The 115,343-nt window shown below is 55.9% G+C and carries 108 protein-coding genes and 2 pseudogenes (2 of these 110 running past the window's edge); 60 read left to right on the forward strand and 50 right to left on the reverse strand.

All coding sequences use genetic code 11. From position 1 onward, the window contains the following. Window positions 1-953: the 3' portion of an LLM class flavin-dependent oxidoreductase gene (locus tag FY156_28690; GenBank protein ID UXS05513.1), read on the forward strand. 79 nt of this gene lie to the left of the window's left edge; 953 of the gene's 1,032 nt are visible here — the last part of the coding sequence; the start codon falls outside the window, past its left edge; its stop codon occupies window positions 951-953. An 82-nt stretch (window positions 954-1,035) separates the two neighbouring features. On the opposite strand, the gene FY156_28695 is transcribed toward FY156_28690, so the two are convergent. The 6 genes from FY156_28695 to FY156_28720 form a co-directional block, all read right to left on the reverse strand. Next, window positions 1,036-1,593: an alpha-ketoglutarate-dependent dioxygenase AlkB gene (locus FY156_28695; GenBank protein UXS05623.1), complete on the reverse strand. Its 558-nt coding sequence runs from the start codon at window positions 1,591-1,593 to the stop codon at window positions 1,036-1,038. An 80-nt stretch (window positions 1,594-1,673) separates the two neighbouring features. Next, complete coding sequence (locus FY156_28700; protein ID UXS05624.1) at window positions 1,674-2,630, reverse strand: zinc-binding dehydrogenase; 957 nt, start codon at window positions 2,628-2,630, stop codon at window positions 1,674-1,676. Between the two features lie 283 nt (window positions 2,631-2,913). Further along, a complete protein-coding gene (locus tag FY156_28705) occupies window positions 2,914-3,279 on the reverse strand; it encodes a hypothetical protein (GenBank protein UXS05514.1) in 366 nt (121 codons plus the stop codon). A gap of 104 nt (window positions 3,280-3,383) precedes the next feature. After that, window positions 3,384-4,028: a glutaredoxin 2 gene (gene grxB / locus FY156_28710; GenBank protein ID UXS05515.1), complete on the reverse strand. Its 645-nt coding sequence runs from the start codon at window positions 4,026-4,028 to the stop codon at window positions 3,384-3,386. 86 nt (window positions 4,029-4,114) lie between these two features. Then, window positions 4,115-4,312 carry a tautomerase gene (locus tag FY156_28715; GenBank protein ID UXS05516.1) on the reverse strand — a complete coding sequence of 66 codons (198 nt, stop codon included), beginning with the start codon at window positions 4,310-4,312 and terminating at the stop codon, window positions 4,115-4,117. A 60-nt stretch (window positions 4,313-4,372) separates the two neighbouring features. Next, the gene (locus tag FY156_28720) at window positions 4,373-5,371 is read right to left on the reverse strand and encodes an alpha/beta hydrolase (protein UXS05517.1); all 999 of its coding nucleotides are present in this window, start codon (window positions 5,369-5,371) and stop codon (window positions 4,373-4,375) included. A gap of 130 nt (window positions 5,372-5,501) precedes the next feature. Here FY156_28720 and FY156_28725 point away from each other — a divergent pair, with 130 nt between their 5' ends. Beyond that, window positions 5,502-6,416, forward strand: coding sequence for a LysR family transcriptional regulator (locus tag FY156_28725; GenBank protein ID UXS05518.1), 915 nt, complete (start codon window positions 5,502-5,504; stop codon window positions 6,414-6,416). A 22-nt stretch (window positions 6,417-6,438) separates the two neighbouring features. Here FY156_28725 and FY156_28730 read toward each other — a convergent pair whose 3' ends face one another. Both FY156_28730 and FY156_28735 read right to left on the reverse strand, forming a co-directional pair. After that, complete coding sequence (locus tag FY156_28730) at window positions 6,439-6,972, reverse strand: antibiotic biosynthesis monooxygenase (GenBank protein UXS05519.1); 534 nt, start codon at window positions 6,970-6,972, stop codon at window positions 6,439-6,441. A gap of 63 nt (window positions 6,973-7,035) precedes the next feature. Beyond that, window positions 7,036-9,432: a membrane-bound PQQ-dependent dehydrogenase, glucose/quinate/shikimate family gene (locus tag FY156_28735; protein UXS05520.1), complete on the reverse strand. Its 2,397-nt coding sequence runs from the start codon at window positions 9,430-9,432 to the stop codon at window positions 7,036-7,038. A gap of 415 nt (window positions 9,433-9,847) precedes the next feature. Here FY156_28735 and FY156_28740 point away from each other — a divergent pair, with 415 nt between their 5' ends. The 3 genes from FY156_28740 (at window position 9,848) to gfa (ending at window position 11,932) form a co-directional block, all read left to right on the forward strand. Then, a complete protein-coding gene (locus tag FY156_28740) occupies window positions 9,848-10,129 on the forward strand; it encodes a metal/formaldehyde-sensitive transcriptional repressor (GenBank protein UXS05521.1) in 282 nt (93 codons plus the stop codon). Between the two features lie 26 nt (window positions 10,130-10,155). Further along, the gene (locus tag FY156_28745) at window positions 10,156-11,268 is read left to right on the forward strand and encodes an S-(hydroxymethyl)glutathione dehydrogenase/class III alcohol dehydrogenase (protein ID UXS05522.1); all 1,113 of its coding nucleotides are present in this window, start codon (window positions 10,156-10,158) and stop codon (window positions 11,266-11,268) included. Between the two features lie 94 nt (window positions 11,269-11,362). Beyond that, the gene (gene gfa, locus FY156_28750) at window positions 11,363-11,932 is read left to right on the forward strand and encodes an S-(hydroxymethyl)glutathione synthase (GenBank protein UXS05523.1); all 570 of its coding nucleotides are present in this window, start codon (window positions 11,363-11,365) and stop codon (window positions 11,930-11,932) included. 391 nt (window positions 11,933-12,323) lie between these two features. On the opposite strand, the gene FY156_28755 is transcribed toward gfa, so the two are convergent. Next, the gene (locus FY156_28755) at window positions 12,324-13,664 is read right to left on the reverse strand and encodes a hypothetical protein (GenBank protein ID UXS05524.1); all 1,341 of its coding nucleotides are present in this window, start codon (window positions 13,662-13,664) and stop codon (window positions 12,324-12,326) included. 419 nt (window positions 13,665-14,083) lie between these two features. Between FY156_28755 and FY156_28760 the strand changes: the two genes are divergently transcribed. Then, window positions 14,084-15,574, forward strand: coding sequence for a hypothetical protein (locus FY156_28760; protein UXS05525.1), 1,491 nt, complete (start codon window positions 14,084-14,086; stop codon window positions 15,572-15,574). Window positions 15,575-15,840: 266 nt separating this feature from the next. Next, a complete protein-coding gene (locus FY156_28765) occupies window positions 15,841-17,940 on the forward strand; it encodes a CHAT domain-containing protein (GenBank protein ID UXS05526.1) in 2,100 nt (699 codons plus the stop codon). Window positions 17,941-17,951: 11 nt separating this feature from the next. Here FY156_28765 and FY156_28770 read toward each other — a convergent pair whose 3' ends face one another. Further along, a complete protein-coding gene (locus FY156_28770) occupies window positions 17,952-18,956 on the reverse strand; it encodes a hypothetical protein (protein UXS05527.1) in 1,005 nt (334 codons plus the stop codon). 146 nt (window positions 18,957-19,102) lie between these two features. Here FY156_28770 and FY156_28775 point away from each other — a divergent pair, with 146 nt between their 5' ends. Then, window positions 19,103-19,879 (forward strand): DUF5131 family protein, encoded by a 777-nt coding sequence (locus FY156_28775; GenBank protein ID UXS05528.1) that lies wholly within the window; start codon window positions 19,103-19,105, stop codon window positions 19,877-19,879. Between the two features lie 34 nt (window positions 19,880-19,913). Further along, window positions 19,914-21,161, forward strand: coding sequence for a three-Cys-motif partner protein TcmP (gene tcmP, locus FY156_28780; GenBank protein UXS05529.1), 1,248 nt, complete (start codon window positions 19,914-19,916; stop codon window positions 21,159-21,161). Window positions 21,162-21,179: 18 nt separating this feature from the next. Here tcmP (FY156_28780) and tcmP (FY156_28785) read toward each other — a convergent pair whose 3' ends face one another. Then, a complete protein-coding gene (gene tcmP, locus FY156_28785; protein UXS05530.1) occupies window positions 21,180-22,079 on the reverse strand; it encodes a three-Cys-motif partner protein TcmP in 900 nt (299 codons plus the stop codon). A 153-nt stretch (window positions 22,080-22,232) separates the two neighbouring features. Between tcmP (FY156_28785) and FY156_28790 the strand changes: the two genes are divergently transcribed. After that, entirely contained in the window at window positions 22,233-22,772 is a 540-nt protein-coding gene (locus tag FY156_28790; protein ID UXS05531.1) for a hypothetical protein, read from the forward strand. Between the two features lie 37 nt (window positions 22,773-22,809). Next, window positions 22,810-23,682: a hypothetical protein gene (locus FY156_28795; protein UXS05532.1), complete on the forward strand. Its 873-nt coding sequence runs from the start codon at window positions 22,810-22,812 to the stop codon at window positions 23,680-23,682. A 22-nt stretch (window positions 23,683-23,704) separates the two neighbouring features. On the opposite strand, the gene FY156_28800 is transcribed toward FY156_28795, so the two are convergent. From FY156_28800 to FY156_28820, 5 genes are all read right to left on the reverse strand, one after another. After that, window positions 23,705-27,106, reverse strand: coding sequence for a DEAD/DEAH box helicase (locus FY156_28800; GenBank protein UXS05533.1), 3,402 nt, complete (start codon window positions 27,104-27,106; stop codon window positions 23,705-23,707). Further along, window positions 27,093-27,869: a DUF1837 domain-containing protein gene (locus FY156_28805; GenBank protein UXS05534.1), complete on the reverse strand. Its 777-nt coding sequence runs from the start codon at window positions 27,867-27,869 to the stop codon at window positions 27,093-27,095. Before FY156_28805 ends, FY156_28800 begins: the two co-directional genes overlap by 14 nt. A gap of 209 nt (window positions 27,870-28,078) precedes the next feature. Beyond that, a complete protein-coding gene (locus FY156_28810; protein UXS05535.1) occupies window positions 28,079-30,157 on the reverse strand; it encodes a hypothetical protein in 2,079 nt (692 codons plus the stop codon). Window positions 30,158-30,531: 374 nt separating this feature from the next. Next, a complete protein-coding gene (locus FY156_28815) occupies window positions 30,532-30,909 on the reverse strand; it encodes a hypothetical protein (GenBank protein ID UXS05536.1) in 378 nt (125 codons plus the stop codon). Next, the gene (locus tag FY156_28820; GenBank protein ID UXS05537.1) at window positions 30,894-32,033 is read right to left on the reverse strand and encodes a DUF1612 and helix-turn-helix domain-containing protein; all 1,140 of its coding nucleotides are present in this window, start codon (window positions 32,031-32,033) and stop codon (window positions 30,894-30,896) included. Before FY156_28820 ends, FY156_28815 begins: the two co-directional genes overlap by 16 nt. 395 nt (window positions 32,034-32,428) lie before the next feature. On the opposite strand from FY156_28820, the gene FY156_28825 reads away from it, so the two are divergent. The 9 genes and pseudogenes from FY156_28825 (at window position 32,429) to FY156_28865 (ending at window position 38,325) form a co-directional block, all read left to right on the forward strand. Beyond that, window positions 32,429-32,686: a type II toxin-antitoxin system VapB family antitoxin gene (locus FY156_28825; protein ID UXS05538.1), complete on the forward strand. Its 258-nt coding sequence runs from the start codon at window positions 32,429-32,431 to the stop codon at window positions 32,684-32,686. Continuing rightward, window positions 32,683-33,087 carry a type II toxin-antitoxin system VapC family toxin gene (locus FY156_28830; protein UXS05539.1) on the forward strand — a complete coding sequence of 135 codons (405 nt, stop codon included), beginning with the start codon at window positions 32,683-32,685 and terminating at the stop codon, window positions 33,085-33,087. Before FY156_28825 ends, FY156_28830 begins: the two co-directional genes overlap by 4 nt. Continuing rightward, window positions 33,084-34,226: a tyrosine-type recombinase/integrase gene (locus FY156_28835; GenBank protein UXS05540.1), complete on the forward strand. Its 1,143-nt coding sequence runs from the start codon at window positions 33,084-33,086 to the stop codon at window positions 34,224-34,226. Before FY156_28830 ends, FY156_28835 begins: the two co-directional genes overlap by 4 nt. Before the next feature lie 182 nt (window positions 34,227-34,408). After that, a complete protein-coding gene (locus FY156_28840; GenBank protein UXS05541.1) occupies window positions 34,409-35,452 on the forward strand; it encodes a hypothetical protein in 1,044 nt (347 codons plus the stop codon). Window positions 35,453-35,691: 239 nt separating this feature from the next. After that, a pseudogene (locus FY156_28845) lies at window positions 35,692-35,979 on the forward strand (transposase). A 30-nt stretch (window positions 35,980-36,009) separates the two neighbouring features. Then, window positions 36,010-36,591, forward strand: a complete 582-nt coding sequence (locus tag FY156_28850; protein UXS05542.1) for a hypothetical protein — start codon at window positions 36,010-36,012, stop codon at window positions 36,589-36,591. 31 nt (window positions 36,592-36,622) lie between these two features. Beyond that, window positions 36,623-36,919, forward strand: coding sequence for a type II toxin-antitoxin system RelE/ParE family toxin (locus FY156_28855; GenBank protein ID UXS05543.1), 297 nt, complete (start codon window positions 36,623-36,625; stop codon window positions 36,917-36,919). 1 nt (window position 36,920) lies between these two features. Further along, window positions 36,921-37,214: a putative addiction module antidote protein gene (locus FY156_28860; GenBank protein UXS05544.1), complete on the forward strand. Its 294-nt coding sequence runs from the start codon at window positions 36,921-36,923 to the stop codon at window positions 37,212-37,214. A 754-nt stretch (window positions 37,215-37,968) separates the two neighbouring features. Continuing rightward, window positions 37,969-38,325 (forward strand): DUF736 domain-containing protein, encoded by a 357-nt coding sequence (locus tag FY156_28865; GenBank protein UXS05545.1) that lies wholly within the window; start codon window positions 37,969-37,971, stop codon window positions 38,323-38,325. Window positions 38,326-38,405: 80 nt separating this feature from the next. Here the strand turns inward: FY156_28865 and FY156_28870 are convergent, their stop codons facing one another. Next, window positions 38,406-38,648 (reverse strand): WGR domain-containing protein, encoded by a 243-nt coding sequence (locus FY156_28870; GenBank protein ID UXS05546.1) that lies wholly within the window; start codon window positions 38,646-38,648, stop codon window positions 38,406-38,408. A 446-nt stretch (window positions 38,649-39,094) separates the two neighbouring features. Between FY156_28870 and FY156_28875 the strand changes: the two genes are divergently transcribed. From FY156_28875 to FY156_28895, 5 genes are all read left to right on the forward strand, one after another. Then, window positions 39,095-39,949 carry a DUF945 domain-containing protein gene (locus tag FY156_28875; GenBank protein ID UXS05547.1) on the forward strand — a complete coding sequence of 285 codons (855 nt, stop codon included), beginning with the start codon at window positions 39,095-39,097 and terminating at the stop codon, window positions 39,947-39,949. Next, window positions 39,949-40,257: a hypothetical protein gene (locus FY156_28880; protein ID UXS05548.1), complete on the forward strand. Its 309-nt coding sequence runs from the start codon at window positions 39,949-39,951 to the stop codon at window positions 40,255-40,257. Before FY156_28875 ends, FY156_28880 begins: the two co-directional genes overlap by 1 nt. Before the next feature lie 1,566 nt (window positions 40,258-41,823). After that, window positions 41,824-43,017, forward strand: coding sequence for a plasmid partitioning protein RepA (repA, locus tag FY156_28885; protein ID UXS05549.1), 1,194 nt, complete (start codon window positions 41,824-41,826; stop codon window positions 43,015-43,017). 3 nt (window positions 43,018-43,020) lie between these two features. Then, window positions 43,021-44,064 (forward strand): plasmid partitioning protein RepB, encoded by a 1,044-nt coding sequence (gene repB / locus FY156_28890; GenBank protein ID UXS05550.1) that lies wholly within the window; start codon window positions 43,021-43,023, stop codon window positions 44,062-44,064. A 158-nt stretch (window positions 44,065-44,222) separates the two neighbouring features. Continuing rightward, window positions 44,223-45,437, forward strand: a complete 1,215-nt coding sequence (locus FY156_28895) for a replication initiation protein RepC (GenBank protein UXS05551.1) — start codon at window positions 44,223-44,225, stop codon at window positions 45,435-45,437. Between the two features lie 121 nt (window positions 45,438-45,558). On the opposite strand, the gene FY156_28900 is transcribed toward FY156_28895, so the two are convergent. Then, on the reverse strand, window positions 45,559-45,762 hold the full coding sequence (locus FY156_28900) for a cold-shock protein (protein ID UXS05552.1): 204 nt from the start codon (window positions 45,760-45,762) through the stop codon (window positions 45,559-45,561). A gap of 273 nt (window positions 45,763-46,035) precedes the next feature. Here FY156_28900 and FY156_28905 point away from each other — a divergent pair, with 273 nt between their 5' ends. Then, complete coding sequence (locus FY156_28905) at window positions 46,036-46,194, forward strand: transglutaminase-like cysteine peptidase (GenBank protein UXS05625.1); 159 nt, start codon at window positions 46,036-46,038, stop codon at window positions 46,192-46,194. Between the two features lie 95 nt (window positions 46,195-46,289). Here FY156_28905 and FY156_28910 read toward each other — a convergent pair whose 3' ends face one another. Together FY156_28910 and FY156_28915 are read right to left on the reverse strand one after the other, a co-directional pair. Next, entirely contained in the window at window positions 46,290-46,463 is a 174-nt protein-coding gene (locus tag FY156_28910) for a hypothetical protein (protein ID UXS05553.1), read from the reverse strand. 289 nt (window positions 46,464-46,752) lie between these two features. Beyond that, window positions 46,753-46,956: a cold-shock protein gene (locus FY156_28915; GenBank protein ID UXS05554.1), complete on the reverse strand. Its 204-nt coding sequence runs from the start codon at window positions 46,954-46,956 to the stop codon at window positions 46,753-46,755. Window positions 46,957-47,952: 996 nt separating this feature from the next. Here FY156_28915 and FY156_28920 point away from each other — a divergent pair. The 6 genes from FY156_28920 to FY156_28945 all read left to right on the forward strand — a co-directional run bounded on the left by FY156_28920 (window position 47,953) and on the right by FY156_28945 (window position 54,247). Beyond that, a complete protein-coding gene (locus FY156_28920) occupies window positions 47,953-49,086 on the forward strand; it encodes a PAS domain-containing protein (protein ID UXS05626.1) in 1,134 nt (377 codons plus the stop codon). Continuing rightward, window positions 49,083-49,508: a response regulator gene (locus FY156_28925; GenBank protein UXS05555.1), complete on the forward strand. Its 426-nt coding sequence runs from the start codon at window positions 49,083-49,085 to the stop codon at window positions 49,506-49,508. Before FY156_28920 ends, FY156_28925 begins: the two co-directional genes overlap by 4 nt. A 60-nt stretch (window positions 49,509-49,568) precedes the next feature. Beyond that, window positions 49,569-49,769, forward strand: coding sequence for a hypothetical protein (locus tag FY156_28930; protein UXS05556.1), 201 nt, complete (start codon window positions 49,569-49,571; stop codon window positions 49,767-49,769). A 369-nt stretch (window positions 49,770-50,138) separates the two neighbouring features. Then, on the forward strand, window positions 50,139-51,890 hold the full coding sequence (locus tag FY156_28935) for a PAS domain S-box protein (protein UXS05557.1): 1,752 nt from the start codon (window positions 50,139-50,141) through the stop codon (window positions 51,888-51,890). A gap of 690 nt (window positions 51,891-52,580) precedes the next feature. Continuing rightward, entirely contained in the window at window positions 52,581-53,141 is a 561-nt protein-coding gene (locus FY156_28940) for a type 1 glutamine amidotransferase (GenBank protein UXS05558.1), read from the forward strand. Window positions 53,142-53,866: 725 nt separating this feature from the next. Continuing rightward, on the forward strand, window positions 53,867-54,247 hold the full coding sequence (locus tag FY156_28945; GenBank protein UXS05559.1) for a response regulator: 381 nt from the start codon (window positions 53,867-53,869) through the stop codon (window positions 54,245-54,247). Between the two features lie 993 nt (window positions 54,248-55,240). On the opposite strand, the gene FY156_28950 is transcribed toward FY156_28945, so the two are convergent. After that, a complete protein-coding gene (locus tag FY156_28950; GenBank protein ID UXS05560.1) occupies window positions 55,241-55,921 on the reverse strand; it encodes a ParA family protein in 681 nt (226 codons plus the stop codon). A 395-nt stretch (window positions 55,922-56,316) separates the two neighbouring features. Here FY156_28950 and FY156_28955 point away from each other — a divergent pair, with 395 nt between their 5' ends. Together FY156_28955 and FY156_28960 are read left to right on the forward strand one after the other, a co-directional pair. Then, on the forward strand, window positions 56,317-56,754 hold the full coding sequence (locus FY156_28955; protein ID UXS05561.1) for a MobC family plasmid mobilization relaxosome protein: 438 nt from the start codon (window positions 56,317-56,319) through the stop codon (window positions 56,752-56,754). Further along, window positions 56,747-59,896, forward strand: a complete 3,150-nt coding sequence (locus FY156_28960) for a relaxase/mobilization nuclease domain-containing protein (protein ID UXS05562.1) — start codon at window positions 56,747-56,749, stop codon at window positions 59,894-59,896. The genes FY156_28955 and FY156_28960 overlap by 8 nt, the downstream gene beginning before the upstream one ends. A gap of 285 nt (window positions 59,897-60,181) precedes the next feature. On the opposite strand, the gene FY156_28965 is transcribed toward FY156_28960, so the two are convergent. The 5 genes from FY156_28965 to FY156_28985 form a co-directional block, all read right to left on the reverse strand. Next, a complete protein-coding gene (locus tag FY156_28965; protein UXS05563.1) occupies window positions 60,182-60,991 on the reverse strand; it encodes an invasion associated locus B family protein in 810 nt (269 codons plus the stop codon). Between the two features lie 39 nt (window positions 60,992-61,030). After that, window positions 61,031-62,173, reverse strand: coding sequence for a BrpC (locus FY156_28970; GenBank protein ID UXS05627.1), 1,143 nt, complete (start codon window positions 62,171-62,173; stop codon window positions 61,031-61,033). Between the two features lie 433 nt (window positions 62,174-62,606). Continuing rightward, on the reverse strand, window positions 62,607-63,143 hold the full coding sequence (locus FY156_28975; protein UXS05564.1) for a nuclease: 537 nt from the start codon (window positions 63,141-63,143) through the stop codon (window positions 62,607-62,609). An 11-nt stretch (window positions 63,144-63,154) separates the two neighbouring features. Beyond that, window positions 63,155-63,484 carry a DUF736 domain-containing protein gene (locus tag FY156_28980; GenBank protein UXS05565.1) on the reverse strand — a complete coding sequence of 110 codons (330 nt, stop codon included), beginning with the start codon at window positions 63,482-63,484 and terminating at the stop codon, window positions 63,155-63,157. Between the two features lie 48 nt (window positions 63,485-63,532). Further along, the gene (locus tag FY156_28985) at window positions 63,533-65,941 is read right to left on the reverse strand and encodes a type IV secretory system conjugative DNA transfer family protein (protein ID UXS05566.1); all 2,409 of its coding nucleotides are present in this window, start codon (window positions 65,939-65,941) and stop codon (window positions 63,533-63,535) included. A gap of 80 nt (window positions 65,942-66,021) precedes the next feature. Here FY156_28985 and FY156_28990 point away from each other — a divergent pair, with 80 nt between their 5' ends. Continuing rightward, window positions 66,022-66,303 (forward strand): type II toxin-antitoxin system RelE/ParE family toxin, encoded by a 282-nt coding sequence (locus tag FY156_28990; protein UXS05628.1) that lies wholly within the window; start codon window positions 66,022-66,024, stop codon window positions 66,301-66,303. Between the two features lie 12 nt (window positions 66,304-66,315). After that, on the forward strand, window positions 66,316-66,618 hold the full coding sequence (locus FY156_28995) for a HigA family addiction module antidote protein (GenBank protein UXS05567.1): 303 nt from the start codon (window positions 66,316-66,318) through the stop codon (window positions 66,616-66,618). 29 nt (window positions 66,619-66,647) lie between these two features. Here FY156_28995 and virB11 read toward each other — a convergent pair whose 3' ends face one another. From virB11 to FY156_29045, 10 genes are all read right to left on the reverse strand, one after another. Further along, complete coding sequence (virB11, locus tag FY156_29000; GenBank protein UXS05568.1) at window positions 66,648-67,718, reverse strand: P-type DNA transfer ATPase VirB11; 1,071 nt, start codon at window positions 67,716-67,718, stop codon at window positions 66,648-66,650. Continuing rightward, a complete protein-coding gene (locus tag FY156_29005) occupies window positions 67,696-68,913 on the reverse strand; it encodes a TrbI/VirB10 family protein (protein ID UXS05569.1) in 1,218 nt (405 codons plus the stop codon). The genes virB11 and FY156_29005 overlap by 23 nt, the downstream gene beginning before the upstream one ends. After that, on the reverse strand, window positions 68,903-69,685 hold the full coding sequence (locus FY156_29010; protein ID UXS05629.1) for a TrbG/VirB9 family P-type conjugative transfer protein: 783 nt from the start codon (window positions 69,683-69,685) through the stop codon (window positions 68,903-68,905). Before FY156_29010 ends, FY156_29005 begins: the two co-directional genes overlap by 11 nt. 20 nt (window positions 69,686-69,705) lie before the next feature. Further along, the gene (locus tag FY156_29015) at window positions 69,706-70,383 is read right to left on the reverse strand and encodes a type VI secretion protein (GenBank protein ID UXS05630.1); all 678 of its coding nucleotides are present in this window, start codon (window positions 70,381-70,383) and stop codon (window positions 69,706-69,708) included. Between the two features lie 65 nt (window positions 70,384-70,448). Then, on the reverse strand, window positions 70,449-71,441 hold the full coding sequence (locus tag FY156_29020) for a type IV secretion system protein (GenBank protein ID UXS05631.1): 993 nt from the start codon (window positions 71,439-71,441) through the stop codon (window positions 70,449-70,451). 337 nt (window positions 71,442-71,778) lie between these two features. Continuing rightward, a complete protein-coding gene (locus FY156_29025) occupies window positions 71,779-72,474 on the reverse strand; it encodes a type VI secretion protein (GenBank protein ID UXS05570.1) in 696 nt (231 codons plus the stop codon). Between the two features lie 16 nt (window positions 72,475-72,490). After that, window positions 72,491-72,973 (reverse strand): hypothetical protein, encoded by a 483-nt coding sequence (locus FY156_29030; GenBank protein UXS05632.1) that lies wholly within the window; start codon window positions 72,971-72,973, stop codon window positions 72,491-72,493. Window positions 72,974-73,098: 125 nt separating this feature from the next. Further along, complete coding sequence (locus FY156_29035; GenBank protein ID UXS05571.1) at window positions 73,099-75,519, reverse strand: VirB4 family type IV secretion/conjugal transfer ATPase; 2,421 nt, start codon at window positions 75,517-75,519, stop codon at window positions 73,099-73,101. 10 nt (window positions 75,520-75,529) lie between these two features. Continuing rightward, window positions 75,530-75,823: a type VI secretion protein gene (locus FY156_29040; protein UXS05572.1), complete on the reverse strand. Its 294-nt coding sequence runs from the start codon at window positions 75,821-75,823 to the stop codon at window positions 75,530-75,532. Then, on the reverse strand, window positions 75,823-76,167 hold the full coding sequence (locus tag FY156_29045; protein ID UXS05573.1) for a TrbC/VirB2 family protein: 345 nt from the start codon (window positions 76,165-76,167) through the stop codon (window positions 75,823-75,825). The genes FY156_29040 and FY156_29045 overlap by 1 nt, the downstream gene beginning before the upstream one ends. A 568-nt stretch (window positions 76,168-76,735) precedes the next feature. On the opposite strand from FY156_29045, the gene FY156_29050 reads away from it, so the two are divergent. From FY156_29050 to FY156_29090, 9 genes are all read left to right on the forward strand, one after another. Then, complete coding sequence (locus FY156_29050; protein ID UXS05574.1) at window positions 76,736-77,020, forward strand: hypothetical protein; 285 nt, start codon at window positions 76,736-76,738, stop codon at window positions 77,018-77,020. Between the two features lie 55 nt (window positions 77,021-77,075). Then, the gene (locus FY156_29055; GenBank protein UXS05575.1) at window positions 77,076-77,477 is read left to right on the forward strand and encodes a hypothetical protein; all 402 of its coding nucleotides are present in this window, start codon (window positions 77,076-77,078) and stop codon (window positions 77,475-77,477) included. 5 nt (window positions 77,478-77,482) lie between these two features. Beyond that, on the forward strand, window positions 77,483-77,935 hold the full coding sequence (locus FY156_29060; protein UXS05633.1) for a hypothetical protein: 453 nt from the start codon (window positions 77,483-77,485) through the stop codon (window positions 77,933-77,935). After that, entirely contained in the window at window positions 77,932-78,600 is a 669-nt protein-coding gene (locus tag FY156_29065; GenBank protein ID UXS05576.1) for an acyltransferase, read from the forward strand. Before FY156_29060 ends, FY156_29065 begins: the two co-directional genes overlap by 4 nt. Window positions 78,601-78,640: 40 nt before the next feature. Beyond that, window positions 78,641-79,174 carry a thermonuclease family protein gene (locus tag FY156_29070; GenBank protein ID UXS05577.1) on the forward strand — a complete coding sequence of 178 codons (534 nt, stop codon included), beginning with the start codon at window positions 78,641-78,643 and terminating at the stop codon, window positions 79,172-79,174. Between the two features lie 13 nt (window positions 79,175-79,187). Next, on the forward strand, window positions 79,188-79,784 hold the full coding sequence (locus tag FY156_29075; protein ID UXS05578.1) for a hypothetical protein: 597 nt from the start codon (window positions 79,188-79,190) through the stop codon (window positions 79,782-79,784). A 386-nt stretch (window positions 79,785-80,170) separates the two neighbouring features. Beyond that, a complete protein-coding gene (locus tag FY156_29080) occupies window positions 80,171-80,527 on the forward strand; it encodes a hypothetical protein (protein UXS05579.1) in 357 nt (118 codons plus the stop codon). 242 nt (window positions 80,528-80,769) lie between these two features. Further along, the gene (locus FY156_29085) at window positions 80,770-82,170 is read left to right on the forward strand and encodes an ArsR family transcriptional regulator (GenBank protein UXS05580.1); all 1,401 of its coding nucleotides are present in this window, start codon (window positions 80,770-80,772) and stop codon (window positions 82,168-82,170) included. A gap of 531 nt (window positions 82,171-82,701) precedes the next feature. Continuing rightward, on the forward strand, window positions 82,702-83,115 hold the full coding sequence (locus tag FY156_29090; protein ID UXS05581.1) for a hypothetical protein: 414 nt from the start codon (window positions 82,702-82,704) through the stop codon (window positions 83,113-83,115). 105 nt (window positions 83,116-83,220) lie between these two features. On the opposite strand, the gene FY156_29095 is transcribed toward FY156_29090, so the two are convergent. The 6 genes from FY156_29095 to FY156_29120 all read right to left on the reverse strand — a co-directional run bounded on the left by FY156_29095 (window position 83,221) and on the right by FY156_29120 (window position 92,121). After that, a complete protein-coding gene (locus FY156_29095) occupies window positions 83,221-83,862 on the reverse strand; it encodes a lytic transglycosylase domain-containing protein (protein UXS05582.1) in 642 nt (213 codons plus the stop codon). Between the two features lie 121 nt (window positions 83,863-83,983). Beyond that, window positions 83,984-84,760: a hypothetical protein gene (locus FY156_29100; protein UXS05634.1), complete on the reverse strand. Its 777-nt coding sequence runs from the start codon at window positions 84,758-84,760 to the stop codon at window positions 83,984-83,986. Between the two features lie 96 nt (window positions 84,761-84,856). Further along, on the reverse strand, window positions 84,857-86,344 hold the full coding sequence (locus FY156_29105) for an HlyD family type I secretion periplasmic adaptor subunit (GenBank protein ID UXS05583.1): 1,488 nt from the start codon (window positions 86,342-86,344) through the stop codon (window positions 84,857-84,859). Beyond that, entirely contained in the window at window positions 86,341-88,530 is a 2,190-nt protein-coding gene (locus FY156_29110; GenBank protein ID UXS05584.1) for a type I secretion system permease/ATPase, read from the reverse strand. Before FY156_29110 ends, FY156_29105 begins: the two co-directional genes overlap by 4 nt. Window positions 88,531-88,668: 138 nt before the next feature. After that, the gene (locus FY156_29115; GenBank protein ID UXS05585.1) at window positions 88,669-91,536 is read right to left on the reverse strand and encodes a hypothetical protein; all 2,868 of its coding nucleotides are present in this window, start codon (window positions 91,534-91,536) and stop codon (window positions 88,669-88,671) included. Window positions 91,537-91,581: 45 nt separating this feature from the next. Beyond that, entirely contained in the window at window positions 91,582-92,121 is a 540-nt protein-coding gene (locus FY156_29120; GenBank protein ID UXS05276.1) for a hypothetical protein, read from the reverse strand. A 104-nt stretch (window positions 92,122-92,225) separates the two neighbouring features. Here FY156_29120 and FY156_29125 point away from each other — a divergent pair, with 104 nt between their 5' ends. Both FY156_29125 and FY156_29130 read left to right on the forward strand, forming a co-directional pair. Beyond that, a complete protein-coding gene (locus tag FY156_29125; protein ID UXS05635.1) occupies window positions 92,226-92,486 on the forward strand; it encodes a helix-turn-helix transcriptional regulator in 261 nt (86 codons plus the stop codon). Window positions 92,487-92,508: 22 nt separating this feature from the next. Continuing rightward, a complete protein-coding gene (locus FY156_29130; GenBank protein UXS05586.1) occupies window positions 92,509-92,769 on the forward strand; it encodes a helix-turn-helix transcriptional regulator in 261 nt (86 codons plus the stop codon). 25 nt (window positions 92,770-92,794) lie between these two features. Here FY156_29130 and FY156_29135 read toward each other — a convergent pair whose 3' ends face one another. Continuing rightward, window positions 92,795-92,911 carry a DUF3768 domain-containing protein gene (locus FY156_29135; protein UXS05587.1) on the reverse strand — a complete coding sequence of 39 codons (117 nt, stop codon included), beginning with the start codon at window positions 92,909-92,911 and terminating at the stop codon, window positions 92,795-92,797. 104 nt (window positions 92,912-93,015) lie between these two features. Between FY156_29135 and FY156_29140 the strand changes: the two genes are divergently transcribed. Then, complete coding sequence (locus FY156_29140) at window positions 93,016-93,255, forward strand: helix-turn-helix transcriptional regulator (protein UXS05588.1); 240 nt, start codon at window positions 93,016-93,018, stop codon at window positions 93,253-93,255. Window positions 93,256-93,625: 370 nt separating this feature from the next. After that, entirely contained in the window at window positions 93,626-94,255 is a 630-nt protein-coding gene (locus tag FY156_29145) for a hypothetical protein (protein UXS05589.1), read from the forward strand. Window positions 94,256-94,695: 440 nt separating this feature from the next. Here FY156_29145 and dsbG read toward each other — a convergent pair whose 3' ends face one another. From dsbG to FY156_29160, 3 genes are all read right to left on the reverse strand, one after another. Next, window positions 94,696-95,373: a thiol:disulfide interchange protein DsbG gene (gene dsbG, locus FY156_29150; protein UXS05590.1), complete on the reverse strand. Its 678-nt coding sequence runs from the start codon at window positions 95,371-95,373 to the stop codon at window positions 94,696-94,698. Window positions 95,374-95,443: 70 nt separating this feature from the next. After that, window positions 95,444-95,887, reverse strand: coding sequence for a thioredoxin domain-containing protein (locus FY156_29155; GenBank protein ID UXS05636.1), 444 nt, complete (start codon window positions 95,885-95,887; stop codon window positions 95,444-95,446). A gap of 588 nt (window positions 95,888-96,475) precedes the next feature. After that, a complete protein-coding gene (locus tag FY156_29160; protein UXS05591.1) occupies window positions 96,476-96,820 on the reverse strand; it encodes a hypothetical protein in 345 nt (114 codons plus the stop codon). A 111-nt stretch (window positions 96,821-96,931) separates the two neighbouring features. Here FY156_29160 and FY156_29165 point away from each other — a divergent pair, with 111 nt between their 5' ends. The 11 genes and pseudogenes from FY156_29165 (at window position 96,932) to FY156_29215 (ending at window position 111,332) form a co-directional block, all read left to right on the forward strand. Next, window positions 96,932-97,591 carry a response regulator gene (locus tag FY156_29165; protein ID UXS05592.1) on the forward strand — a complete coding sequence of 220 codons (660 nt, stop codon included), beginning with the start codon at window positions 96,932-96,934 and terminating at the stop codon, window positions 97,589-97,591. Beyond that, entirely contained in the window at window positions 97,591-98,949 is a 1,359-nt protein-coding gene (locus tag FY156_29170; protein UXS05593.1) for a hypothetical protein, read from the forward strand. The genes FY156_29165 and FY156_29170 overlap by 1 nt, the downstream gene beginning before the upstream one ends. 580 nt (window positions 98,950-99,529) lie before the next feature. After that, entirely contained in the window at window positions 99,530-100,153 is a 624-nt protein-coding gene (gene paoA, locus FY156_29175) for an aldehyde dehydrogenase iron-sulfur subunit (protein UXS05594.1), read from the forward strand. After that, window positions 100,150-101,106 (forward strand): xanthine dehydrogenase family protein subunit M, encoded by a 957-nt coding sequence (locus FY156_29180; protein ID UXS05595.1) that lies wholly within the window; start codon window positions 100,150-100,152, stop codon window positions 101,104-101,106. The genes paoA and FY156_29180 overlap by 4 nt, the downstream gene beginning before the upstream one ends. Next, the gene (locus FY156_29185; protein ID UXS05596.1) at window positions 101,103-103,301 is read left to right on the forward strand and encodes a xanthine dehydrogenase family protein molybdopterin-binding subunit; all 2,199 of its coding nucleotides are present in this window, start codon (window positions 101,103-101,105) and stop codon (window positions 103,299-103,301) included. The genes FY156_29180 and FY156_29185 overlap by 4 nt, the downstream gene beginning before the upstream one ends. Before the next feature lie 95 nt (window positions 103,302-103,396). Beyond that, window positions 103,397-104,275: an XdhC family protein gene (locus FY156_29190; protein ID UXS05637.1), complete on the forward strand. Its 879-nt coding sequence runs from the start codon at window positions 103,397-103,399 to the stop codon at window positions 104,273-104,275. Window positions 104,276-104,292: 17 nt separating this feature from the next. Then, window positions 104,293-104,925, forward strand: coding sequence for a nucleotidyltransferase family protein (locus tag FY156_29195; protein ID UXS05597.1), 633 nt, complete (start codon window positions 104,293-104,295; stop codon window positions 104,923-104,925). A 669-nt stretch (window positions 104,926-105,594) separates the two neighbouring features. Next, window positions 105,595-106,353, forward strand: a complete 759-nt coding sequence (locus FY156_29200) for a damage-inducible mutagenesis protein (GenBank protein UXS05598.1) — start codon at window positions 105,595-105,597, stop codon at window positions 106,351-106,353. Further along, window positions 106,343-107,785, forward strand: coding sequence for a DNA polymerase Y family protein (locus tag FY156_29205; protein ID UXS05638.1), 1,443 nt, complete (start codon window positions 106,343-106,345; stop codon window positions 107,783-107,785). Before FY156_29200 ends, FY156_29205 begins: the two co-directional genes overlap by 11 nt. Beyond that, window positions 107,782-111,042 (forward strand): DNA polymerase III subunit alpha, encoded by a 3,261-nt coding sequence (gene dnaE / locus FY156_29210; GenBank protein ID UXS05599.1) that lies wholly within the window; start codon window positions 107,782-107,784, stop codon window positions 111,040-111,042. The genes FY156_29205 and dnaE overlap by 4 nt, the downstream gene beginning before the upstream one ends. Window positions 111,043-111,071: 29 nt before the next feature. Beyond that, a pseudogene (locus FY156_29215) lies at window positions 111,072-111,332 on the forward strand (hypothetical protein). A 312-nt stretch (window positions 111,333-111,644) separates the two neighbouring features. Here the strand turns inward: FY156_29215 and FY156_29220 are convergent. From FY156_29220 to xth, 4 genes are all read right to left on the reverse strand, one after another. Further along, window positions 111,645-112,973, reverse strand: coding sequence for a DUF882 domain-containing protein (locus FY156_29220; protein UXS05600.1), 1,329 nt, complete (start codon window positions 112,971-112,973; stop codon window positions 111,645-111,647). 529 nt (window positions 112,974-113,502) lie between these two features. Beyond that, the gene (locus FY156_29225; GenBank protein UXS05639.1) at window positions 113,503-114,120 is read right to left on the reverse strand and encodes an exopolysaccharide biosynthesis protein; all 618 of its coding nucleotides are present in this window, start codon (window positions 114,118-114,120) and stop codon (window positions 113,503-113,505) included. Next, entirely contained in the window at window positions 114,117-114,428 is a 312-nt protein-coding gene (locus FY156_29230; GenBank protein ID UXS05601.1) for a hypothetical protein, read from the reverse strand. The genes FY156_29225 and FY156_29230 overlap by 4 nt, the downstream gene beginning before the upstream one ends. A 189-nt stretch (window positions 114,429-114,617) precedes the next feature. After that, window positions 114,618-115,343, reverse strand: the 3' portion of a protein-coding gene (gene xth, locus FY156_29235; protein UXS05602.1) for an exodeoxyribonuclease III. The gene runs 69 nt beyond the window's last position; only the last 726 of its 795 coding nucleotides appear in the window; its start codon lies off the right edge, out of view — the gene reads right to left on this strand; the stop codon is at window positions 114,618-114,620.

The following is a 115,343-nucleotide window of genomic DNA, read 5'->3' on the forward strand; positions in this document are numbered from 1 at the left end:
AGATCGTCGAGGCAGCGAAGCTTGCCGACCAGGCAGGCCTCAATGTCTTCGGTGTCGGAGAACATCACCGGCCGGACTATACGATCTCCGTACCTGTCGCCGTGATGGGGGCCATAGCGGCAGTCACCCGCGATATCCGCATCACCACGGCAGTGACCATCCTCTCCTCGTCCGATCCGGTCAGGATTTACGAGGAACTCGCGACGATCGACCTTCTGTCGTCCGGGCGCGGTGAGCTGACCGTCGGACGAGGAGCCTTCATCGAATCCTTCCCGCTGTTCGGGTATGATCTCTCAGATTACGATGCGCTCTATGAGGAGAAGCTGGAGCTGCTCCTCAAGATCGCCGCGGGCGATGAGATTACCTGGCGAGGACGATTTCGCCCCGCACTCGACAGAGCCGAGATCGCGCCCCGACCCTATGCTGCAAAGCCGCCGATCTGGGTTGGCGCTGGCGGAACGCCGCAAAGTGCAATTCGTGCCGGTCGCGCCGGCGTTCCGCTCAATCTTGCCAACATCGGCGGAGAACCAGCGACCTTCCGGCCGTTCGTCGATCTCTATCGCAGAAGCTTTCGCGAAGCGGGACACGATCTGGCAGACTGCAAGGTGGGAATATCCAGCCACCTCCATATTCAGCAAGACAGCCAGTCTGCGCTCGACGAATTCTATCCTCACTATTCGCGATATATCGGTCATAACCTGCCGAACGGCGACGATGGCTGGAAGGTCTCGCGCCAGGACTACGAGCGCCTCGCCGGTCCAAGGGGTGCGCTGTTCGTCGGGAGCCCGCAGCAGATCATCGACAAGATACTCTACGAGTATGAGTTGTTCCGTCACGACAGGTTCATGGCGCAGATCGATATCGGTGGCCTTCCGTTCAACAAGGTGGCCAAAGCGATCGACCATCTGGGATCCGAAGTGCTTCCCGCGGTGCGTAAGGCGACTGCAGCGTGATTGAAGCCAGACGATGCGCAAAAGCCTCTGAGCGTAGTCGCCGAAACTTGATGAAGCCCGACAGGCGATCAACGACGCTTAGTTATCGGCTCGACTTGGCAAACGCAAACCAATGTCGGCTTGCTGCTGTCAAACGGAAGGTAAGGTTGATCCTCTCCCGTGTCACCTGTTTGGTGCGAGCCACACCGTGCTGCCAGTTGCGTTGGGTTTCGCCAGACATCACAAGAAGGCTGCCGTGCTCCAGCACCAGGCGAACAGTTTTCGAGTGGTCATCGCGACGCCTGAGGTCAAAGCGGCGTTCGGCGCCAAGACTGATCGATGCGATAAGCGGCTCAGGGCCGAGTTCAGGTTCGTTGTCAGAATGCCAACCAATCGCATCGTCGCCGCTCCTGTAGAGGTTTGCCAGCATCGAGTTGAACTTTGAGGCGCAGATCGTTTCGACACGTTCTCGCACCATCTCAAGCAGCGGCGTGAAGGCGTGCGGGGTCAGAACATGCGCCAGTGTGGAATAGGTGTGCACGACGTCACCATACCAACTGCTCAGACGTGGTTGTGGAATGACGCGGTCCTCGATCTTAATCGAGTGCTGCTCCCAGACGATATCGCGACGAAGCAGATTGAAGAGTTCGTCGGCCGACATGCCGAGATCAGGGGCTGGATGATAGACGACCTGAGCGCCGTCGAGCGGCAGGTGACGGGTTTCGTTGAAAAGATCCATACCTATTCCGTGACAATTACGATCTTGCCATCGGCAGCATTCGCTTCCATGCAGGCGTGGGCTTCAGCGATCTGATCGAGCTTGAAGACCTTGCCGATCTTGACTGCAATCTGACCCGACGCCACATCGTTGACCAATTCCTGGAACGGCATCTCCATGAAATCCTCGGGCTCACCGCTGTAGATTGTCAGTGCCACTCTGTTCGGGATTGAATCCATGGGTGCGAAATCATTCAGCACCCACCGGTTTCCGACCATACCTGACATGCAGACGATGCCGTTGCGATCAGTGGCCTTCAGCGAATCCTCCAGCGTCGTTGTGCCAACCAACTCGAGCACCTTGTCGAACCTATGGGCTCCAGCATGAATATTGCCATCATCAACAATTACCCGTTGCGCCCCGGTTTCCCATAACAGGCCCGCCCGATCCTCGCTGCGCGTGGTCGCGCTGACGTGGGCTCCTGCACGTCTGGCCAGACCGATCGCCGCCATGCCGACGGATGTCGTCCCGCCACGGACAAGCAAGCGCTGGCCCGCCTGAAGCTTCAAAGCGGAGAACAAGGATCCCCACGCAGTTTGTAGCATCTCGGGAAGAGCGCCCAATGTCTCCCAAGGCAGTGTGGCCTTGAGACGTTTCACCTGCTTGGCGGGAACGCAGACGTACTCGGCATAGCTGCCGTCGAAGGCCCGGCCCATCCCGCCCATGACGGTCGCGACGATGTCGCCGGATACGAACTCGCCCGACGGAGCGCTATCCACCGTACCAACCGCCTCTATTCCAAGGATGCGTGGAAACCTGACTTCCGGCGAGTGACCTTGGCGCGTAAACAGTTCTGAGCGGTTGAGACCGAACGCCTTGACCTTGATCCTTACCCTGCCGGACTGCGGTACAGGAATTTCGCGCGCCTCAATGACGAGCGCTTCCGGACCGCCGGGCGCATGGATGACTGCTGCTTTCATTTGCATAATATCGCTTTCTCCAACCACGGCACCCCCTTTTACCAGCGCCGAACTCACCGGCAACGACTGCTCGTACTGTTGGAACGCCACGGTGAGCGCAAGCGCAAAGACTGGCATGGTACGAAGCTCATTGCCACCATGGATTCAACACCGAATGAGGCACATTCATTCGGTAACGTAAAGATCGCGGCACCAAGAGCATCGTGGCTATTTGCTGATGCGGAAAAGCCAATAGCCAGCGGGTCAGGCCCCAGGTCGAACGAAAACGGCAGTGATGAACCGACTAGGCCGCCTCAACCGGGCGCGAAAATCCGGATATCGGAGTCATAAAAATCGCGCCAAACGTTTCGAGCTTTGCACGTAGATCAGCAGGCGGTTCTCCGTATACATACAGCTTGTCGATGCTCGCCAGCTTGAGAAAACGCTCAGCATAGGGACCAAAGGTGTTCTCCACGTGGGATAGAACCGCATCCGTCATATATCGCTCGACGATATGGACAGTTCGCCCGTCTCCACCCAGGGAATATTCATAGATCAGCGTACCCGGCTCTTTGCTCGAGGCCGCAATGATCGGCTCGATCAGCTCCTTGAATTCCGCCAGGTTCCGGGGCTCGACTGTCATGTGAAAAACGTTGGTGATATAGGTCATAATACATTTCCATTGATTGGATCGGATTGAGGCCGCCAGGGGCATTGACCCACGAGTGCGCCGCTTGGAAGCGCGGCAACGGTTGCCTCATCTTTTCAGGAATCCTACGACGCGATGTCGTCGTGAAGCGGAACATTCATCTTCGCGGACATGCGCTTCCGATATGCCTCGACGGCGTGGGGATAGGTAATGCCTCGGACAATCGAGAGCGCACGAAGGTGCGCGAAGAGGTGGATATCGTCTGTCGACAACTCGCCGTTGACTGCATCAGCAGATTGTACGAGTGGATCAAGACGCGTCAGGTTGAGATTTGCTGTGGTGATCAGGTTTTCGGTTTTGGCAAGCCGATCGGAAAAGGGGCCAATTATGGCTTCCTTCTTATGCGTGAAAAACGCCCGAGCCTCGGCAGTCTCGAATTCCGGTAACTGCGCCCTGGCCCAGCGAGGCATGGCCAACGCATAGAGGTTTGACGAGCTTTCCTTGATCCAATCCGTCACGATCGGATTTGCCGGCCCCATCAAAATTCTCTGTCCATGGACCGCATCAATGTTAGCGACGATATCCATGCTTTCGGCGAGGAATTGGCCTTCATTTTCCAGGACAGGCGCAACTTTCCGCCCAACCATTCGCTCTGGAGTGGCGGCATCGTCGTTCAACATCACCACCAGTTCGAAAGGCAGCGTCTTCAGGCCAAAGATCGATCTCGCTTTCACGCAAAAGGGGCAGTGGTCGTAAACATAGAGCTTCATTTGCATTCTCGTATCTATCGGTGAGCGTCGCCTGGATCGCATTGGAAGGCTGCGGTGCGCTGCCCCCCAATGTGATCTTTAGAAACTCAAGAGGATTCGGCTTCCTCACCGAAAATCTTGCCAGCACCAGCCCAATCGGACGGCGCAACGTCTTCGAAGATGACGTAGATGTAATTCGGGTCTGTCCCGGTGTTCTTGACGATGCTCTCGGTGATTTCGGCGGCAACTGCCTTCTTCGCCTTGGCATCCTTACCGCTGAACCAGCTTACGCGTACGACAGGCATGATAGTCTCCTTTGAGATTGGCGGTCATATCCCGCCTTTAGGTTGATCGAGGAATCTCGGTTATCGCTCCAGGAACGACGTGAGATCGTCCGTGAATTTCTTGGGATTTTTGAATGCGAGAAAATGGTCGCCCTGTTCCGCCGCCGTGTAGACATGTAGCTCGGCGCCCGGAATGACCGACTGCATCCAGCGTTGGCTTGGGACGTTGTTGCTGTTCTCGCCTGTAAAGATGGCGGTCGGCACATTGATCTTGTGGCTGACCACGTCACGCCAATCATTCACGGCATGATCGAACAGGACGAGGCTCATGAATTTGGGATCGCTCTTGATGACCTCGCGAGCAAACGCTTCCGAATTCTGGAAGGCGGGCGAACCGCTTTCCATGTAGCGGCGCATGGCGTTCATATCGACGACCTGATCGTTTGTCGGCGCACCGCCAAAGGCTGCAATCATGCGCTCAGGCGATGTGGTCATGCCGCCGGCATCAAGCCGTTCTTGCTCCGACCAGTCGGCGTGGGTGTAGATTGAGATCGGCTCGTCAATGAACGCCGCCTTGTTGATATTGTCCGTGCCGAACAGATCGATGTAGCTCCAGATGATGGACGCCCCCATCGACCAGCCGCAAAGGTCGACTTTCTCGACGCCGAGATGAACGATGAACTCGTTCAGATCCGCGCCAAAGCGGGCGATCCGCGTACCGTATTCGACATTCTCGGAGAGGCCCTGATTGCGCGGATCGATCACATAGACATGATATTTTTGTGCAAGCAGATACATGACATTGACGTATTCAGCGCCGTTGGCCGACCAGCCGGGAACGAAGATCAGCGGCCGGCCACTGCCCGCCTCCCAGTAGGAAAGCTTGACACCATCGCTGGTCTCAAAGCTGTTGATCTGTAGCCCGGTGAAGTCGGAGAGCTTCGTCGGCAGGCCTTCAATCTTGTTGGGAAAGACGTAGTCCTTGCCAAGCACTTCAATCGCGGGTGCCGCGAATGCAATGCTCGCGGATAAGAGCAGACCTGACAAGGCGCTTATTGCGGACAGAAACTTTTGAGCCATTTCACAAACCCTGCATTTTGGACGACGAGTTCGCGCTCGTCGTGAACCCTTGCCGATGAACCTGTGGTAATGTAAATCTGGAAGACGATAAACAGCTCGAAATCTACGATGAGTAGAGGAATTTGCTACAATGGCTCAGCTTGAGCAACTCAACGGCATCATCAGCTTTGTCGAAGCGGGAACCCTGCTGAGTTTCACCGCAGCCGCAGACAAGCTGGGCGTGACGAAGTCCGCCGTTGGCAAAAGCGTTGCCCGGCTGGAAGAGAGGCTCGGTGTAAAGCTCCTGCATCGCAGCACCCGCAAGCTGACTTTGACGCCCGATGGAGAGGCCTATCTGGCCAGCTGTCGCCATGCATTGGAAGAGATCGGTTCGGTAGAAAATGCGCTCGCCGCAAAAAGCCAGCAGCTCGCCGGTCGATTGCGGATTGATGCACCTGCTGCCTGGGGCCGGCAGATTCTGCTGCCCTTGCTTGCGAAGATCACGAAGCAACATCCCGGCCTTTCCCTGTCCCTGTCGCTGACCGACAGGATCATCGATCCGGTCGAGGAGGGTGTGGATCTTGCTATCCGGTTTGGCGAGACCAAAAGCACCACCGGGCTGATTACCCGCAAGCTTACCGAACAACGAGCCCTGATCGTTGCTTCACCGGATTATCTCAAAGCACGCGGTGAGCCTGTCACGATCGAGGACTTGCAGGAGCATGACTGCATCGTTGGTTTCCGCCGGGATATCCCAAACACATGGCGGGTCAAGGCGGCCGACGGCTTGATCTATCGTGTCACACCGCCTCCAACTCACGAGATCGGTGACGGGGCTGCGATTGTCGATGCTGCAGTGGCAAGCCTTGGACTAGCGCAAATGCCGAGTTCGCTCGTTGCCAATCATATCGCAGCCGGAACGCTTGTTTCGGTTCTAGAGGCGTTCACCGGAGCAAGAATCGAGATCTCCGCCATCTGGCCATCGACAAAGCAGCTTCTCCCGCGCGTAAGACATGTCGTTGAGATCCTCGCAGACGAGGGCCGCCACGGAAACCTTGGCGAGTAGACAGGCGTCCATACCCGTTCTTTTACCGCTTCAGCCACCAGGCCAGCCATCGCAACAAGCGCGGCATGACGATCCAGTACATGGCAAAGACGATCAACACGGTCAGGATCATCATTCTGAGAATGAATGGCAGGGCCGTCAGAAGGGGAAACAGGAAGGCCACGGCCAAGGACGCCAGTGGAAATATTCCCATCCAGGTCACCACAGCCATCCGCCAGCGTACCGGTTGTTTCTGACCTTCCAGACCCGTAGCCGAGAACCACAAGTCGGTCGTATTGAAGACCCGGTACTCGGGCTCATGGTCCGAGACATACCGCAAGCGTGCATGCCACTCGGTCGCAATCTTCGAGATGCGCCAGATATCAAGAGCCTTCTGCGTCGTGAAGCACTGGACGATATGAAATTCCTCGCCGTCTATTCTTGGCGGAATGACTGTCGAGAACCGATAACCGGGTGATCTTGAGCAAGCCGTCAGCATTTCTCGTACAAGACGCTCATATTCGGCCTCCTGACCCAGATTGGCGCGACGGTGGATGATGCGGGTCACTTGCGACATAAATCTGCTTTTCTTCGTTTAGAAGGGCCGCAGGTGTTCGTGAACATCCGCGGCCAATTCATATCACTGCTTTTTTGGAAGTGCGTAGGCGATAATGTAATCGCCGAAGTCCGGGGCAGCCCGCGCGCCGTTTGCGGTAACGACCACGTACTGCCGACCATCTTCGGGCGACATAAACACTAGCGGCGTTGAGCCTGCGCCCACAGGAAGCGGGCTCTTCCAGACAACTTCACCGGTCGCGACATCAACGGCCCGCAGATAGTAATCCGAGGTCGCCGAAAAGAACACGAGGCCCGAGGCTGTCGGTGTTGCGCCGCCAAGTGTCGGCATACCAAGTTCGATCGGCAGATGCGTCTTCATGCCTAGAGGGCCGAATTGCTCTGGTGTTCCCATCGAGCGATGCCACAGGATCTTCTGGGTCTTCATGTCGACCGCAGCCATCGTACCGAACGGCGGCGTTGTGCATGGTACACCAAGGAATGACTGAACCATTCCGCGCTCGGCACCGTAGGGCGTTTCTTTCATCGGAACCACACCGCCAGTGCTGTGCGACGCCTTGCCCGAGGCCTTCGTGCGGGCAATTTCGTCCTCGCGGCTCAGCAGACGACCCTTCATCGCCACACGCATGTCGTTCACGATCATGATGTCACGGCTCTTGTCGATGGCCTGGCCACCCCAGTTGGTCGTCCCGTACCATGACGGGTTCTGGAGGTACCACTGCATTTGTGGCGGCGTGTAATCGCCGACGTAGTAGAGGCCCTTGAACTGGATGCGGCAATTCAGCTGGTCGATCGGGGTGATGCCCCACATCGTCTGCTCGGTCAGGACGTCATCGCGGAACGAGGGCATGCCGACGGAATAAGGCTGGGTGGAAGAGAGCCTTTCACCAGGAACGCCGTTGGTGGGGACAGGACGCTCCTCGACGGCCGTGATGGGCTTGCCGGTGCGGCGATCGAGAACGTAGATCTCGCCGTTCTTGCCGGCCTGCACAAGCGCCGGAATGCGTCCACCCTTGCCATCAGGCATCTCGTAGAGGACCGGCTTTGACGGCAGGTCAAGATCCCAGACGTCGTGATGGACAAGCTGGAAGGTCCAACGTTCCTGACCCGTCGTCGCATCGACGGCGACAACCGACGAGCCGACGCGATCCGTTTCCGGAGAACGTTGCCCACCGTACAGATCCGGCGTTCCATTGCCGGTCGGCAGGTAGACCATGTTCAGCTGCGGATCATAGCTAGGCGTCGCCCACATATTCGGCGTGCTGCGGGTATAGCTCTGGCCTTCCGCCGGTGGATTGGGCTGACCCGGACGGCCCACATCCCACGCCCAGGCAAAAATGCCAGTGGTTGCGTTAAAGGCGCGCACGACACCGGATGGCTCGTCAGCCGACTGGTTGTCCATGACCCAGCCGCCGATGATCAGGTTTTCGCCAGCGAGAAGCGGACCGGATGTTGGATTATAGAAGCCCGGGATAACGGCGCCCATGCCAGTGGCGAGGAATACGGTGCCCTTGTCCCCGAAGGATTCGACCGGCTTGCCGGTGGCAGCGTCAAGGGCGATCAGGCGCATGTCGCCGGTCGTCACGTAAAGACGCTTCTTGCCAGGTGCACCCTCGGCAAGGCCCGGAACGTCGTAATAGGCCAATGACCGGCAGCGCATCCAGTGCGCGGTGGCATCCGGCTTCACACCCGGATCGAAATGCCAGAGCCGTTCACCGGTATCGCCGCGCACGGCGAACACCTGGTTGGTCGGTGTGCACGGGTAGAGAATATTGCCGATCTGCAGCGGCGTATTCTGGTTCTCGCTTCCGTTTCCTGTGATGTCGCCGGTATGAAATGTCCAGGCGACTTCGAGGTTCTTGACGTTTTCCCGGTTGATCTGGCTATAGGGCGCAAACTGCTCGCCCGATGGCGTACGACCGAAGCCGACCCACTGATCAGGCTCGTTCTCAGGCTTGTAGTCTGCCGCAAGAGTAGGAGTCGATTTTGGCTTCACCAGCCAGATCGGACTGAAAGCACTGATGAATGCCGCAATGACTCCTACAGCCAGCACAGCCGAAATACCGTAAGATATCGGCCGGATGCGTATGTTTCCAGAAGCACCGCGCAGACTTGGGACGCAAAGACCGATCAGGAGCCCAATGACCGCGAACATACCAAGCCTCGCCGCAAGCGGCCAGAATTGCAGGCCGCTTTCCCACAGCGCCCAGACCAATGTCGCGGCGAAGAAAGCTGCGTATAGGTAGCCCGCACGGACATCCGCACGTGCAAGGAGATATGCCGTCATGATCAGCGCAATGCCGGCCACGAGATAATATAATGACCCACCCAGCACCATGAGTTGGTAGCCGCCGTAAAGGAAATACGCTCCCAGGGCGAGCAGGACGAGAGCGATGAGAAGGGCGAACAACCTCGCCCCTAGTGACACTTGCGTGTTGGTGGTGCTTGATGCGGGCGACACGTTACCCTCCTTTGAGCAATACGAGGCAAGCTCGTCGAAGCATCCAATCAAGCGGGTGCCGCCTGTCGACGCATTCGGGCATTGCCAGATTAAGGGCGTGAAAGGTTAGTCAGGCTGTCCATTCGCGCAGACGCGTGCCGGGCATGTGTAGTTCCGACGCCAGCGACCGAGGTTGAGCTACTGCCAAAATGTCGCAGGATATATGGGGTCGGTGAATACACAGAGTTTCCTGAAACTCTACAATAAGCACCTTCTCGAGCAACTTACCGCGTCTGCGCGCCTTTTCCTGCAACGCTTTTTCCCATTATTGCCTGCATTGATGAGTGACCCGATGTATGGTCATCACCGCAGCTATACTGCCTGCAGTATGTTGACATACTCCCCCCAGTATGTGAGTTCAATTCAAGGAGAGCGCATGCCGTACTCGATGGAAGACAAAAAGAAGGCAACGACGCGCTTGAGGCGGATCAAGGGTCAGGTCGAAGCATTGGAGCGCGCTGTCGATGCAGGAACGGAGTGCCGGCTTCTTCTCCAGCAGATCGCCGCGATGCGGGGTGCTGCGGGAGGACTGATGGCTGAAGTCCTGGAGATCCACCTGCGCGAGACGATGAGCTCTCCCGAACAAGCACATCAACCATCGGTCTCTGACGACCAGATGGACGACATCATGAAAATCCTGCGAGCCTATCTCAAATAGGCTGCAGCCGAACGAGGATATGCAAGATGAAAAGCAGAGCTGCAGTCGCTTGGGAGGCCAACAAGCCCCTCACGATCGAGACCATCGAGATCGGCGGTCCAAGGGCCGGAGAAGTGCTGGTTGAGGTGATGGCGACGGGTGTCTGCCACACCGACGCCTACACACTTTCCGGCCTAGACTCCGAAGGCAAGTTCCCCGCGATCCTTGGTCACGAGGGTGCTGGCATCGTTCGTGAAGTCGGCGCAGGCGTAACCTCGCTCAAAGTCGGCGACCACGTCATTCCGCTCTACACGCCGGAATGCCGTCAGTGCAAAACCTGCCTCTCGCAACGCTCAAACCTCTGCACGTCGATCCGCTCGACGCAGGGCCAGGGCCTGATGCCGGACAACACATCGCGCTTCTCCTGCGACGCTGGCGAAATCTTCCACTACATGGGTTGCTCGACCTTCTCGAACTTCACCGTGTTGCCGGAAATTGCGCTGGCGAAGATCCGCGAAGACGCGCCCTTCGACAAGATCTGCTACATTGGTTGCGGCGTCACCACTGGCATCGGCGCCGTCATCTACACCGCCAAGGTTCGCCCTGGCTCGACGGTCGTCGTCTTCGGCCTCGGGGGTATCGGCCTTAACGTAATCCAGGGCGCCCGCATGGTCGGCGCCGACAAGATCATTGGCGTCGATCTCAATCCGGCCAAGGTTCCGATGGCGAAGAAGTTCGGCATGACCGACTTCATCAATCCGACCGAGGTCGGCAATGACAAGGTCGTCCAGGCGATCCAGGACCTGACGGACGGCGGCGCCGATTACACGTTCGATGCCACCGGCAATGTCAACGTCATGCGCCAAGCGCTTGAAGCCGCTCATCGCGGTTGGGGCGAATCAATCATCATCGGTGTCGCTGAAGCCGGCAAGGAAATCTCTACCCGCCCGTTCCAGTTGGTGACCGGCCGCGTTTGGAAGGGATCTGCATTCGGTGGAGCCCGTGGCCGCACCGACGTGCCAAAGATCGTCGACTGGTACATGGATGGCAAGATCAACATCGATGATCTGATAACCCACAAGATGCCGCTTGAGGAAATCAACACGGCCTTCGACCTAATGCACGAAGGCAAGTCGATCCGCTCCGTCATCGAGTTCTGATCTCCCGGACCGAGCGCAAAACAAGGACGCCCGCAGGTTTGGTTGCGAAAGCGGCTGCGGGCGCCTGAACTCGTCTCAAGAAAGGAAGATCACCATGACAAGACTTCTTCATCCCTCCATCCAGAACGGCCTGCCGCAGGGCAGCGATGCCTTTGCCGGCGGTGTTCTGACCTGCAAGTGCCATGATCGTCCGGTCAAGGTGAAGGTATCGGGCGGTATCGCCCATAACCACGCCTGCGGTTGCACCAAATGCTGGAAGCCGGAAGACGCGGCCTTTTCGGTCGTGGCGGTTGCTCCGAGCGAAAACGTGACAGTCCTCGAAAACCGCGACAAGCTGGCCGTGGTCGATGCGTCGGCGCTGATTCAACGCCATTCCTGCACCGAATGCGGCACCCACATGCATGGTCCGGTCGAACGCGATCACGCCTTCAAGGGCCTGTCCTTCATCCATCCGGAACTGTTCGAGACCAATGGCTGGCCGGCTCCTGGCTTTGCCGCCTTCGTCTCGTCCGCCATCGAGGGCGGGGTTGATCCGTCTGAAATGGATGGCATCCGAGCCAAGCTCAAGGACGTTGGCCTTGAGCCCTACGACTGCCTGTCGCCCGCGCTGATGGACTTCCTGGCAACCTGGACTGCCAAGAAAACAGGCGTTCTCGCCGCTTGATCGATAATGCGGGCCGTCACGGCGGCTCGCCTTCTGCTGCAGCAGTCTTGAGGCCCGTCGTGAGACAAAGCACTGCAACCAAATCTTCCGGCGGCACTCAATACGTCTTCTCGCCGAGATTTTAGAAAAGGGGATCCGGTATAAAGGTAGGCGCCGCTGCTTAGCCTGACATCGTAGACCGCTCTCTCAACGCATTTGGAGATATAGCCTTGAAGGGATTCGAACCGTCAACCCTGCAATCACAAAGGCTGTCTGTACAAGACAACTCATTGATTTAGATCGGCTTTGCTCGCATGAAATGGCCTTACCGTGCGGACCGCTCATTTTCTGACCCGTTCACGGTATATCGGGCACCGCGCACCGACAAATCGGAATCGTTGAGCAACCTCCTCTATGCCCTTTCAATCGGGGTGGGTGTCCGCGCGTCGCCGTCCGTCTCGCCGGAAGGCGCGAGTCCTACAATCTGTTCAGAAAGGCGGTGGATCAATTCCACTAAGGCCAGAATGCGGTCGTCCTCTTCCTTGTCCGAATAGATCGATACCAGCGATCCATGCATGACCTTGTGCCGTACGGCCTTCCAGGCGTCCACTCCAGACTTATTGACGCCACCTCGCTCGAAAAGCGTGGTGAGTGCCTTTGAGGCGTTCATTTCAGCCTTCCTTCTGACAGCGCCCGCTGCCGCGGCCTTTAAGTCATTGTCGCCGGGCCACTTGCCGATGTGCTCGACCAGGTCGGCGATGGCCTTCTCGTCGGCCGATTGATCCTTCGACCTGCGCGGAAACAGCTCCAGCAGCAAGGCCTCCACGCTGCTAGCTAAGTTAAGCACCCAGACACGGCGCGAGCCGGCGGCAGCCTGTATGATCTCTTCGTAATGCCTTGTCAGGTTGTTGGCTTCGAAATGCGGCGTTCCATCGGTCTCCTTGGCGGACGCGACGTATGCCAACAGACTTGCGTAGGTTTCCCAAAAGGCATTCTTGTCGGCCAGAAACCGATCGCCGCGCCAGAGTCCGACCCAGACCGGCAGTCTGTGGGCATCCGCGACGGCCCGAAGGCAGAAGTCGGCGCGGCCCTCGCCGAAGTCTCTGATGACGAGACGCGGATAGATCAGTTCGCCGAACATGATACGGAGCGGTTCAGCGAGCCAATTCTCCCCGAAGGGGATGGTGAAGCCATCAACGGCTTCGGCACTGATCCTTAGCACGTTGCTGGTCTGGTCGAATTCGAATTCCAGGCGGGTGCCGAGGATGTCCATCTGGTGCCCGGCCCCGACAAACTTAGCAAGAGCGAAAAACGAGCGGCGTCCGTGCGGAATGGAAACCTGAATTTCCATGATAGGCTTCCCCGAAGCTCCGGGTAGCCCGCCGATCCACAGCTCGTCCGACGACCCGCGGCAAAGCAGATCGCCCATCTGACCGCCCTTGATCGGCTCGAAGTGCGGGACAGTCCAGCCCCCGTTGAAGTGCTCGCCGCCGCGGCCCTCGAACATTAGTCTGCATCTCAAGTCTCCCCGGTAAGGATACTGCCTGATTTTCGAGAGATAGCCCAGCGAGCGGTCAATGTCCGGAGCTTTGCCCGTTATCTCGTATTCGAAAGTGTCGCTATCGATGATCCTGAATCGCCCCTTTCCCACGACGAGCGGAACGTCGAAATCGTGGCCGACGATCGTCATCTCGTCCGCGTCGATGAAGTCCGGGATCCGTGAGAGATGCGACCAGTCCGTCAGGTTTACCATGAATTGCTCTTTCGTTTATAGATTCGGCCAAGACGCTTTTTCGGTTCCAGAGCGGTCCGGCAAGGCCCGCGCGTCGAATGGTCTATTTCGACCGATCCGCAGGCGAAGCAGGAACATCTTCATTCGATTGTCCGCCGCTTCGGAATTGTGGCAGGAAGACAATCTGTGGCGCATATTTGCAGCCAACGGCAAGCACCTTCTCGCGACCGGAGTTCAATCCGCATAGGCAAAGACTGCGGAGCGCCTTTCCCGCCGTTGGCAATTGAGTTCGAAGCTAATGTCGGTCTCGACAAAGAACGGAAGTGTTCTTAACTCTTACCGTCCAATCACTCCCCATTTTGCCTGAATTTGATAGGTGTAATGTTTCCTATTGCTGTGATCCGAGGGTAAGGTCGCCGTCGGCATCAGGAGGAGCATTTATGGCCATTGAAGAACTGATTTTCGTCCCGGAAGCAGGCAAGGACGACTTCTGGACCGGGCGGATCACATATGATGATCGGTCCGCGGTACATTGGCAGTTCGAAGTGATCCGGATTACCGAAGATGGATCGGATCAATATTCCGAAGGGGTTTTTTCCAATGCTGGGCCGGTGGCCATTCTGATTGATCATCGAGAAAAAGGTACGCTGGTCAGGCCGCTTGTTGAATTCGTTGAACCAAAAATGGCTCATATGGCACGGACCAAAGTTAAAGGTTCGTTTCAAGGTTTGGTCTCGGGCGCATGCATAAATGATATGGACGAGCCTCTTTTCGGTTCAATCTTTTTCGAATCCAAAGCCTTTGCCGCATGGTACGGCGCGAAGGCAGTCAGAGCAGTGAAGGACGAGAGATATCGAACGCGTTCGGTGGAACTGGCGGAGCCTCAAACCGAGACTGTTATTGTAAAGGACCTCGGACGAGTAACAGTCACTACACTTGCGCATTTTGAACAAGGTGATGATGCGGATCAGGTCCGAAACCAAGTTCGCTTCGACGTGAAGTTCGACCGGCCTCGATCGCTTGCCGAGGTCATGGATCTCTGTATGGGCTTGGAACTTCTCTTCGGGTTTCTTGTCGGCTTCCGTCCCGCGATGCCGTCTTTCGGTATGACGAAGCCGGCAGTTGAAGATCCGAACAAGGTGGCAAACTCAACCCTTCGCTTGGGAGGGATGTTCTTCCAAGACCAGCCAACACCTCACCCGTTTCATCGCTTGAACATGCGCGGTCGCGATGGTGCGTCGTTGCAGAATGTACTTGACGAGTTCATCGCCGATCGGATGGCGATCATGAACCGGATTCATGCCATTGAATATTCGCGTTGGTTCGGTGCTTCGTTGAACGACCAGTTTGCTGCAGTGATGCCGGTTTTTGAAGAATATGTTCAGGCGAATTTTAAGTCATCTGACGAACAATCTTTCCTCAACTGGAGAGCTGATTTCTGGGCCTATGTCGATAGGGCTTCGGACGAAAATATAAAGAATTACGCCAAGAAGCATCTAAGCGAAAAGGACACCAAAGCCCCCAGTCTTCCCACGCTAATCAGTCGCGCGATGGAAGCCTTAAATACGGCTGGCTTTGATTTTCAGCCGAAACTGGCGGGTCGCATAAGTCAGAGGCGGGCACAGATGTTCCATCGCGCGCCCATCCTGACGGACAAGAGCGCAGGGGATTTCTACGAGGAAAAACTGGCTGTCACGGCAATGCTCATGCTGCACACCCTGAGAGACCTTGGCATTGAACTAAGGGGTATCTCGGAAAACCTAGGCGCATTGATGGAGCACGCACGTTTCACCCAACTCTGGAAAGCTCGAGAAGAAGATGCGAAGTCTAGAAAAAGGTCGGGGACAGCAAAGACGAGCGGCTCGCCAAAAGGCAAGGCAAAAGCAAGCGAAGAAAAGGCCGCAGGCAAAAGCCCCGGCCAGAAAGTGTGAAGGTCATAAACCTTCAGGGGGAACAACTGCTCCGACGGAACAGGGAGGAGACGGTAGTGTGCATTAGAGCAGCCGATAACCACGAGATTGAGCCGCTGCTAGTATTTGCGCGCTCATAGACTTGGTGCGATATACGGATACGGAATGATGGCCTCATGAAAGACGCGGAACCGCACGTAAACTGGCCATCGATGATACGGTACGTCGTCGTCCTGGACGAAGACAGCCTCGAAGAGGCAAGCATATTCCAAGGAATTTCGCCTAGTATGCTCAATATGGAATGGGCCTTGCGGTCGATTTCCGAAATGCCGGCAGACATCTTTGATTTTGGCTTGCCTCTCGAGGCCAGAAAGGCAAGGCGGATCACAGGTAAGGGCTGGAGTTGGACACCCCTCACAATCAGCAACTTTCTACAGCTGCGCATCACCCATGACGATCCATACTGGGTTGTATATTCTGGGTCGGAGGCCATCTTCAGCGCACTTTCAGATTGGGAAGGTCGTCAGACACTACCCGTTCTTCATATCTCCACCGATGACGCTGGCGGCCTCGCTCCAGATAGAGCGCGATGGACCCATGTGCGCGACCATATTCGGCGCGTTGCAGTGAAACTCCATGAGCGGGCGCAAGGGTTCCCGGTCGCCGAACTTCGGAAAACCTTGAAAGCATGGCGGAAGCCCACCGCGCCACGTTTGGATCTCGTTGCCAAACTCCACAACTGCACGGTCCCCAATCTCGTCACGCTGCGCGCTCTCGGTTTCAGCTTTGCGGCCGAGGAATCGCTTATGTCGTCCCCAGGCGATGAGAGCCCGCACATCAATGCGATCGTGGAATCTGCGAATGCTGTGATTTCACAACAAGAAAGTGTTGGGGTTTTTCCAGCCCTATTTTCCCATTTTCCAAAACCTGATCGGATCGTTATCGCTCCATCACTTTACGCACACACACGCCAGCGCCTTCGGCCCAACACAAATGCGCCGGCAGGCCTCTTCGAAACCATACGGGTCATTCAGCAGCAAAAGGGTTATACATTCTCCGGGCCTGCGGCCGTGATGGTACGAACCATGTCGCCTGCCGGCCAGTACATCATGGGGCTGCGCGCTCAGGAATTGAATGTACAGACCTTGGCCGTCAGCCTTCGGGCGGCATCAACGCTGGCAGCCACAGTGCGGCTGCCGAACGGGGTGAACCTGTCATCGGAATTGTCGGATTTCACAGCCCACGTGAGAGGCGGGCGAAGCACCGGCGGGAACGGCAAGGCCGAGCGCGTGTTTCGCAATGTTCAAAAATCCCTTCGATCTTATACCTCTCCGGCTTTGCTGGAGATTGTTGCCAGCAGCCAAACAGGCGTGAAGCTGATCGCCGACGCACCGCTTGAATGGCTACCTGTGGGTGATCTGCCCCTGGCTATAGCTTTGGACGTGTCGCGCATTCCTACGACGCCCGGCAATCTGATGATGACTCAGCTCATGAGAAGCGAGACGCTTTATATCAAGCCCAAGGCCTTCGGCGAAGTTCTGGTGGTATCCTCCTTTTCCCCCAGTGACCCGATCCGCCACGACGTCCGAATAGCAATGGAGACCTTCACCAAGACTGCCAAGGAACATCTAAATTTTCGGCAGGTCACAGTGACTTGCCGCGATCAGTTCGTCGAGGCCGTCAACAGCTTTCATGGCGCCATGATGATCTTCGACGGTCATGGGTCGCATGATCGCAACAGCGGCGCCGGCTTCCTGCACATCGGCACGGAGAAGGTTGACGTCTGGGAACTGCGCGGGAGGCTGCGGCCTCCACCCGTTGTTGTTCTTAGTGCATGCGATACCCACTCGCCGGATCGCACACACGCCACCGCCGGCGCTGGGTTTCTGACTTGTGGCGCAACCTCCGTCGTCGCAACCTTGCTTCCGGTGCGCTCACGGAGTGCGGCCCTCTTTGCCGCTCGCCTTTCGATGCGCGCCGCGTGGTATACCCGTGCGGTGGTCCATGGCTCGAAGCGGCCCATACTTTGGAGTGAAGTCGTAGGTAGTATGCTTCGCCTCGACTTTCTTTCCGATTTGATCGGCCGATTGGAAAAAAAGAAAATGCTCTCCCCACGGCCAGCAGCAGCTCTGCGCACAGAAGTGAATATGTTCGTCCACACTCGAGACCCCAATTGGTGGGCGAATGCCAAGGCTAGGCTAATGGAGGTGACAGGGCTTGAAGCTGACGATATGGCGCGCCTGGTTTCGAAGACCATCGCCGAGGGTGACAGCGTGCGGTACACACATCTAGGAAATCCAGATTTGCTTTGCATCACCGATAGCTGCCCAGCCCTGAACCCCCTATTCTTTACGGCTAAGGGATCAGCTGCAGGCAGGGCATGTTGAAAATGCCCAAGCTACGGTGACGCAGCGAAAGTTCTTTCGTACATTCTCCACCCCAAAGTGGAGATACGAGTATCTTTCGGCCTCTGACCCAACTCCAGAATTGTCGTGTGGCGCCGAACGTTGAATTCGGTCGCAGCCATCCAAGACGCAATTAGGTTGGTTTTCCATGTGAGCTGTTTAGGCAACGGCGTAATCAGACCCTTGCGAGGGAACACCTTCTCATTGACAAATCCTGTGCATAGTTCGCTTAAGGCCCCTGTGGTCAGGTCCGCGATGGCCGCTAGGTCTTCGAGAACGAGACTTCCATCATCCGCGATTCCCGTTGTGCTGCAGCGAATGTGGCCCAGGGAATGAGAAAAATAGGAAGCCATAACACGCTGAAAAAGTCGCGTTAGGTTTGTAAGCAAACCCACATTCGCAGCGATATCGTCTTCATCGATGATCCAAATAACATCTTGTCCCGGTGAGGATAGGCCTGACAATAGAAATGCGCTCAGGTGCAATACTCGCAGCAGGCGCTCTTGCACGTTCGGCTTCCATCGTTTCAATAATTCGGCGCCCACCACGTCCTCGGCCGGCCCGGTGAAAAATGATCCACCCGCTTTGGAGATGGCAAACTGTGCCAAGTAGCCTTCGATACCAGCCGCCGCTTGCATGAACGGAACCAACGCCTGACGCCGCATTCCATCGTTGAGTGCCTTGAATGACATTCGGCGGCGGTTCGGCAGGATAGCATCGCGAAATTGGCGTTGCCGCACCAGCCAGTCGTGGTTCTTCGCTAGGTCCAGTATTAAAAACGTATAAGTGTCAAAATGCTGCTTTTGATGATGGCCACCAAAATCTGCGACAAGCAGAAGTGTGCGACCTCGCTTGAGGAACGGGAATTCCGAGCGGTTAGCACTGAGATCAGCGTTAAAGCTGTCCGCCAAAAGTGTCCCCACACCTTCAGGCGAAAAGTTTGGTTTGTGGACAGACGAAGGTAACAGATCGAATGAGACCCGAAAAGAAGTTGCCATATACGTTCAGCTCAGTCCGCGAGATAAAGTCTTTCATGTAGAGAAAGGCGCCAAAGACATCCTACAATCTAAAGACGAATGCTGCAATTTAACGGGAATTAAGGATATGTTGATGTCATATCAACCGGATTATCGGAGGGTTGCAAATGGCTGAGACACAGATCGAATGGACCGACGCGACATGGAATCCCGTCGCGGGTTGCACCATCATGTCCGCTGGATGCACCAACTGCTATGCGATGGCTATGGCCAAGCGACTGGAAGCTATGCATGTTGACAAATATGTGGGCCTAACCCGTAAGAGCGGCACAAGGACAATCTGGACCGGGGTTGTGCGGGAGGATGAGTCCGCTCTCCTCATTCCACATGCTTGGAAAAAGCCCCGCAAGATTTTCGTCAATTCAATGAGCGACCTTTTCCATGATTCGGTCTCCGATGAATTCATTCTAAAAGTCTGGCAGGTGATGCGCGAGACGCCACACCACAACTACCAGATTCTCACCAAACGGCCAGAACGTATGGCGACTGTGATCCGTGAGGTGATTGGCGAAATTCTGCCGAACGTGTGGCTTGGAACCAGTGTCGAGGACAATGCTGTGACGGATCGCATCGACCATCTCCGTCACGTGCCGGCAGCCATTCGCTTTATCTCTTTTGAACCGCTGATCGGTTCTGTCGGAGCCATTGATCTTACCAATATCCACTGGGCTATCGTTGGCGGCGAAAGCGGCAAATCTGCTCGACCACTGCAGGAGGAGTGGATCGATGAGATATACGACACTTGCCTAGAAAACGATACGGCGTTCTTTTTCAAGCAATGGGGAACGTGGGGCAAGGATAACAAACGGCGGTCGAAGAAGGCAAATGGCCGAGAATATAAGGGTCGCACATGGGATCAGATGCCAATCCATGCAGTACCGTGAGCTGACCACAAAACGTTTTCACAGCGGAGGATGAGTGGTCAGGAAACGGTATGATTGGGAAGGTGGCGCGCAACTTGACGAGCACTCGAAGCGCAAACACAAGATTCTGCACGAATATGTTCTGCAATATATAGTCGTCAGATGTAAGCACCCGCAGCAGCCACGCTTTCGCTTCGCCATTGTCGATGGCTTCGCTGGTGCCGGACGATATGCTGGAGGTGCCGTGGGCTCGCCGCTTATATTCATTGACCGAATGCGAGTGGCTGCGGAGCAAATAAATCTGGCACGGGCAATCGAAGGGCTTTCCAACATTGACCTAGAATGCCACTTGATTCTGAACGACGCCGACCCAGCCGCAGTTTCTCTACTTAGGCAGAATATTGCTCCAATGCTTGCCGAAGTGCGGGAAACCAGCAAAAATCTTCGGATTGAGACCAGCATCCTCAACGAGCCATTCGAAGACGTTTACCCAAAGATTAAAACAATACTGACATCGGCGAAAATTACGAATGCGTTGTTCAACCTGGATCAATGTGGACACAGCTATGTCGACCGCGCTACCTTGGTAGATATTATCCGGACCTACCAATCTGAAATTTTTTACACCTTCAGTATCCAGTCGTTCTTGGCCTTTTTGAGCCGAACAAACCCCGATCTCTTGCTCTCACAACTGGCTTTCCTTGGCTTGCCAATTCGAGATATCGAACAGTTGAATTTTCCTATGAGCAACGAACGATGGCTGGGCACGGCTGAGCGCCTCGTGTTCGATGCGTTTCAGGTCTGCGCGCCATTTGTGAGCCCTTTCTCCATCCACAATCCAGATGGATGGCGTTACTGGTTTATCCACTTCGCCAAGTCGTACCGCGCCCGCCAGGTCTATAACAACGTCTTGCATGACAACAGCAGCTCGCAAGCGCATTTCGGTAGGGCCGGCCTAAATATGCTGAGTTACAACGCTCGCCATACAGACGGCCATCTTTACCTATTCGATCAAGCAGGGCGCACAACAGCGGTTGATCAACTACGGGATGATGTCCCTCGACTTCTAAGCGAGCGGGGCCATGCGATTAATGTCCTTGATTTCTATGAAAGCATCTACAATTTGACCCCTGCGCATTCGGCCGACATACTTTCATCGCTGGTTGGTCACCCCGACCTCAAGGTCACGACCAAATCCGGAGGCGAACGCCGCAAGGCCAGTACCATCAAGGTAGCTGATACTATCAGGCTCAACCCGCAACGGACATTCCATCAACTTCTACGACCGCTTGAAAACCGCTGAGCAGAATTCTGCCTGTTTCTAGGTGGATCCCTTTCGGACCTTAGGTAACTTATCACCCATTCTCAGGATGTAATCTGCACCCTCAAGGCCCTTGCGATGCGGGCCGGCCCACAACAAGTAGTAAAGCGGTGCGCCACGCGTGTTGCAGATCAGCCTGGGCGTAGACACGAAGCCGAAAGCGTTCTTCAGATTTCGCCGATACAATTCTAGCAAGCGGTCAGAATAATCGTCTCGCTTGCGGAGTTCTGTGGATGCGAACAGGCCATGGGCATCAGAAGAGTAAACCTCATCGAACCATTCGCGGCTACCGAAGTACCGATCCAACGTGTCTGCCCAAGCGACGGGAACATTGCCATCATTGGGGAGCATTCGATTGAGCGCCATGTTGAGCGCGAAATTCACAACAACCTCGAACAGTCCGGTATTCGCCAAGGCCTGTACACTCGACCACTCGAGTCTCGCTCCAAAAGGGTCGAGAAACGCGACGCCACGATGACTATTCTTCGAAATTGCCTGGCCGACGACCCATGCGATTCCGTTTGCTGCTGGGACTCTTAGTTTCGTTATCTGCCGGCGCTCGCCGAATTCGGCTTCGACATCGCTCAGTTCCTCGGCGCGGTTAGCATCGGGTTCTATAAAAACATAACGTGAAAAGTGGTTGGCTATGCTAAGCGCAACCCTGGGCGATCCATCAAGGAATTCAGCCTGTTCAGAATCTTGTTCGGCCGGTGCTTCCAATAAATCGAGCATCGCCAGCGGCTCATTCTTGCTACGAATCTTTGCGCGCCCGCCACCCGCAAATGCGTCGACATAGATGGTGCGCCACGGCTGGTTCTTCAGGACCTTCGTATAGAAATCGAGATAGCGGGCCAGTATATCCAGCTTTTCTTTTGCCCACGGGCCAACCTCAGCGACCATCAGAACTCTCACAGCGATTCATCCACGCCCACAACGTAGGGGTGTTTTGAACGCCATTCAATTAGCATGAACACATCAAAGAGAATTACGCAGTGCTTCGAGGCGGTTTGTGATGTCATGTACACTGCCAGCATAGCCGAGGAGCCAAGGCTCGTGTACATCACAGGCCGGGCGAAGGTAATGAGCGGGGTGGGGAGTATGTTTAAACGAGCGAGTGAACTGCGCATCCCCGACCCATATTTCTCAGGGAGAGCCGGCTTTCTTGGGAGCAGCCTTGAGGAACTGTACGATGACATGCGTAGATTTAACCTACCCCAACAAGTACCAGACACCGTTCGCCGATCTCACGACGCAATCCGCCACGCGTACATCTATTCGTACTACTCGTATGACCTTCTAACCGTAGCGGCAGCCCAGACCTTCCCGTGCCTTGAGCTTGCATTGCGGGAGCGCATCGGCTCGCAATTCGTCGGAAGATTGGATAGGAAGGGCAAGCCGCGGCATGCGCCGATGCTCGATGAGCTGCTCAAGAGCGCAAAAAACCAGGGCCTCATATCAGCCGATGTGAAAGGCCTGAGCCATTTGCGAAACATGTTTGCCCATGGCACAAGCGCTGTTTTGAACCCGCCGATGTTTCTCGCGCCCTTCGAACTCATCACCGAAACAATTGCAGAGCTGTTCGCAGAACCATGATTTTCCATTCCCCTGACGTACTGGTTGGCGCTTCACCATGACCGAAGCCCCGATTGTCAAGCAGATCGAGCACGAGAGGAAGGTCCGACGGATCATTGGCTCAGTATTGCGGGACTACGGTATCAATCTGGATGCAGACGACACCGAACTCACTGTTCGCCCTGGAGTGATCCTTGAACACACCGGCAGCAGAGCACTTTCCAGTGCTATTCTCGATAGTATGTTTCCGAGAGCGCCAATCCCTTGTGAACTCTTCCACTACACTACCGTCGCTTCGCTCAAGGGGATCGCAGCGACCCAACAGCTACGATTGTACTGGGCTCGAAAGCGTATCGGTGAAGGGGAACTCGACACTTTCGCTATCAGGCATGGGCTGAGAGGTTATCTCGATAAAACCGCCGGGGAGCCATTCTATAAAAAATTGTCGGATGACATCTTCTATGTCTCTTTGACCCGCCCCGGCGGAGGTGACGAGATCGATCTTTGGAATGTTTTCTCGGAAGGTGGGCAGGGTGTTAGATTAAGGTTCCGTATTCACCCTTCGCGGGCGGAACTGCGAGCGATTCAGTATGACGTACCGGAGACCGTGCTGTCGAAGCTCAACAGTGCTCTATCGGCCGAAGGAGAGCCACCTTTCGTGCCGTGGTCGTTGTCGAAAATCGGAGCTTTTTACCTGCCGGCGATGCTTCACCGGGAAGATGAGGTGCGGCTTCTCATCAAGCGCCACTCAGGAGGTCGAGACGACAGCTCGACTGACGGGAACAATCGATATTGGCCATTGGAAATTGGGGAAAGCAATGATTTTTGCCAGATCGACCTCATCGAGATTCACGCAGGGCCGAATTCATGCATGCAAAAGATTCAAGGCGCCATTATCGATACGGCGTTTGCGTCCGTACCTGTGGTGTGAGTTCGCTTGGGCGCCTAAGCGCCTAAGGTAGTTCCCAGAGGGCTTCGCCACGGCCAATCCTTATTATTCGGGCGCTCTGGCGGTCGGCCGCATATTCGACATGCAGCAGGCGGGGAGAGAATTGCCGTAGGCGATGTTTAATGCCAATTACGTGCTTGAAATCTGGCGTCGTTACCGAGACCACTCCGTCAGCCGGGTTGATGCTGATCCGACCGGGGATCGCGCAGTTGAGGAATGCTGGAAGAGCACTTTGCATATTCCATTCCTGCGCTGCCCATTTAACTACTGGCCCCGATAAGGCCTCGTTTCGGAACTGTTTCCAGATGGAGCCAGTGTTGGCAGTCGGCCAGTCTGGCTGGTCGCTAAGTGCTGCGATCTCATTTGAACCTAACCACTGGTTCATTTCCCCACGCGTCACGAAAGCGGGTTTGGTCTCACGGATAGCGGCCATAGCCGCGATCCGCGAGGGCAGGCCTGCTCGAACTAGCATCGCCATCATTGTCTGCGGAACGCCCGCCTCAATAGTTGCAGCGGCGCTGCCCTCAATGGTATCGGTTTCACCACCCTCGGCGCGTCGACGCATGCGGACGGCTTCGATCGCCCAGACGAGCCGGTAAACAAAAGCGTCCTCGACAACTCGCATGTTTTCGAGCCCAAGAGCGACGACGTCGGTACCAGCGAGCCAAGCACCAAGCAGGTCGCGCCAGTTGCCAGGCAGCTCGACATCCGGAACGAATGGCCGGATCGCGAACAGGCGTTCGGCCATGCCAACGAGCGACGCGCTGAGAACAGGAAGGTTTCCTGCCAAGGCGGCGGCATCGGCTTGATCCAGCAAAGCGGTGAGATCCGCCGCTATCGCGTCGATAGCCAAGCCAGCTTCAAGCCCGACACCCATTGCAAACGTCGCGCGACGCTGGTTTACGGTAGACTTGTTCCAGATCAGGCTTGCGCGTGCCCAAAGAACCCAGAGCTGGTTCGATCGAGTTTGGGGGCCAAGGCGACCGATCTGGCGTGCCCAAAGCGAGCCAGTCAATGCCTCGTCAAGAAGACGCGGGAGTTCCGCACTGTCCGTGTCGAGAGCCTCGATCAAACCAAATACGGTTGCGTCCAACCGCTCGATTAAGCTTTCGATTGAGTCCGTATCCTCCGCCTGGTCTTGCGGAAACCACGCTTCCTGCGCGTTGGCGAGATACTCAATAGCGTCGGCCCGAAGGAAGACGTTTGTCCGTGCGAGACGCGTTATGACTTCGGAGATGACTGAAATGATACCGCTCGTCAATGAGCGGGCCTTTGACGATCCGACAAGCTCCCGCCAGGCTCGGACCCGCCAGTTTTCGGGCTGGTACATGACGTGAAGCACAAGGCCCTCCAGGTCGACAAAGGCGCGGCCAGCCCTACCCGCCACGTTGGCGAACTCTTCGCCGGACAGCGGCACGCCCGCCCGATAGAGTGTTGGAATGAGAAGCACGGCGGCATTGAGATTGAGCCCCTGTGCAAGAGTAGGCGACGCGACGGTTACGCGGAGAATCCCGGCGGCAAGCAATGCCTCGACCTCTCGGAGAAAAGGGCCCGGCAAACGCCCGTGGTGTATGGCGACGCCAATGGGCAAGCATTGCACCGCGGGATGGTTAGGACCCAACCATTCGCGACCGACGGCCAGCGCGCGTTCCACCTGCGCGGGGTCATCGAGCAACGACGCCAGATATCCGCGCCTGTGAAGATCGACAACAGTTTCCGCGTAGCCTTCAACATGGTCGCGTTGCGTGCAGAAAATCAGCGCTCGCTTCCCCTGAGCCGAAAACCTCCACGCGGCCGCAAGCGTCAACTCCTTGTTGTCTCTGGGAAACGGAGTTCGCCGTGGGCGAATAGCCGGCTCCTCGGGAATGAAGTGCCTTATGTAGGGGCCGCCCGCTTCGAGGTCGAAGCCTAGCCGGCCGGAATTTCCCTGCCACGTGAGTGTTCCAAAACGCTGTCTGGTGGGGCGCCAACCCGACTGTATTGGAGGACCGGGTGCATCACTGCGTATCCAAGCGGTGAGATCATTGAGCTGGTCTCCCTCAGGGAGTATCGCTGAGAGGCACACGATACGGCGGGCTGCATTGTCCGGACGGCGGAGTAGTCGTTGCACCAAGCTTTCGTAACGTATCTCGCGTTCACTCGGGCCAATAAGATGGCCCTCATCGAGGACGACCAGCCCAACGTCGGCGATGATGGTGGGATCGTTACGAAGTGCGAAGTCCAGTTTCTCCGGCGTGGCTATTACGATATCCTGCGACCGAAGGGCGTCCTCATCGCCGATCGCCACACCACTGGCGCCATAGAGCGAGGAAACTGTGAACCCGAGGCTTGCAAATGTCTTCCGAAAGGAGCGCTCCGTCTGCGCAGAAAGAGCTCGCAGTGGTGTTACAATCAGAACGCGATGACCAGATGCGAGCGCCATTAACGCGGCGATCTCGGCAATTCGCGTCTTTCCGGCGCTCGTCGGAAGAGCGACGACAAGATCATCAGCGAGATCTATCGCGCGCCGCGCCGCCTCCAGTTGCGACGGCCAAAGTTCGACCTCTGCAACACGTCTGGAATAAAGCTCTCCGATAAAGAGTCTCCGTAGCGCCCTATATCCTTCGGCACCAGCCGGCCCCTCGACGGGAAGGATTTGATGCAGGCTGCTGGCCCACAGGTCATCGATCAGGTTCAGGGCGATACGTGCAGTCCACCACAGGCTCACCGCATTTGCGTGCTTGGCCAAGGAGATTGCTCTGCGCAACAACGACCTCGCCTCCTCGACGAGGTCTGCGACTCCCGTCTGAAGTGCGAATTCGAAAAAGGCGAGCGAACGGAAGATCGTCGTCGTGACAACGAGCCTCACCACATCGTCCGGATCAAGCTCACCTTCCGCTGCAGACCGCGTAACGCTCTCGTCGCCATGGGCCGGATCGAGAAGCCAATTTCTTGCTTGCGTGCCCAGCCCGTCGAGGTCTCGCAGGATGAGAAACGCTAGTGCTTCCTCAGGCGGTGCGAAATTCGGCCGGTCAGATCGCTGTGAAATTAGCGAAAAGGCCAATGCGGAATAGCTTGCAAGATGATATGACGCGGCGCCTGCTATTCGATAAAAACCTCGATTGACGTCATCGGGCGCGCCATTTTGAACCAGCGCCTCAAACGCATTGCCGGCCCGTGCAAAGCCTCTCCGCCAAACCTCTGGCTCGCCCTGCGCCTCGCGAAGAGCCATGGATGCGCGCAACAGCGATAAGGCGTATTCTGCAAGATCCGTGTCGATCGTGTTGCCGAATGCAGGCGCGTCGTCTGGAAGAACGCCGTCTTGACGAACGATAGAACGCGCCTCACCGCGAGCCTGCAGCCGGCCTCTGGCGCCGTCTGCAGCGACCAGGTTTAGGAAGGTTGTTAGCTCCTCAATCGTTTCCAAGGGCGAGAGCTCCTTCGTACGAAAGCCTTATGAACTCCTGGTGATCAACGATGCGAAGATGAATAACCGTGTGCGTCCGCTCGGGACCGGCGGCCTGAAGATCATCAATGAGCGCCTGAGGTGCTGCATTTCCTGACATCGTAAAAAGAGCGTGGTCGATGCGTGTCGCAGGTACTGCACGATTGGCCACTTCATTGCGTATCGCACGTCCGACCGTCGCGCTTTCATCTTCGCGCTCCATTAATCGGTCGGCGATGAAAAGCAGGGAAGTAGCGGTCGGACGGCCGTTGTCGCGGGAGAGGGCCGTTCGGGCTTCGGATATTGTCGCGCCCGCCAGTTGCGCACGGCTCTTGGCCTCCCCCTTTAGCAGGAAGAGATCGCCGGCGGCGTCCATACGCACTCCGATAAAGTCGTCGCCTCGCAAGGCCATCTCGCGTCCATCTTTGTAGCGAAGTCGCCGAACTGGAACGGAAAAGCCAAGTTGCTCCTCAACAAGTTCCGTTGCTAAGATTTCGCCGAGTTCGCCTGATCGTGCACGTGATGTTCGGGGAAGGCGCTCAGCCAATAGGGCGGCAGCGCCAGGAAAGCCCAGCTCACGGATGTCATCGGCAATGCGCTCCATGTCGTCGTAGTGCGAGCGAAGGATATCTGGAAGCCGATCGGCGATTGCCGCCCGCCCACCGTCGAGTTCTGTCAGGCGCCGAAGATGCTTGCGGCCATCCTGCTGATGATCACTGTCGCACCAATCGTTGAATAGTGGCACGCTCCCCCCTTGCCGTCGCAACTCGTCTGGTCACGTTCGCTCATCCCATGCCATTGTCTCGACCCACTCAACTACTCCGAGTAGGCAGGGTTACTCGCCTTTTGTGTTAAATTACAACAGCGAATTCACGTCGCTGTGAGTATCCGCAATTTTGACGCGAAATGGGGGTCGATCCGCCTAACGTGTTCAACCTTGCCATAGAGACCGCCTCACGATTTAGGCTGCCTTTTCAGCGCAGAAAGCCTGTGCATGGCCATGACGATCGCCCCGGATGCAATTTCCTGCGTGGAAGGGTCGAATAGGGCATCAACGACGACGATTAGTTCTTCGGCGTCAGCCCAAAGCATGAAATTGTCGAATTCGGCATCGGAGAGGATGGCGACCAGCTCATAATCGCCGATCTCAAAGCCGGTTTCCTCCCAGTTCGCCAGGTGCTCCTTCAAAGTCATGGGGTCGGTGAGCATCAGCACTCCACCCCCAACCGCAACCGGCTGCTCTTTCGCCTTATCCCTCAGGTACAGAAGGGGAGCATACCATTGCCCGGGACGAGTGTGGAGATCCTCCAACTGCCGGTCATAGGGGCGCACGGAAGCTGCAGCCACTTCCCGCCGCTTCTCGCGAGCGCCGAACTGTTGAATGAGAAGGGATCGCGGTGCAAACCCCTTGGAGATATCCGTGTAGCACATCGGGTCACCGCTCTGGCGTTGCCTTTCGAACGCTGCGTTGAACTCGTTCACTGCTTGCTCGGCCTCGTTTCGGGTAAAACGATGCAGGCCGTTACGCAGCGTGACGATTTCGGACCCGCCGTCCGTTGTTTTTATCTCGACGAGAAACTGGCCTGCCGGACCTCGCATCGCCAGGTTATTCCAGGCAAGATTGACGACCGGTTGGGTCCGGATCGTTTGAGCGTTCATAAATGTCCTCTGGCCTCCGTTCGAAGCTTCGAACCAGGCATTGGCATTAAAGTTTACGAGTTCCGGATGGGCTTGCGCCGACGGCATGTTTGCGCCGCCAATCACCCGATCGCGTGGCTTGAGGCATTTGTTGTGGACCAGGCCCACCACGGGATCAGAAAGGTCACCGATTTCGACAACCTGGATCACCGCTTCCCAGATGGCTTGCCCGCAATGAAGGCACCGAAGCGGCCTGTCATTTTGCAGGAACGCGTTGTGCAGCCGTTGACGATGGGCCAGGGCAAAGGGTCCGGCTTCGAGGTCCTCATCGGTATCGAGCTCTACGACACCGACCTCGTTGCCCTCTATTAATTCCGGTCGCTCGCCGATAAGGCGCGTGAGACCCGCAACCGTGGCGGCGCGAAGAACCGGATCGAATGGGCCGGCACCATTCGGCAGGAACGGCGCCTTGCTAAAGTCGGCAAGCTCGCGGCCCTCTGAATCGAACCTGCGCATTTCGAATACCACGGGCTGGCCCTTCGGCGCGAGCGTATCATCGAGCGCCATTGCGAGCACCACCTCCTTGGCGCAAGGGAAATCCCGCGAGCCGAGCTCGACACGCAGCAGCTCGGTGGCGACCGCTTCGGATATTTCGGCTGCCGCAGTTACCCTGAACATCTGATAGTTACGGGCAAACTCGCAAACAGCGAGCGTTCGCCGCCCCTTGGCGAAGGTGATGCAGTCGGCGACCGCCTTGCCCCAGACGGCACGCGGCGAGACGTAGTTCGCGCTCTGCAAAAGCAGGATGCTCGACTGTTCGAGCGTTTCTTCAGCCTCGACGTCGAGCACGACGACACCACTTTTGCGGATCACGCGATCGATCGCCTCGGAGTCGACATCCCGTTTAGCCGCCACGCGAAGATCATTCAACATCGCGCGAACCGTCTGAATGGCGTCCTTGATCGGTTGCGGCTGATCGCGAAGGAAGTCGACTTCCGGCGAGCTGCGGAATGCTTCGAGCGCAAGCCTGAGTTCGTTGGTGACGCGTTTGGCGGCACGGCTGCTTGTCACCAGAAAATATCGTTCTTCCCCACTCGCGGCAGCGTCTTGCGCCTCGAATTGCTGAAAGACGGACTTCAGTTCTCCATCGGCTGAAAATCCGATGGTTGCCTTGGCCTGGATATAGCTCTTGGAGCCGTCGTTCAGATGAAGGACGAGATCATCGATGCTGGTGCGCGTCTCGAAACTGACATGCGATATGGATTTGGCAGGACCGAAGATCGTGTCTGCCTCGCAAATCGAGGAGATAAGCACGAAGGCGGCGACCCGCGCCTGATATCCCGCCCCTGATGACACCGATGCACCCGCGCCTCCAACTCCACCCTGCCCGACCATAGTTCCTCCATTGATCTGCTGCCGCTCCTATCATCAAAGAGCTGCTCGCAACAGCTGCCTTGCAACTTCAAATAGGCATGAGCGAAAACTGGCGATGCGCCGAACGATTTTGCGCCGGTGGCGCAGACACTCATCGATCCTGCGATGCGAAACACTTTCGTCGTCCAGTGTGGGTGCAGGGCGAAATGCAGTCGTGATGGCTATCCCCATGGGCGTCTCAATGCTGATCGCTCCGGCCGTTTGCCAATACCGTTCCCGATTGTTGAATGGTTGCATGTGGAGATCCTGGATCGGAGCAATTGGCCGGCATGGTCCGAAGTCGGCAAGTAAAGATGTGAAGGGCGGTCTTTGCGGCGCCCTTCCCGCGGGCTCTGCTATCCGCCGCCTGCCAATGCCTTCTTTCTGCGGGGGCGGCACAGCATCTGCATGACGATCAGGCCGTTCAGCGCGAAATTGGTTCTGCCGCTGACCAACATCGCGACGAGATGAAGGTCGATGACACAGGCCACCCCCAGGGCGTTGCCGCAGGCGATGAGCACGTTCCTCCAGATTGACTGTTGCGAGACCTGGTTAGGATTCCTGTGGTTCCTGACGATCTGGGGATTTGCTGCGATCGTGACGATCGCACCGGCGACAAATACCACAGGCGGCAAACTACAGGAAATATGCACGAATTCGGTTAACGTACGATTTCGCTGTAGTCTGTTCTGCTCCAGATCTAAAGGATCGCACATCGCTACAGCACCCCCCATGCCCGAAACCTCCCCCTCCCCGTCATCTCACGCAGGCCAAGCTCCAGAACAATCCGCCGCGCCGCCTGCGGTGTCACATCGAGCGTTTTCGCCACCATCCCGGCCGAGACGAGCGGCCGCGCCATGACCAGCTCGACCAGTTCCGGCAGTTTTGAAGACGTCCGCCGTCCCATCAATTTGCGTTCCATCATATGACGCGCCAGCGCCAGCCGATCATGCTCCTTCAACCCGACCTCGGCTGCAGCGATCAGCCCGTGAGCGATTGCCAGTATCCGGGTTTCCCGGTCGCGATGCCGACGACGATCGACTGGAATGGTTTTGAGGCCGAGGTTGATGGCGGCGAGATGGGCACCGGTAGTGATGCCGGCCCGGCGCAGGATCGACGCGGCCAACAACCGGCCAAGCCATGGCGCGTGCTGCAGGACGGAAAGCTCGTTCCAGGCATCGAGGACGATGATCGCCTGGAGCACCGCCGGCAAGTCTTCGGCCTGACGCAACACGCCACGCCATTCGTCGAGCCGGGCATCCTCGTCCCAGTCGAGATCATAGACCAGCGCGTCTCTGTCTGCCGCGCTGGCGCGGGCAGGCCGCGTTGCGTTTTCGATCGCGGCCTCCGATCGGGCCAGTACCGCATCGATGGCGGCATAGTCGATACCGGGTAGATCTTCACCGCTGTCCGCGTCTTCCCGCTCCCCTGCCGGATCCGACGCGTCCGCACGCCCAATGCCGCGGACCGCCTCTCCCTCGTTTGCGCCGGCCGACGTGATGTCCGACGTTTGTCGCAAAGTCCGGATACCCTCTGCGGACAGGGCCCAATCCAACGACTGCGCAGCGATGCGCCGGCGGGTGCGCAGCACGTCGCGGGCGACTGTCAGCTCATGGGTCGGTGTGCGAATATCGCGGGTGGCGTCGTGGAGGACGAGGTCTTCGAGATGGACGAGTTCGCCGTCAATCCACAGCGATGCGCAGGCGTCGGCGAAATGGGAGCGTTCGATGCACCCCTGACCGACCGGCGAACGGGCGATGCGCTCATCCAGACGCGCAAGTTCGACGCCGGCCCGAAACGCCGGCTCCAACAAGCCTGTCATGCTGATTTTCTCGAGATCGTAAGCCATTGAAATCATGGTAAATGATTTCTTATGCGAACGCTATCGGAATCTTATGGTTCCTCACATGGTATGATTGCTGGTTGGCATTATAACCATCGATAAGTAACTCTTATCGATGGTAGATTGATTTCGGCCAAAGAATCCGGCAAATTCGGGTGAATGGGCAGCCGCAAGGCCGTCTAGGTCCCGGTTTCTCTGCCTTGATTGTCTTGTGCAAACGACGCTGCCAAGCTGGCGCTCTACCCCGGCCTTCAAGCAGGGCGCTGTAGTCCTCGAGTGCATGGCGACCAGTCAATCGACAAATCTACAAACTTGAAACAGTTATCGTTGGTCAGCCATCTCCGGTCAGTTTCTTGCCATCTCGGGTTTCAAACGCTATGTTTGAGCTCTCAAAACTGATGAGGAACGCCATGTCCGAACCACAGCTGTCCATCCGCAGCGGCAAAGCGAGAGATCTGGCGCATGCACTCGCACGCCGGACCGGGCAACCCATCAACAGGCTGGTTGAACTGGCGCTCGAACGCTATGAACAAGAACTGCGGGAAAAGCCGGCCCAGACGCCGGCGAATGCCCTGTGGGACCTGATGGCTGAAGGCAGACGCTCGGTGCCACAGGGCACCACTTCCGCGCATGATGATCTCTATGACGAAAACGGCCTGCCGATATGATTGTCATCGATACATCAGCGATAGTCGCGACATCGCTTAATGAGCCCGAAGCGGAGCTGTTCCACTCACTTTTCAGTCGAGAAGAAATCCTGGTCGGTTGGCCGACCCTTCTCGAAGCGCGAATGGTGCTGACGGGTAAAGGCTTTACCAATGCAGGGGCGATTATAAAACAGCTTGCGGATCTGCCAAATGTCACAGCGGTCGACTTCGGTGAGCGGCATTATTACGCCGCCGAAAAGGCATTCGACCGATTTGGAAAGGGACGTCACTCGGCCAATCTGAACATGGGCGACTGTTATTCCTACGCCGTCGCGGCAGTCTCGAAAGCACCGCTGCTATTCAAGGGAGAAGACTTTGGGCAGACAGATTTGAAACTCCATCCTGCATCGTCAATGCAATGACAAAGAATGCTCGCACCTCTGTCGATCTTCGAGCACAAGAACTCGACACCATCGCTGCCGTCCTACCGATCGAGCGACGCGATGAACTCGCCGAACTGTTGTCGGACGAAGATGTCGCGACGCTGCGGCATCTGGTCAACCAGGGCATGGGCGACAACACGCTGCGCGCGCTGACATCGGATCTCGCTTATCTGCAAGCATGGTCGGTGGCAGCGACCGGACAGTCGCTGGTCTGGCCGGCACCCGAGGCGCTGCTGCTGAAATTTGTTGCCCACCATCTGTGGGATCCGGAAAAGAAGAAGGCCGATCCGGGCCACGGTATGCCAGAGGATGTGACAAACAATCTCCGAGAGCAGGGATTTTTGCGAGCGGTCGGACCGCACGCACCAGACACCGTTCGCCGGCGTCTGGCGTCGTGGTCAACCTTGACGAAATGGCGCGGTCTCGACGGCGCCTTCGCCTCCCCTGCCCTGAAATCAGCCATCCGTCTCGCCGTCCGTGCGACACCGCGTCCCCGCAAGCGCAAAAGCGCCAAGGCCGTCACTGGCGATGTTCTGGAGAAACTTCTGGCGACCTGCGCGTCGGATGATATCCGTGACTTGCGCGATCGCGCTTTGCTGATGCTGGCCTTTGCCTCTGGCGGCCGGCGCCGCAGCGAGATTGCTGGTCTGCGCTGCCAGCAATTGACTGAAGAGGAACCGATCCCGGTAAAAGACGGCCCTCCCCTCCCCTCTCTCGCCATTCATCTTGGCCGCACCAAGACGGCCAGCGGTGAAGAGGATGAGGTTGTTTATCTGACCGGTCGACCGGTCGAGGCTCTCAAAACCTGGCTGACGGCGGCGAAGATTGACGGTGGCAGCGTGTTTCGCGGCATCGGGCGATGGGGGACCGTTTCCTACCACGGCCTTGATCCGCAGTCGGTCAACGCTATCCTCAAACAGAGGGCAGTCATGGCCGGATTAAATCCGCAAGACTTTTCCGCCCATGGGCTTCGATCCGGTTATCTGACCGAAGCAGCCAATCGTGGCGTTTCCCTCCCCGAGGCGATGGAACAGTCACGACACCGTTCGGTTCAGCAGGCCTCGAGCTATTACAACAATGCCACGAGGCGCAGTGGTAAGGCCGCGCGACTTCTATAACTTCTAGCCGGGCTTCGATGCGGTTATACCAGTTGCTCCATCCAATGGCGATCAAGGGCGAGCACTCGGCGTTCTCAATCTGTTGCGCAGTTTGGTCGGAAGGGTTATAAGGAAAAGTCAAAAACCTTATAGCGTGGAGTTATAAGGAATCAGTCGTTTCCGTATAACGGAGCTGTAGACAGATGAAGCAAATCGACCTGGTGTATCGTACAGCGTTCGCCGAACTCGTGCAGCGGTCGTTTGACGCCCAATTCGAGGCAGACTTCCCATTGAACGGTCGGTTCGTCTCGGTGCCCGTGAAGGGTCGCAATTACTGGTATTTCGAATACCCGACCGAAGACGGTGATAGGCGGCGGTATGTTGGGCCTGAAACCGACGAAGAGATCACAGCCCGAGTTAATAAGCATAAGGAAGTCAAAGACGACATCCGGGAGCGGCGCAAGCTCGTCGGGATGCTCCTTCGCAGCGGTGGCATGGCTTCCCCTGATCGTTTCGCGGGCGAGGTGACAAAAGCCCTCGCTAACGCTGGAATTTTCCGTCTCCGTGCGGTCCTGATTGGCTCTGTGGCATTCAGCTGCTATCCGGGGCTGCTTGGTGTCCGGCTCCCTAATTCCGTGATGCAGACCGGTGACGCGGACTTTGCGCAGGATTTTGCTATCTCGGCCGAGGTCGAAGACAGCTTGCCGCCAGTCCTAGAAGTCCTGCAATCTGTCGATCCGACATTCCGAGCCGTCCCGCATCAGGCAGACAAGGCGAAGGTTTCAGCCTTTACAAACTCGGTGAATTACCGTGTCGAATTCTTGACCAGCAATCGGGGTTCTGATGACTACACCGGTAAACCCTCGCCCATGCCTGCTCTGGGTGGCGCGTCTGCGGAGAACCTGAGGTTTCTTGATTACTTGATTTACGAGCCGGTGAGGACAGTGCTTTTGCACCGAGAGGGCGTGACCGTGAATGTTCCAGCTCCCGAGCGGTACGCCGTTCATAAGCTGATCGTGGCCTCTCGACGGCGTACAGATGGTCTTGGACGCGCGAAGCGGGATAAAGACATCCAGCAGGCCTCCTTGCTCTTTGAGGCGCTCGTCGATACGAGACAGGGCTATGCGTTGTCAGATGCCTATCGTGAAGCGTGGGATCGTGGCACGGCATGGCAGGAGGGTATCCAATTCGGCCTGCAACTGATGGCGGGCGCGGGCAAAGAAGCTCTGGCGGATGCGCTCGGGTGAAACCAGAAGAACTCGGTAGGGCTTGAAACGTCGACAGTAGGCACCGAAACCGGACCGGTTATAGATGACTTCAATCTTGATATACGCTCCTCATGAAATCCGACAATATGCCGCCCCCCCCCCCTTACATCCCGGCTTCATATCAGAGCCGTTATGCCAATCCCAAAATCACCGAGTTCGAGAAAGTTCAGGGCGGGAAGATTGTCTCCAAAGCGAACATGCCTGATCGGACGGGCTGCATCAATCTCCATCGCCTTGGCCGCTTTCGTGATCGAAGCCAGGAAAACCTTTCGATACGGGCATCCGCCCTCAACCTGGTTGTCACCGCCATCATCCACTGGAACACGATCTACACCGGCCGCGTCGTCGATGCCTTGCATGGAGCTGGGCAGAGTGTCCCCAATCATCTGCTATCGAGTTTGTCGCCGCTCAGCTGGGAGCACGTAAATCTCACCGGCGATTACATATGGGAAGACAACCCGACGCTCGACGATTCCGGCTTCCGATCCCTGCCGTTCCCGGTCTGATCCCCCCAACCGTATATCTGTGCCCCTTTAATGTTCAGGGGCCAATATGAGCTTGTAGAGCTTCTCGCCTTTGCCGCCGCACAGTCGATCGATGCGGTACAGGACAAGCACGACTTTCGCAAAACCCAGCGCGCCCATGCCGAACTGTCGGCCGACGCGCTCGACCTCGACATGACGCACTATTTCGAGGCGACGGCCGAGACCTATTTCAGTCAAATCACTTGCGATGGCATCGAAGCTGTCCTCTCGGACATCAAGGGGCCAGACTTCGCAAGCGACCTTGCCCGCATGAAGAAGGCCGAAGCCGCCGCTTATGCCGAGGTTCAGGCCAAGGGAACCGGCTGGCTCCCCTCCCCTCTTCGCTCTGCCATCAGGACAACGGACGAACGAGCAACCGGCGTGCAGTCGCTGTCCGATGAAGACCTTGAAAACGATCAGGATCATTCGTACGTGGCTGACGATATGGCGGGCGAATACGAAGAAACCGGTTCTGTTTCCTACCCCGAGGCGGCTGAAAGAGTTCAGTCGTCGCCGGTCGCAGTTCCTCCCACTGCGACCGGCATCCTGCAACAAAACGTGTTTGCGGCCGTAGGAATTACCGAAACTAGTTGATAAGGTGTAGTTTATAGACTACACTCTGGACATGATCGAATTAAAGCAGACGTCGACCTTTGCGAAGTGGGAAGCTCGTCTACGCGACAGACGAGCAAGAACGATGATCGCGGCGCGCTTGATGCGGTTGGCGGCGGGCTTGCCGGGTGATGTTGAGCCAGTCGGTGAAGGCGTCAGCGAGTTGCGTATTCACTACGGACCCGGTTATCGCGTCTATTTCCAACAGCGCGGAGATGTCCTGATTGTGCTGTTATGCGGCGGGAACAAAGGGTCGCAGAGCAATGACATCGCCAAGGCAAAGAAACTTGCCAAAGAATGGAGTGAATAGGATGACGGAAAAACTGAGCACCTACGATCCTGCCGCTGCGCTCGTGGACGATGAGGAAATCGCGGCATTCATGGCCGATGCCTTCGAGACGGGCGATGCGGCCTATATCGCGAAAGCCTTGGGTGTTGTTGCGCGCGCCAAGGGAATGTCAGAAATTTCGCGCAAAACAGGACTGTCTCGCGAGCAACTATATCGCTCGTTCAGTGAGCGTGGAAATCCAACCCTCAAGACGACATTGGCGGTCATGAGAGCGCTTGGCGTTGATGTCACAGCCAAGGCGCACGCACCATCTTGAGATGATGGTGGTTGTCTTGCAATAAGTTTTAAAAACGGACCGATAGTCAGGAGGCGGCTCAGGTACGGGGTGGACATGCTTGGAGGTGAGCGACCCCGCCGAGGTTCCTATGGGGGCGAGGGGAACCCCCTTCGGCCCTTCCCCTCGCGCACCCCTGCCCGCTCCGGTTTTTAAGCCCGCGCACGGCAGGATGATGCCCCCGGCTCTCCACCGGCGGCATAGATGACAGTTCAGTGTTGGTAACGCGCACGGTGGCATGTCGTCCGCAGGCGAACCTTGATGTTGTGTTCGCTATCCGTGCCAGCGATATGCCGATGATAGTGGAGACCGGTCGGGACGGGCTCTTTCTTCCAGATGCCGCCGATGTCTCGACGGTATGTCTTGGCAATCTGAGAGAGCGAGGATACGGGCCCCTGACATGGATGGCGCACTCAAAACCGGCGTGACGATCAACGGTTACGATGGAAACCAGATCCGCCGGTCGGAATGTTGTCTGCATTGAAGTAGATGAGACGAACTCCGAACCCCGCCAAAGTCTCTCCCTGGATTGCGTTGCCTTAGTTGATGAGGTCACTGCAGCCGGCCAGTCGGACGGCAACCGCTGGCAGGCACGAATTTCCCCTGACTGATGTCATTCCTCGCGAGACAAATTCCTGCCTGCCAGCGGCGCTCCGCTGACGCTACGCCCCTGCAGGTGCAGTCCCCGCGACAAATGCCCTGGCATTTGTGCTGACTGTCGTCCGGCCGCTTGATCGTGACCATCGGCAACGCAAACCAAGGAGACACTGCCATGACCGATCTCGTCAACTTCATCCGCCTTAACGCAGACAACACACTTTCCGGCAATATCGCATCCGTCGCCTACGACCTCGACATCGTCGGTGAAGAGTTCGACAGCACCAACGCCAAGGCGCCGGTCTACCGCCTCTTCGCCAAATCGCCCAAAGGACGCCGTGTCGAAATCGGCGGCATCTGGAAGAAGCAGAACCGCGAAGGTGGCGACTACTTCACCCTCTCCGTAAACACCGGTTACGGAAAGCTCAACGCCAACCTCGGACGCTTCCCAGGACAGGACGATGATGACCTGATGGCGGTCATCCCGTGGGATTAACATCAGCGGCCCCCGGCCCAACAGCCGGGGGCATCATCCTGTTGTCGCTCTTCTCAAATCTCTGTCCTGGACGGCCAGGGTTATTTCGGCCGGTAGCCGCGTTTTGTTTTCTGGCGCACCAGCGTTTCTATCCGCTCTGCAATAGCCTCAGGGTTCTGCAGATGCTCCACTTTCATTTGACCACGCGATCCGATGCGGCCCCAGCGCCGTTCCAGCCAAAGGTGCCCGAACAGGTCGTGCGATATCTCGATCGTGTAGAAGCGCGCCATATTGCAGGAAGCGTCGATACGCTCAGCATAGAAGGGTGGGGGAACGTTGATCATGGACGCGATTGTCCTCGGACAACCGCTCCACGTCCAATGAGAGTTTTGAATCGATGCGGCTGCAACGATTCATTCTGGTGATGTTGTTTTGAAAGAGGAGGGGAGACCGCTTCAGCGGTCCCTTCAGCAATGAGCATACGCTCTGCTTAATGCCCTTCCTCCCAGTCTGATTTTCCCGCTCTACGATGCCGTGCCGGCCTCGCCAATGGGCAAGCAGGCTCCGCCTGTCCGTCCGTCAGAAAACCGGCTTTCACCGCTGACGCTGCGAAGCTTCCGGTTTTCAGCCGGGCGGACCCATGACTAGCCCGGCACAGCAACGGGAGCGGGCTACGCCCTTCCCCCTTCGTTCCGGTGGATGTGAGGGGCACATCCACCGGAACGGTGGGTGAAGGCTTCGCCCACTGCGGGGCTTGTCTCTTGGATTTGGGAACCGTTGGAGATTTATCATGACCGTTTACACACACACTGCACGTTTCGACACTGGCCGCGCCATGACGGAAGACGAAATGCGCAAAGTCGCGCCGTCGATCTTTGCACTCTCAGCCCATGAAAGCCGTTCAGAACGGTTTCAGCCAATACCCACAATTGAGATCCTGCGTGGGCTGACAAAGGAAGGGTTTGTGCCGGTTGGCGTCAAGCAGTCTGCGACCCGCACCGAGGGCAAAGCAGAATTCACCAAGCACCTGATCCGCCTTCGCCGCGTCGACGATGGCAACACCTATCATGTCGGCGATACCGTCTGCGAAATCCTCCTGAAAAACGCCAACGATGGCACGAGTGCCTATGAACTGATGGCTGGATTGTTCCGCGTCCGTTGCCTCAACTCGCTTGTCGCGCAGACAGGCATTGTTGAGGAAACCAAGGTGCGCCATTCAGGCGACGTGCATGGCAAAGTGATCGATGCGACATACACCGTCCTGAAAGCTGCAGAGCACGCACTCATCGCCCCACAAGACTGGTCAAACATGCGTCTCAACAGCGATGAGAAAGACATCCTTGCGCAGAGCGCGCACCTGCTACGGTTCGGGGATACGCAGGGAGACACGAAGACGCCGGTACAGCCCTCACAGCTTTTGAAGCAACGCCGCACCGGTGATGTTGCTGACGATCTCTGGACCACATGGAATGTCGTTCAGGAGAATGCGATCAAGGGCGGTATCAGCGCTTATGGTCGCGACGACCTTGGACGGCCCCGCAAGGTAAGGTCTCGCGCCGTGACGGGCATCGATCAGGACATCAAGCTGAACAAGGCGCTCTGGCTGCTGGGTGCCAAGATGGCAGAATTGAAGGGCGCAGGCTGATGCGCCCCGAAATCTCATTCGAACCCTTTGCTTCGCTCAACTGCTGCACGGATCTCGGAGGGCCGAATTGGTGTCTTTCTGATGCATTGGAAATCAATGGCTGTGTTGATGTGGCGGAGGAGGGCACAGACGATAGCTATGTGGTCGGTGGAGTTGTCCGCGATGAGGCAGAGTTTTTCACGGTCTATGGCCACCTCATTACGAGCGGATGCGTGGCGATCACCAATTGCAGCACGCTCGATCTTGCGGAAGTGATCGCTGTCCAACTTTCAGAACTGAGCGGGTTGACCGTCGCGGTTCATTGTTAGAAGAGGGAAGGGGAAGCGTCAGGAGATGCGGCGCAACCTTTGGCCGGGTTTACGAGGAACCCGGCCGCCTTCGAGGGGCTCCCCTGAAGCCCTGCCCTCGACCTCCCCACCCGCCCAACAATCTAACCTCTTCGTGCATTGGCGTGTTTTGCGGGCAGCTCGGTGTCCCGCTATGGTGTTAGAGCCGGGCTCAGTGCGGGGCTAGGCAATACTTCTCGTGCGCTGTGGTTTCTGTCACGTTTTTCCGCCGTCAGGTGCGGATCTGATTCTCAGACTGATGTCGGTTGTCCGCGGACAACTTTGCGGCTGGAATCCTTTTGGACATCAGTTGTCCGCGGCCGCTTTCGAGGAGCTCCCTTGACGCCCCGCCGTTCGACCTCCCCACCCGCCCGCTTTTGCTACACCTAAGTGTGTGACCTTCAGTGTTCCCCGCGGGGAACTTCGGACATTGTTGGAATAGGGGAGGGCTGCATCGGGATATGCAGTACAGCCTTTGGCCGGGTTTTCGAGGAACCCGGCCGCTTTCGAAGGGCATCCTCAAAGCCCCAGCCACTGGAGCTATCAACCGCCCAATCGCGGCCATTCATCGGCGACTTTCACGTTGGGGGACAACGGCGTGTTTCTTTGAGAAACTCTCGAACCCCCCAGAATTCCCTCTCTAATGTGGTCTAGCGATAGAGAAGTAGGCCGCAATACGAAATACCGCATGGTGAGCCTGTTACGGTCGTTTTGCGATTGCTTGGTTTTTGCGGGCTGTCGGAAATCAAGCGTCGATACACTACGAGGCGTTTTTGAATTGAGCAACGATTGCGCGAACCTGCTCGATCGGAATGATGGCGGTATGGATCCACGTGCGGTCGTCGCCTCTAGTCTTTATCGCCTATGTTACGAGGGGAGACCCCATGCACGTGGCAGCCAATCGCTTTCTTTGAGGCCAATCAGTTTCGAGGCCTTAAATGGCGGTCAATGTAAAAGTCGACGGTTACACCCTGCCCGGGACTTAGCTTGCCGTGGTTGGCCGGTCGTTACCAGTCTCGCTAGGAGACTAATAGTTTTCGACCAGGGATATTCCGTAAAGGTTTTCTTGGATCGACTGCGAACTTTACAATTGTAAAGCGCGCCATGCAGGAGATGCGGCGCTGCCTCTGGCCGGGTTTACGATGAACAACGCCTACGAAGGGCTCCCCCAAAGCGCCGCCCCTCGACCTCCCACCCGCCCAGCACTACAACCTCTTCATGCATTGGCGTTTTGTGCGCGCAGCTTGTTGCGCCGGTATCTTGGTTAGAGCCGGGATCAGTGCAGGGGTAGGCGAGACTTCTCGTGCGTTGCGTTCGCTGTGGTTTCTTCGACGTGTTCTTCCACCGAGAAGTGCTAATCGGGTTTCTCAGATTGGTGTCGGTTGTCCGCGGACAACTTTGCGGGTGGAATGCCTCTCGACATCAGTTGTCCGCGGACAACTCAAAGCCCGTATAGTTACCCATTTGTAAATTGTTTACGAATCGGAGATTATCGTAGCTGCGCAATTCAAGGCTGATTTGTCAAAACTGCGCTGCTGAGGGAATTCAATGCTGCAAGTCGTATCTTCACACTCCGTTGCAGAGCATCTGCCGACGACGCTTGCTGCGGATGCAGCCGAGCTTCAACGGCAATTGCAGCTCCATCAGGCTCGCGTGTTCCCCCCGACCGCCCAGAAATCGATCCGTCAGTTCACTCCCAGTGAAGCCGCAGGTCTCATTGGAATCGGTGAAACATATCTCCGACAGATCGCCGCTGAAATCAACGTTCCGGAGCCATTGGCCAACGGCCGCAGAATGTACAGCCCTACCGATATGGATCTGATCAGGGCTGCGCTTGACGTTAAAAATGGCTCGCCAAAATACGTCCCGAACAGACGCGGAAACGAAAAGCTTCAAGTCATCGCGGCAATGAACTTCAAAGGAGGCTCTGCTAAGACGACCACCTCCGCGCATCTTGCTCAGTATCTTGCGCTTCGCGGATACCGGACGCTTGCGATTGATCTTGATCCTCAAGCCTCACTCAGCGCCATGTTTGGACATCAGCCTGAGTTGGATGTCGGGGAGGGGGAGACACTTCACGGCGCCATCCGCTACGAAGATCCTCAGCCAATCTCCTCGATCGTGAGATCAACGTATACGCCGAATCTCCACATTATTCCTGGCAATCTTGAACTCATGGAGTTTGAGCACGAGACGCCTCGCTATATGGCGGGCGGTAGCGCAGCAACCATGTTCTTCGCAAGAATTGGTGAGACACTTTCAGAAATTGAGAGCTTGTACGATGTGGTCATTATCGACTGCCCACCTCAGCTGGGCTTTCTAACGATGTCCGCTCTTTGCGCTGCAACCTCGGTTCTTATAACGGTCCATCCTCAGATGCTGGACGTCATGTCGATGTCGCAGTTTCTCTCGATGACGAGCGAACTGATGAGCGTCGTTGAGAATGCAGGTGGCCGTACGAGTTACGACTGGATGCGATACCTGCTGACACGTTACGAGCCTAATGACGGCCCTCAGGCTCAAATGTCGGGATTTATGAGAGCAATTTTTGGAAACAGAATGCTTCAGAACCCGATGTTGAAATCCACGGCGATTTCAGATGCCGGCGTAACCAAGCAAACCCTCTACGAAGTCGATAGGAGCCAGTTCACTCGCGGCACCTATGACCGCGCGATGGAATCCTTGGGTGCCGTGAACGGCGAAATCGAAGACTTGATGCGAGCCGTCTGGGGAAGGAAATAATAGATGGCACGAAAAAATCTAATTGGCGTGTCCGACGAATCTGGACCTGTCGTTTCCTCGCCATCGCCGAATACTTCTGGTCGCCCTCTTGCAGGCTTTGTCCCACCGCCGCGCCCAACCGGGCCGATCGGCGGGATTACAAAATCGCTCAGCAATATCACGTCGACTATGGAGCGTGCGCACGGGATTGAGAAACAGCTCGCTGAAGGTCAAACAATCATTGAGCTCGATCCTACCCTGATCGACTCCTCGTTTGTGAGCGATCGCCTTGCCCTTGATGAAACGGAGCTTGCCGAGCTCGCCGAACAAATTCGTGAAAATGGGCAGCAGGTTCCTATTCTTGTTCGCCCTCACCCCGAGACGAAAGGCCGATTCCAAGTCGCTTACGGGCACCGACGCTTGGCGGCAGTGCGCCGGCTTCAGGTTAAGGTGAGAGCGGTTGTCCGCGACCTCACAGACGACCAGCTTGTTGTTAGCCAAGGGCAAGAGAACAACTCACGCACCAATCTTTCGTACATCGAACGAGCTCTCTTTGCTGCAAAGCTGGAAGACCGGTCGTTCACTCGCGAAATCATAATGTCCGCTTTGGGGGTCGATAAAGCGGCCCTCTCAAAGATGTTGAGTGTCGTGAAGCAGGTTCCAACGACGCTTATTGAGGCAATCGGTGCTGCACCAAATGTTGGCCGGCGTCGCTGGATGGAATTCGCTGAGAAGCTGGACGCCTCAAGAATATCTGCAATCCTGGAAATACTGAAATCTCGAGAAGCGCTGGCGGCTACGAGCGAAGAGCGTTTTCAGCTTGCGTTTGCCGAAGCCTTCAAGAAGCCCGGCAAAACCGCCGCAAACGTGTCGGCGCAGGTGAACAGCTTTGCTTGGTCGCCGGCCTCGGACAATACGGTGAGGGTTCAGTTCAGTCAGACAGCGAAGAAAGGCGTTCTTTCGGTGGAAGCCAAGGACGGTCCCAGGTTCGCAGAGTACATTTCATCTCAGTTGGAGAGCCTTTATGCGGCTTTCAGGAGATCAGAAAAGGAAAAAACAGGAGACTAAACCAGCAAAAGAAAAAGGCCCCCAAACGTTTCCGTCGTGGAAGCCTTCCTCAATTCTGTAGCAAGAACGAGAATCGCATTTTCACGAATCCCAGTCAAGAGTCTTTGGCATCGTTTTGGTGAGCGGACTTCTTTTGCCTTATGAAAGGTGAAGGAAAAATGCAGTTTGGAAGTGTGACGACGCCTTTCGGGCGGCGGCCGGCGAAGCTTGCGCTCGTGAAACGGCAGCTCGAAACCAATGAACTGCCACAGGGCAGGACCGCAGATAAGTGGAAAGTGTTTCGGGACGCGTGTGAAGCACGCGAAGCACTCGGTGTGCAGGACCGCGCGTTGTCGGTGCTCAATGCTCTCCTGACCTTTTATCCGGAGACGGATCTGACGTCTGAAACATCTCTCGTGGTGTTTCCGTCGAATGCTCAGTTGTCTGTTCGCTCGCACGGCATCTCCGGCAGGACGCTCCGGCGTAGCCTGGCTGCGTTGGTTGATGCCGGTCTGATCGAAAGACACGACAGCCCGAACGGTAAGCGTTATGCGCACCGTGATAGGACAGGGGAGATTGAGGAAGCATTCGGCTTCAGCCTTGCTCCAATGCTTGCACGTGCCCAGGAACTCGCTCACCTTGCTCAGAAGGTTGCTGAAGAAGCCAGACTGATGAAGCGGGCCAAGGAAGCGCTGACGATCTGCCGTCGTGACGTCCGTAAGCTCATTTCGGCCGCCATTGATGAGGGCGCTGACGGCGACTGGATCGCTGTCGAGGCGATGTATCTTGCTCTGGTTGGGCGCCTGACGCGCAATCCTGACAGACTTCTCGTTGAATCCATCCTCGAAGAAATGCGGATGTTGCGCGAAGAAGTCGTCAACTTGCTGGAAGTTCAGCTAAAATCTGAAAATATGACCGCCAATGATGGTCAGAATGACCGCCACATACAGAATTCAAATACCGAATCCATCAATGAACTTGAACCAGGCTCCGAAACGGAGCAGGGGGCAAAACCTGAGTACCAGAACGACCCGAAGAGAGAGACGCTGAAGGCTTTCCCACTGGGAGTCGTGTTGAAGGCGTGCCCACAAATCGTCGATTATGGTCCCGGCGGGGTGATTGGGAGCTGGCGCGACCTGATGACCGCGGCTGTTGTCGTCCGATCGATGCTTGGCGTCAGCCCATCTGCATATCAGGACGCCTGCGAGAGTATGGGGCCCGAAAATGCAGCGGTCGCGATCGCATGTATCCTCGAAAGGGCAGGGCACATCAATTCCGCTGGCGGATATCTCCGAGATCTGACGAGACGGGCGGAGAAGGGAGAGTTTTCGCTTGGACCGATGGTGATGGCGCTATTGCGAGCAAATGGTGAAGCCAACAGGAGGTCAGCATGAATGGATATCAGATTGAGCCGGCATGTTTTACTTGCAAATATATAGGCTACAGAAGACAACGCGCTGAAACGTTTCTCAACTCGGCATTTCTTTACCTAAGAGTATCGAGGTAAAGCAGGGCCTATAGGAGCGCTACGTTTTCTGCTTTTGCTTTCCCAGTTTTGCGATCCTGACCGAGTTCAAAAGTCACTTTGTCACCTGGGCGAAGCGATTCAACACTCTGCAGCCCGGAAACATGGACAAAGACATCTGGTTCTCCATTGTCGCGTACGATGAATCCGAAGCCTTTTTCGTCACTGAAGAATTTAACTGTGCCAGTAGCCATTAATTTTTTTCCGTTCGACCTACGGGTATAATTTACTCACAGTAGAGAGCGGAGATCGCCAGTGCAACTGGCACCGTGAAACCTCTCCGCTTCGAGACGTTTGACGGCCGTGTATTGCATGGCTTAACCACTCCGCGCAAAATTGGTTTTGCATCAGTTTGGGCCGATAATCATGATTGTTAGAGCGCTCTGCATTATTCCCATACTCATTTCGTTAATCCAGTCAGTTGCAGCAGAAAATCAAAATGACCGGGCTATGAAGGTTGCTCGCAGATCCATACCACCGATTGGTCATCATGCGCTTTGCAAAGAGCTTCCTTCGGAGTGCGGTCCACAGCCCTCGTTACGGTAACGACTGACAAGGGTGATTTTATTCTCGACCAGGCGAGCGATGAGGTAAAACTCTGGTCCGATGTTCGCACGAACCACTAATTTTCGCGCACACTTTCGATCAGTGAGTTTTTTACAGAGCTGACGAGACCGGGACGTTGCTCAAGAGCCGGGATCTCATAGGCCTGCGCCTTTGGTTAGCCCCCTGTTTCCTTAACGTCCGCCGTGTGCGGATACCGTCTCATCATCTTGTCGGTCTGAGATTTGTCGCCCGCAAACTTATCGTAAATCGCGATCGCCTGCTGCAAACTCACGCCGAACGCCTCTTGCAGTTCTTCGATCGAATAACGATCAGGAACAGCGGTTTTCACAGCACACCTCTCAACGTTTACGAACTGATTTATCGATAGCGAGTGGTCGTGATGTTATAAACCATTTTAGAGGCGGATCTAAGTTGTCCATTTGGGTGACGAGCCGACGGATTACGAATTCAATCGTTCGTTTATGGCCGCCAGTTTGTCTATCTCAGGTCGTTTGGTCGTCAGGAGCAAAGAAGCGGATGAGTTGTCTCGTAGATCCGCTTGGGTCGCCTCATCGATCTATCGCAAAAAAGATCGGGCGCTTTAGCGCCCGTTCAAGACTCTAACGACAGATAACTTATTAGAGAACGGCGACGTTCTCAGCCTTGGATTTCCCTGTTTTCCGATCCTGGCCGAGGTCGTAGATGACCTTGTCGCCATCGCGCAGAGTGCCACCCCGCTGAAGTCCGGAGACGTGGACGAAAACGTCCTGTCCGCCATCTTCCGGGGTGATGAAGCCGAAACCCTTGCTGTCGTTGAAAAACTTTACCGTGCCGTTAGCCATTTGTGATCCCGTTTGGTGCTGAAATTGCCCGGGAACACTAGAATGGTGTGAGAGTTCCGGCAATGTTTGAATGTTCTAAAATACGTCGCGAACCGGATTAAACGTTTTACCTGCGTCGAGACAGTCAGAAAACGCACCCACCCCATAAAGGAATGCGTTCGTTTCTCGATCGCCTCCACATTGTTGTCTGTCATCCCTAAAGGGGATCGGGGATATGCACATCGCTGTTCAACCCTCGGGTTTCATGAGTCAACTCAATGTCGCCAAAGTGAGATACCTTTGAATTTCGAAAAAGACCTAACGGCGCCAATAAAGGCGGCCGACTACGAGATTGATCGTGCTGTCACGGTTCAACCTGCTTCGCATTCGCAGATGACCCTGTTGAGAAGCATCGCGAGGGAGGTGAAACAGAAGCGCTCTTAGCTGCGGACATGGAGATACCAGGGAGCCAAGCGGAGACCGCATAGCTGCACTGCACAATTTTTGTTTTCCACACGATCAGAAAACAGGCATTATGATTATAGCTGATGCAGATAGCGGTCTCCTCCCAGTTTTCCGCGTGTCAGCTGTTCCCCTCTGGAGGTTTTTTGACCTTCATACTTTATGGGCCGCGGTTTTCCGTCGGCCCTTTTTTCTTGCCCTGATCCAGTGGTTTCGACCATGTGAAGCGTGCCGCCGGAGCAGAATAAGGCTTCGTAACGACATACGTCTGTGCGTGACGGTTTACACATTATGCAATACCTCCATTCCCCAGCTGGGAGCACTTTGTAGCCTCCACTAGACATCGCCTAAAGGTTTGGTTGTGGACGTGTGATACCCCAGACGTCAGACTTCGCGTCGTCGATGAGCGCGAGTTTGCATCGATCGATGGATACGCGGCCCCCAAGAGCGCTTCCCTCCGTTCGAAGGGAACGTGAAAGGCTAAATTGTTGTGGTTACGGAACCTGTTTGGCGGTGGCTCCATTTCATCCGTCGAAGCAAAATTTAGGACCAAGGATGCCAGCAAACAAAAAGGATCAGTCAAAAACCAACGCTCGCGATGCTGGCGATCGTCTCGTCGCAGGACATGTAAGCGAGGACCCGTTCGCGGCGGCCTTTAAGGCGACACGAATGCCAATGATCGTTACGGATCCCCACCAGCGCGACAATCCTATCATATTCTGCAACAAGGCGTTCTCTAGATTATCCGGTTACTCCAACGACGAAGTCGTTGGACGTAATTGCCGGTTCCTGCAGGGGCCGGACACCAACCCTGAAACGGTAACGAGAATACGAAGCGCGATCTCGGCAGGGGAAGATATTGCTGTCGATATATTGAACTACCGCAAAGACGGTGAATCTTTCTGGAACGCAGTTTTCATCAGTCCGGTGCGTGATGACGAAGGAAACATTGTGTACTTCTTTGCGTCGCAGCTCGACTTTACAAATGTCAAAAGCAGGGAGGCTGATCTGGCTGCTGCCCGGCACAGGGCAGAGGAAGAGGTGGCAAAACACACAGCCTATCTTGAAGCTGCTGTGACAGCCCGCACCCTGCTCGTCCATGAAGTCGACCATCGTGTGAAGAACAACCTTCTAACGATGGCTTCCATCGTCAAGATGCAGGCGCGCGTTACGAAGGACGAGAGCCAGCGTCGATCGCTGATGTCTGTCCTCAACAGGATTGAAGCTCTCAGCACGGTTCAACGTAAATTGTTTACGCTCGATGACGTTTCGAAGTTTGACATGTCGGACTTCACCAGGGAGCTTGTAACCGATCTCGTCTCCGCAACCGGGCGTAAGGATATCCGTTTGACGCTCGACCTTTCTCCGGTCTACGTGCCGGCCGTCAAAGCCACGCCGCTTTCGCTGATCGTGAACGAAATTGTCGGCGATGCGGTTCGAAGAGGATTGAGCGAGGGTGGTGGCGATATTCATGTGGAGGTCCGGCGCACGAACGGGCATTTCCATATCAGAATTAATGACACTTCGGAGCAGACGGAAGTGGATCCCGAAGCGGAGGAGTTAGGGCAGATGTTACTCGATGCATCTGCCCAACAGCTCAATGCAAAGATCGAGCGTAAGACTGAAAATGGAATGACGACGGTCGAGGTAAGACTGCTCGTTGATGAAAACCAGGAGCAGACGCATTGAAGGTCATGATAGTCGAAGATGAGATGCTTCTCGCCATGGAGCTTGAGAGCGAAGTTGAAATGGCGGGCCATCAAGTAAGCGGCCATGCGATGAACAGCGAACAGGCCCGTACACTGATGGCGACGTCTCGCCCCGATTTCGCATTTGTCGATATTCATTTGCAGGACGGTCCTACCGGTATCGACGTGGGCCGAGAGTTGGCCAAGTTAGAGGTTCCGTATGTATTCGTAAGCGGCAACATCAAGAAGATACCCGATGACTTCGCGGGTGCACTTGGTGCGATCGAAAAGCCCTACACAATGAACGGTATGAAGAATGCTCTGAGCTACATTTCAAGCGTTCTTTCGGGAGACGAAAGCGCTGATCCACCGGCTAGTTTGGTTCTGGCGGATGATGCAAAAGCCGGAAGAGGAGTGGCCTGAGGCCATCGCGTCAGGCAATCGCAATCGCTAAAGAGGATAGGTCTCAAGGAGGAGACAGACATGGGAGATAACCGAACCGCGTTGGCAGAGGTAAAACCGCGGCTTGCCGCTTTGCTTGATGAGCTGATCGTCATGGGTGCCGATCGACTGTCGATTATCTATGTCATGGAGAAGGAAGTTGCGGCTTTAAGAGACGGCCCGCCGCAAGCGACTCCCTCCCGTTCGGTCGAAGAGCCGTCCAACGACTGGCCGTCGTCATAGCGAAGGTGCCGGCTCGTTTTTCAGAACCTGGAAATAAACTTGTGCAGAGAGAATATTTGGTCCCACTGTCCGTCACCGCTGCAGGGAGTGAATGCGCCGCTAATCTGCCTTGCTCGCATCCGCTTTCAAACCGGCGTGCGAGCGTAACCTCTGGCTGAAGGTCGCCGAGTGATTTTTCGGGGGCTAACATGGGCATGGTAACAGTCGTTATCGTCGCAAAAATTGGATTGTGCCACCCTCTTACCTCTTGCACAGCTGCGCCAAAGAATTATCTTTTCTGCGTTCAAATCTCGCCGAAATGAAACTCGAGGGGCACGGGCGTTGGACGAGGAGACGGGACGTTCAAGAAAATCCCAAGGTATCGCGGCCATGATCGAGAGCGGGTTGTGGGATGATACAATCTTGGGTCGACCATCGACATGGCCAGCCTCACTGAGGGCTGTTTTCAATCTTATGCTGCCGTCCCAAGCGCAGATTGTCGTGTTTTGGGGCGAAGACTTCGTTGCGTTGTATAACGACGCCTATGCACCATCAATTGGTCTACGACATCCGCGCGCATTCGGACGGCCGGCCCGCGAAAATTGGGCCGAGCTTTGGGATGATCTCGAGCCCTTGCTCAGCCATGTCCTGAATACCGGAGAAACCATCTCCGCTAAGGATCGCCCATTCTACATCGAGCGCCATGGTCATCCAGAAAACGTCTTTTTCGACATATCCTATTCGCCAATCAAGGACGATATGGACAAAGTCCGCGGCGTTCTTTGTATCGTCAATGAAACGACAGAACGTGTGCAATCGCAGCTTGCACTCAAGCAGAGCGAGGAACGTCTGCGCGCCCTTTTTTCGCAGACGGCTGCTGGCATCGGCCAGACCGACCTCGAAGGAAGAATGACACTCGTCAATCGCCGTTTCCGCGAAATGCTCGGCTACCAGGACGACGAACTTGTGGGTATGTCATTCCAGGACCTTACCCATGCTGATGATCTGCCGGAGATGAAGCGCCGGTTCGAGCACCTTCTTTCAACGGGTGAAAGCTTCGACATGGAGAAGAGGTGCCTGCGAAAGGATGGTAGGGTCTTGTGGACTGCAATCTCAGTGTCTGCTCTGAGAGATGAACGAGGAGCTGTTCGTCAGGTTGGGTTCATCGCGATCGACATCTCTGCGAGCAAAAGAGCGCAAGACGCAGAAAGGCTTCTCGCATCGATTGTCGCTTCGTCGAACGACGCGATCCTCGGGATCGACCTGAATATGATGATCACCAGCTGGAATGCTGCTGCGGAGAAGCTCTATGGCTACTCGCGGGATGAAGCGATTGGCCGTTCAATCTTGATGCTTGTTCCAGAAAATAGGCGGAACGAAGAGGCGGAAATCCTTCGTAAGATCGGCGTTGGGGAAACGGTCCATCTCTATGAGACACAGCGACGAAAGAAAGACGGGCATCTGGTCGATGTCCAGCTCAGCGTTTCGCCGATTTACGATAGCAGCGGAAAGGCGATTGGAGCCTCCAAAATCTCACAGGACATTACCGCTCGAAAGGACGCTGAACGTCTGCAAGAGGTTCTCATCGGTGAACTCAGCCACCGCGTAAAAAACGTATTTGCAACGGTCATGGCGATCTCACGGCAGACACTGGACCGCGACGACACAGGGCGGGAGGACGTCGCTTCGTTCAACGCTCGGCTGATGTCCATGGCGCACGCCCATGAACTTTTGACCCACAGCGATTGGCAGCGCGCCGATTTAGCGGCTTTGGTGAAGCAAATTCTGGAACCATATCCTAAGGAGAGGTTCGAGATTGACGGACGTCCTGTTCTCTTGCCGCAAAAAGCTGTCGTATCGTTCGCGCTTGCGATCCATGAGCTGGCGACAAACGCGGCCAAATACGGAGCGCTGTCAGTCTCGCAGGGACTGATTTCAATCTCGTGGGAATATGAGGACGGTTCTGGACGGCTAATGTTTCGGTGGTCGGAAACAAATGGTCCTCCCGTGGAAGTGCCAACGCGAAAAGGCTTTGGTACTCGCCTTGTCGAGAGGCTTCTTGCTGCCGAACTCAATGGACAAGCAACAATCAGCTACGATCCCACCGGCGTCACATGCGTGATCGAAGCGCTTCTTGCGTAAGATTGTCAAAGAAACTGGTGTCAGAGAGGATGAAACTACCAGTCTAATATCCTCAACCGCTTGCAAGGCCTCTGATTTCAGGGTTTGTTCGGATAGCTTGAAGGGCTTTCAAGATTTTCTTCCGCGGGACAAAACCGAACCGTCGATGTGTGGTAAACGATTGGAAGCGAAGCGCCGTGACACGGCCCGAGCTTGGCATTTCGGTCGATCGGTGTTCCCGATACAGAAAACGCTTCTCCCGTCGCAAACTGAGCAGTGGAGATCGGATTGTCGAACTGTCAGAACGTGTCGTGATACCAGATTAGATACGCATAGCTCCCGTCCGTGATCGGCAGAAGACAACCTAAGATAATACAGCCCGTGAGAAGATCGCGCATGAGGCCCTACCCTGAGAGTTCAGGACCGAAAATGTTGGGCCAAGCAAAATTTTCCCTCACGTAAAAACGCAACGGGCACGTCTACTCGGGGGGACGCGTGGCGCGGTTCGCGGAATTTTTGAGAGCGTCGATACTCTTTAGGCATGATGAGTGAGATTCGGCCAATCAGTCAGCCGGGAACAATGCCGTTGAGGTGACGTTCCTCTAGCAGGCGCTCCGGCAAGGCGACGTCCACATAGACGAGGCCTCAGTCCTTTTGTCGACACGTAGGTTGTGCCGAAACGCTAATTCCTGAACCGAAGAGGAGATAGATATGACTTCGATAGACAAAGCAAAAATCGTAATCCTGGCAACGGATGGATACGAGCGTTCAGAATTGAGAGTTCCCTTTGATGAACTGAGGAAGCGTGGTGCTGAGGTCAAGATAGCCTCTATCAAAACCGGCCAGATCAAAAGCTGGGACGAGACTGACTGGGGAGATAGTGTCGACGTCGATCTCGCAGCCACCGACGTCGTCACCGGAGATTTCGACGCGCTTGTTCTGCCGGGCGGTCAGATCAATCCCGACAAACTGCGAGCCGACGAGGGCGCAATGCGCGTGGTGCGCGAATTCACAAAATCAGGCAAAGTTGTCGCTGCTATCTGCCACGCCCCATGGCTTCTGATTGAGGCAGATGCCGTCAAAGACCGAAAGGTCACATCTTACGGATCCATCAAGACGGACGTGAAAAATGCAGGCGGCAAGTGGCTGGATGAGGAGGTCGTTGTGGATCATGGGATTATCACGTCGCGGTCGCCCGATGATCTCGACGCTTTTGTCGATAAGATCGTTGAAGAGATCGAAGAGGGTGACCATCCACGCCGCGCCGCGTGATGTCACCTCCAGAACTTGGTCCGGCTCCGAAATAATCGAGCCGGATCGTGTGTTGTGAACCTGTTGACTACGTGGGCCTGCAACCCGCGCACTCAACTGCTTGATCGAGAAAGGGAAAGTTGGCCTCGCATCGATCGCCTTCCTTGTGTGTCATCCGTTTGCATCCCATGGCCAAGCGGCGCCGCAACATCGAAAATGGGGCCGTCGCGCCGAAGGTTCGTACGAGCTTACTGCGCACAAACTGATCCCGTCGGCTGCACCGATCACACACCATCTCAATAGTCGGTAGTCTAACCTGTGCGAGTGTCGTGTCTTGAGAATTTGCGGGAATTTTCTGACGTTCGGGCACTCCAAGCTCCGGCAAGTTTATCGGTTCGCCATAGAACAAAAAAGGAACAAAATCAAGTCATGTATACGCATTGGTGAGATTGGCTAAAGGCGATAAGTCCAGATTGTCTTTGACCGTCTCACCAGGTGCAGACACCGCAAGTCATCTAAATCCTCCACATGAAATTTTGGATGCCAAGAGAGAAAAGCGTTGCTTTTCACTATCTACCGGCTCTTTCCGCGTCCGCGATAACTGCCAGAAAGCCGTTAGGGTCCTCTGGATTGCCTCATCCCACTGCATTGGCATTTTATTAAACATCATCTCAAATACTCCGGAGTGGGGGCGATCAATTCATGCGCGGACGAGTTATCTCGTGACCGAACTGCGGAGGCTTCCCATGTACCAGTGTACAATTTTGATAGTTGAAGATGAACCTATTCTCAGAATGGTTCTTGCAGATACGCTTGTTGGAGAAGGTTTTGACGTGGTCGAAGCCGCAAACGTTCTCGAGGCTATCGCGGCGCTTGGACAGCAAAGAGTTGATGCAGTCATTACCGATGTTGACATGCCCGGGGGCCTAAACGGTCTGGATCTCGCAAGGATGATCGCAATGACTCGTATGAATGTTCCAACGATAATCGCCTCGGGAGGGCACGATCTACGGAACGAAGACCTGCCCGGTGAAGCTGTCTTCATTCAAAAACCCTACGAAATGGACAAAGTCGCGGAGATGGTTGTTTCAATGATTAAAGGGGCACCTCGTAAAATCGCTGGGTAGGTGAGCGAAAACGAGGACCGGAAAGCCAAGCCAGCACCAGATGGCCCCACCACTCCGAACTTCGTTCTAGGTGGAATGGTAAAGCTAGCGTTCCTTATCGAGGGATTGCCTTTTTCATATGAAAATTGCGCATTGAGAAAGCTGATGGTCGAGGGCGCGCAAAGTTGATCGAAGGTCCCGTCGACTGATTTCACGGTCGGCTCCGGCTGTATTGTCGACCGGCGTGGGAGGGCTTTTCGCAGATGACGACGGATCTCTTGAAACCGTCCTTGCGGCCCGTCGGGCCGTGCAATCAGATGACTCTACCCGAACAAGGTTTTCCAGCCGCAGCGCCGCTAGGGCGGCGCTTCGGCGGCCGAAGAGAGCGAAGCGAACGGAGCAGGCGGAGGAAACCCGCGCTCACCAAAGCGCCGTAGGGATTTCCGGAGCCTCGTGGGAAACCGAATCTGTCAGTCGATTTGCTCAAGGTACTAAGAGACCTTCTGTTCATGCTCTTCGATTTTCGCGGCTATGCCCTCTTTGCGCCGCTTACGGCGGATCACAACCACGTCTTTGAGCGCCTTCACGTCATACTTTTCGGCATGCTGATATCTCCGCAGAAAGTGCCGCCTCGTGTACACGCGTGAGGCCGGGGTTATTCGAGGGGGAGTTTGAGGTACTGTCGAAGTGCCTGATCGACTAATTTGCTCAAGGATATTTTCCTCCTCAGCGCATGTATCTTAGAGGTTAGCAGCAGGTCGCTGGGAACCTTGACCTGAAGACGCTCCAATTCAGTCTCAGATGGCTCTGTTGCTGAAATCGGTTGTTTAGGCTCGAGCGCAGCTGAATGGATTGCACGCTGCTCGCTGCAAGAAGGGGAGTCTAAAGAAGGCGGGACGTTTCCCGCGAGGCTGTCCATCTTACTGTATTTGCTCTGTTGCGAAATAGAGTGATCGATCAGCTCGTCAAGGCCCTCAAAACTCCGCTTTGTCGTCGGGATTGTTGGCTTTGGTGTCATTGTGGCCGGGCCGATGTTTCTATTATCGCAGTGATGTCTCCAATGAGGCTCGCGATGTTGGCACGCGCCTTTTCGATCTGATCCTGTTTAGAAGGGTCGCTGGCAATCGATGAGAGCGTGCCGGCGTTGTTGGAGAATTGCTCGTAGACTTTGCGGGCGCGCACAAACGTTCTGAGAGAAGGAAGATTGTTCTGCCTGATCAGCTGGATCGCATCTTTGAACGCTGTGGTGTTGAGATCGATGCCCTCAACACGTGTCAAGACGAGCCGTAGAGGTGCGCGTTTCAGACTGCTTTGTGCCCATTCGAACAGCTTCACAGTCTCAGCCATTTCCATGACGTTTGCCTTCGCGGGAACGATCGTGATGTCACTCGCAACGATCGCCGCGATGAGTGTCTTGTTCATCGAGCCTTGAACATCCACCATCACGATATCGGCCGAATTGTTTTTGAGCGATGCCACAAGTTCTTCTGGGGTCGTGGCTGACCGAACCGCTAGTCCGTTGGGAAGAGTGCCGGCCTGGGCGCACCTTGCGGCCCATTGTGTGCAGGATTGCTGCTCGTCTGCGTCGATGATGAGAACTTGCGAGCCAGCCTGGGCCAACTCTGAAGCGATGAGGAGGCAAAGCGTGGACTTTCCTGCTCCACCTTTCGAGTTCGCAAAAGCGATAATGGTCACGCGTCCCTCCGTGTGGATCACAGAGAAACATATATAGCCGAATGTCTCAGAAAAGCAAATTCGTTACAGCCTGTTTTACGGCAGTCCGCTTTTTACTTCTGCTTGCGTTTCGCTTTCTTCCTCATCCAACTCCGATCCTACCTTCACTGTTCGAAGCAATCCGCTCCTGATGCGGATTTACTGCGCGAAGTATGGTGCTTCCAGAAGATTTTGCTGTCTGTATGCCTCGTCGTACCCGCAGCAATTTACTACTTGAAGTACTGTAAGTATCTGAAAACAAATCAAAAAGTGAATTATCTGGGTGGCAGGATAGCAGTCTTCGTGGTACGAAAACTGCGAGTGCCCGAGGCGGGCGAAAAGACAACGTTCCGGCAGTCGCATGAGCGACCGGAACGATGAACAAGAGACGTCAAAGGATCCTCATGGCCGGTGGACGACCAAGGCTTTCAGCTTCTACGAGGCGCGATCACGCCGTGCGCGTGCGGCTGACCGCTGCGGAACTCGCCGCGCTGACGTCCTTTGCCGAGGAGAACGGAGCATCCACGAGCGAGATCTTGCGGCGCCTGGCGCGCGAGGCTGCGGGCATGGGACCGTCGCTCGGTGGAGATGAAGCCCTTGGTCTTGCCGCCAACGTTGCGCAATTGCGCAAGGCAGGCGTCAACCTCAACCAGATTACCCGTGCGTTGAATGCCGGTCGCAGCCCCGGTTACGCCGCGCTGAAGGGCGGTATCGAACGCCTTAGCCGCATCGTTGCCGAGCAGATGGTCATGCTTGAGGCGATGTGTGTGAAGGCGCGCCGGAAAGCATCGTTGCGGGTGAAGGCCGATGTTTGATCTTCAAGGGTTTCTCGCGCTTGTTGAGGAGATGGAAAAGAGGCGAAATCATTCCGCCGGGGCGCTGCGGTTGGGCCAGATGGACGATGATTTCGTTCGCACCCGACCGAGGCAAAAGCCCGGGCCCAAACCGCGTAACAAATCTCCGCTTGGTTCGGGAAAACCGTACACGGGCTCGACGCCGGTTCGCTCTTCCATCGATGACGAGCTGCGCAAACGTCGTGGCGGCGGGGGAGGGGGCGGATCTACGGTTGCTCCAGCAATGAGCCGCGCGCAAGCGGCGGGATTTGGCCCATCGCCATCGTCGCATCTCCCTGCCAGCCCTGTCGAGTATTCGGCAATCGCGTCCGGATCGCAGCCTGCCGTGGTCAAACTGATCAGTTTTGCGGCCGGACATGCGCGGATTTCCGCGCTCCTCTCCTATCAGAGCCGGGAGGGGCAGCTTCAGGCCGAAGACGAGGCCGGGGTTAGGCTTGAAGGCAGCTCGTGGGTCCAGGACGTCGCCAATGAATGGAGCGAGGAAGACGGACGTCAGCCCTCCAAGGATGTGTTGCGTTTGTCGCTGACCACCGCCGCAAATGGTCTGGACAGGGAAGAGGATGTTGGCCGTGGGTTGGCAGAGGCACTCCCGGGTCACCGCATTGCCTGGAGGAGCGAAGACGAGGGCGAATACAGACGGATCGAGCTTGTCCTCAGCACTGCTGCAAGGAGGCAGGATGGCGAAACCTCGCCCCACAGGATCTTCGACAACCGGAAATCCCTTAGCGCACTTGAACGCTCGTTGACGTCGACGTTCGGCAGTAACACGCGTGTCGACGTCCACGGATTTGCTCATGGGATTGAAGGAGTGGCGCGCTATCTCGGTCAGCTCCGCAAGGGTGGGCGACACGACCTCCACAGCGTGCGCTTGGACCAAGCCGGGAGCTACAAGACCGATGTCGTTCTTAATGGTCCGACCGCCGCGATTGACGAGGCGCGCGACTGGAAGCGGGATCTTCGTTCGCAGGAGCGGCGCGATGTCGCTCATATCGTCCTGAGTGCCAAGCCTGGCACATCAAAGGAGGCCTTTGTCGCAGCATCCCGGGCAATGCTGGCGCGGGAGTTCGAAGGGCATCGCTATGTCTTTGCGCTTCATGAAGACCGCGACCATCTGCATGTGCACGCTGTTGTGAAAATGCGTTCGGAAACCGGACAGCGGCTGCATCCCAATATCCAGGACTTCAAGCGCTGGCGTGAAACACTGGCCGAAGAGGCGCGACAGCGGGATATCCCGATGGATGCCACAAGCCGGTTTGAGCGAGCCAATCCTCCCGGTTACAAAATGAAGGACGTTCGTCGCATAGAACGGGGAGGTGCAACGCAAGCCGAGCGGCGGCGCGTCGAGCGGGTTCGCAATGGTGAAGTGCATGTCCCGACACGGGAAGAGGGGAGGCGGCGAGCCGAGTTGACGGCGCACGCCTGGTCCGAGACGTCCCGAAGCATATTGTCCTCTCCGTTCAAACCGGAGCCACCTGAGAGGCCTGGCATTATCCGGCTCTATCGTGCCGAGCGTCCGGGCCTGCATGCCTCATCGCAACCGCTGTTCACGACAGATCGGGCTGCAGCTGCACAGATCGCGGTCAGGCAGGGCGGGACGTTGCGATACATCGACATGACGACCGACGAGCTTCAACGCCTGACGCCTTCAAGAAAAGATCCGCTCAACGTCTTCGTGGTGGACCGGCAGACCGCTGCTTTGGCCGAGGCCATCAGTGCGGAAAAACCGGCTGAGATTATCCGGTTCCAGCAGCGCGCAGCGGCTGCGGTTTGCGCCCACGTTCACACCCTCAGCCCAACCCCGGTATCTGCCGGCACAGGAAAGGAACACGACATGGCAGACCTCAACGTTATGAAGACGAGCTTTGAGCAGATGGAAACCAGCCTCGACGAGATCGAGAAGAACCTGCCTGACGATAAGGTCGTCGAGTTCGAGGCCATGAGGCAGACGGTTAAGACCAAGCAGAAGACCATGCTCGATGTACAGGAGGCGATCGAGAAGAAGCGCGGCAAGATCGAGGGTGAGGGCTATGTGCCGCCGAAAGCCAATGATCTCGCGAACTTCGTTGCTGAAAAGCGGGGTGATGACGTTCGCTACAGTCATCGCAAGGCTGACGGCCGCGCCGGGGCGATGGCGTTTACCGACCATGGCGACAAGGTGGAGATTGGCAACTGGCGAGACCGTGAGGTGGTGCTGGCTGCCATGCAGGTGGCATCCGAGAAATGGGGATCGCTGTCGCTTAGCGGCACGGATCGATACAAGTCGTTGGCGATTGAACTTGCGGCCGAGCATGGCTTCAAGGTGACGAACCCCGAACTGCAGGATGCATTGAACGCAGCGCGACAGAGATACGCCTCGCGCTCAGACAAGGCAGGCATCGCGGCCGGTGTCGAAGTCCAGTCGGAACCTGTCGTCGACACGAAGCCCGATAACCTTAAAACAGAACAGCCGATCATCGAGGCGCCGAAAGGACCGGTCGAAGACGTGCAGACGATCAAACCTGCCGATCGTGACCGGGGCTCTATGCTGGCTGCCATGAGGCAGGCCTCGGAAAAGTGGGGAGCAATCGGTGTAAACGGAACCGAGCGCGAAAAGGCGCTGGCCGTCGAGATTGCCGCCGAGCATGGGTTCGAGCTGTCAAATCCGGAACTTCAGGAGAAACTTGTTGAGGCTCGCCGGAGGGTGGAGGAGCGACGGCAAAATGAAGGAAGGCGGGAAGAGAAGCGTCTCGGGTTTATGGAAGGTGCGAACATCCAAGGTCCGGGGCAAAAGACAGACGCTGAGATCGAGCTCGGCCTCCAGACCGTGCGAGAGCACACCCAGGCGAAGGCTGCACGCGAAGTGCGCCAGGCAGAGCGCTCGTCGACGTCAGGCGAGCGTCCATTTGATGGTGGCGGCGAGGATCACGCTTATCGAACGAATTCCGAGGCATCTGCGGCTCAGCGTGCGGAGCGGTCCGTCGAGCAGAATCCCAACAAGCCTATTGCTGCCGATATCAACCAGTCCCCGGAGATCGAGCGTCAGCGCCAGAACCAAGAGAAATTGCTGGCCGAGAAAGAGGCAAAGCGACAGGCCGCAACCCAAAAACCGAAAAACCGGCAGTGATCGAACCGGCTTTGGGTTTTACTGAGCGTTCCGCATTTTGAGCCTGATCCAAGCGCGATAGCGCAATTGCGGACAAAGTGCTTGTGCAGTGCAATCATCAAAGAACGCTCCGCCGTGTCGATTAACCTGTAGTTGAACACCTGGAGCGTCTAGCCTCCAAGCGTGTCCTCGATATGTTCCCGGTCCCTTCTTGGTTTATCCCAAGTAGTGTTAGCATACACTTATGCGTGTAGTTCTATGCGACGATGCAATGAATTTCGCTTCTTCTGCAACGCACAATGCATCTCAGTACAGGCCAGAAGCCGTCGCTTTCACCGACCTGCCTTGTGCTTCGTTGTGAGGTTTTCCCCTCTGTTTCTTCGACCCCTCCGTTGCGGCCTTCGGTTTTGCTGCGGCTTTTTTGGCGTCATTTGTTTTGGGTGTAGCGACCACGATATTCGCAAATGGGTTGGTCGCGGCAATTTTCAGGGCTTTGTCAAAGCCTCCCATGTGACCATCGAGGCTCACATCTTTCACCTGCCCATCCGTGCTTTTCACCTTGAATGCAAAGCCAATGGTTTCCGTAGACTGAATGCCGGACTGCACAATTCCTTCAAAAGGGAAACTGCTGATACAGCCTTTGTCCGAACAAAACCAGTCTTGTTGCGGGATGGTTTTTTCAACGCCGGCGAACGACAGGCGCATCCCGCTCTCTTGCATCAAGTTGCTCGTCACCTGGACGAACAGCATCGATTTGTTGCCGATATTAGAACCGATGCCCCACTTCACAGACGATCGAGTGCCGACTTCCGCGTCCGCATCGACCACAACTTGTTCGATGGAGCACGACCTTCGCCCAGTCGAGATCCGGACGCTGCAGCCCAAGGACCAAGAACCGAAACCGCGAGTGACGGTGAGAATGTCACCTAGCTGGAGCGTCTCACCGGGGTCGACCACCGGCGCGCGAATAAGGAACCTGTCGGGTTGAGAGGGGCCTTTGTCCACAGAGCGTGCCTCTGGACTTTCGACCCCCGACGGATCTTTTTCGATCTTCTCGTTTGCGAGCGCGGCCGAAGCCGCTCCCGCTACTGCCATCGTCAAAAACATGCGCTTCATCGTTCTCTCTCCGATTAGATGAGGGACCTCGTCCGGCAATCAGTTGAGGGTGAACGACGCGCCAGCGTTCCAGGACAAATCGTCCTGGCCGAAATTGTAGCCCATCGATGCGTTCAGACGCACCATGCCGTCTTCGGACGTATAGCCAAGACCGGCCACCGCAGACGTCGAGCCTTTGAAATTCCCCAGACCAGACGCAAATGATAGTTTTCCCGGGTTGTTGTCGAAGCGGAGTGCCGCCATCCCCATGGCAGAGGCGATACCGCCACGGCTCTCCTGAAGGTTACGCTCAATCTGGTGGTTGAGTGCCGAGAACTGCGTGTTGTTCCTCGATTGCAGGTCAAAGACGCGCTCATCTGTATAGCTTTTCGCTTCCTGCGTGGCCTGTTTCACCTGACGAAGGTTTACGGCATCGCTGTCCTTCTTTCCGTCCGCAAGATTGCGGATTGCAACCGGTCCCGTTCCATTGCCCGCCAGCATAATATTGTTGGTGCGGTTGCCCTGAGCATCGGTCACGTATCGTACGCTGGTCTCGTAGGTTGCCTTGAGAGCGTCTCCGACATTGTTATGTTGCAGGCCAGCGATTTCGTAGGTGGGAGCCTGGACGGAGCCGTCGGAATTTAGTTTTGCGCCACCGCCCAAAGCCGCGACCGTGGATGCTAATTGGGCGGCGTTGACAGCGTCTGTTTCGGTCGTCCCTGGCGCGACGTTGCGAAGTTGAACTTGCTTTCCGGTTCCATCGTTCAATGTAAGCCCGCCGGCTTTCTTGCCGTCTTTGTCTTTATCGTAGAAGGTGGCATTTGCTTTGATCCCGCCAATGTCGGTATCGTGGCCATCGAGCTTCTTATCCTGTTCGGTGTTTTTACGCTCGGCGGCGTCAAGTCGCCCGCTGTGCTGACCGATTTGCCTAGCTTGCTCGATGTTGCGAGCTTCGGTTGTCGTCAATCGGTCTGCGTTTTGCTGAATGCGCGACCCTCGTTCGATGTTTTGCTGTTCGGCTAGACCCAAGCGGCCATCCTGTTCCTTGTTCTTTTGTTCTCCTGCAGCAAGTCGCGCATCTTGCTCCGGATCTTTTGTGGCATCCGTCTGGTTGACGGCTGAGTTGACGTAGGTTCGATACTCGTTCTGGATCTGGTTAAAGGCATTGTTGATTTCGTTTGCCGAGACAAAGTTGCCTTCTATCATCCCTTCAGTGTGACCGTGGCGGGTGCCGCAAGAGCGACCGACGTAAACCTTTTCGTTCTCTTCATCGCCATTCATGACGCCAACTGTGGTCGCAACACCACTTTGAATAATGCAGCCCTTTGTACCAGCTACGGAAGCTGCGGCAGCCGCGCCGGCGTTCAGAGCAAGGATTGCCACGGTGGAGACCAACAGTTTTAGTGGCACGGGATATCTTGGATCATGAATTTTCACGGCATGTGTCATCACGGCATGTCCTTTAAACGTGAGGAAGGGTGCGCTAAACAGATGCCCTGGCTTGCTGTCAGGCTGGCTGCTTAACGTGGTTGGCGGGAGCTGGTGGATCAGATCAGCTCCCAATTCTTGCTTCTTGGGCGAGGCGGCTTTCGACGCGCATGGCCCTATTTCCGATGCATGGTTCTGCCCTTCATTGTCAGCACCAGGGAAGAGCAGGATCTTCGAACGGCCTCGCATAGTGGCGATCCATCATGCTCTTGCCGACATCCCGCCCATTGGCCGTTACGAAGGCCGATGACGAACGATCCTTCTCTCCCGACACTCGTGCGAGATGGAACGTGCTGTTGCTGAGAATTGACATCAGCTGAAGCTTTGCATCATGGCCAACGCCTGCTTCCACCTTGCAACGTGTGACGGGATTGGCCGCATCGATGTTGGCGATCTTGATCCGCTCATTGTGCGGTCCGAGACGGTGCATGTGGAACGTGTCGCCACTCCATATCTTCAACGTGACGGGCTCGCAGGCCATGTGCTCGCAATATGTCGCGGATACCACAACTGGCGTGTTTCCATGCCGGGCTTTCCCGGGACGCGGCTTGTTTGTATCCGACGTCTTTGTGTGGCCCTGACGGGCACGCTCTTCACTCCTGCTGAGATCGGCCGCCCAAGCGGGCGCGACGGAAGTAAGAAGAAAACCGACGAGAAAGGCGAGCTGGAGGGGCGGTTTATGCATCCTCCGCCTCCTCAGTCCCAGGGTATAACAGCCATCAGGCTGTCGTCTTCCTGACCGGGGAAGCGTCCGAGGTTCGCGTGGAATTTTCCATGACCTGTCGATAGCGTCATCTGATGGTATTCGCCGCCCTCGCGGTTGAGTTTCAGCCATACGCCGCCGATTTCGACTTTCTTTCCGAGAGGTGACTTGGCGAACAGTCTGAACGCTGGAGCTTTTGGATTTTCGCTCGCGAACTGCTCACCGAATATATCGATGTCATAGGATATCGAGGCAATGTTGCCCCGCAGCCCTTTACCGTCTTTGTCGAAGATCACGTAGTTTGTGAGATCATGTGCGGCCATTGTGTACTCCTCTATTAGCCGTTGGGATTTCTGATGGTTTTGTGCACATCAACCAGCCTCCAGAAACGCTTCGGGGAGCTGGTTGTCTTCAAGTACAGATGTTGATGCACTCTGCTTCAATCGTTCGATTGCTGCAGAGATTTCAGTGCGCGCGACATTGTCTCGGATCCGAGACTCCTCCCCGGCGGGAGTAATCAAATCCTCAATCGCTTCCACCGCCGACGTCAGCTCTGCATGGCTGAGTTCGACGCTATTATTCTCCTCGTCGCGCTCCTTTGACGCGAGATTGAGTATCGTTTCCGGCTGGATGGCAGCGGTTGGAAAAAAGAACAGCTCGTCCGGCAGCACCCTCGCATTGATGCGTTTCGCCAGGCGCGACCAACGTACGGCAGTGATGGCCTCCCGAAGCGGCCATATTGCCTGCAACGCCGATTCCCGCTGTTTGCGGCCTTTTGCGTCCAGCCGATTTGATGAGCCGCGGAGTGCTCCGATCGTCTCCGGTGCTGTGCGCAGGCAAAACAACAGGAAGGCAACCTGCCGATTCTCGATGGCATCGACCGCAACCGAGTACATATGCATGAGGTTCGCCGGGGCAACGAACACCGCTTGGGCGCGTGCGAGAACCTTCAGGTCGGCATCCTGATCTGGTTGCGTGCTGGTGTCGATAGAGGCAGTCGCAGCCCTCGACATTGAAACAAGTGGAGTGGACGACGGTAGATCCTTGGGGCGAGCCTCAAACAGCGGCCATTCCGGTTGAAGATCGACATCGGGAATAATGAGTTGCGACGCCAAGGCTTCCACCTCACGGCGACGTTGGAGAAAGCGGCTGTCAGTGTAAAAATTCATCTTGTTCAGGATCGCACCGTAGCCACTGCGGACCTGCAATATGGTGCTGTTGTCGTCGAGACGCTGGACGGCGCCCGCATCCATCAATGGAACGAGTTCGAACCGCCCGCTGGAGGCTTTCTTTCCAAGCAGCATGCCTGTCCTTCTGCCCCAACCCTCCCGCTCCTCGTATTTGCGACCCAGATTGTCCGATACGATTTTCGCTGTCGCATCGTCGCCGACGGCAATGCAGAGCTTGATGTCCATGTTACCGAGGAGGGCATCGCGGGTTTTCTGGCCATAGCGCTCATCGATCTGCGGGATGTTTTGGGCGACAAGCGCGATCGTCAGCCCATAGCCGGCGACAAGCGGAGCGCGCTTGGTGATCTCTGGAAGGCGATCGAACTGATAAAACTCATCGAGCATCATGAGGATTTTGTGCGGCTCGTCCTTCCCCGGCAGAGCGCGCAGCATGACATCATGGATCTGTTGGATGAGAAGGCGGATGATCGGCTCAACGGTTCCGAAATCGGAAACCGGTGCGGCTATGAAGATTGAGAAGGGTTTGCGACGGAGGTCCCTGATATCAAAGTCGCTTGCCGCACACGCCTCGGCCATCAGCAGATTGTTGAAAGGTGCCAGCGAAGTCACAACGTGCCCCTCGAAACTGGGGCGCTGTTCTTCATCGCGGCCAAGATGCTGAAGGAAGCTGGCGAGGATGAAGTCGTTGAGCTCAGGTTCCTTCTCGATGATATCACGCAACACGCCGGAGAACGGACGACCGGTTGAGAACATACGCAGGACCGATCGGAAATTCCGCCGTCCGTCCATTGTTTTCGATTCCAGCACGTAGCCGAGCAAACCTGCCAGTAATCCACGCGCTGTCTGTTTCCAGTAGCCATCCTCCTTTTCGGCGATTGGCAGGAGTGACGCGGATAGATTGATGAGATCTGTCGAGCGTTCAGGCCAGCCGCGCACGAAATCCAGTGGGTTCCAGCGATGTGTCTTTGCCGATCCTGGAGCGAACACGTAGCACTTCTGGCCCATGGCAAGTCGGGCGGCGCCAGTGTTCAAATAGTTTTCGAGTTTGACATCGATGACAATGGCCGAACCTTCATATTCGAGAAGGTTGGTCAGAACGAAGCCGCGACCTTTACCGGCGCGTGAGGGGCCATTCACGAAGAAATGGCTGTCGCCGCTATAGCGGACGTCGACGGCCTGACGTCCCTTACCGAATGTCCCGAGCAGAATGGACTTGCCGGGCATTCCGTCGAGCAGTCCGGCCTTTTTAAGATCCTCTCGCGTTGCAAAGCGCGAGCCGTCTGCGGGAGGACGAACTTGCCATGGTCGTTTGATGGCGAGTGTCAGGCCGCCTGCGAGGATCGCAACTTCGGTAAGCGTTGCGAGACTTGCCGTGGTGATGAGCTTCATCACGGCCGGGTTATCAAGATAGGCCGCCGCCTGCCTAACCGGCATGGTTATCTGGCCGCTAACAAAGCACTTCCACATGGTCGAGCTCTTCAGCATGAACCAGGATGCCGCACTGTAGTTGAGTGACCAGGCGTAGAATGCGCCACCGGCCGCGACCAGCGGACCTGAGATAATCAAGGCGATCTTTTCAGAGCGGTTCATGCCATCACCGCTCGGAAAGTATGTATCTTTTTGCGATACAAATCTTTCATTTCTGTATTCTTTGGGAATACAGTCAAAGCATGATCATGACGTCGAAAGACAAGCGGTTGCAAGCGGTGCGGGCGGGCAAAGTGCCGAAGGGATTTCCAGCGGATATCCTTGCGCGAGCTCAACGCCGGTTTGCGCAACTGGATGCTGCTGCGACGCTGGATGACTTGCGCGTTCCGCCTTCCAACAACCTTGAAGCCCTTCCGGGTGATCGAAAAGGGCAGCATAGCATTCGCATCAACGGACAGTGGCGAATTTGTTTCGAATGGAGAAACGGTGACGCTTTCGACGTTGAGATTGTCGATTATCACTGAAGGAGCAAAGATATGAGCAATGATCGGCCGAGGCCCATTCATCCAGGGGAAATTCTCAGGGAAGATTTTCTGTCGGAGTACAATCTGACCCCCGGTGCTTTGGCGAAGGCACTCCTGATCCCGCGTGATCGCATGGAGAAGATTGTTAGAGGACAGCGCGACATTACAGCCGACACTGCGTTGCGTTTGGGACGCTATTTCGGGACGACCGCGCAGTTCTGGGTCAATTTGCAGTCCAATCACGATCTTCTGGTTGCTGAATCTCGTTTCCATGACGCGATCGAAAAGATATCGCCACGCAATATCGCGGCCTGAGTGACTGGAGTTGCAAGGATTGAGACTCTTCACTGGCCGCTCCACCGATTGAAGTAAATTTCCCGAACGCTGCGTTTCATGGTGATGGGATCTCGCCTGACCTGGACGATCACCGGGACCACGAAACGAACGAATTCGATCAACTCAGCCTTGGTCAGACCAAGACCAGCCTGCATTGTCGCCATCGCCAACCGCTCGTAGGCACCGTTCGGATTGTCTGCGTGAAGCGTCGACATTGAACCTGGATGGCCTGTGTTGACTGCCTGCAGGAACGAGTAAGCTTCCGCGCCGCGGATTTCGCCCATGAAAATGCGATCCGGACGAAGACGGAGTGCCGCCTCAAGGCAGTCCTGAATAGTCGACCTAGCGCGGCCCTGGCCTCCCTTTGATGCCACGAGGGCAAGGTAGTTTGGCTGCCGCGGCTTCAACTCGCGGGTATCCTCGATCGAAACCAGTCGCTCCCAGTCGGGAACGTCCTTGAGCAAGCCGTTGAAGAATGTTGTCTTGCCGCTCGACGTTCCCCCTGAAATCAGAATGGTCAGGCGGTTTTCAATTGCGAACCTGAACCAGTCGCGTCTTGCTGCGGGCGAGTGGTCTTTCAGTCCCTCGACAAGCTCACGCTCGAGCGGGCTCATCTCGTCCTGACCTGTGCTTTTCGGTCCTGTGACGCGGGCCGCATCAAGCCCGCCGAGAACAACGTATTCATCGAGCGACATATCGCGGATGACCTGTTTGCGGATCGCGAATGCGCCTCCATCAGCCGCGACGGGTGACAGCACGCCCTGGAAGCGCTCACCGTTTGGCATAGCAGCCGAGAGGAGTGGCGTCTCCTCGTTGACGCTCTGTTGGGTGGCACCGGCAACCATCTGGGCAAGACCGCGAATAGCGCGCTCGTCGAGAGCCGGCACGTCATGGCGGATCATGCGATGATGGTCGATCCTCTCCACCCAAATCTCGCATGGCCGATTGCACATGATCTCAACAACGGCAGGGTCTTCAAGCCATGGCCGGAGCGGATTTGCAGCCTGACGCAGATAGACCGGGAGCCCGTCCCAAAGTGAAGTGTCAATCGTGGGATCAGCGCTGGAGACGTAATTCATTGAGCGCCTCCTTGACCGGATCTGGATATAGGGAAGAGAAATCGAGATCGCGACGTACGAAGATCATGATCTGCGTACCCTGATCGATATGGATTGTCGGGGGGATGTCGATCGACTCTTCGAGGGCCGTGTTGGCCATGTCAGAAATGGTCTGCGAGATCGTCTGCTGCGCCTGCGTCTGTGTGTTAGAACTTGTCGACAAACCGGCAGAACTTGTACCATCGGAGTTCAGGCTGGCGATGAAGGATGAAACGCCGCCGACGATGCTCAGGATTGCCGCGGCGCCGAAGCGTTCAAGGTAATGCTTGTCGACAAAACCCGCGACACCAGAGCGGCCGAGATTGTCGGTCCCGTAAGATCCAAGCGAAACGGACGTTCCGTCGGAGCGCAGGGCGCGTGTCCACACAATCAGGACGCGGGTTTGTCCGCGAGCAATACCGCTGCGATACTCGCCAACCAGCATCGTACCCTTGGGGAGCAGGATGCGGCGACCATCGAACGAATAGACGTCGGTCGATGTTACGGCACGGACCATGCCGGGGAGTTCTGACTGAACTGCCGTCTCGAGGACGCCACGGATCAATGTGCCCTGGGCGATGAGGGCGTCGATCCGCTCATTGCGGGTCGCCCTGACGGTTTCGACATCTTGTGCGGCAACCGAGCTGACGAACTTTCGGTTCGGGTCTTCATCCGTTGCGGCCGCTGCGGATGCAGACGACGACGTGTCAACCGATCCGCCAAGGCCAGCCATGCTGTTCGCGCCCTGATCCACGACGATCATGTTGGATTGCAGCCTCGCGAGGCGCAGTTCCTCCTCACGCTTCAGGCGGGCGGCTTCTTCGGCCGCTCGACGCGCTGCCTCTTCATCGAACGGCGGCGGTGGCTGGACGATGACTAGTGGTGGCTGGACTTGAACAGGCGGGGGCGGGGGAATGACAAGGCGGTTATCGACCGGCTCCGGTACCTCATCCGGATCGAGATGCAGGTTGACCGAATTGCTGGCGGTCTTGAACTCCTCGCGCTCTGCCTGCTGCTGCTCACCGCTCGGTTTGACGAATGAGATATAGCCGGAGTAGCCAAGCACGCCGAGTGCGGCCGTTGCGAGAAGCAACGGTATGAGCTTGCCGCTCCTCCGCTCCGAGGGGTGTGCGACGGTCTCAGTGATCTTCGACTCTTCCTCGAAGTCAACGATCATAGCGATCACCCGACGGCTGCGAAGACTGAGTTGCACGAGACTGAGAAGTACGGTTGCGAAGGTCGAAGACGCAGGTGACCGTAGCACCATTACGAAGCGTCCATTGGCGGGATACCCTGTCGACCACGATATAGTCGCCTTCGCGGCGGAAGTTTACGAGCGATTCAGAGCCATCCGATTTGACGGTGAAAAACGCAGGAACCTCACCGGAGAACTGGAAGAACGTTTTTTTGCCATCGTCGAATACGGACGTCGGACGGTTGTCGACTGCGCCCTTGTAGCCAAAATCGTAATTGAGCCTTCCAGGATTGGCCAAAGCGGCCTGCACATTGGGCATGGCGGCTTTTTGTTTGGCGAGCGCCAGCAGATTTCCGTCATGGACATCATCGGGATAGGTGAAGCGCAGCTTGATGACGGCCTGTTTGGTACTGCTAGGCTTCGCCCCCTTCAGCATGAAATTGTAAACACGCTTCGAGGTCACCACGTTCATATTGGTTTCTGCGTCCGGCTGGAGCGGCTTGATGAACAGGAACCGCTTGGACTGATCTGGAACAGCCTGCCAGGCAACGCTGTCCCCGATTGCAACGGTTGCGATCTTCTCATCGTCGTTGAAGACGATCATCGTTGAGACACCCATCATGCCCGCCAAAAAGACGATGTTGTCACGCTGGAAGGGCACGGTGCGGATGCGCTCATCGGCCGGGACAGCACGTGGCGTGCTTTCGGCTAATGCTGAGGATGCGGACGCTATGAATATAGCGCTGGCAGACATCAGAGTCCGGCAAGGGAGGTTCATTTGCCATCCTCCGTTGTCACGGTTTCCTGATCGCGGCGGTATTCGGTCACCTGGAAACCGAGCGGATTGTCAAAGCGCCAGTCGTTGCGCATCGGTTCGGCGGTGTAACGGAAGCGGACGTTTGCGACCCAATGTTCAGTGACTTTTGGACCGGTGCGGCCGGTGCGCGTTGTCGAGAACCGAACCGCAGCTGTCTTGTCATTGAGAAAAATAACGCTTTTGACCGAAACCGATATCACGGTATCAGAGCCGTGGAGCTTGACGGGGTTTTGAGAGTTTGATCCGGAGTATGTGCCGGCGAGATCGTCAGCCGCCTTGCCCGTGGAGTAGAGCGAGGCAAGATCGTAATTGTCTCGAAGGCTTTTTGGGTCGTAGGTCTCGCGAGCCCGGATAAATCGCACAATATTGGCGCGGGTGACGGCCTCGTTCTGGGTCAAGTCACCTGCTTCGGACAATGGGCGACTTGCTTCAACATAGCCTGTCGTCTTGTCGACCTCCAACACGACCACCTCGAAGGTCTTGATCGGGAGAAGTGCCCAGAGAAGGCCTATCGCTGCCAGGAGCGCAAAGGCCAGGATGATGGCGAACATTCTCCAAGCGTCACGGGAGACAGCGGTCCAGCGATAAACGGAACGTTCCCAGCGCTCGCCATCACCATAATAGCTAGGATCGATGTTGGGGGGTGGAGCGGTGCTGACTTCAGCGCTTTTACAATCTGTCAAAGAAGTAGCCCCTTGCGTTATTTACGGCTGTTGACGGAGGCGGCTCGCACTTGCGCTGCTGCCGCATCCCCGTCACCGATTGAGCCATGCTGGCGGTTGAGGGTGCTCCCAACTTTGCCGCCGATAAATCTGCTCACGTCCAACAAGGCGCCGGGCCCATTGGTGGCCAAGTACTTTCCGCTCGCCCAGACGTTTCGTCCGGTTGCGTCAACGCGTGCCGCGCCGCCAGCGATCCCTGCAGCGAGGCTGACAAGCTCTTTCAGGAGATACGTTGTCGCAGCGCACATGAAGCAGAAGGCGCCAAGCGTGGAGAAAACAGCGTCACCTTTCTGCATGTCGTTGATCGTGCTGCGCAGGATCGTCGTCATCAGCCCGAGCGTTGTGTAAACGAGAACGGGAAGAATGGCGTAAGCAGCGAGCGTCCTGATCCAGCCATCAACGACGGAAGAGGTTAGCCGGAACAGTGCGGCACACAGCACGATTGGGCCAATCGCCAAGAGGATGAACATTGTCATCTTGCCCACGATCAGGATGACTGCACCCATCGCGCAGACAACAATGGCGAAGGCCAAAACAAAGAGTGCTGCGAAAAAGAATTGGGGTGCTGTCACACCGCCTTTCGCGGCGATTGTTTTTGCGCCTGTAATCGCGGCGGTCCAGATGTCCTTCAGACCGGATCCCATCGACGCATTATCCGTCCCGCAGTTTTCTCCGCCTGCTGCCTCACAGAAGATAGAGGCGACCCCGACGGGACCATCGAGCAGAGGTTTTGCGATCAATGGCGAATAGGCAGCCCACGAGATGATGAAGGTGTAGCAGATGAAGGCACGGCCGAAGCGCCAGACAAACTCGCCTGCCGTCATTGGAGCACGCCCGAACAGCATCTCGTAGCCCCACCAAATGACATAGATCGTCAGCGCGGCGATAAAGAGTGGGCCGAGGTGGTTTGCGAGCCGGTCGTAGATCGATTGCACCGTCGTAATGCCGAGTGCATCGATCTTGCTCAGCATATCAATAATGAATTGGCCGGAGGCGTTCAGGAACTCGTCCATTGTGACCTTCAGAAACCAATGCCGCTGACAATGTCACTCTGCCGAACCATGGGTCCGCAGCCGTCGTCTCCAGCGAAGGCAACGGAAGCATAACTGAGTGCTTCGAACAGAGATGAGTGCGTCCCCTCGCCGTTAAAACAGGGGGACTTCAGCTCCTTGTGACTGGCGCAGGCCGAAAGGGATACGATTGCGGCCGCAATTGTGATGACCGAAATTGTTCTGCCGAGGCCGTTCGCCGGGTGGGTATCGTGGCGGGTGGTTTTGTTGGGTATGGGCTTATGCACGCTAACCGTCCTCAATTCATGAACTCGGCCAAGGCTGCTTCCGCAGCCAGTTGTCGCATTTGGTCCGTATTCATGGCCGCATTGCCGGCGTTGACGGCGCCAACAAGCTCGTTGACGGTCTGGGCCGTCTGGGTCTGAACCTGCGAGTTCTGATCGATCGAGCCCTTGATGTCTGGTGCCGTGCCGATCCGTGTTTGTACGCCCTGAAAGGCTGTGCTGCGCTGCTGGACGGCGGCCTGCGTTCCTGAAACGGTCGCTGTCAGCGCCGTCGCAGTGTTGACGAGCTGCTGGTATGACTTGTCCGCACGCGTGTAATTCGAGCTTGATGTTGCGCCGGAGATCGTCTTGACGAGATTGAGTGTATTGAGGATTTTTGCCGCGTCAGCGCCAAAAGACCCGAGCTGGCCCCAGGCCATCTGCCCGCTGAGAAGACTGGAAAAATCAGGGGCTTTGCCGAGAGAAAAGCCCGAGCCGAGTGCGGTGCTGGCGATTTCGTTTGTGGATCGGTTACCGGTTACCGCTGCGAGCGTCTTGTTGACGGTCTGGAGAATATCGCTGTTTGATGACATGATCTCGGCCGTATGTTTGGCGGTCTGTTTCGCCTGCTCCAGCGTTGCCTCATCGATGACGGGAACCTGGGCGAAGGCTGTAGGGCTTGTGCCGGAAAGAAAAGCCGCCGCAATGAAGAGTCTCCTTATTCTGCGCATGATATTCCTTTCCGGGTTACGGTTTGCCGTTCATGAAGTTGGAGAGCGCGCTTTCGTCGGCAGCCTGATCGAGCTGCTTTTGATTGCGCATGGCGTTGCGTGTCGTCATGGCCTGGACCGCCTGGTTCCAGACCTGCGCCGTCGATAGCCTCGTCATCGTGTTTTGATCGAATGCGCCCTGTTGGGTTTGTGCAGAGCCAATCGTGGCCGACTGGCTGTTGATCGTTGTCGTGTTCGACTGAATGGCTGCTGCGACAGCCGCGAGCGAGTTGACCACCTGACCGACGTTCTTGGTCCGCATCGCCTGGATGCCGGTGGCAACTGCTATCAGGATCTGGAAGTCGTTCCCGCCGATACTGGTGCCAGTCAGCGCGCCGCCAAGAACACTCTGCCCACTGACACCGCCCATCCCAGCAAGATCGTTTTGGTTTGTGACGGACGCGTGCATGCCCTGGGTCGGTGCAACGGATGCCTGCTTGTACATTCGGGCGCGTTTCATGCAGATCTTTGTTCGATAGTTCGTATCAGTACGTTGCGCGTCATTGGTCGGCACTTGCGCATAAGACGACGGTATAGCTTGGGTGCTTATGATGACGATGCTCAGGAGAGAGGGAACGAACCGTTTCAGCATGGCTCTTCCTCCGATTTCCAGCCGCAGAAGTGGGGAAGCCACTGTTCCGCCCCGTCTCCGTGGATCGCCCGTAGCCGTTCGCACTCCTCGACAGTTTCCGCGCGACCGGAAAGAACCTTGATCAGGTCCGGCATGGCGGAGAGATCGAGCTTGGCAACGACGCTGTCGTGATCGTGCTTGACGAGAAATTGGCGGGAGGTGGCAGAGGTCGATTTGATCCAGTCGAACTCGGTTTCCGAAAGGCCAAACCGCTCGATGTAACTTTCGCGGTCAGCCTTGGGATTGGGGAAGAAGATGTTCGTCGGACTTTGTTCAAGCAGGGTGTGTGAGATCTTCGCAGTCACAACATCGCGTGGCGACTGCGTTCCAAGCCCGATGATCCCGTTCTTTTTGCGAATGGTTTTCAGCTGATCATTGAGAAAGGCGCCAGCCTTGTCGTCACCGAGCACCTTCCAGCCTTCGTCGATGAACATCATCATAGGTCGCAGGCCATCAAGCATGCCCCCAATGCGGAAGAAAATGTAGGCGAGAGCGGCGGTTCTGACGTCAGGATCGTCGAGGATTGCCGTCAGATCGAAGCCGAATATGCCGATCTCTCCGTCCCATCGGTCGGTCGGGTTGTCGAAAAGCCAGCCATGCGCCTCGCACCATACCTCGAAGCGGCTGGCGAGATCGTCGCGCCCCGCGACTTCTGTACCGCGAAGGAGCTGGATAACGTCACGGAAGCGGCGCTCCGAAAGCGGAACAGCAAAAATGCGGTCGACAGCACTTGCCAAGATTTTTTCCTGTTCAGCGCCGAGCTTGTCACCGGCGACGCGAGGCCGCACAAGGAATGAGAGAAGATCGAAAAGGAATGCGCGCGCTTCGGGACTGTTCTCAAGCTGCAATGGATTGAAGCCAGTTGGCACACCTGGGCGCAGAACCTCATATTGGCCACCGCAAGCCCGGACAAAAATCTCCGCGCCGCGATCCTTGTCGAAGATTGCAATACGAGGTTGCGGCCGGGTTCGCATCGCCTGAGCGAACAGGAAAAGGAGCGCCGACGTTTTTCCCGAACCGGTTGGGCCGGTCACTATGAAATTGCCGACTTCGCCTTTATGAAAGTTGAAATAATAAGGGGTCAGAGAGGTGGTCTGCAGCAGCGAGACCGCCGAACCCCATCTGTTTCCGGTTGGCTTGCCAAGTGCAAAATTGTGGAACGACGTCATGCCACAGAAATTACGCGAGGAAATAAGGGCTTTACGGGCGATGTAGGCAAAGTTGCCTGGCATCTGAGCCCAGAAAACCGGTTCGGCATTGAGATCCTCGCGAACCACAACGAGGCCGCTTTCCTGCAGTTCTTTCGTTACTGCCTGCGTGCAAGCTTCCGCTTCCTTGATTGTGTCGCCAAGCGCCAGCACACTCAGATGATGATAGCCCATCACGGCGCGGCCATTCACCAACTCGTCCTTGGCAATATTGATTGCCTCTTCAAGACTGGTGCCGCGCTCGTCCGAAACGCGGATCTGACGTTCAATGCGATCCATCTCGCTGAGGATTGGCGCACGATCCTGAAGTGCAAAGCTTTGGCTGAGGATGAATTCGCCCTGAATTTTGAGGAGGCCGTCGAGCATGCCGGACGCGGTGTAGGGCGTGTATTCGCGGATCGACAGCATGGCGCCGAAGCGCGTATCGGCCTCCGCAACACCACGCAGCTCTAGCATCCGGCGGCCGAACGTGATGCGCTTCGTCGGAATATATTGATCGAGCGGCTGGCGCGGCAAAAGCATGTTGACGGGTGTCGCCCCGCTGGCGAGCTGTGCCAGAAATTCGATCGGCTCGGAATAGATTGAACCGCTGCGTACTACGGCTTGCAAAACACGCGCTCCGTAGCGAGCAAGGCCTTTGACGATGTTCGCAATGTGATCGCGAAGCTCCTGACGGGCTTCTAATTCAATCGCTTTTTCCGAAATGCCGCCTACCTTGCGAAACCTCGAGACCATTGTGTCGGCGAGCCCGACCTTTCCCTGATATCCACGCCGGATCACCGTGAGATAGAGCTCATTGCTGTACATGCGCGTCTTCCCGAGGCTTTCCATGTAGCGCTGATCGAGACGACGGCAGAAGTCGATCGAGATGTCTCCCTCGATCTTTGGCGGTATGCGACGACGAACAATATGGCTGTAGACAGCAAAGCGGCTGTCAGCCAGTGAGCGGAGCAGCGTGTTACGGCTTGCCGCCTCCATGTCGATATCTTCCTGATCGGCCGTCTGATGGCAAAAGCCATCAAGCTTGATCACGGAAAGGAATGTGCTGTCTTTCGTTCGAAGCGTCTGCTCATCGACGTGACGGGTGTAAGGAATATGATGCGAGACTGACCGTTCGCGGCCGATCTCTGTTCCAAAACGCATATCCTGACGAACGGCACGCTGCATCTTCATGTCCTTACGGTTGATAGGAGTTGCCGGCCCAGAAATGACGGTTCTTTGTCAGAGGGCACTTTGCGATCCTCACACGAAAGATGCTTGCAAGGTGCGGATCCCGAACCGTCATCATGAAAGCGGTGGCGTGCAGCGGGAAAAACAGCAGGAAAACAGCAAGGTTTTTCGTGTTGAGGAAAACCATGACGACGATCATCAATTCGCCGACGAACAGCCCGATCGGAATGCCCCACATCATGCGAGGCCGGGTCAGGCCGATGACGAGTGGCGCAACCTGTGGCTTTGCCTGTTCGACCATCAGCCATTCAGCCCCGTAGACATCGACTGAACAAGCTGTGCGCCGCCGAAGATAAAGGCGATCCCGACTATGATCGAGAAGCACCACGACCACGGAATGCGGCTGGTCAAGGCCATGTAACCGACGGCGGCACAGGCAATCGTCGCTGCTGTCGTGGCGAATGTTCCAGTCATGAAATCGAGCAATGTCTGGAAGACGTTGTTTATTGGCTGGAATACGTCGCCTGCGGCGAGGGCGAGCTGCGGATGAGTGGCGACGGCGGATACGAGAACGAGGCCGCCAATGGCAAGCGAACCGATGTGACACGAACGCTCTGGGCATTTTGGTCTGGACACTTTGTTCATTGGTCGTCTCTCTCCTTGCTGCACATAAAGAACCGAGCCGCCGAGGCAAGTGTCGTTGGCTGGGGCACGTCCGTTGCTATTGGTCTGGTTCTGAATTGCCGTTTTGCGGGACGACCTGCCGCTTTTGTCCGTAACTGCGTTTTTCCCGCCGATCGCTGCTGATTGTTCCCCGCGAAGGCGTCCATACGGATCGAGATACTCTCCACCGGCACGCGTTCGCTCATTGAAAAAGGCCCCTGCCGCTCTTGTTAGGATCTATATATACAACTATGATCCAAATGATATCAATAGGGAACCCGTCAAATGCCGTCCACCCGGATCGGATTTCAGTATTCAGCGGCCTGTCTGATGGCTGTTACGGCAATAAATCATTCCAGTGCAGCTCAAGCGGCCGATGCGAGTTGGGGGTGCCAGGTGCTGCTCTGCGCGGCGTCGGAAAACCCATCCTGGCAGAGTGTTTCCTATTGCGTCCCGCCCATGAAAAAGCTCATCGCTGCAATGGCGAAACCACGCTTTTCGTGGCCGATTTGCAGGGAGGCAGAGACCGGGGCACCCGGATACGAACGCTATGAAGATTGCCCGGAAGGATACACGCCAACTCGCTCAGACAATGGTCAACGCCAGTCTTCAGATCCCGATATGTGCACCAAGCGTACCAGCATCTGTGACGGTACATCAATATATCGTGATCGAGAATGTATCACTGTGGAAAACACCCCGCGTAAGGAGAAAGCAAATCCTTTTTATTATGACGTTCAACAGAGCAACGGCGTCGCGAGGCGGTTCTGGTTTAATCTCAATGACGGTTAAAAATACTGAAGAATGGCGCGAAATGTCTGAATTTATATTTTGACAAGTCTTGAGTCGTCGAGAAACATTGCTCAACTGATATCAGGAAAGGCGCGGAAATGTGCGGCGAGCAACGCATAGTCGTTTACGACGACTCAAGAGCTGACACTTCCCATCTTGATTCCTGTGCGTGGAAGGTGATGTGCAGCCTTGCTGCTATGGGCCTTACAAGTTTGCTGTCTTACTGGTTGATCATCGAAGCACAGACTGTGTGGCAAATGCCATTTGATCATACCGGTTACACGCTGTGGATCACATCAGCTCTAATAGTTGTCCATGCAGGAATCCTGCTGGCAGTGCTCTGGCTTTCTCTGGCAATGCTCGGCCTTGTGCTGATCATCGCTGAGTTTTTGTGGTCCGTGTTGCTGCCGTTTAGGCTTCTTTGCCTGGTGGTGAGGGCGCTCGCGTCGTCGCTATGGCACTTCACCCGCCGGGCGGTTTTCAAAAACAAGGTTGGCTAGCCGATATGTTGAAAAGGTCCCGCATCATTTCGGTTTTCCTTTTTTCGTTGTCGATGACGCTTCTAACCGCCTCATGGGCTCGGGAAGGTTATCAGTTTCAGCTCAAGCTCACCTCCCCCGACGCAAGACATGACCCTGACGGTGTCTGGTCCGATGACGATCTCAATTTTGTTCGATCTTCTGGCCTGATCCCAAAAATTTATACCGCCAGGATTGAGACGCCTGCAGGCAAATGGCTCCTCAGCCAGCTCTCCGGAGTTTGTAACATGCAGGGCATGTGTGATGCCCAGCTCATCAAGATTGAGGTGGGCAAGCCACCGCAGCTCTACGCAAATCCGCTGATAGTGGAGGGGGGAAAGGCTGAGCTTTCCCTCAACTATAAAAGGCTGACGACGCAGGAGATCGATCAGAACGGGCGACCGTTCATTGGCAAATACGTGGTGGGTCCTATCCGATGAAAACCACTTCCGTTTCAGCGTTGCGATTTCTTCGGCCGCGGAAAGAAGATCTTTACGCCAACGCCGGTCTGACCTTTGCGCTCGCCGCGACATTTGCGCTGGCAGGAGAGTCGGCCGTGAGCATGCTGGCTGCCGGCATGCCGGCCGAATGCGCAGAATATGCCGCCAATGTCTCATCCAGTGAAGGCAACTTTACGAGTGTCTCGCCAGTGGTAAACGGGACGACTTGTTACGGCGCATTCCAGTTTTGCAACAGCGGGACACTTCAATCCTATTGGGCGGGTACCCCCTCAGGTTTCCTCGCCAACCCGCAAGCCCAAGTCGGCGCATGGCTCAGACTTCAAAAAAATGAGTGGGACGCTGCGCGAAGACTGGGTATGAATCGGCTGCTTGGGCAACAGGTCTGCTTTGACGGCACCTGTGCAACGATAACGCAATCATCGATCCTGAAAGCATGCCAGTTTGGCTGTCAGGGAAAATCGTCAAAGCTTTACAGGCTCATGGCTTCAGGACTGGATTGCAATGCCCCAGGAACAGCTGACGGCGCGGGAACGAGTGTCTGCCGGTTTCTCGTTTCCGGGGCAGCGTACAATGTGAGCTGCATAACAAACGACAACGATGGGGTCGAGTGCTTCCCTCCCGCCCCAGTGAATGCTTTCAGGTAGGCCGGTGAAGAGCGGGCGACGGACACGTAGACGAGCTAGTATGTGTGCGGTCATTTCCCTTTCGATACTTGTTGGCCAAAGCTCCACAAGCATTGCCGCCAATTCCTTCTCGATCCCAGGTCAGGGCGTCGAAGTGTTAACCGGCGATAGCTGGCTTCAAAGCCGATATGTCGTACGCCTTTATGGCGTGCAGTCGTGCCTGCGTGGTAAGCAGTACACCGATCGTGCTGGTTCGAAACAGGACTGCGGTGCGGTGTCTGCGGCATTCTTGGCCGCCCTCGTTCGGGATACGAACCCTGTTTGTCGTTCCGTTGGAAGCCTCGCTCCATCGGCTACACTTCAGACCGCAACCGTGCTCGCGATCTGTACCGTTCGATTGGGTGGACAATCCCTCGACCTTGGGGCAATGATGATCGCTCAGGGCTTCGCGTTTGCCGCCTTGGCAAACAATGGCAAACCTGTCTACATGCCCTACCTGATACAAGAATCGATTGCACAGCAGTCGGCGGCAGGACTTTGGGCGTTTAGCGATGTTCCTCACCCATCCCGCGACCTGCTGGCTATCCAAGAGTAGCAGCCGCGAGGACATGGAAAATAAGCCTAACTATAGCGAGTGGCGCCGCTCCTGGTGGCGCGAAACTGTCGGCGATCTTAGAGAATCGAGGGCTCTGCTGCCTGAGGGCGATCATAGCCGTGCCGTGAACTTGGCATCGGGTTACGGCGTACGTCTGCCAATATTGTTGGGTCAATTGGTCACCAGTCAACTCGCCCAACTGGATGAGCGGAGCGAACAACCGGCAAATCAGCCAATCCCAGCGAAGGACTATGGTGAAGGCTCTTGTGATATCGGGTTGCTATCCCGGTTGATTGTCGCTTCCGATTTCCCAGAGGATACCGCCTCAACGAGACTGAGACAGTTGGGTCTCGTGCACATAATCGCTTCAGATCGGGAAGCTGGCCGGAAATCAACGGCCAGAGATGTCTCGTTGCGGCTACGGGCACCTTCTACACAGATCGATTTGTTGTGCCGGGTCCTTGATGCGCGCGGCATTCTCTCTCGAGTTCGCGTTCCCGGTGTCCATCCTGGCAAGTCAGCCAAAATTCTGATGATCCGCGACGACGCTGTCGAGGCTTTCAAAAAAGCCCATCGTGAGACCGTCGGGAAGGAAGTCGCGCCTGAATAGGCTCGCATCCGAGATGGAAAGATGTTTCGAGGTCAAAATCCACGATCAGCGAATGCGTTTCCATCTCGACAGTCTTTAGCCACGCCCGAATGGTGGCCTTGAACGCACGTTCGTTTATGGGAACAGCAGAAAGCTGAAACAGCGCTCTTGAAAGGTACTCGTGAGACAGGACTGTCATTCTGTGGGATAACAAGATCCGCAGGCTTTTCGATCGCAGGATCTCCGCGCGGACATCTACTTGCTCATATCCATTTCCCTGATGGGAGTGAGCTGCTTTGGTCATCTTCGCGCAAGGCTTGAACGTCAACAAATCAATGGTCGACCCAATGTCGACCGGAGAGAGGCAAAGCAAATTCTAGATATTTGTATATGGAGATTTTAAACTTATGTCAAGGGAGTTTGACTTTCCCCATGCTGATACCAGCTTCTTTGCGGCCGTGGCGAAGCGCATCCTTTCGAACCCTCTGCCCGACGAAACGGCTTCAAGCCGAATGAAGCAAATCGCGTTCATGGGCGTTCTCTATCAGATTAAAGTCTCTGGTTGTGAGCCAACCATTAACTTAATTATGGACGTCACAGGTTTGCCGAGGGCCAGCATGACGAAATTCATGGAGCCGTTGCTGTTACGTCAGATGATCCGAGAGAGAACGACTTTAAATGTAGTCGGCAAGGGCAGGGCGTATATCTTAGATATACACGAAGATTTCTTGAGTGCGTTGAATCCATTTACGCGGACGTTCTAGACGATCCAGACGAGCTGCTCGTGCTGGTCACGGAAAACACGTGGCAAAAGCTGCCCTTGATTTACCCATATGCGTATAGCATTGTCTTGTGCCAGCGGGTTGGCGATATTCGCAGAAGCGGCTCGCCCTGCAGTCGGCTACCCGCATTTCTGATCAGCTCAAGGAACCGAATGGACAACAGAAAAGGCCCCATTAGCGCTAACTAACGAGGCCTTCCGTCGAAGCTATAAGCTTGAAATGTGATGATCGAACCACCTGAAGAATGTGGCGATCATCGCGACAAACCAATTCGATGTCAAGCGATGACGCTTTCGAGCGAGCGCTTTTCTGTTGCCCTGTTTCAGAAGGAACAAGGCATGCAAGGTATTGATTTGCATCGACATTCCGGGAACCGGCGTGTCACGCTTGCCTCAATGAGGGCATCACAGACCAGCCGAAAGTTTCGAACCGGCGACTTAAACAGCGACCAACTTGTCTCCCGTACGATGGCCCTGCAGGTTGCAAAGCGCGCCGCCTCCGCGATGGGCCTCAAATCGGCTAAACTGGCGCTTATCGACCAGCTATTCGCATTTTCAAAGACGCAGGATTGGATCTCGCCCGGTATTGCGCCTGTTGTCTGGCCTAGCAATGAGCTTCTTGCACGCCAGCTGGGTGTATCAATATCCACCATGAAACATCATCTCAAAGGCCTCGTGGAAGCAGGTCTTGTCTCCTACAGCGACCACCCGACGTTTCAGCGGAAGGGGATCCGCGATGAAGCGGGCAACATCGTAAAAGCATTCGGTATCGATCTGTCGCCGCTCTCGGTCGATTATCATCACCTCTTGGAGATATCCGAAGCAGCTGAGACAGACGCGCGCCGCCGGCACGATCTCAGATATAGGCGAACAGGTCTCCGTCGAGAAATCGATGCGATAATCTACGCCGCTCAAAGACGGCAGGAGATACCGGAGGAAACCTGGGGGATTTTTCAGGTGCGACTATGCGAACTTCGTGATCGAAAACTATCGGATAATCAGGAGCGCGAGATCAATATTGGCGACCTTGAAGCGCTTCGAGCTGAGGTCGAGCAGGCGTTTGAAGCACTTTGTGAAGGCCGAAATATCGATAGCGCGCTAACGAAATTTCGGCCCTTACAAATTACAGCGGACCTTCCCGATCCTGATTCTTGTGAAGCCGTACGGCATTGCACTGTCGTGCAATCTGTGGTCCCGGTCGCCTCCGGCGAATTCGCTTTTGATAAAAAGCGTGAGGAAACCGCCCGGAGCGCGCAAGCGGCCAATCGAGCTGCCGACATTGAGGCTATCTCGATCGCTTTGATCCGCGAAGCTTGCCCCGAAGTAGCCCTGTCGTTTCCTGGTGTATTTGAGCACTGGAGCATTTTGAGACGATCTGGGATCGAGCTTTGCCGCCTGACGTCGATCAATCCGCAGGTGTACCGCGAGGCTCAAGACCATCTTGGTCTTGATTTGGCCGTCACTGCGCTTGCACTTACGGTCGAGCGAACTGTGCGGGGAGAGGTTCTAAACCCGGGCGGGTATCTGCGAACGTTGACGCAACGTGGACGGGATGGTGAATTGCGTTTGAGCAGCTCGCTTTTCGCATTAGCAAGGCAATCGAACCGGCAGGCGAACCTGATTTGAAAAACGGCATCCTCGAGATCGGAGATAGCCGGCGTGCTCGCAAAATCCTGGTGTTCGGCGTTGCATAGATTGATCGCCGGTTCCCCATTGCGGGCTAGTTTACGGTGCGATCCACCAGATCGGCGGCGGAGAATATTGTGTCTAACGGACACCGTTGCCACAGTCTCGGGGTCGATCCCAATCACTCATTTCCAAAAAATTGGCACGTAGTGGCGTATGTTTGGCGCGATCTGCTTGTCTGGTGGTGTCGCCGCAAGTGTGTGCCGAATTGTATGTAGCTAGATGCTACAATACGACTCCGGTCTAAAACTTAAGCCGGCGGGTCGGTTGCCGGGGAAATGACTATTGAAGGCCACTAATCGACAGGGGGAAAATTCTCCACATGGTCCCGGTGTACGACAAGAAGGTGGGTGTGCCCCTCCCATGTGGTGGCAATAAAACAGTAGGCGCGCGACGTCTTGTTCCGGCCAAAGCTGTTCGAGCAGGAGGTAATTTCTTCGCCAGCGATTACCTGCCCTCGGAGGAGAAAAAGTGATTGTTTCTTCCACTGTCGTCACGGAAAATAGGCCGCCCTATAATGAGCTCGTTCCAGACCGGTTTAGTGATCTATTCAGTGCGATTATCGGTTCACGTTTTCCTGGATACACCGGTAGCACCCGTTTACTGCAGGCAGGGTTTGTCGCGGTACTGGCGTCAGAGTTGCAAAAATGCGGCAAGCCAACAGCCAGCTCAATTGCCAAATATACCGGCAACCACCCGAACCAAGTTTCAAATTTGGCGCGCACGCTAAGCGCTCGCGGTGTTATCGATATTCGTCACACGCCATCGCCGATAAGAGGTAAGTCCTCGAAGATTTATGGGTTTCATGCCAACGCTGTATCTGCGCTCAATGAAGCCCATTTGAGAGAGACTGGGCAATTGATCCAAGCCAACTATGTTAAATAATCAGAGCGACCAGACATTCTTCGAGCATTGTCCGGCACCGAGAAGGTTCTTGTGGGTACGTTCCTATCGATCACGCAGGCGCAGGCGGATTTGTCGTATAGCCTCTTACTGCACATAGAGGACAGATCCACCAAGCCATTCGGTATTCAACGGGATATGCTGATTTCTATTGATGGGGGGCGGGGATTCTCGGGCAGCATCGAATGCAAAGGTGCTTTTGGATTTTGTGTCCGCTTGATGCGTTGACCTCGTCCTTCGTTTTCCAATGGATTTGTCGAAACCGTAGTACGTGTTTGTGACGCGCACGGTGTAATTCACCGTCTCAGTGATTGCGGGAATCCCTCCCGCATCAATTATCCGTTGTTCACCGGCGTTATAAGCTGCGGCAATCAACATGATGTTGGCATCGAAAAGGGCAGTCAGATCTTTTATGAAGCTGATACCGCCTCGGATATTTTCTTCCGGATGGCAAATGTCCTTTATGTTGTAGCGTTCCGCAGTCGCCGGGATCAACTGCATGATCCCTCGAGCACCGGCTGAGGAGTTCGTCTTCGATCCAAAGCCCGATTCATGGTGCGCAATCGCAAGAGCCAATTTAACGTCCACACCCTGATGGTTCGCTTCGTTCACTATCAAGGTTTTGACCAGATCCTGTGTAATTGCACCATCAACGCATGTGGGCACGAGCGGAGGCGCCTCTTGCGCGAGGGATGGCAATATCGAAGTGGTGACGATGAAGTTGATCAAGATGCATGTCTTCGCGAACCGAGCGGCCATCAAATATGGTCTCCATGACTTAGCGATAATAGATACATATATACAAATATGAGCCAATCTTGGGCGCAAGTCATGCTATCGCGTTCACGTTTCATTTGATCTGGATGTGAATATGATCGTCATGGCGGGCAGCGCGGCATCCTTGAAACCGAATTACGTTATTGGTCACCCCAAGTGAGTTTCTGAGGTGCGGCTCAATAAGAACTTTTTCCAAGCCGAATTTTTCAACGCCCTTCGTTGCGAGCCAATTAAGGCTGTATGCCATGCGCCGTTCCTCAAGCGGATAAGACGGAAACAGAAACTGCAACCAATCGAGATTCCAGCGCATCGTAACAATGTCATTTCTATCCTGGCAGGGTTGCTCTCCATTTTGAGGCGGCTGTTCAAACGCGAAGTAACCAATCGGCGATCTTGTGACGCGATCCATGAACTGGCCTTCAGCATTTTTGTAATAGAAGGCAATATCGAGTTTGCGCCCATCGGAATGGGACAGGTGTGGCAGCATCGGAAAACCGTCCAGGAACGGAAAATTGCCATCCAGAACCAAAGTAGTCGTTCCCGGAAACGCATCCGCCACGTCATCAGCCAACGTCGTAACGAGGTCAAGCATCGTCGGCCTCACGTAGTTTCGGTTTAGAACACAATAGATTACCGATTGGACGGCAAAGCTATGGTTCTTCTGTCCCATGCAGGGAATAGGGACGCGGCCGAAGACGGGAGCGATCACAGTCGCTGAAGCGGTAGCAGCAAAGTAGATCACCACAAAAACGGCACCCTTCACCAACCCGTGCCGGATCTGCATTTTTGATGCTACGAACACCGATAGCAGATAGGCCAGACCACCTATCTGGGTCAAAGCTGTGAGCATGATGAATATGATGAATTGGCAGATCCGTTGAACTAGCATTGCGCTCTCAGCCGTTCGGAGTTCTCAAATTGGTTTGTTTTCGTTCCTAGTCAGTCGCTACCTCTCGGTCATAGCCTCCGACGATATTTGCGCCAGCGGCGAAAATAGGTACTCAAGGATGCGGCGTTGCCCCGTCTTGATTTCGACAGTGACCGTCATTCCAGGCGCAATCGGCATGTCCTGGCCTTCCACCAGAAGCGCTGTCTCATTCAGCCCAATTGTAATGGGGAACACGAGGTTCTGGACCCGGGGTACGTTGCCAGTCACGATTGTTGCAGCCGAATTTTGAGCGATTGTTGATTCCATCTGCTGGGCATCCGGCTCTGGAACTGCATCTGTAGAAATGCGCTTCAGGAAACCTTCGAGAATGCCGAACCGAGTGAACGGATAGGCCTCCACCTTGATAATGGCTGACTGCCCTTCGCTGACAAATCCAATGTCTTTGTTCGGTAGGAAGGCTTCGATTTCAAGCCGCGCATCGGCGGGAACGATGCGCATCAACTCGGTGTTTGGCGCAATGACCTGGCCAATCGTGGTTACGGAAGATAGTTGAACAGTACCGTCAATTGGCGAACGGATCGAAAGCAGTTCTCGTCGTTTTCTGATTTTTACGAGCTCTTGCACCAGTTCATCGACGCGGTGCTCGGCGTCGACTTTTCGTGTCGCATGGTCGGCGGCAGCTGTGTCGAGAAGCTTGTTCGCTTCGACAACTGATGCATCAAATGCCGCTGACGAAATTCTGTGTTGTGCCTGTCGCTCAATCAAGACCAACAGAGCTTCCTGATGCTGTTGCACTGCGTCGATCACCTCAGCTCGGGATCCCGACGCCTGTTGAACAAGTTTCGAGCGCATTACGACCCTTTCGTTGAGCGTTTCAACGAGTGCCACCTGGGCTTTGGTTGTCTGTACAGACCCATCTAACTCCGCTTTACGCTGGGCCCGTTGCGCTAGCAGACTATCCAGTGACGTTGCGATTGCACGCATCTCGGCTTTGTAAAGAGCTTGCTCGCGTTCACGCACAGCGGTCGGAATGCTTGGTGCAAAGACGAGGGCAGGGGTGATCGATGCGGCTGCCCGATCTCCTTTTGCTCGCGTTTTATATCTGTTGATATTCGCCAACACCGTTGTGCGGCGAACGATCTCGCCTTGCAACGCATGCAACATCCCCGTCTTTGCCCGCTCATCGGCCGCAAGCTCGGTATCATCAAGTTCAACGAGAATATCGCCGGCCTTTACATCAGATCCATTCGTGGCCGCGACGGATTTTGTTTTGCCGCTCTCAAGAGATTGGATGATTTTGACACGACCGACCGGCTGGATTTTTCCCTGAGCTGTGGCGACAATATCGAATTTTCCCAACCAGCCCCACATCAGAGCCATCGTGGCGAGCAGGCATATGAACCACAGCATTGCGAGCCTGACTGGCGAGGCGGGACTTTCGAGAATTTCGAGAGCTGCTGGCAAGAATTCCATATCTGCCCGCTGTCCAGCGCCGGTTTTGATCGTTCCACGAAAGCCACGTCTGGTCTGCGCTTTTGGCGTCATGCTGCATTGCCTCCGCTTTGGAGGTTCCAGAGGTGGGCGTAAAGGCCATTGGCTCTCTCCAGCAACTGATCATGCGAACCTTGCTCGACGATCAAGCCGTCTTTCATGCCAATGATGCGATTGCAGTACCGAACCGTGGCAAGGCGGTGGGCGATGATAATGACGGTACGCCCTCTGACAATCTCACGCATGTTATCAAGGATAAGGCGCTCGCTCTCATAGTCTAGCGCACTGGTCGCCTCATCAAGGATCAGGATCGGCGGATTGGTTGCGAGAGCACGGGCAAGGGCAAGACGCTGGCGTTGGCCACCGGACAGATTGGCTCCACGCTCCTCAATCATCGTGTCATATCCACGCGGAAGCTTGCTGATGAACTCGTCGGCTCCAGACATGCGCGCCATTGTCATCACCGCATCACGCGCCATCGTTGGATCACTGAATGCGATATTCTCATGGACTGTCCGATTGAACAGCATGTTTTCCTGGAGAACCACACCGATGTGGCTTCGCAGCCAGGCCGGATCGGACTGCGCGATATCCTGCCCATCCAGGAAAACCTGCCCACTATCAGGAAGATAGAAGCGCTGGATCAGCTTGGTGAGGGTAGATTTTCCCGAACCGGAAGGTCCGACGATACCGATGACTTCGCCAGGCCGGATCGCGATATTGATGTTGCTGAGGATATTTGGCGAGCCCTGGCAATAGCGGAAATTGACGTCTTTGAATTCGAGCGCACCACGCGGCGCCGGCTTAATAACAGGCGTAGCGGGTCTCGGCTCCTCGGGCGCGTTGAGAATATCGGCTAGCCTCGAAACTGAGATCTGAACCTGCTGAAAATCCTGCCAGAGTTGCGAAAGCCGAAGGATCGGCTGGGAAACTTGACTGGCAATCATGTTGAACGCGACAAGCCCCCCGACTGTGAGCTCTCCGCTAATGACCGCCTGCGCACCGAACAGAAGAAGAGCAGCGCTGGTGACCTTACTGACATATTGGATAGCATTCTGTCCCTTGGCAGCCAGCATCGTTGCCGCGAATGACGATCGTACGTACGCAGCTAAGCGCTCTTCCCATTGGGACGAAACAACGGGCTCCACCGCCGATGCCTTGAGGGTCTGGATTCCAACAACGGTTTCGACCAGCAACTGCTGACTATAAGCGCCCCGGTCGAATTTCTCGTCGATCCGCTCTTTGAGAAATGGCCGGATAAGAACGCCGATCGCGATGTAGAAAGGGATAGAAGCCACAACGATCCATGCGAGCTTCGATGAGTAACAGAAAAGGACGAAGATGAAGACGACGGTAAAAATAAGATCCAGGCCAGAAAAAAGACCTTGCCCGGTCAGGAAATTGCGGATCGTTTCGAGTTCGCGAATACGCGCCACGGTTTGGCCGGCAGCCCGTGTCTCAAAGTAGCTCAGCGGCAGCCTCATCATGTGCCGGAAAAGTCGCTGTCCTAGTTCTACGTCGATACGGTTTGTCGTGTGTGAAAGCGCATATGTTCGCAAATATTGAAGCACGACATCAAACAGGCCGATCGCTGCGAGACCGACAACCAAGACAATCAGGGTGGAGTAACTGCGATGGGCAAGGACCTTGTCGACCACCACTTGAAAAAACAATGGAGTGACCAGCGCAAACAGCTGGACGAAGAGCGACGCAATCAGCACGTGCCCGAAAGCTTTTCTGTATCTGAACAGAGATGGCAAAAACCAGCGGAAACCGAACGGGGCTGAAGAAGCACCAGGACCAGCAAACCGGCGTTGCACAAGAATGAATGTTCCGTTGCTTGCCTCGAGCAACTTTTCGGCAGGAATTTCCGTTGCACTCAACTCTACAGGGTCGGCAACGCGGCATATTCCGGCCTTTGTGACATTGCCAAGCACCGCGAACTTTCCGCACGGAAAACACACCATGGCGGGAAGGGGGAGTCTTTCCAAACGCTTCACACCATTGATCTTGACGGTGCGTGATTTGAGACCAATGGATTTTGCCGCGCGATGCAGGTCATCCAACGATGAATGAACTCGAAGCGCCAATTCTCTCGAGATCATGCGTGGCTGTGCAGAAATCCGATAGTGTGCGGCGATAGCACAGAGTGCGTTGAGGCCGCTATCGACCGCTTCACTGGCACCCTGTTTTTTGTTATCCGCCGCCCCGGCCTGGTCTGCACTCAGTATTGCATCCATCTGTTTTACGATCACCTAAACAGCACGAAACAGGGCACACGTAGTCGCCATTCCGAGGCTTGCGTCTGATAAAAAAGGGAGAAGCGTAGAGGAGGGCGGCCACACCCGGGCCACCCTCGACTGGAGTTTTGGTTTTCTCTACCCGAACGCCGATGGCCGGTATGCCAGCGTGACGTCTCCAATCAGTAGGGACGATCCATCGGTCTTTTGCGCCGTGCCGGTGCCGGTGATCGCCGACCCATCGGCAAATACCTTCGAGCCATCCGGGGACGGGATGAGATTGATGAGCTTGATCCCGAGATCATCCAATGTTTGGAGTTCACTGTCCTCAGCCACACCATTCTGGTTCGCGTCCTGCCAGATCCGGAATTCGCTCCAGCGAGCATCGCGGTTATCGAGCACGTTGTCTTTGTTGGTGTCGAAGGCAAAACGCAGGCCCTCAAGATCCGTGACAGGACGTCCCGTGTCGTCGATTCCCAGAGCCTTCAGTTCTGCCTGACGTTCATCCTCGGTTTTCCAAAGCGCAAACGCAATCTCGGGAGCCTGATTGATTTGCTTGTCAGGTCCGGCAGTACCATCTGCGGCGAGATCAATGGCAAGGAGGCCGTCGTCAGGTCCAACCCAGGCTGTCGGATCCTGAGTGCCATCACCGTTCCAGTCAAATGCCGGACCGATGCTGGCAGCTTCGGCAGCCTCGGTACCACCGCCGGGATGGTGATCCCGTACTGATGCGATCGATTTTGCATCATCTGCAAGCGGACGAATATCGAGGCCGTTGTCGTTGTTGAGGTCGAGCACAACGGGCACGCCGAACCACGTACGGCTGGGCGGCAGCGAAGGCCGATGCGCTGGAGTGGGCGCACCGGGAGCGGGGCGCCGGCCACCCCCCGAACCAGGGATCCGGATTGAGGCCATCTCCCGCTGCAGGCGGTCGGCTTCAGCCTGTCTGCGCGCCTGATCAGCCGCAGCCTGGCGCCTGCGCTCCTCAGCCTCACGCCGGGACTGCTCCTGCATTTGCCGCTGACGCTCCTGTGCGTCGCGCAGGTTCTGTTCGCGTTGCCGCCTTGCCTCGTCAGCACGCCGGCGCTGTTCGTCGGCGGCCTGTTGTGCCGCTTCGGCAGCCGCCTTTGCGGCGGCCTCTTGAGCGGCCCGCTCAGCCTTAAGACGGTCCGTCTCCGCCTTGGTGTCCGCTTGTTTGTCTGGTGCGTCGTTATCAACATACGGCACGCCTGGCACGTCGTCTTCAGGTGGTTCCGCGTCTATGCAAATGGGTGAGAGAAGCGTAGATCCATCAGCGAGCGATGCTGCGCCTGGCACGCCAGAGCATTGATTGTTTGGCTGAGTGGCTGGTATCTCTGCTTTGTGGTCAGTCTTCTTTTCCAGTCCAATTAACGGACCTTGTTTATCCATGAAACCGCCGCGATCAGAGCCCAGCGTTCCTGGGGGTATACCCACCTTTGGTCGACCGCGACCGGGCTGTCCGGGCACTGGCTGTTCGGCATCACCTTTTTCCGCCGGCTTATCCTCATCAGCGAAGATCGTCTCACTGGCCACCATGTCGTTGAAGGTGCCCTGGTTGTACATTACCTCGAAAGCAACATCTTGGAGCTTCTTCAAAAGCGCTTCTTGGTCTGCGTCTCTTTTTGCCTGGTCCGCCTGCGCCTGTAGGCGACGCTCCTCCGCCTCCTGCTGTTTTTTTGTCACCTTCTCCTGAGCAGGGGTGCCACCGAGTAGGGAGCCCAAGCCACCCAAAATCCCGCCCGTCAATGACCCGACACCATCCAAAAGCGACCCTACCACATGGAGGAGGTTCGGCCCTTGAGTATCCTGCGTCTTTGTATCGAAGTTTGCAGCCGTCGATGACAATCGCTGGGATGCATCGCCTTGATTAGACACTTCCGCGTTCCGCTGCTGCTCTGCCCACTCTTGGCCTCTCTTGGCGTCTCCAACTGCCGCCTCAGTCTGTTTTACCTCTGCCTCAGCTTGTGCGAGCGGGGCTTCCTGCTTCTGGCGGTCAGCCTTAGAATCGAATGTGATATTTCCTGAGGCGTCGTGGCGCTGCTCTCGCACCACCTCGCCCTGCAGATTGAATGTCGAAGTTGTGCGCGATTTATCTGCAAGGAAGTTAACTTCGGAAATTCGGCGTCGTTGTGAATCCTCGTAAACTAACTTATCTTGTCTGCTTCCGTCCGGCACAAAAGTGAACGCCTTTCGAGTTCCATCCGCGTATTCGACAGTGATCGTGCCACCTTGAGCCGAGACGATTTCTTTAAAGCTCGGAGCATGAGCCGGCTTTATGCCCACCATCTCGTTGAATGCATCGCCGATGGTTTCGGCGATCCGCCGGGCAGTTTGACCTAACGAAACCCATTGGTCGGAATTTTCCGGAGAAGGTGTAGCTCCAGGATTATGCAGCCCGTTGTGAGAGCCTGGTGCACTACGCGAGACACCGGTGTCATCCACCTGCTTGAGGGGAGGAAGCCCCGCGTCCTTTATCACCTCATCAACGATGCTGTTGCTGTTCTGGGTCAGAGGGCGATATTCGTAGTTTTTCTCGAGATGTTTTGCCATTGCATCTCGCATCCCCTTAAAGGTCTGGCTCAAATCCTCGCCAATGGCGATGGTTTCTTCTGGGAGGCCGGCGTAGGGATCAGTGTCGAGGTTGCCAACATTTTCCGGAAGAATTGCGTCCGGAGCTTGCATTTGTAATCGCCCGAATTCGGAATCGCTTCTGTTTCTGCCAGTCGACAGCAATTCCTCATTCAGAAACCGCAAAGCCTTGCCGAAGGATTGACTGCTGCGATGTTCTGGAACACCTTCGATGACAAAACGCTGACCGGTTTTATCGATGTAGTTGATCGCCTTGTGGTGACCAAGGATGAGTTTTTCTCCAAACAACTGTTCGGATCTGGGGGATGCTGTCGCGTTTGAATAGGTTACGAAAATGCGCTCTTTCGACGGCCCCTGTTTTGGAGCGTCTTCCTGCGGCAAGGTTTCCTGCGCCATGCTATTACCCTTCCATCATGTGTGATTGATTGAGGCCAAGAAATTCTACTTGTCGCGCCGTCCCCACTGCCCATCGACGATACCGCGATCAAAATCGAGACGCACATGGGCATCCTCTTTCGGGTAGTACATGCCCGTGAAAAGCTTGTTGCCTTTTTCAGCCCAGGTGAAATGGGATTTGGCCCCTTGAGGGTGCTCAAAAACGACGACGTAGGTACGCGCACCTTGATCGGAACTGCTTAACGCATAAAATTTCTTGAAGTACGTCGATCCCCTCGCCATGTTCTCGAACGTCTCCGGGCTGCAGGCAAAGGGCAAATGATCGCGGTAGAATGGCTGCAGGTCAGACACGCTGCCCTCTGGACTTTCCTCAAACCGCTTTTCCATATGAGCAAGGATTGCCGAAAAGCGTACAGCGCAATTGGATTCGTTACTGTCTTTCGTTTGTGGCTGAGCCATGCCACCAGCCCCGGCGCTACCGGTTGCCTGGTCTTCCGGGAGGCCGCTTCCCGCGGTGACTGCATAGGATTGCGGCAACACCAATGATCCGAGGAAGAGTCCAAAAATTCCAACTGCGAATTTCATAACACCCCCAAATGGATGCCAATTCGGCAACCGCACCCGTTTATGCGAAATATGTGGTATATATTCGATGGATTAATACTTGGCAAGATGGTCGCCATGCCGCGATGGAACATCGTGCACGCATCGGATGGAATCTCAGGAAGGTCAGGGCTTCCAAAGGCGTTACGCAAGAGAACCTTGCTGTGGACGCTGGCGTTGATCGAACGACGATAAGCGGCATTGAAAGAGGCGAGTTCAACGCCTCTGTTGATCTTCTCGCTCGCCTCGCCGAAGCGCTCGCTATCGATATTTCTGTTTTCTTCGAAGTGCCTGTTGAGGCTGCACCTCCGGAACCGCTGAAAGCGGGTCGCAAACGCGGCCGGTAACTCGGAACACCGGTGGTTATGGATGTTCGCAACAATCGGATGGAACTTACGGCGCCTCCGCGTCGACAAAGGACTCTCACAAGAGCGGCTAGCGCTAAAAGCTGGCACCGACCGGTCATATTTGGGGCGGGTCGAACGAGGTGTGGAAAACGTCACTATTTCGACGTTAGACGCTATATCCCTTACACTCAGCGTGCATGTAGCCGAACTTTTTGCGGCTGTTGACGATAAGTCAGCACCACCCAAGCCTTTAAGGGCAGGGCGAAAGCCGAAGGCTGGGTGACATCTCGCAATTGATGTCGCCATGCTCAATACTCATCCGCCCGAATGATGGTGATTACTCGGCAGGTCACATCATTATCCCTTAGGTCTGATAAGCCGAATTGCTGGTCGAGGTCATAAAAGTCGATCTTCCAAGAGAACATTGGTACTCCCGTTTCAAACTGTCGGCTGCAGTATAACCGATTTTGGGGTATCCGAAAATAGGTTTTAATGGGGATGGCATCTTTCTTTTTGATAGGCGCCTAACTTGTCCTCTTTCGCACCAGAGATTTATCGGCGGATTATCGCGCAGCTAATTGCCGCGAGAAAGGATGCTGGCCTCACACAGGCCGATATCGGACAACGTATTGGCCAGCGTCAAACGGTCATCTCGAAGATCGAAACAGCCGAACGAAGGATAGATGTTGCGGAGTTTATAGAACTCTCCAAAGCAATCGGCCTAGATCCTGTGGATGTCGTTCGAGAGATAGCGAGAGCAAAACCCTGACTTCGGCGCAGTCCGCGCTCGAGCCTGACCGGCGAATTACGATCCGGGATTAGCGGAGGCGCACGTGTCACCAACGACCGTAGCTCCTGCCGCTTTCATTAATCGATGCAATGCCGCTAGCCGAGTTCCGGTAGTCACGTGCACGAAGAGGTGACTCGCACGGAACGGGGTTGCCCAAAAGAAACTCTTCAAGCGTCTCTCCAGCAAACGGATGGGTCCTTTCTTAGCGCACGGCAGCATATGCGCCCAAGCGCTTCGTCGATCGTGTAATGGAAATTGCCTGTTTTGGCACGATCTCGAAAGTCCAGTGAGTTGGGAACAGAAGCTCTTACGAGGGGTTCATGCCGGTATGAAACTGGAGGAAAATCTCATGACGAGAGTATCCAACACGGGCGTAGGCAGCGCAAACAGCACCTGCTCGAAAACCAAGCTCACGGCCTTATTCGACAGCCGCTCAGATGCAGAGAAAGCATTTCATCGCTTGAAGAATGTCGAGGTTTCGGAAGTTCGGCTCATTCCAGGATTTGATGCTGACGATGCGGAACGCACCCCAGATAGACAGGGCCTGTGGGGAAAACTGGAAGATTGGTTATCAGACGAGGATCGGGCGATTTATACCGAAGGCTTGAGACGCGGGGGCTATTTCGTTTCCGTCGAGGTAGGCAATGACAATTACGATTTAGCACATGCGATATTGGATGACGAAGGAACTGTCGATCTTGAGGAGAGAATGCATGTCTGGCGGACAGAAGGATGGGACGAGAAAGGCTTAAGTCAGAAGATCAAGACAACGAGCCATGGTTCAACCCCGGCAACTCCCGAAGAAAATCGACGTCAACAAAATGAGGGCGAACGCGGGGATGTATTTGCGGCCGAGAAGACGTCCAAGCAAGTAGAGCAGTATGCGCGACGACTTGATGTATCGTCTCGCCGGGTCCGCTCCTACGACCTACTGACCTCAGAGTTTGCGGACGATCCGTATTCGCGGGACGACATCTGACCTACCGTACATCGCCTTTCGGTAGACGAAGGTGGAGATAATGCGCGGCAAACACCCGAACAACCTCAGGACTTGGATCACCTCCGACGAGCGCAGAACCTCAAAGGTCGGTGAGACCATCGGCGGACGTCGCCGAAGTCAGGGTTTTGCTCTCGCTACCTCTCGAACAAAATCCACAGGGTCTAGACCGATTGCTTTGGAGAGTTCCATAAACTCTGCAACATCTGGCCTTCGAGGCGCAGTTCGTTAAACGTCAAATAGTAAGTCTGTCTTGAAGCGCGCGCGCAAATCTTGAATGGAACACAGGAGATGTTAGCGCTCCTATCTTGGGCCTAGGATCATTTCGAGTGCAGGGCCCTGAGGCATCCCAGAGACTGTCCCAATTGAACCATCCGGCTTCTTGAAGACAATTGCTGGTGTTCCACCAAACCCAAGCTCCGTCATGAGGTTGGCATTACTTTCCAGCTTTGCCGTAGTCTCGGCATTGACTGACGACAAAGGCGCGATCCCACATGCTTGTGCTTCAACTCGTTTTCGGTCAGTGCCATTGTTGGTGTGTCGGCCTCCAGAATTGCTGCTGCCTTAGCAGCGGAGTCCGGCCTGATGACACCAACCATGATGTGCCTCAACTGCACTTTGCCGCTTTCCACCCAGGGCCGCGCGGCCTGCCAGAACTTGTTGCAATATGGGCAGTTAGGGTCTGTGAAGGTGTATACGACGTGTATGGCGTCGTCCTTGCCGTCGGCAACCCATGTTGCATTCTGGAGCTCGTTCCAACCGGCTTCGAGAATTGGCTTCTCAACGATTTCTTTTAACTGAGCCGTGGCCATGTCCTGACCATTGGCATCGACAAGAGTTCCGAAGACAACATGCTCATTGTCCGGGGTGAGGTAGATTGCCAAGGGCTGTGCACCGGCTTTTGCCGCAAATGCTCTTAGCCCTCCGGGGACTTTCATTTCTCCGAGGATCTTGATGCCCTGGTTCTCAATCGAGCGGAGGATTTGAGGGAGATCCTGCGCGGCGGTATCGGCCCCTTGAGCGCCTGAGCCGCCTGGAAACACCGTGCTCAGGAGAAGGGCTGCAAGCGGCAGATGACGGGGAGGAGTTTTAAAGGACATTGGAGTTGCTTCCTCGGCTTTTATTAGGCTCTACAGGTGAAACAGAGGGGCGTGTGGGAGGATCGGGACTTCAGGTCCTGGCGCGCTTGATGGCATCCTTCAATCCCTTTTCGTCGAGCACGCCTGGATAGATAGTCTTGCCTATGACGAATGACGGCGTACCGACGAAGTTGAAGCTAAGTGCTTGGCCGTAATTCCGGTCAAGCAGCCCGGAGATCTTGCTATTATTGCTGTTTATCGCGGCAGCAATCTCCGGCATCGTCAATCCGGCTCCGCTCAGAGCTTTTTCGACATCCTCCTCTGATAGACGGCCTTTTGTCTTCATAAGGGCTTCCATGGCGATTTCGTACTTACCAATCTGGGCGGCCTCGAGCACCGCTTGCGCGGCTAAGATCGAAGCGCCACCAAAGATCGGCCAGTCTTTCAGCACTAGCCTGACATCACTGAGGGCACCGGCAAGCGGTGCTGTTACGCAAGGACCAATAAGCATGGCCGAGCAGAAACCAAGAACCATCGCCCCCGGGATGGTGCCAGCACTATTGCCGGTTCTTGCAAATCTGGCTGAAACTGCTGCCGGCAATTGAATATGAAAGAGACCGAAATTCGAAAGGGCAAGAACGACGAACAAGATGGCAATGGTACCAGTCGCGTAAGTCGACTGCAGGGCGATCTGCAGGTTCTGCCCTGACCATGCCGCGACAACGCCTAACAGGCCAAACGCGGATGCAAGCGCCAGGATATACGACAGTGAAAGTGTGAGGCCGCGTTGGGCCGTCAACCGTTCTCCTTCCCGTGAAAGCATGGCTGCAACGATAGGGTACATTGGAAAGACGCAGGGCGTGAAGGCGAGAAGCAGACCGAATCCGAGAAAACCGGAGAGAAGCAGAACCAGACCGCCATCATCCATCATCGCGTCGACGGATGTTCTGTCATGATCATTCGCCATCAGGAAAGCTCCCGGCCGTGTGATCGTGGACAAATCCGACGAAGCCCGATCAATGGGGGTGAACTCGGTTTTCGAGAACAGGTTTTCACCGGAAACTGTCAAGGTCGCCATGTGAACGGCCTTCGTCGTCGGCGGATAACAGAGCCCCTCATCCTGTCACCCCTGATAGGTAACGCGGAATATGTCAGGTGCGTCCGTGATCTTAGCTTTGGCGGTAGAGTAATAGATCTCGGTCGAGCCGAAATTCGGGTCGTCCTTCACCTTGCCAGGTGGTGTCGTGATCTGCAGCTTGTTGCCAGCCTGATCTTCTACTCCGAGATAGTCGCGATAGAGATAATAGCCATCCGCTATGGTCCAACTGAGAATGGCGCCACCGTTCTCGGCACGTTCGGCCTTCACCTGAAAAGCCCGATCCATGTCGAGGGGCGATTCCATCGTTGCGGCGGGCAGAGCAAGCTTGACAACCGCCAACATCGCAATTGTGAACGCCAAGACGCGCATTCAGGCTTCCTTTCGTATAAACGTCATCAAGCCTGATCTCGCCGCCAGCTTAAGGCAGCCTTAAGGTGGCGAACACACAAGGCGATGAACGTGCTGCTGCCGGAGGTTCCGTTGCGAATACTCATTGTCGAAGATGATCCGATCCTGCTCGATGGTCTGCGGGAAGGGCTGAAACTGGGTGGCTATGTCGCCGATGGCGTCACAAACGCGGCCGATGCTTCCGAGGCGCTGAAGACGGACCGTTTTGACGCGGTCGTGCTCGATGTTATGTTGCCAGATGGGTCCGGGTTGACAATCCTGAGCGATATACGCCGCTCTGGAAGCCAGATCCCAGTCTTGCTGCTGACCGCTAGGGATACGGTGGGGGACCGGATTGACGGTCTCGATGCCGGTGCCGATGACTATCTCGGCAAACCGTTTGACTTGGATGAGGTCGCGGCGCGACTTAGAGCAATTACTCGTCGATCGGCAGGGCGTGCGACAGCGCAGATCAGTCTGCGCGGTCTGACACTTTATCCAGCCTCGATGCAGTTGCTTCGTGGTGAAGAGGAAATATCACTCACACGACGCGAATTCTCCATTCTTCACGCCCTCATGGACAGCCCGCAGACAATCCATTCGAAACACGCGCTCGAAGAACGCCTTTATGGGTGGCAGGAAGACGTAGAAAGCAACACCATAGAGGTTCACATCCATAAACTTCGCGCCAAGCTCGGTACAGCAGCGATCGAGACTGTGCGCGGTGTCGGCTATAGATTGGGAATGGCCTGATGCGCTCGATACGGGTGCGACTGTTTGCAATACTCCTTGCGGCAACTGGTGCAGTCTGGCTGTTTGCGGTCCTCTGGACCTACTTCAGTGTCCAGCATCAAGTGGAAAGGGTTCTCGATGCGCGGCTAACGGAAGCCGCGCGCATGGTCAGTTCTCTTATTACCGATCATCATATCAATGTTGCCTCAACCGTTGAGCAAAACCAGGCTAGTGGGGTGGACATGACGCTCGACATGCAGGGTGAGTACCGACGGCAGCTCTCCTGTCAGATCTGGTCGCTTGAGGGCAAGCTGATCAGCCGCTCGGACAGCGCTCCACAGCAATCTCTGACAGACACCAATGACGGCTTTACCGAAACCGTGGTCGACGGCGTCCGCTGGCGTGTCTTTGCAGTCTTCAATCCTAAGCTGAATGTCCGTATCCTTGTTGGCGACAGTATGGAAATTCGGGAAACGCTTGTTGCCGACGTCGTCAAGGGACAACTCGCTCCCGCTGTGGCGATCTTGCCGGCTTTGGCCGTTATCATCTGGCTAAGCGTGGGTAAGGGATTAGGCCCACTTAACAGGATCGCCGCCTTGCTCGGCCAGAGGTCTGCAGAGGAATTGTATGCAATCGAAGAGAAGGACGCGCCGGTCGAAATCAAGCCGTTGCTTAATTCTCTCAATGCGCTTCTTTTGAAGGTGGCTGGCGCCCGCGAGCGTGAAAAGACATTCATCGCCTATGCAGCGCATGAGCTGAAAACGCCGCTGGCTGGCCTGAAGACGCAGGCGCAGGTCGCCCTGCGAAGTCATGAGCAGGAAATCAGGGACAAAGCCCTCGCGCAGATTTCAACAAGCGTGGACCGGACTGCTCGCCTTGTCCGCCAGCTTATCGATCTGGCGTCAGTTGATTCCGTGGATGGTGGTGGCCACCAAGAAAAGGCGCGACTTGACAGAATTGTTGACGGCATTACGTCGGATCTCGACGGTCTGGGCCGCCGTCGTTCCGTTTCCATGCAGACATCCTGCGAGACTGACGAGCTGTTTTCTGTTCGCAACGTCAACCTCTTGCAGCTGGCGCTCCGTAACGTTGTCGAAAATGCCGTGCAATATTCACCAGAGGGTTCGAGCGTTTCTATCGTTGTCCAGCAAACCGAATCCCGTTTTGAAATCGAGGTGACTGACCAGGGCCTTGGAATTCATCCTGATGACCAGGACGAGGTAAGGGAACGCTTCAAACGCGGACAGTCGGCCACAGGCGATGGCAGCGGTCTGGGCCTCGCGATCGTCGATATGGCGATGAAAAAACTTGGTGGAGAGCTCGGGTTTCGTAAACCGGAGAAAGGTTTCACGGTCGTTCTGGCATTGCCAGGCACCTGACGCGCGACCGGCAGGCGTCTTAAGCGGGCCTTAGGGTGAAGAACCCAGCGAGTAATGGAAAAACTCCAACCTTACTTGGCAACCTTATACGGTTCGTTCGTTTATCTCGTTCCGTTCACCGACAGCCATCACATTCGTTTCCTGGACGGAGAGCGGAGGCCTTGCCGTCACCGTGTCGACACGCAGAGGCTTTGGGTTAACGCTTGTCGAGCGGCTTTTATCGGCGGAGTTGCGAGGACAAGCCGAAATCCTTTACCCTGTTGGCGGCGTTACGTGCCGCATCGAAGCTGACATGTCGGAGATATGTTTGGGATCTGACGCGTCCTCACGACGCGAGACGACAGATGCGTTGCAATGACGCGTTTCAACTTCTGACGCATGACATCAATACGGCCCGACTTCGTTGGCAGTTGCTGACACGTGCTGGCAAAAAATTGCCCGATGGTCGTACTGCTTCGGTGTCCATGGCTCAACAATCCATCCACTGCCTACAATTAGTTTGTAACCAATCGTGAAGCTGAAGCGTTAGGGCCACAGGCCGATCGGTCGTTCTGTCAAACCAGTAAAGCGGAGCCTGACGATGCAGTCCAACGCGCAAATGGTCAACTGTCGAAATTATGTTCCCGAGGCGACAGCGAATGCTCGCGACCATGACCGTTCGAAGTCGGACATGTCTACGCCCTCAACACAATTTCGGAGCAAAATCGTCTTTCGCGTCAATGGCGTCTCCCACAATTTGCAACTGGACAATCGCGTAACGTTGCTTGACGCCCTGCGGGAGCATTTACATCTGACGGGCACCAAAAAAGGATGCGATCACGGACAGTGCGGAGCGTGCACCGTGATCGTTGATGGCCGCAGAATAAACGCCTGCCTCACGCTTGCCGTCATGCATCAAGGTCAGGAGATCACGACGATCGAGGGCCTTGGCACCCCTCAAAATCCACATGCAATGCAGCAGGCTTTCGTAGCTCATGACGGCTTTCAGTGCGGTTATTGCACCCCCGGACAAATCTGCTCCTCAGTCGCGGTTCTCCAGGAGATAAGTGAAAACATTCCAAGTCATGTAACACGCAACCTGACATCACCGGTTGTTGCAAACCGCGCTGAGCTACGTGAACGCATGAGCGGCAACCTCTGTCGATGCGGAGCTTACTCCAACATTATCGATGCGATCTGCGAAGTCGGAGGTGTGGAGGGATGAGACCTTTCAGCTACGAACGCCCGAACTCGATCACAGACGCATGCAAGGCTGTCGCAGTGAACCCCGATGCGATGTTCATCGCAGGTGGTACGAACCTGCTTGATCTGATGAAACTCGAAATCGAGCATCCATTACATCTTGTTGACGTGAACGGGCTCGGACTGGACAAGATCGAGCAAACAGAGGAAGGCGGCTTACGCATCGGCGCTCTGGTCAGAAACAGTGACCTGGCAGCGCATGAGGTGGTGCGGCGGGATTACGGGCTTCTCACGAGAGCGCTGGTGGCAGGTGCATCAGGCCAGTTGAGAAACAAGGCAACGACCGCAGGCAACCTCCTGCAGCGAACGCGCTGCCCATATTTTTACGATACAAACCAGCCGTGCAACAAGCGTCAGCCGGGAAGCGGCTGCTCTGCTATCGGAGGATTTACGCGTCAGCATGCCATCATCGGACACTCCAAGGACTGTATTGCCACCCATCCGAGCGACATGGCGATTGCGCTACGTACTCTTGATGCCATTGTCGAAACGGTCAGATTGGATGGCACTCGTCGCTCGATCTCCATTTCTGACTTTCATCGCCTTCCCGGCAACACACCTGAAAGAGACACAGTCCTCGATGATGGAGAACTGGTGCTGGCCATCACACTCCCGGCGCCGATTGGCGGCAGGCAGATATACAGAAAGGTCAGGGACCGGGCATCTTATGCTTTCGCACTCATCTCGATTGGTGCGGTAATCTTCGAAGATGGTACCGGCCGTTTCACCGTTGGCGGTGTAGCCCACAAACCCTGGCGCGTCGCTGATGCCGATACCGTGCTACCGGACGGTGCGTCTGCTGCGACGTCTCGCCTCCTCGCCGAGGCGAAGCCAAGCGAACAAAACGCCTTCAAGATCGCGCTTGTTGAACGGACACTTGGCGCTGTCGTCGCCGAAGCGGGGAACAGATCATGAAATTCGACCGACCATCCGGCATCAACCCCATCGACCAGTTGCGCGTTGTTGGAAAGGCACATCCACGTATCGACGGTCTCCTCAAGGTCACGGGCAAGGCGACGTATGCCTTCGAATGGAGCGATGAGGAAAAACCGTGCGCATACGGGTATCCGGTCTGTTCATCGATAGCGAAAGGCACCATCGTGTCGATCGATACGTCGGCAGCTCGTGGTGCGGACGGCGTTATCGCTGTGGTGACATCCCTGGATGTTGGCGAACTCGAAAAGGGTGAATACAACACGGCGAGCCTGTTCGGAGGAAACCGTATACAGCATTACCACCAGGCAATTGCGTTGGTGGTGGCCTCTTCATTCGAGCAGGCAAGGGCTGCCGCCGGCCTCGTCAAGGTCGAGTACCATCAAACGGCTGGCGAATTTGATCTTCATCAGGCAAAAGAAGCGGCTGTAACACCAGATCCTTCTCAGGAACCCGAGACATCGACGGGGGATTTCCTGGCTGCTTATCGCGCTTCACCCGTCGTACTCGATGAGACGTACGTCACGCCTGACCAGTCACACGCAATGATGGAACCGCACGCCTCCATTGCTCAATGGGACGGTGATCGTCTGAAGCTTTGGACGTCAAGTCAGATGATCGACTGGTGGCGCTCGGATCTCGCCACAACCCTGGGGATCGATAAGGAGAATATCGACTTGATGTCCCCCTTCGTTGGTGGCGGGTTTGGCGGAAAGCTGTTCTTGCGGTCTGACGCCGTGCTGGCGGCTTTGGGCGCCAAAGCAAGTGGACAGCGGGTCAAGGTCGCCTTACCCCGTCCGATCATCGCTAACAATACCACGCACCGTCCGGCGACTATCCAGCGAATCCGCATCGGTGCCGGTCACGACGGTAAGATCAATGCGATTGCGCATGAAAGCTGGTCCGGGGATCTTGAGGGCGGGAACCCTGAGACGGCAGTCAATCAGACGCGACTGCTTTATGCCGGCGATAACCGGATGACGGCCATGAAGCTTGCGACGCTTGATTTGCCGGAGGGAAATGCAATGCGAGCCCCGGGTGAAACCCCGGGCCTGATGGCTCTGGAGATTGCCATTGACGAGGTCGCGGACAAGCTGGACATGGACCCGGTCGAATTCCGCATCATCAATGATACCCAGGTTGATCCGGAAAAGCCTGAACGCCCGTTTTCGCATCGAGATCTTATTGGATGTCTTCGCCGCGGCGCAGACCTCTTTGGGTGGAACGAAAGGGGAAAAACCGGTCAACGTCGGCACGGTGAGCAATTGATCGGAATGGGCGTCGCGGCAGCGTTTCGCAACAACCTCGTCGTTCCCTCAGGTGCGCGCGTCAGGCTGAACAATAAGGGCGTTGTAACTGTCGAAACCGACATGACCGACATCGGCACAGGGAGTTACACGATCATTGCCCAAACTGCAGCGGAAATGATGGGCACGGAGATCGACAAGGTCGTTGTGAAGCTCGGCGATTCCGGTTTTCCCGTCTCTGCAGGTTCTGGCGGGCAGTTCGGTGCAAATTCTGCCACTTCAGGCGTTTATGCGGCATGCGTGAAGTTACGGGAGACCGTTGCGCAAAAACTCGGCTTCAACGGTCCAGACGTCGTTTTCGAGAACGGAAAAGTCCGCTCGGGTAACAGATCTGTTTCACTTGAGGAGGCTGCAGGCGAAGAGGGCGTTGCGGTTGAGGATACAATTGAATGGGGCGATCTGACGAAGACCCATCAGCAATCGACATTTGGTGCGCATTTTGTCGAGGTCGGCGTCGATGTTGCAACCGGCGAAACGAGAATAAGGCGTATGCTGGCGGTCTGTGCCGCTGGACGAATACTCAATCCAATGACCGCTCGAAGTCAGGTGATTGGTGCGATGACGATGGGGGCTGGGGCAGCATTGAGCGAAGAGCTCGTGGTCGACAAACGCCTCGGCTTTTTCGTCAATCACGACCTGGCCGGGTACGAGATACCAGTCCATGCCGACATTCCCCATCAGGATGTTGTCTTCATGGATGAGACCGATCCGATGTCTTCGCCAATGAAGGCAAAAGGAGTGGGCGAACTCGGTCTGTGCGGTGTGTCCGCAGCGATTGCAAATGCGATTTATAACGCCACGGGCATCCGCGTCAGGGATTATCCGATCACCCTCGATAAGCTTGTCGGGAAACTTCCGAAGGTTGCGTGAACGCCCACTGTCGATCGCTGATATCTGCGATCGGCACAAGGACAGAGAGGTTCCGAGTGGTTCATGTTTCTGAAAAACGTCCCGTTCGTGTCCACATGGCGGACGACCCGCTCGATCTGATCAGGTTTGCAATCGATGCTTATCGTGTAGGGCAGGTTGCATTGGCGACCCTTGTCGATATCCGCGGCGGAGCGGCACGCTCTCTCGGTTCGCATGTAGTTGTGGCCGAGGATGGGCGTTATTGCGGCTATGTGTCAGGAGGATGTGTAGAGGCAGCCGTTGCAGCCGAGGCCCTTCTGGCGATGGCGGAAGGCCGAGACCGGGTTGTAAAATTCGGAGAGGGGTCGCGCTACTTCGATATCCGGTTGCCCTGTGGCGGCGGAATTTCAGTTGCCATCCATTGTCTTCGTGATATCGGGCCGCTTGAGTACGTCGCTCGTTGTCTTTCAGACAGAAGGCCGGTCGGTTTGCAATTTTCCATGTGCAGACAAAGCCTCTCGATCACGGGGAAGGTTTCCCGCCCGAAATGGTCGAGTGAGGAATTCACCGTCTCCTATCGACCTAAAACACGGATCGTACTGTGCGGCCAGATGGGCGAAAAGGAGGCCGTTAAGCGTTTGGCGCTCGTGTCGGGATACGACGTCGTAGACGATTCCTCTACGCCGCAGGCGCTTGCGCTCCAAGCAGTAATAGACAGGCATACGGCAGTGGTATTGCTGCACCACGATATTGATGCAGAAAGAGATATGCTGATGCAAGCTCTCAGGTCACCTGCATTCTACATAGGGGCTCTCGGCAGCAGTCGTACTCATCACAGACGCGTTAAAAAGCTCACAGAGGCTGGATATGGATTTGAGGACATCAACCGCATCAAAGCGCCGATCGGCCTCTTTGGCCCGACCCGCGACATCGCATCGCTTGCGATTTCTGTCATAGCCGATGTTTCAGCCTCAAGGCTTGAGCAATTCGGTTGAAAGCCGCGGGGGTGGAAATGGATCCAGATGTAGCTATTGTGCTCCTCGCAGCCGGGAAATCCACGCGGATGGGGTCGACACGTCACAAGCTGCTTGAAAAGATTGACGGCATTCCGGTTATCAGATGGTCCGCCTCGAATGCGCTGGCCTGTCGAGCGAAAACTGTCTTTGTAGTGACAGGATGCCGACACCACGAGGTGGAGGAGGCGCTCCGCAACCTTGATGTGTTTGTCGTGCGCAATCATGCTTTTTCAGAGGGGATGGCGAGTTCCATCGTCGCCGGCGTTGACCAGGCGATGCGCGAAGAGCCGGACGGGATCATGATCATGCTGGCCGACATGCCAGCAATGACGTCATCCCACCTGGATCGTCTTATTGGACGTTTCGCTGAACAGGGATGCCAGGCAATTATTCGAGCCACCTCCCAGGGCGCTCCAAAGAATCCGGTTATTTTTCCCCGTCGTGATTTTTGTTCATTGCTCAAACTGCGTGGAGACAATGGTGCAAAGCTTTTCTTAGCAGAAAGCCGCCTGTCCGTGTTCGATGTGGAACTCGGCGACATTGCGCTTCTCGATATCGATACTCCGGTCGAGTTCGATACGATGAGGGATCTTCTGACCGGAGCGTCGCCTCTTCAAGTTCCCGGCTAACCTGGTGGGGGAAGCAATGGGATCTGTCAATTTTGTCGACCTCGAAGAAATACCTAAAACCGTTCAGACCATGATCGAGATGCGCGTACGCAATGCCGTCCACTCGGTTTCTGTTTTGCAGGAAAAGCCGTACCCCGTATATGAGGATTGAAAAGCCGTGAAGCCTTGCTTCGCCGTTAGTGGCAGCTCGATGCATTCTTGAAAATCACTCTAGGTGTTCAACTTATTTGGGAAGTTTCATTCCAATTCAAGAAGAAAGCGAAGTTCTCAGCTCGCAAGGGTATTGTGAAGCCCACATTGGAGGTCTTGGTGCGTGAAACGCCCGCGGAACTGAAGCGCAGGTTTGTGGGTTGGCACTCATCGACATCTAGCATCAACAACAAATTGGTCCCTAGGGTTCTGGCCATGGTGTGAGGCACACTCGTCTCACGTCTCTCCACTGCTGGCATAACTAGATCTCACACAAAAATATTTGATGATGGTCTTCATCGAGTTGGGAAGCTAGGGCCCTGATTCGATTTGCACTTCCACACGTGAGGCTCGAGCCTGCCGTGGAAAGGAAAAACTCCCCCGCTTGACTCTAGATCGCAACAGGAACAAAAGAAGAACATTAGCATTTATGGACATTACGTCCACCCCTCAACGTGTGCCGAAGGAGGACCGCGAACGATGTTGCATGCGCGTACCTCAAGACTGATCGACGATCTCAGGGAGCGGATCGCCCACCTCGAAGGCGCTGCTGCGCGCAAGGCTACAACATTGCCGTTCGGCGTACGCCAGATCGATGAGCACCTTCCGGGTGGCGGGATTGCCTTTGGCGCTCTTCATGAGTTTGCAGGCGGTGGAGCAGGGACTGTCGACGGCGCTGCGGCTGCGTTGTTTGCCGCCGGTATTGCAGCCCGATCGAAGGGAAAGGTCCTCTGGTGTCTCACCCGTCCCGATCTCTTTGCTCCAGCCATTTCGCAGGCGGGGCTCCACCCCGACCGCGTAATCTATTGCGAGGGTGACAAGGATGAGGACGTGCTGGCTTCGATGGAGGAAGGGCTTTCCTTCGGTGGCTTTGGAGCGGTCGTTGGAGAACTCGTCCGTCTCCCAATGACCGCATCCCGCCGTCTGCATCTTGCGGCCGAGCGGACAGGCAGCATGGGCCTCGTCGTTCGACGGTGGCGACGGCAGAACGAGGCGTCTGACTACGGCAGTCCGACAGCCTCGACAACCAGATGGCGCGTCAGCGTGTTGCCATCGGAAAGCTTGCCGGTCGCAGGCGTTGGAAGGGCGCGATGGCTGGCGGAATTGCTGAGAGTGAAAGCAGGCGAGTGTGCTGAGTTTGAAATAGGAGCCTGTGATGCCAAGGGTCGTATCTGTTTACTTCCCGTTTTTGCCGACCGACCGGATACGCCGGCATGGCGAGGGAGCCGTGCCGGCTGACAAACCCCTTGTGGTGATCTCGAGGTCCGGTTCAAAGCGTTGGGTGTCGGCAGCGGACGCCGCCGCACGCAAGGTTGGTCTGCATATCGGCATGGCGGCGAGCAAGGCGCAGGCGGTCATTTCTGATCTTGCCATGCTGGATGCTGACCCCGTTGCGGATGCCGCAGCCCTGGAACGATTGGCACTCTGGGCGCTCAGACAATACAGCCCCGTTGTCGCAATAGATGGTGCCGACGGGATCGTCATGGATACCGAAGGTGCTGACCATCTGCGTGGAGGCGAGGAGGTGATGATATCAGGGCTGGTCAATGTGCTGCGCAGCCGCGGCCTGACGGCGCGTGCCGCAGTGACAGATAGCTGGGGAGCATCGCATGCAATAACGCGACTGACATCTGCGGAGACAACAGTTGTGCCGGTTGGTGACATACAGAAAACCGTCGTCGGTCTTCCCATCCACTGTCTGCGCCTGCCCTCGGATACGGTTCAGGGACTTCGCATTCTGGGTGTCGAGACAGTCGGGGAACTGTCGGCCATGCCAAGAGCACCGCTGACGCTGCGATTTGGTCCGGAGCCAAGACGACGTCTGGACCAACTTTTCGGTCGTCTTGCCGAGCCGATCGAGCCAATTCGGACGCCGGAACTTGTCGAGGTCTTTCGCAATTTCCAGGAACCCATAGGCGCTGCTGAAACCATCGAGAAATACGTTCGTCGTCTCGTGTCGCAATTGACCCTTGAACTGGAAAAGCGTGGCCTCGGTGTGCGTCGATCAGACCTCATAATCCACCGCGTCGACAACACACGCCAATGTCTGCGTGCAGGGCTTGCCAAACCGGTGCGCGATCCATCACGGCTGTCCAAGCTTTTGTGCGATCGCATCGAAAAGATCGATCCCGGCTTCGGCATCGAGAAGCTGGTGCTGGTGGCGATCATGACCGAGCCTTTGGAGGAGAAGCAGGCGGCCTCAACGCTGATCGAGGAAGAGGTGGTCGACATCACACCGATCGTCGATATTCTCGGCAATCGCGGCCAACGCCTCTATCGGATGACACCCGTAGCCTCTGATGTCCCCGAGAGATCGGTGGTTCGTATCGCTCCTGCTGCTTTGGAAACTGGAGCCGATTGGGCATCCAGATGGCCAAGACCATCGCGATTGTTTGCTTATCCTGAGCGCATTGACGTTGTTGCACTGTTGCCCGACCAGCCGCCGGCTGTGTTCACCTGGCGGGGCAAGCGCCGCCGCGTGAAGCGTGCCGATGGACCAGAGCGGATATTCGGGGAGTGGTGGCAGCGTCCACGGGAAATGCAGGCGGTGCGGGATTACTTCGTTGTCGAAGATGATCTTGGCGAGCGTTACTGGGTCTACCGCACCGGCGACGGCGTTCACACCGAGACCGGTTCCCACGAGTGGTTCCTTCATGGAGTGTTCGGATGAACTACGCCGAGCTTCAGGTCACGACGCATTTTTCGTTTCTGCGCGGTGCATCAAGTGCCGACGAGCTGTTTGCGCGAGCGGCAGAGCTTGGGATCGACGCTCTTGGTGTTGTTGACCGCAATTCCCTTGCTGGCATCGTTCGTGCCTGGGAGGCCGCAAAGACGACGGGGGTCAGGCTGGTCGTTGGTTGCCGGCTCGACCTTGCCGATGGCATGTCGGTCCTTGTCTATCCGACCGATCGTCCAGCCTATTCGCGCCTCACCCGTCTGCTATCCCTCGGCAAAAGCCGGGGAGGCAAGGCAAAGTGCATCCTCGATCTCACCGATCTTGAAGCCTATGGCGAAGGGTTGATTGCAATCCTCATTCCTGACGAGGCGGATGATGGTTATGTCAGCCAGTTGCGCCAGGTGTCGAAAATCTTCGGCGACCGGGCCTATGTAAGCCTTTGTCTGCGCCGCAGACCCAATGACAGGCTTCGTCTCCACCAGCTTTCGAATATGGCGTTCCGGCACAAGGTGAAGACGGTCGTGACGAACGATGTCCTGTTCCACGATCCCTCCCGTCGCCAGCTTCAGGATGTTGTCACCTGCATTCGAAACACAACAACGATCGACAATGTCGGCTTCGACCGCGAGCGGCACGCGGACCGGTTCATCAAACCGCCCGAGGAGATGCAGCGGTTGTTTTCAGAGTATCCGGAAGCACTGGCCCGCACACGGGAGATCGTCGATCGCTGCCGTTTCGATATGAGTGAGCTTCAATATCAGTACCCAGAAGAAGCCATGGTGCCGGGTCTCGATGCGCAGCAGTCATTGACCAAATTCACCTGGGAAGGAGCGGCGGATCGCTATCCGGAGGGTATCCCCGACAAGGTTCGCAAGGCCATCCTGCATGAGCTCGATCTGATCCGCATCATGAAATACGCACCGTATTTCCTGACAGTCTTTTCGATCGTGCGGTTTGCTCGATCAAACAACATTCTTTGTCAGGGGCGTGGATCGGCGGCAAACAGTGCCGTCTGTTATTGCCTTGGCATCACGTCGATCAATCCCGAAACATCGGACCTTCTGTTCGAACGCTTTGTCTCGATGGAGCGCGACGAGCCGCCCGATATTGACGTGGATTTCGAGCACAATCGCCGCGAAGAAGTGATCCAGTGGATTTACTCCACCTATGGCCGTAGCCGGTCTGCACTCTGCTCTACCGTGACCCGCTACAGGGCAAAGGGGGCGCTGCGCGATGTCGGCAAGGCGCTTGGTCTTCCCGAGGACCTGATCGGCCAGCTCTCGTCCGGCATATGGGGGTGGTCAAAGGACGGTGTGGGAGAAAAGCAGCTCAAGGAAAACAACATGAACACCTCAGACTACCGTCTGCGGCTTGCGTTGGAGCTGGCAGGTCAACTCATGGGCGCACCCCGCCACCTTGGTCAGCATCCGGGAGGCTTTGTGCTAACGCAGGACAGGCTGGACGACCTCGTGCCGATCGAGCCTGCCGCCATGGACGATCGGCAGGTGGTCGAATGGGACAAGGACGACATCGAAGCCCTGAAGTTCATGAAGGTCGATGTGCTTGCGCTCGGGATGCTGTCGTGCATGGCGCGGTCGTTTGAACTCCTTTGCGAATACAAAGCGCTACCCATGGGGCTCGCTGATATTCCCCAGGAGGATAGCCGAACCTATGCGATGATCAGAAAAGCCGACACACTGGGCACATTCCAGATCGAGAGCCGTGCGCAGATGGCGATGTTGCCCCGCTTGAAGCCCAGAACATTTTATGACCTTGTCGTTCAGGTGGCGATCGTCAGACCTGGCCCGATCCAGGGCGACATGGTGCATCCTTACCTGAGGCGGCGCGAGGGCAAGGAAAAGGTCGAATATCCGACGCCTGAACTTGAGGCCGTGCTTGGCAAGACCCTTGGCGTCCCTCTCTTTCAGGAAAGCGCCATGAAGGTGGCGATGACCTGCGCCGGCTTTACCGCTGGCGAAGCGGATCAGTTGAGACGGGCGATGGCGACATTCAAGTTTACCGGCGGTGTCAGCAAGTTCAGGGACAAGCTCGTGGATGGCATGGTCGCCAACGGCTATACACGAGAGTTCGCGGAAAAGACCTTTACCCAGCTTGAAGGCTTCGGCAGCTATGGTTTTCCTGAATCCCATGCGGCTTCGTTTGCACTCATTGCCTATGCTTCGTCCTGGATCAAATGCCACCATCCCGATGTCTTTTGTACTGCGCTGATCAACAGCCAGCCGATGGGATTTTACAGCGTTGCCCAGATTGTCACTGATGCCCGCCAGCACGGTGTCGAAGTCCGGCCTGTCTGCGTCAATGCTTCCAGATGGGACTGCACCATGGAGCCAATCCCGGGAACAGACCGCTTTGCCGTCCGGCTCGGCATGCGGGTCGTCAAAGGTCTGGCGGAAAACGATGCAGCCAGGATCATTCTCACACGTGCAGACGACCGCTTCGCATCCGTTGATGACATGTGGCGGCGGTCCGGGGTTCCAACGGCATCACTGGTGAAGCTCGCGGAAGCCGATGCTTTCCTGCCCTCGCTCAGACTGGAACGGCGGCAAGCGCTCTGGGATATCAAGGCGCTACGGGATGAACCGCTTGAATTGTGGGCAGCGGCAGCCAAACGGGAAGAAAGGATGGTTTGCGAGGTGAAGGAGGCGGAGGTCACGCTGAAATCGATGACCGAGGGAAGGGAGGTTGTCGAAGACTATTCTCACACCGGACTGACATTGAGGGCGCACCCGATGTCGTTTCTGCGCAAGGACCTGGAAGCCAGGCGGATTGTCACCTGTGCCGAGGCCATGGGTGAGCGCGATGGCAGATGGCTGTGGACCGCAGGCCTAGTTCTCGTTCGACAGCGTCCCGGCTCGGCAAAAGGCGTCATGTTCCTGACGCTCGAGGATGAGACGGGAATTGTCAACGCAGTCGTCTGGCCGATGCTCTTCGAACGGCAGAGACGTGTCCTGATGACCGCATCGTTGATGGGCATCCACGGGAAAATCCAGCGGGAAGGCGAGGTCGTGCATCTCGTTGCCCAGCGGCTGTTCGACTTTTCCGAAGAGCTGTCGAAGCTTGGAGAGCGTAATGGCGAGTTTCGGCTGCCGCATGGCCGGGGAGACCAGGTCAAGCATGGTGGTGGCCCTGATCCCCGGGACAATCCGAAGCCCGCCGTGCAGGCGCGGGATATCTATATCCCTGATCTGCACATAGACAGGTTAAAGGTGAAATCGCGGAACTTTCACTAGGACTGGCCGATGAAGAAGGTGCAGGACTTATGAGTTGAATGTCGCAGTTCATCAAGGAACTGGTTCGCGACGCGAACGAAATGGACAGGCTCGGCCCCTTTGAAAAAAGACGCATGCTTGAACGCGCGATAAACATTATTCGCGATTTTCTTGAGCAGATTGGCGCGTCGCAATCGACGTTTAAGCGGGATGTGAGCAGGGCGTTCCTTGAAGCTGCAGGTGCAATTCGTGCGCTGAAAATCCTCATGGATAGTACCCCACAACACCACGACGAAGGCCAGGACGTGTGATGCGCGCTTTGATGAGATGCTAGGACGGCAAGGGGTTCGGCACAGGGTGGGTCCACCGTTGCAGGATAGCACACTGAAAGCTGTTCGTGACGCATGAGGGGAACCAAATCTCTGTATCGGCGTTACAGAGACAGCCAGGCATCCCCGTCCCTCAGCAACGCCTGGCACCCTCTAAAAGTGGCGCGTCCTTCTCCATAAGGCGTGCCACTTTCGTTTTGTTCATCTGACTGGCGGCTTTCGACTAACAGCAGATGACGGGATCAGCTCATGCACGAGGTTGGTGACCATTGCGAGTGGCCAACAGTAGCAGTTCTATAATCTCGAAGCGATGCTCCCGCCTCCGTTTCCTTTGGCTGTGTGGTCCATTAACAGGCGGTCTGTCAGCCCTGGCGCGAGCATGGCAACCTTCCTGTCCGGTGGAGAAATAGCCCAGCCAATCAGTAGATCCATGCTGTCCAGTTCGTCTTCCTCATCCGCCTCGACGGCTTCAAAAGGCAACGAGGCGATTGACGATTGAGGCTCCCTGAAGGCCGTCCCGTGGTCTGCGGCAACACGATTGAAACCGGCAGGGCGATCGAGCAAGGCTGCGGTGACATTTGTCGGCGCCGGCATCTGGGGAGTTGGTCGGGCAGAGGGAATTACGCCAATGGACGCAGTGACGATCGCATCCGTCGGCGTGTCCGAGACGGCCGGTCTCAGGATAGGGGCAGGCACCGTGAGTGCAACAACGTCCACGCTTTCCGCGTCATCCTCATCGTCTAAAAATGGCCGGGGAGGGCGGCTTTTCGGGAGCGGCAACATTGCCGTGAGGAGACTATCCCTGTCTTCAGCCGTTGGGTCGGCATCTCGTCCTGAATCGCTTTTTGCGCGCGACGGTGCGTTGGACGAGGCCAACCGGGATGCGACCTGGATTGATTGCGGTCCCACGCGCCGTTTATAGTCGGCAAGAGCAACGTCATAGCCAGGAAGGTGCCTTCCGTCTGGCGGCAGATGCAACGTGCGGCCGTCCGGGAAAAGGGCGATCAGTTCCTGCCGCGTCATGCGCGGCCAAGCACGAACGCCACCCACGTCGACGTGGATAAACGGTGAGCCTGATGTCGGGTAGTATCCGACGCCTCCCGCCTGCATCTGGATCGCGAGCCTGCGAAGCGTCGAGAGCTTTACGCCTGGAATGAAGAAATCCATCGCCTTTCCCTGCATGTGGAGGCTTTTCTTGGCAACGCCCGTTGCTCTGGAGCGACCACGCAATTTGGCGTTCGTGGCGGGGGAGCGATAACCGGAAACGACGTGAATATAGTTTCGCGTGTTTGAGCGCTTGTAGATCTCCCAGACGATGTCGAGGAGCCTTGGATCCATCCTACCACTTTCGTTGCGTCGCCAGTCGCGAAGGAGCCGGTTGACCTTCTGCAGGCCGGCCTGATCAAAGCGTCCATTGCGCTTGTAGGTGATTGTCGCCTTTTCCCCGGTGTGTACGAAATAGAGCTTCAGCGAACGGTCTTCGGCCGCAGCGAGCGAGGTAAATCCGAGGAGAACTGCAACAGTAAGTGCTGCCACCTGGCTCGCTTTTACGAAGCACCTGAACAGGTCGGCTAGGCCAACCGATCGAAAACCGGACGACGTGATACTCTTCAACTTCGACACTCGCTACGCGTTACGTTTCAAAAGCAGCGGCGGCCGCACTGGCGCATTCCGCTCTGAACTGCGAGCAATCATGGTCAATAAAGGGTTAAGAGGTCATTGACACCAGATGGCAGTCAGAGCGTGAAGGATCACAACGGCGTTATTTGGTTGTGGTCGTGGGCTGAGCGTCTGCACTCCCGCGACACCGGGTTTGGAAGCCGGTGCGGATAAAATTCACCGCGCCCTGTTCACGCTCTGGCAAAGTTCTTAGATCAGCGCATGCTGCAATTTGGGACAATAAAAAAGGCCGGGGCGAATTCGCACCGACCTTCCTCGATGTTTGCTACCTACCAGTGCCAGTACATCCGTGGTCAAAAGCCTGAGCAAACGTGCGTCACGAGCGGGATAATCCGTTCCTCAGCGACACGCATGAAAAACTTGTAAAGACCGTTTGTGTTGAAAGTGAGGTGTGTTCAGGGCGACGCTTGCGCAAGCCCACTCAAATTGCCGTCAATCCTTGTTTTTCTGGAAGTACGAAAAGCGTGCTCGCTCAGAACCATGGAACAAGGCTGGCTGCCGTATAGAGAAGTGCTACCGTCACGCCCAATGCGACCAGCGTCAAACCGAGCCCGAGTGAGACCACGAGGCCATCGCGTTCGATCAGGCCAATCGCGATGACGCAGAGTGCCGCGACAGGCGCGATGTTGCCGAAGGGGATCGGCAGGGCAACAGCCACCGCAAGGCAAAAGACAGGCAGGGCAAGCAAGTAGGTCACTCGTGGACCGGACAATGCTTTCATTCGACCTGGTTCAACAAAACGCTCGATCCTGCGAACCAGTGGCGAGGCATGACGCTCGAGCGCACCGAATGCCTTCGCCGATATCCGGCGATCTCCGATCAAGGATGGCAACCATAAGGACTTTAGCCCAAACGCCAGTTGAAGCGATACAATCGCCAGTGCTGACCCGAACAACATTCCAAAAGGCCCTGGAATCGGGATCATTGCCGGAAGCGCCAGAAGCAGGATCACGAAACCGAAGCCGGATTTCCCCATCAGGCGAAGCGTTTCTGTAATTGTGAGGCCGTCCTGCAATTGAGCCTCCTCGACAAGCCTTGAGAGGGTGGCAGATGCCTTACTGGTGCCGTTTTGATAAGTCGCCAAGGTCAGCCTTCAGCTTCGCGGTTAGTTTCAGATTTGATCAGTGCGCGCAGCGCCGCACATTTGGGGTCTTTTGCCTCAAAGAGGTTATCTGGAGACGTCCATCCCGTCGAAATGCCGACAGCCGTTGCTATTGCCCAACCGGGCTCATTTCCGGCTCTGTCGAAGAGACGGGGTACCTGGGTCGCCAAACACTGATGTGACTGTTGAACAGCCTCCATGGAGACATTGCCGCGATCAAGCTGCTGTTTTATTTCAGCCTGAAGCGGGTCGACAATAAATATGGCGAACAACCATACAGCGATATCTGCAATCATGATCCCTCCTCGTGGCACGGCGTCATGTCGGTTATAGGTCCGACATCGTGAAAGCGCCGGGACTTTCACCAGAGGGGCCCGGACCAGCGGGTCGAGCCTTCATTTGGGAAACGCAAGGCCGCCGTTCAAGTCCGGGAATGACATCACGCGCTGCGGGACAAAACCATGCGGTGTGAGAAAGCTGGACGATCAAGGGTTCCCTGGGTCTTCGGGAACATCGATCTCGATCATCACCGGAGCGTGGTCGCTTGTATGGTTCCAGCTGCGTGGGTTTCGCCGGACGCTTGCAGATTTCAGCCATGGGGCAGCGACGGGGCTGAGGAGTAGATGGTCGATCCTGAGCCCGGCATCACGCGCGAACGAGTTCCGCCAATATTTCCAGAAGGTGTAGATCCTTTCGTTCGGATGCAAATGCCGGATCGCATCGGTCCATCCCTGGGCAAGAAGTTTGGCGTATGCCTTGCGGACCTCCGGGCGAAACAGCGCGTCGTTACGCCAGCGCTCGGGCTTGTAGACGTCCAGTTCGCCCGGCATCACGTTAAAATCTCCGATCAGCAATACGGGGATTTCCAGGTCGAGCAGTTCCAGTCCGTAGTTCTGCAGCCGCTTGAACCAGCGAAGCTTGTCATCAAACCTGGGGCCCGGTACGGGGTTGCCATTTGGCAGATACAATCCACCAATCAGCAGGCCATTGACCGCGGCCTCGATGTATCGGCTGTGTGCATCATTGGGGTCGCCGGGCAGACCCTTTCTCGTCAAATAGGGTTCCCTTTCCCGGGCGAGGATCGCCACGCCGTTCCAGCTCTTCTGTCCATGCCAGACGGCCCCGTAGCCTGCTTTTTCGATTTCTCGCCACGGAAACTTGTCGTCCGTTGTCTTCAGTTCCTGAAGGCAGACGACGTCGGGTATGTCCTC

This window comes from Agrobacterium tumefaciens, assembly GCA_025559845.1.
Lineage (GTDB): Bacteria > Pseudomonadota > Alphaproteobacteria > Rhizobiales > Rhizobiaceae > Agrobacterium.

Excerpts from the sequence above, each read along its gene's own strand:
- FY156_28695 (UXS05623.1), bottom strand. The coding sequence starts at position 1,593 with ATGTCGGCCGACGAACTCTTCAATCTGCTTCGTCGCGATATCGTCTGG.
- FY156_28700 (UXS05624.1), bottom strand. The coding sequence starts at position 2,630 with ATGAAAGCAGCAGTCATCCATGCGCCCGGCGGTCCGGAAGCGCTCGTC.
- FY156_28705 (UXS05514.1), bottom strand. The coding sequence starts at position 3,279 with ATGACCTATATCACCAACGTTTTTCACATGACAGTCGAGCCCCGGAAC.
- grxB (UXS05515.1), bottom strand. The coding sequence starts at position 4,028 with ATGAAGCTCTATGTTTACGACCACTGCCCCTTTTGCGTGAAAGCGAGA.
- FY156_28715 (UXS05516.1), bottom strand. The coding sequence starts at position 4,312 with ATGCCTGTCGTACGCGTAAGCTGGTTCAGCGGTAAGGATGCCAAGGCG.
- FY156_28720 (UXS05517.1), bottom strand. The coding sequence starts at position 5,371 with ATGGCTCAAAAGTTTCTGTCCGCAATAAGCGCCTTGTCAGGTCTGCTC.
- FY156_28725 (UXS05518.1), top strand. The coding sequence starts at position 5,502 with ATGGCTCAGCTTGAGCAACTCAACGGCATCATCAGCTTTGTCGAAGCG.
- FY156_28730 (UXS05519.1), bottom strand. The coding sequence starts at position 6,972 with ATGTCGCAAGTGACCCGCATCATCCACCGTCGCGCCAATCTGGGTCAG.
- FY156_28740 (UXS05521.1), top strand. The coding sequence starts at position 9,848 with ATGCCGTACTCGATGGAAGACAAAAAGAAGGCAACGACGCGCTTGAGG.
- FY156_28745 (UXS05522.1), top strand. The coding sequence starts at position 10,156 with ATGAAAAGCAGAGCTGCAGTCGCTTGGGAGGCCAACAAGCCCCTCACG.
- gfa (UXS05523.1), top strand. The coding sequence starts at position 11,363 with ATGACAAGACTTCTTCATCCCTCCATCCAGAACGGCCTGCCGCAGGGC.
- FY156_28755 (UXS05524.1), bottom strand. The coding sequence starts at position 13,664 with ATGGTAAACCTGACGGACTGGTCGCATCTCTCACGGATCCCGGACTTC.
- FY156_28760 (UXS05525.1), top strand. The coding sequence starts at position 14,084 with ATGGCCATTGAAGAACTGATTTTCGTCCCGGAAGCAGGCAAGGACGAC.
- FY156_28765 (UXS05526.1), top strand. The coding sequence starts at position 15,841 with ATGCTCAATATGGAATGGGCCTTGCGGTCGATTTCCGAAATGCCGGCA.
- FY156_28770 (UXS05527.1), bottom strand. The coding sequence starts at position 18,956 with ATGGCAACTTCTTTTCGGGTCTCATTCGATCTGTTACCTTCGTCTGTC.
- FY156_28775 (UXS05528.1), top strand. The coding sequence starts at position 19,103 with ATGGCTGAGACACAGATCGAATGGACCGACGCGACATGGAATCCCGTC.
- tcmP (UXS05530.1), bottom strand. The coding sequence starts at position 22,079 with ATGGTCGCTGAGGTTGGCCCGTGGGCAAAAGAAAAGCTGGATATACTG.
- FY156_28795 (UXS05532.1), top strand. The coding sequence starts at position 22,810 with ATGACCGAAGCCCCGATTGTCAAGCAGATCGAGCACGAGAGGAAGGTC.
- FY156_28810 (UXS05535.1), bottom strand. The coding sequence starts at position 30,157 with ATGGTCGGGCAGGGTGGAGTTGGAGGCGCGGGTGCATCGGTGTCATCA.
- FY156_28815 (UXS05536.1), bottom strand. The coding sequence starts at position 30,909 with ATGGGGGGTGCTGTAGCGATGTGCGATCCTTTAGATCTGGAGCAGAAC.
- FY156_28820 (UXS05537.1), bottom strand. The coding sequence starts at position 32,033 with ATGATTTCAATGGCTTACGATCTCGAGAAAATCAGCATGACAGGCTTG.
- FY156_28825 (UXS05538.1), top strand. The coding sequence starts at position 32,429 with ATGTCCGAACCACAGCTGTCCATCCGCAGCGGCAAAGCGAGAGATCTG.
- FY156_28830 (UXS05539.1), top strand. The coding sequence starts at position 32,683 with ATGATTGTCATCGATACATCAGCGATAGTCGCGACATCGCTTAATGAG.
- FY156_28835 (UXS05540.1), top strand. The coding sequence starts at position 33,084 with ATGACAAAGAATGCTCGCACCTCTGTCGATCTTCGAGCACAAGAACTC.
- FY156_28840 (UXS05541.1), top strand. The coding sequence starts at position 34,409 with ATGAAGCAAATCGACCTGGTGTATCGTACAGCGTTCGCCGAACTCGTG.
- FY156_28850 (UXS05542.1), top strand. The coding sequence starts at position 36,010 with ATGTTCAGGGGCCAATATGAGCTTGTAGAGCTTCTCGCCTTTGCCGCC.
- FY156_28855 (UXS05543.1), top strand. The coding sequence starts at position 36,623 with ATGATCGAATTAAAGCAGACGTCGACCTTTGCGAAGTGGGAAGCTCGT.
- FY156_28860 (UXS05544.1), top strand. The coding sequence starts at position 36,921 with ATGACGGAAAAACTGAGCACCTACGATCCTGCCGCTGCGCTCGTGGAC.
- FY156_28870 (UXS05546.1), bottom strand. The coding sequence starts at position 38,648 with ATGATCAACGTTCCCCCACCCTTCTATGCTGAGCGTATCGACGCTTCC.
- FY156_28875 (UXS05547.1), top strand. The coding sequence starts at position 39,095 with ATGACCGTTTACACACACACTGCACGTTTCGACACTGGCCGCGCCATG.
- FY156_28880 (UXS05548.1), top strand. The coding sequence starts at position 39,949 with ATGCGCCCCGAAATCTCATTCGAACCCTTTGCTTCGCTCAACTGCTGC.
- repA (UXS05549.1), top strand. The coding sequence starts at position 41,824 with ATGCTGCAAGTCGTATCTTCACACTCCGTTGCAGAGCATCTGCCGACG.
- repB (UXS05550.1), top strand. The coding sequence starts at position 43,021 with ATGGCACGAAAAAATCTAATTGGCGTGTCCGACGAATCTGGACCTGTC.
- FY156_28895 (UXS05551.1), top strand. The coding sequence starts at position 44,223 with ATGCAGTTTGGAAGTGTGACGACGCCTTTCGGGCGGCGGCCGGCGAAG.
- FY156_28900 (UXS05552.1), bottom strand. The coding sequence starts at position 45,762 with ATGGCTACTGGCACAGTTAAATTCTTCAGTGACGAAAAAGGCTTCGGA.
- FY156_28915 (UXS05554.1), bottom strand. The coding sequence starts at position 46,956 with ATGGCTAACGGCACGGTAAAGTTTTTCAACGACAGCAAGGGTTTCGGC.
- FY156_28920 (UXS05626.1), top strand. The coding sequence starts at position 47,953 with ATGCCAGCAAACAAAAAGGATCAGTCAAAAACCAACGCTCGCGATGCT.
- FY156_28930 (UXS05556.1), top strand. The coding sequence starts at position 49,569 with ATGGGAGATAACCGAACCGCGTTGGCAGAGGTAAAACCGCGGCTTGCC.
- FY156_28935 (UXS05557.1), top strand. The coding sequence starts at position 50,139 with ATGATCGAGAGCGGGTTGTGGGATGATACAATCTTGGGTCGACCATCG.
- FY156_28940 (UXS05558.1), top strand. The coding sequence starts at position 52,581 with ATGACTTCGATAGACAAAGCAAAAATCGTAATCCTGGCAACGGATGGA.
- FY156_28945 (UXS05559.1), top strand. The coding sequence starts at position 53,867 with ATGTACCAGTGTACAATTTTGATAGTTGAAGATGAACCTATTCTCAGA.
- FY156_28955 (UXS05561.1), top strand. The coding sequence starts at position 56,317 with ATGAACAAGAGACGTCAAAGGATCCTCATGGCCGGTGGACGACCAAGG.
- FY156_28960 (UXS05562.1), top strand. The coding sequence starts at position 56,747 with ATGTTTGATCTTCAAGGGTTTCTCGCGCTTGTTGAGGAGATGGAAAAG.
- FY156_28965 (UXS05563.1), bottom strand. The coding sequence starts at position 60,991 with ATGAAGCGCATGTTTTTGACGATGGCAGTAGCGGGAGCGGCTTCGGCC.
- FY156_28975 (UXS05564.1), bottom strand. The coding sequence starts at position 63,143 with ATGCATAAACCGCCCCTCCAGCTCGCCTTTCTCGTCGGTTTTCTTCTT.
- FY156_28980 (UXS05565.1), bottom strand. The coding sequence starts at position 63,484 with ATGGCCGCACATGATCTCACAAACTACGTGATCTTCGACAAAGACGGT.
- FY156_28985 (UXS05566.1), bottom strand. The coding sequence starts at position 65,941 with ATGAACCGCTCTGAAAAGATCGCCTTGATTATCTCAGGTCCGCTGGTC.
- FY156_28990 (UXS05628.1), top strand. The coding sequence starts at position 66,022 with ATGATCATGACGTCGAAAGACAAGCGGTTGCAAGCGGTGCGGGCGGGC.
- FY156_28995 (UXS05567.1), top strand. The coding sequence starts at position 66,316 with ATGAGCAATGATCGGCCGAGGCCCATTCATCCAGGGGAAATTCTCAGG.
- virB11 (UXS05568.1), bottom strand. The coding sequence starts at position 67,718 with ATGAATTACGTCTCCAGCGCTGATCCCACGATTGACACTTCACTTTGG.
- FY156_29005 (UXS05569.1), bottom strand. The coding sequence starts at position 68,913 with ATGATCGTTGACTTCGAGGAAGAGTCGAAGATCACTGAGACCGTCGCA.
- FY156_29010 (UXS05629.1), bottom strand. The coding sequence starts at position 69,685 with ATGTCTGCCAGCGCTATATTCATAGCGTCCGCATCCTCAGCATTAGCC.
- FY156_29020 (UXS05631.1), bottom strand. The coding sequence starts at position 71,441 with ATGCTGAGCAAGATCGATGCACTCGGCATTACGACGGTGCAATCGATC.
- FY156_29025 (UXS05570.1), bottom strand. The coding sequence starts at position 72,474 with ATGCGCAGAATAAGGAGACTCTTCATTGCGGCGGCTTTTCTTTCCGGC.
- FY156_29030 (UXS05632.1), bottom strand. The coding sequence starts at position 72,973 with ATGAAACGCGCCCGAATGTACAAGCAGGCATCCGTTGCACCGACCCAG.
- FY156_29035 (UXS05571.1), bottom strand. The coding sequence starts at position 75,519 with ATGCAGCGTGCCGTTCGTCAGGATATGCGTTTTGGAACAGAGATCGGC.
- FY156_29040 (UXS05572.1), bottom strand. The coding sequence starts at position 75,823 with ATGGTCGAACAGGCAAAGCCACAGGTTGCGCCACTCGTCATCGGCCTG.
- FY156_29045 (UXS05573.1), bottom strand. The coding sequence starts at position 76,167 with ATGAACAAAGTGTCCAGACCAAAATGCCCAGAGCGTTCGTGTCACATC.
- FY156_29050 (UXS05574.1), top strand. The coding sequence starts at position 76,736 with ATGAAGATTGCCCGGAAGGATACACGCCAACTCGCTCAGACAATGGTC.
- FY156_29055 (UXS05575.1), top strand. The coding sequence starts at position 77,076 with ATGTGCGGCGAGCAACGCATAGTCGTTTACGACGACTCAAGAGCTGAC.
- FY156_29060 (UXS05633.1), top strand. The coding sequence starts at position 77,483 with ATGTTGAAAAGGTCCCGCATCATTTCGGTTTTCCTTTTTTCGTTGTCG.
- FY156_29065 (UXS05576.1), top strand. The coding sequence starts at position 77,932 with ATGAAAACCACTTCCGTTTCAGCGTTGCGATTTCTTCGGCCGCGGAAA.
- FY156_29070 (UXS05577.1), top strand. The coding sequence starts at position 78,641 with ATGTGTGCGGTCATTTCCCTTTCGATACTTGTTGGCCAAAGCTCCACA.
- FY156_29075 (UXS05578.1), top strand. The coding sequence starts at position 79,188 with ATGGAAAATAAGCCTAACTATAGCGAGTGGCGCCGCTCCTGGTGGCGC.
- FY156_29080 (UXS05579.1), top strand. The coding sequence starts at position 80,171 with ATGTCAAGGGAGTTTGACTTTCCCCATGCTGATACCAGCTTCTTTGCG.
- FY156_29085 (UXS05580.1), top strand. The coding sequence starts at position 80,770 with ATGATCGAACCACCTGAAGAATGTGGCGATCATCGCGACAAACCAATT.
- FY156_29100 (UXS05634.1), bottom strand. The coding sequence starts at position 84,760 with ATGCTCACAGCTTTGACCCAGATAGGTGGTCTGGCCTATCTGCTATCG.
- FY156_29105 (UXS05583.1), bottom strand. The coding sequence starts at position 86,344 with ATGACGCCAAAAGCGCAGACCAGACGTGGCTTTCGTGGAACGATCAAA.
- FY156_29110 (UXS05584.1), bottom strand. The coding sequence starts at position 88,530 with ATGGATGCAATACTGAGTGCAGACCAGGCCGGGGCGGCGGATAACAAA.
- FY156_29115 (UXS05585.1), bottom strand. The coding sequence starts at position 91,536 with ATGGCGCAGGAAACCTTGCCGCAGGAAGACGCTCCAAAACAGGGGCCG.
- FY156_29120 (UXS05276.1), bottom strand. The coding sequence starts at position 92,121 with ATGAAATTCGCAGTTGGAATTTTTGGACTCTTCCTCGGATCATTGGTG.
- FY156_29125 (UXS05635.1), top strand. The coding sequence starts at position 92,226 with ATGGAACATCGTGCACGCATCGGATGGAATCTCAGGAAGGTCAGGGCT.
- FY156_29130 (UXS05586.1), top strand. The coding sequence starts at position 92,509 with ATGTTCGCAACAATCGGATGGAACTTACGGCGCCTCCGCGTCGACAAA.
- FY156_29135 (UXS05587.1), bottom strand. The coding sequence starts at position 92,911 with ATGTTCTCTTGGAAGATCGACTTTTATGACCTCGACCAGCAATTCGGC.
- FY156_29145 (UXS05589.1), top strand. The coding sequence starts at position 93,626 with ATGACGAGAGTATCCAACACGGGCGTAGGCAGCGCAAACAGCACCTGC.
- dsbG (UXS05590.1), bottom strand. The coding sequence starts at position 95,373 with ATGTCCTTTAAAACTCCTCCCCGTCATCTGCCGCTTGCAGCCCTTCTC.
- FY156_29155 (UXS05636.1), bottom strand. The coding sequence starts at position 95,887 with ATGGTTCTTGGTTTCTGCTCGGCCATGCTTATTGGTCCTTGCGTAACA.
- FY156_29160 (UXS05591.1), bottom strand. The coding sequence starts at position 96,820 with ATGCGCGTCTTGGCGTTCACAATTGCGATGTTGGCGGTTGTCAAGCTT.
- FY156_29170 (UXS05593.1), top strand. The coding sequence starts at position 97,591 with ATGCGCTCGATACGGGTGCGACTGTTTGCAATACTCCTTGCGGCAACT.
- paoA (UXS05594.1), top strand. The coding sequence starts at position 99,530 with ATGCAGTCCAACGCGCAAATGGTCAACTGTCGAAATTATGTTCCCGAG.
- FY156_29180 (UXS05595.1), top strand. The coding sequence starts at position 100,150 with ATGAGACCTTTCAGCTACGAACGCCCGAACTCGATCACAGACGCATGC.
- FY156_29185 (UXS05596.1), top strand. The coding sequence starts at position 101,103 with ATGAAATTCGACCGACCATCCGGCATCAACCCCATCGACCAGTTGCGC.
- FY156_29190 (UXS05637.1), top strand. The coding sequence starts at position 103,397 with ATGGCGGACGACCCGCTCGATCTGATCAGGTTTGCAATCGATGCTTAT.
- FY156_29195 (UXS05597.1), top strand. The coding sequence starts at position 104,293 with ATGGATCCAGATGTAGCTATTGTGCTCCTCGCAGCCGGGAAATCCACG.
- FY156_29200 (UXS05598.1), top strand. The coding sequence starts at position 105,595 with ATGTTGCATGCGCGTACCTCAAGACTGATCGACGATCTCAGGGAGCGG.
- dnaE (UXS05599.1), top strand. The coding sequence starts at position 107,782 with ATGAACTACGCCGAGCTTCAGGTCACGACGCATTTTTCGTTTCTGCGC.
- FY156_29230 (UXS05601.1), bottom strand. The coding sequence starts at position 114,428 with ATGATTGCAGATATCGCTGTATGGTTGTTCGCCATATTTATTGTCGAC.